The organism is Vibrio sp. TRT 1302 (assembly GCF_050113875.1).
In the GTDB taxonomy this organism is placed as follows: Bacteria; Pseudomonadota; Gammaproteobacteria; order Enterobacterales; family Vibrionaceae; genus Vibrio.
In genome coordinates, this window is sequence record NZ_JBNJOF010000018.1 from 1 (window position 1) to 86,723 (window position 86,723).

78 protein-coding genes and 1 tRNA gene are annotated in these 86,723 nt (G+C 45.1%); 49 read left to right on the forward strand and 30 right to left on the reverse strand.

Features of this window, described 5'->3' with window-relative positions:
* The 4 genes from ACQEXP_RS16805 to nspC all read left to right on the forward strand — a co-directional run.
* Positions 1 to 1,838, forward strand: a 1,838-nt coding sequence (locus ACQEXP_RS16805) for a cadherin repeat domain-containing protein (protein ID WP_426971005.1), incomplete at its 5' end; no start/stop codon positions are given.
* 503 nt (positions 1,839 to 2,341) lie between these two features.
* Positions 2,342 to 5,242, forward strand: a complete 2,901-nt coding sequence (locus ACQEXP_RS16810; RefSeq protein WP_426971006.1) for a pyridoxal phosphate-dependent class III aminotransferase — start codon at positions 2,342 to 2,344, stop codon at positions 5,240 to 5,242.
* A gap of 14 nt (positions 5,243 to 5,256) precedes the next feature.
* Entirely contained in the window at positions 5,257 to 6,501 is a 1,245-nt protein-coding gene (locus ACQEXP_RS16815) for a carboxynorspermidine synthase (RefSeq protein ID WP_269376348.1), read from the forward strand.
* 89 nt (positions 6,502 to 6,590) lie between these two features.
* Complete coding sequence (gene nspC / locus ACQEXP_RS16820) at positions 6,591 to 7,724, forward strand: carboxynorspermidine decarboxylase (RefSeq protein ID WP_269376349.1); 1,134 nt, start codon at positions 6,591 to 6,593, stop codon at positions 7,722 to 7,724.
* A 69-nt stretch (positions 7,725 to 7,793) separates the two neighbouring features.
* On the opposite strand, the gene ACQEXP_RS16825 is transcribed toward nspC, so the two are convergent.
* Together ACQEXP_RS16825 and ACQEXP_RS16830 are read right to left on the reverse strand one after the other, a co-directional pair.
* Positions 7,794 to 8,306 carry a glycine cleavage system protein R gene (locus tag ACQEXP_RS16825; RefSeq protein WP_269376350.1) on the reverse strand — a complete coding sequence of 171 codons (513 nt, stop codon included), beginning with the start codon at positions 8,304 to 8,306 and terminating at the stop codon, positions 7,794 to 7,796.
* Positions 8,307 to 8,517: 211 nt separating this feature from the next.
* A complete protein-coding gene (locus tag ACQEXP_RS16830) occupies positions 8,518 to 9,414 on the reverse strand; it encodes a DUF3943 domain-containing protein (RefSeq protein ID WP_269376351.1) in 897 nt (298 codons plus the stop codon).
* A 174-nt stretch (positions 9,415 to 9,588) separates the two neighbouring features.
* Here ACQEXP_RS16830 and ACQEXP_RS16835 point away from each other — a divergent pair, with 174 nt between their 5' ends.
* The 3 genes from ACQEXP_RS16835 (at position 9,589) to ACQEXP_RS16845 (ending at position 12,288) form a co-directional block, all read left to right on the forward strand.
* A complete protein-coding gene (locus ACQEXP_RS16835) occupies positions 9,589 to 10,830 on the forward strand; it encodes a CinA family nicotinamide mononucleotide deamidase-related protein (protein WP_426971053.1) in 1,242 nt (413 codons plus the stop codon).
* A gap of 244 nt (positions 10,831 to 11,074) precedes the next feature.
* A complete protein-coding gene (locus ACQEXP_RS16840; RefSeq protein WP_269376352.1) occupies positions 11,075 to 11,314 on the forward strand; it encodes a hypothetical protein in 240 nt (79 codons plus the stop codon).
* Between the two features lie 314 nt (positions 11,315 to 11,628).
* The gene (locus tag ACQEXP_RS16845; protein WP_426971007.1) at positions 11,629 to 12,288 is read left to right on the forward strand and encodes a response regulator; all 660 of its coding nucleotides are present in this window, start codon (positions 11,629 to 11,631) and stop codon (positions 12,286 to 12,288) included.
* Positions 12,289 to 12,291: 3 nt separating this feature from the next.
* Here the strand turns inward: ACQEXP_RS16845 and ACQEXP_RS16850 are convergent, their stop codons facing one another.
* The 13 genes from ACQEXP_RS16850 to pedF form a co-directional block, all read right to left on the reverse strand.
* Positions 12,292 to 14,853: a NahK/ErcS family hybrid sensor histidine kinase/response regulator gene (locus ACQEXP_RS16850; RefSeq protein ID WP_426971008.1), complete on the reverse strand. Its 2,562-nt coding sequence runs from the start codon at positions 14,851 to 14,853 to the stop codon at positions 12,292 to 12,294.
* Positions 14,846 to 15,994 (reverse strand): nitric oxide-sensing protein NosP, encoded by a 1,149-nt coding sequence (nosP, locus tag ACQEXP_RS16855; protein ID WP_426971009.1) that lies wholly within the window; start codon positions 15,992 to 15,994, stop codon positions 14,846 to 14,848. The genes ACQEXP_RS16850 and nosP overlap by 8 nt, the downstream gene beginning before the upstream one ends.
* A 20-nt stretch (positions 15,995 to 16,014) precedes the next feature.
* Positions 16,015 to 17,982, reverse strand: a complete 1,968-nt coding sequence (locus ACQEXP_RS16860) for an insulinase family protein (protein ID WP_426971010.1) — start codon at positions 17,980 to 17,982, stop codon at positions 16,015 to 16,017.
* Between the two features lie 11 nt (positions 17,983 to 17,993).
* The gene (gene pqqE / locus ACQEXP_RS16865; protein WP_426971011.1) at positions 17,994 to 19,109 is read right to left on the reverse strand and encodes a pyrroloquinoline quinone biosynthesis protein PqqE; all 1,116 of its coding nucleotides are present in this window, start codon (positions 19,107 to 19,109) and stop codon (positions 17,994 to 17,996) included.
* On the reverse strand, positions 19,102 to 19,374 hold the full coding sequence (gene pqqD, locus ACQEXP_RS16870; RefSeq protein WP_426971012.1) for a pyrroloquinoline quinone biosynthesis peptide chaperone PqqD: 273 nt from the start codon (positions 19,372 to 19,374) through the stop codon (positions 19,102 to 19,104). The genes pqqE and pqqD overlap by 8 nt, the downstream gene beginning before the upstream one ends.
* Positions 19,374 to 20,126 carry a pyrroloquinoline-quinone synthase PqqC gene (gene pqqC / locus ACQEXP_RS16875; RefSeq protein ID WP_426971013.1) on the reverse strand — a complete coding sequence of 251 codons (753 nt, stop codon included), beginning with the start codon at positions 20,124 to 20,126 and terminating at the stop codon, positions 19,374 to 19,376. The genes pqqD and pqqC overlap by 1 nt, the downstream gene beginning before the upstream one ends.
* A 9-nt stretch (positions 20,127 to 20,135) precedes the next feature.
* Positions 20,136 to 21,053 carry a pyrroloquinoline quinone biosynthesis protein PqqB gene (gene pqqB, locus ACQEXP_RS16880; RefSeq protein ID WP_426971014.1) on the reverse strand — a complete coding sequence of 306 codons (918 nt, stop codon included), beginning with the start codon at positions 21,051 to 21,053 and terminating at the stop codon, positions 20,136 to 20,138.
* An 81-nt stretch (positions 21,054 to 21,134) separates the two neighbouring features.
* Positions 21,135 to 21,206, reverse strand: coding sequence for a pyrroloquinoline quinone precursor peptide PqqA (gene pqqA / locus ACQEXP_RS16885; RefSeq protein ID WP_138922177.1), 72 nt, complete (start codon positions 21,204 to 21,206; stop codon positions 21,135 to 21,137).
* 70 nt (positions 21,207 to 21,276) lie between these two features.
* Positions 21,277 to 23,448 (reverse strand): 4Fe-4S binding protein, encoded by a 2,172-nt coding sequence (locus tag ACQEXP_RS16890; RefSeq protein ID WP_426971015.1) that lies wholly within the window; start codon positions 23,446 to 23,448, stop codon positions 21,277 to 21,279.
* 49 nt (positions 23,449 to 23,497) lie between these two features.
* Complete coding sequence (gene exaC, locus ACQEXP_RS16895; RefSeq protein WP_269376362.1) at positions 23,498 to 25,018, reverse strand: acetaldehyde dehydrogenase ExaC; 1,521 nt, start codon at positions 25,016 to 25,018, stop codon at positions 23,498 to 23,500.
* Positions 25,019 to 25,260: 242 nt separating this feature from the next.
* Positions 25,261 to 27,027, reverse strand: a complete 1,767-nt coding sequence (locus ACQEXP_RS16900) for a PQQ-dependent methanol/ethanol family dehydrogenase (protein WP_426971054.1) — start codon at positions 27,025 to 27,027, stop codon at positions 25,261 to 25,263.
* A 230-nt stretch (positions 27,028 to 27,257) separates the two neighbouring features.
* A complete protein-coding gene (locus tag ACQEXP_RS16905; RefSeq protein ID WP_426971016.1) occupies positions 27,258 to 28,127 on the reverse strand; it encodes a substrate-binding periplasmic protein in 870 nt (289 codons plus the stop codon).
* Positions 28,114 to 28,542 (reverse strand): cytochrome c-550 PedF, encoded by a 429-nt coding sequence (pedF, locus tag ACQEXP_RS16910; protein WP_269376488.1) that lies wholly within the window; start codon positions 28,540 to 28,542, stop codon positions 28,114 to 28,116. The genes ACQEXP_RS16905 and pedF overlap by 14 nt, the downstream gene beginning before the upstream one ends.
* 279 nt (positions 28,543 to 28,821) lie before the next feature.
* Here pedF and ACQEXP_RS16915 point away from each other — a divergent pair, with 279 nt between their 5' ends.
* The 5 genes from ACQEXP_RS16915 to pip are packed head-to-tail and all read left to right on the forward strand — an operon-like array spanning position 28,822 to position 33,517.
* Positions 28,822 to 30,024, forward strand: coding sequence for an ABC transporter substrate-binding protein (locus ACQEXP_RS16915; RefSeq protein ID WP_426971017.1), 1,203 nt, complete (start codon positions 28,822 to 28,824; stop codon positions 30,022 to 30,024).
* Positions 30,021 to 31,004, forward strand: coding sequence for a PQQ-dependent catabolism-associated beta-propeller protein (locus ACQEXP_RS16920; protein ID WP_426971018.1), 984 nt, complete (start codon positions 30,021 to 30,023; stop codon positions 31,002 to 31,004). The genes ACQEXP_RS16915 and ACQEXP_RS16920 overlap by 4 nt, the downstream gene beginning before the upstream one ends.
* Positions 31,001 to 31,729 (forward strand): ABC transporter ATP-binding protein, encoded by a 729-nt coding sequence (locus ACQEXP_RS16925; protein ID WP_426971019.1) that lies wholly within the window; start codon positions 31,001 to 31,003, stop codon positions 31,727 to 31,729. The genes ACQEXP_RS16920 and ACQEXP_RS16925 overlap by 4 nt, the downstream gene beginning before the upstream one ends.
* On the forward strand, positions 31,726 to 32,517 hold the full coding sequence (locus ACQEXP_RS16930; RefSeq protein ID WP_269376368.1) for an ABC transporter permease: 792 nt from the start codon (positions 31,726 to 31,728) through the stop codon (positions 32,515 to 32,517). The genes ACQEXP_RS16925 and ACQEXP_RS16930 overlap by 4 nt, the downstream gene beginning before the upstream one ends.
* A gap of 1 nt (position 32,518) precedes the next feature.
* On the forward strand, positions 32,519 to 33,517 hold the full coding sequence (gene pip, locus ACQEXP_RS16935; protein ID WP_426971020.1) for a prolyl aminopeptidase: 999 nt from the start codon (positions 32,519 to 32,521) through the stop codon (positions 33,515 to 33,517).
* A 54-nt stretch (positions 33,518 to 33,571) separates the two neighbouring features.
* Here pip and yfaE read toward each other — a convergent pair whose 3' ends face one another.
* The 4 genes from yfaE to ubiG all read right to left on the reverse strand — a co-directional run bounded on the left by yfaE (position 33,572) and on the right by ubiG (position 38,525).
* Positions 33,572 to 33,850, reverse strand: a complete 279-nt coding sequence (gene yfaE, locus ACQEXP_RS16940; RefSeq protein WP_138971983.1) for a class I ribonucleotide reductase maintenance protein YfaE — start codon at positions 33,848 to 33,850, stop codon at positions 33,572 to 33,574.
* Positions 33,850 to 34,983, reverse strand: coding sequence for a class Ia ribonucleoside-diphosphate reductase subunit beta (gene nrdB / locus ACQEXP_RS16945; protein ID WP_426971021.1), 1,134 nt, complete (start codon positions 34,981 to 34,983; stop codon positions 33,850 to 33,852). Before nrdB ends, yfaE begins: the two co-directional genes overlap by 1 nt.
* Positions 34,984 to 35,066: 83 nt before the next feature.
* On the reverse strand, positions 35,067 to 37,349 hold the full coding sequence (nrdA, locus tag ACQEXP_RS16950; protein WP_269376371.1) for a class 1a ribonucleoside-diphosphate reductase subunit alpha: 2,283 nt from the start codon (positions 37,347 to 37,349) through the stop codon (positions 35,067 to 35,069).
* A gap of 468 nt (positions 37,350 to 37,817) precedes the next feature.
* Positions 37,818 to 38,525: a bifunctional 2-polyprenyl-6-hydroxyphenol methylase/3-demethylubiquinol 3-O-methyltransferase UbiG gene (gene ubiG, locus ACQEXP_RS16955; protein WP_426971022.1), complete on the reverse strand. Its 708-nt coding sequence runs from the start codon at positions 38,523 to 38,525 to the stop codon at positions 37,818 to 37,820.
* Positions 38,526 to 38,810: 285 nt separating this feature from the next.
* Between ubiG and gyrA the strand changes: the two genes are divergently transcribed.
* The 7 genes from gyrA (at position 38,811) to ACQEXP_RS16990 (ending at position 47,653) form a co-directional block, all read left to right on the forward strand.
* Entirely contained in the window at positions 38,811 to 41,447 is a 2,637-nt protein-coding gene (gyrA, locus tag ACQEXP_RS16960) for a DNA topoisomerase (ATP-hydrolyzing) subunit A (protein ID WP_269376373.1), read from the forward strand.
* Between the two features lie 224 nt (positions 41,448 to 41,671).
* The gene (locus ACQEXP_RS16965) at positions 41,672 to 43,423 is read left to right on the forward strand and encodes a putative bifunctional diguanylate cyclase/phosphodiesterase (protein ID WP_426971023.1); all 1,752 of its coding nucleotides are present in this window, start codon (positions 41,672 to 41,674) and stop codon (positions 43,421 to 43,423) included.
* 198 nt (positions 43,424 to 43,621) lie between these two features.
* Positions 43,622 to 45,505, forward strand: coding sequence for a methyl-accepting chemotaxis protein (locus ACQEXP_RS16970; protein ID WP_426971024.1), 1,884 nt, complete (start codon positions 43,622 to 43,624; stop codon positions 45,503 to 45,505).
* A gap of 212 nt (positions 45,506 to 45,717) precedes the next feature.
* Entirely contained in the window at positions 45,718 to 45,933 is a 216-nt protein-coding gene (locus ACQEXP_RS16975) for a DUF4177 domain-containing protein (protein ID WP_269376376.1), read from the forward strand.
* Between the two features lie 20 nt (positions 45,934 to 45,953).
* A complete protein-coding gene (gene yidD / locus ACQEXP_RS16980) occupies positions 45,954 to 46,160 on the forward strand; it encodes a membrane protein insertion efficiency factor YidD (RefSeq protein ID WP_426971055.1) in 207 nt (68 codons plus the stop codon).
* On the forward strand, positions 46,160 to 46,549 hold the full coding sequence (locus ACQEXP_RS16985; RefSeq protein ID WP_426971025.1) for a hypothetical protein: 390 nt from the start codon (positions 46,160 to 46,162) through the stop codon (positions 46,547 to 46,549). Before yidD ends, ACQEXP_RS16985 begins: the two co-directional genes overlap by 1 nt.
* Before the next feature lie 141 nt (positions 46,550 to 46,690).
* Positions 46,691 to 47,653: a transposase gene (locus ACQEXP_RS16990; RefSeq protein WP_426971026.1), complete on the forward strand. Its 963-nt coding sequence runs from the start codon at positions 46,691 to 46,693 to the stop codon at positions 47,651 to 47,653.
* Positions 47,654 to 47,897: 244 nt separating this feature from the next.
* On the opposite strand, the gene ACQEXP_RS16995 is transcribed toward ACQEXP_RS16990, so the two are convergent.
* Positions 47,898 to 49,193, reverse strand: a complete 1,296-nt coding sequence (locus tag ACQEXP_RS16995; protein WP_426971027.1) for a hemolysin family protein — start codon at positions 49,191 to 49,193, stop codon at positions 47,898 to 47,900.
* A gap of 397 nt (positions 49,194 to 49,590) precedes the next feature.
* On the opposite strand from ACQEXP_RS16995, the gene ACQEXP_RS17000 reads away from it, so the two are divergent.
* Both ACQEXP_RS17000 and ACQEXP_RS17005 read left to right on the forward strand, forming a co-directional pair.
* The gene (locus tag ACQEXP_RS17000; protein ID WP_426971028.1) at positions 49,591 to 51,129 is read left to right on the forward strand and encodes a YjjI family glycine radical enzyme; all 1,539 of its coding nucleotides are present in this window, start codon (positions 49,591 to 49,593) and stop codon (positions 51,127 to 51,129) included.
* Between the two features lie 16 nt (positions 51,130 to 51,145).
* A complete protein-coding gene (locus tag ACQEXP_RS17005; protein ID WP_426971029.1) occupies positions 51,146 to 52,015 on the forward strand; it encodes a YjjW family glycine radical enzyme activase in 870 nt (289 codons plus the stop codon).
* Here the strand turns inward: ACQEXP_RS17005 and ACQEXP_RS17010 are convergent.
* Positions 52,012 to 52,926, reverse strand: coding sequence for a LysR family transcriptional regulator (locus ACQEXP_RS17010; RefSeq protein WP_426971030.1), 915 nt, complete (start codon positions 52,924 to 52,926; stop codon positions 52,012 to 52,014). The genes ACQEXP_RS17005 and ACQEXP_RS17010 overlap by 4 nt on opposite strands.
* A gap of 133 nt (positions 52,927 to 53,059) precedes the next feature.
* On the opposite strand from ACQEXP_RS17010, the gene ACQEXP_RS17015 reads away from it, so the two are divergent.
* Positions 53,060 to 53,563, forward strand: a complete 504-nt coding sequence (locus tag ACQEXP_RS17015; RefSeq protein WP_426971031.1) for a hypothetical protein — start codon at positions 53,060 to 53,062, stop codon at positions 53,561 to 53,563.
* A gap of 65 nt (positions 53,564 to 53,628) precedes the next feature.
* Here the strand turns inward: ACQEXP_RS17015 and ACQEXP_RS17020 are convergent, their stop codons facing one another.
* The 3 genes from ACQEXP_RS17020 to ACQEXP_RS17030 all read right to left on the reverse strand — a co-directional run bounded on the left by ACQEXP_RS17020 (position 53,629) and on the right by ACQEXP_RS17030 (position 56,290).
* Positions 53,629 to 54,732 (reverse strand): phosphoribosylaminoimidazolesuccinocarboxamide synthase, encoded by a 1,104-nt coding sequence (locus ACQEXP_RS17020; RefSeq protein WP_269376384.1) that lies wholly within the window; start codon positions 54,730 to 54,732, stop codon positions 53,629 to 53,631.
* Between the two features lie 190 nt (positions 54,733 to 54,922).
* The gene (locus tag ACQEXP_RS17025) at positions 54,923 to 55,318 is read right to left on the reverse strand and encodes a hypothetical protein (RefSeq protein WP_426971032.1); all 396 of its coding nucleotides are present in this window, start codon (positions 55,316 to 55,318) and stop codon (positions 54,923 to 54,925) included.
* Between the two features lie 255 nt (positions 55,319 to 55,573).
* Positions 55,574 to 56,290 (reverse strand): glycerophosphodiester phosphodiesterase family protein, encoded by a 717-nt coding sequence (locus tag ACQEXP_RS17030; protein ID WP_426971033.1) that lies wholly within the window; start codon positions 56,288 to 56,290, stop codon positions 55,574 to 55,576.
* A gap of 131 nt (positions 56,291 to 56,421) precedes the next feature.
* On the opposite strand from ACQEXP_RS17030, the gene ACQEXP_RS17035 reads away from it, so the two are divergent.
* The 12 genes from ACQEXP_RS17035 (at position 56,422) to ACQEXP_RS17090 (ending at position 68,789) form a co-directional block, all read left to right on the forward strand.
* Positions 56,422 to 57,294: a DMT family transporter gene (locus ACQEXP_RS17035; RefSeq protein WP_269376386.1), complete on the forward strand. Its 873-nt coding sequence runs from the start codon at positions 56,422 to 56,424 to the stop codon at positions 57,292 to 57,294.
* A gap of 123 nt (positions 57,295 to 57,417) precedes the next feature.
* Positions 57,418 to 58,380, forward strand: coding sequence for a lactate/malate family dehydrogenase (locus ACQEXP_RS17040; RefSeq protein WP_269376387.1), 963 nt, complete (start codon positions 57,418 to 57,420; stop codon positions 58,378 to 58,380).
* Positions 58,381 to 58,555: 175 nt separating this feature from the next.
* Positions 58,556 to 59,323, forward strand: a complete 768-nt coding sequence (locus ACQEXP_RS17045; RefSeq protein WP_426971034.1) for an MBL fold metallo-hydrolase — start codon at positions 58,556 to 58,558, stop codon at positions 59,321 to 59,323.
* 98 nt (positions 59,324 to 59,421) lie between these two features.
* Positions 59,422 to 60,081, forward strand: coding sequence for a response regulator transcription factor (locus tag ACQEXP_RS17050; protein WP_269376389.1), 660 nt, complete (start codon positions 59,422 to 59,424; stop codon positions 60,079 to 60,081).
* Between the two features lie 5 nt (positions 60,082 to 60,086).
* Positions 60,087 to 61,466 (forward strand): histidine kinase sensor domain-containing protein, encoded by a 1,380-nt coding sequence (locus ACQEXP_RS17055; protein ID WP_426971056.1) that lies wholly within the window; start codon positions 60,087 to 60,089, stop codon positions 61,464 to 61,466.
* A 199-nt stretch (positions 61,467 to 61,665) separates the two neighbouring features.
* Positions 61,666 to 63,759 carry a TonB-dependent siderophore receptor gene (locus ACQEXP_RS17060; protein WP_426971035.1) on the forward strand — a complete coding sequence of 698 codons (2,094 nt, stop codon included), beginning with the start codon at positions 61,666 to 61,668 and terminating at the stop codon, positions 63,757 to 63,759.
* 169 nt (positions 63,760 to 63,928) lie between these two features.
* The gene (locus ACQEXP_RS17065) at positions 63,929 to 64,696 is read left to right on the forward strand and encodes a DUF3450 domain-containing protein (RefSeq protein ID WP_426971036.1); all 768 of its coding nucleotides are present in this window, start codon (positions 63,929 to 63,931) and stop codon (positions 64,694 to 64,696) included.
* Positions 64,693 to 66,048: a MotA/TolQ/ExbB proton channel family protein gene (locus ACQEXP_RS17070; RefSeq protein WP_426971037.1), complete on the forward strand. Its 1,356-nt coding sequence runs from the start codon at positions 64,693 to 64,695 to the stop codon at positions 66,046 to 66,048. Before ACQEXP_RS17065 ends, ACQEXP_RS17070 begins: the two co-directional genes overlap by 4 nt.
* Positions 66,048 to 66,605, forward strand: coding sequence for a MotA/TolQ/ExbB proton channel family protein (locus ACQEXP_RS17075; RefSeq protein WP_426971038.1), 558 nt, complete (start codon positions 66,048 to 66,050; stop codon positions 66,603 to 66,605). Before ACQEXP_RS17070 ends, ACQEXP_RS17075 begins: the two co-directional genes overlap by 1 nt.
* Positions 66,602 to 67,006, forward strand: coding sequence for an ExbD/TolR family protein (locus tag ACQEXP_RS17080; RefSeq protein WP_269376395.1), 405 nt, complete (start codon positions 66,602 to 66,604; stop codon positions 67,004 to 67,006). The genes ACQEXP_RS17075 and ACQEXP_RS17080 overlap by 4 nt, the downstream gene beginning before the upstream one ends.
* Positions 67,006 to 67,623, forward strand: a complete 618-nt coding sequence (locus tag ACQEXP_RS17085; protein ID WP_426971039.1) for an energy transducer TonB — start codon at positions 67,006 to 67,008, stop codon at positions 67,621 to 67,623. The genes ACQEXP_RS17080 and ACQEXP_RS17085 overlap by 1 nt, the downstream gene beginning before the upstream one ends.
* The gene (locus ACQEXP_RS17090; RefSeq protein WP_426971040.1) at positions 67,620 to 68,789 is read left to right on the forward strand and encodes a hypothetical protein; all 1,170 of its coding nucleotides are present in this window, start codon (positions 67,620 to 67,622) and stop codon (positions 68,787 to 68,789) included. Before ACQEXP_RS17085 ends, ACQEXP_RS17090 begins: the two co-directional genes overlap by 4 nt.
* Positions 68,790 to 68,843: 54 nt before the next feature.
* Here the strand turns inward: ACQEXP_RS17090 and ACQEXP_RS17095 are convergent, their stop codons facing one another.
* Positions 68,844 to 69,068, reverse strand: a complete 225-nt coding sequence (locus ACQEXP_RS17095) for a hypothetical protein (RefSeq protein WP_269376398.1) — start codon at positions 69,066 to 69,068, stop codon at positions 68,844 to 68,846.
* A gap of 347 nt (positions 69,069 to 69,415) precedes the next feature.
* On the opposite strand from ACQEXP_RS17095, the gene ACQEXP_RS17100 reads away from it, so the two are divergent.
* The 5 genes from ACQEXP_RS17100 (at position 69,416) to ACQEXP_RS17120 (ending at position 74,116) form a co-directional block, all read left to right on the forward strand.
* Complete coding sequence (locus ACQEXP_RS17100; protein ID WP_269376399.1) at positions 69,416 to 71,035, forward strand: ATP-binding protein; 1,620 nt, start codon at positions 69,416 to 69,418, stop codon at positions 71,033 to 71,035.
* Positions 71,032 to 71,715, forward strand: a complete 684-nt coding sequence (locus ACQEXP_RS17105; RefSeq protein WP_269376400.1) for a response regulator — start codon at positions 71,032 to 71,034, stop codon at positions 71,713 to 71,715. The genes ACQEXP_RS17100 and ACQEXP_RS17105 overlap by 4 nt, the downstream gene beginning before the upstream one ends.
* Before the next feature lie 90 nt (positions 71,716 to 71,805).
* On the forward strand, positions 71,806 to 72,567 hold the full coding sequence (locus ACQEXP_RS17110; protein WP_269376401.1) for a substrate-binding periplasmic protein: 762 nt from the start codon (positions 71,806 to 71,808) through the stop codon (positions 72,565 to 72,567).
* A gap of 8 nt (positions 72,568 to 72,575) precedes the next feature.
* Entirely contained in the window at positions 72,576 to 73,382 is an 807-nt protein-coding gene (locus tag ACQEXP_RS17115) for a hypothetical protein (protein WP_426971041.1), read from the forward strand.
* Between the two features lie 71 nt (positions 73,383 to 73,453).
* Complete coding sequence (locus tag ACQEXP_RS17120) at positions 73,454 to 74,116, forward strand: DUF2726 domain-containing protein (protein WP_426971042.1); 663 nt, start codon at positions 73,454 to 73,456, stop codon at positions 74,114 to 74,116.
* Here ACQEXP_RS17120 and ACQEXP_RS17125 read toward each other — a convergent pair.
* Both ACQEXP_RS17125 and ACQEXP_RS17130 read right to left on the reverse strand, forming a co-directional pair.
* On the reverse strand, positions 74,113 to 75,159 hold the full coding sequence (locus ACQEXP_RS17125; protein WP_426971043.1) for a GGDEF domain-containing protein: 1,047 nt from the start codon (positions 75,157 to 75,159) through the stop codon (positions 74,113 to 74,115). The genes ACQEXP_RS17120 and ACQEXP_RS17125 overlap by 4 nt on opposite strands.
* A 284-nt stretch (positions 75,160 to 75,443) precedes the next feature.
* A complete protein-coding gene (locus ACQEXP_RS17130; protein WP_426971044.1) occupies positions 75,444 to 76,988 on the reverse strand; it encodes a methyl-accepting chemotaxis protein in 1,545 nt (514 codons plus the stop codon).
* A 509-nt stretch (positions 76,989 to 77,497) separates the two neighbouring features.
* On the opposite strand from ACQEXP_RS17130, the gene nirB reads away from it, so the two are divergent.
* The 6 genes from nirB to ACQEXP_RS17160 all read left to right on the forward strand — a co-directional run bounded on the left by nirB (position 77,498) and on the right by ACQEXP_RS17160 (position 83,860).
* A complete protein-coding gene (gene nirB / locus ACQEXP_RS17135; protein ID WP_426971045.1) occupies positions 77,498 to 80,053 on the forward strand; it encodes a nitrite reductase large subunit NirB in 2,556 nt (851 codons plus the stop codon).
* A 15-nt stretch (positions 80,054 to 80,068) separates the two neighbouring features.
* The gene (nirD, locus tag ACQEXP_RS17140; protein WP_269376408.1) at positions 80,069 to 80,392 is read left to right on the forward strand and encodes a nitrite reductase small subunit NirD; all 324 of its coding nucleotides are present in this window, start codon (positions 80,069 to 80,071) and stop codon (positions 80,390 to 80,392) included.
* Positions 80,393 to 80,518: 126 nt separating this feature from the next.
* Positions 80,519 to 81,367, forward strand: coding sequence for a formate/nitrite transporter family protein (locus ACQEXP_RS17145; protein WP_269376409.1), 849 nt, complete (start codon positions 80,519 to 80,521; stop codon positions 81,365 to 81,367).
* Positions 81,368 to 81,499: 132 nt separating this feature from the next.
* Positions 81,500 to 82,258, forward strand: a complete 759-nt coding sequence (gene cobA, locus ACQEXP_RS17150; protein ID WP_426971046.1) for a uroporphyrinogen-III C-methyltransferase — start codon at positions 81,500 to 81,502, stop codon at positions 82,256 to 82,258.
* 71 nt (positions 82,259 to 82,329) lie between these two features.
* Positions 82,330 to 82,812, forward strand: a complete 483-nt coding sequence (locus tag ACQEXP_RS17155; protein WP_269376411.1) for an NYN domain-containing protein — start codon at positions 82,330 to 82,332, stop codon at positions 82,810 to 82,812.
* A gap of 151 nt (positions 82,813 to 82,963) precedes the next feature.
* Positions 82,964 to 83,860, forward strand: a complete 897-nt coding sequence (locus ACQEXP_RS17160; RefSeq protein ID WP_426971047.1) for a hypothetical protein — start codon at positions 82,964 to 82,966, stop codon at positions 83,858 to 83,860.
* Positions 83,861 to 83,948: 88 nt separating this feature from the next.
* Here the strand turns inward: ACQEXP_RS17160 and ACQEXP_RS17165 are convergent, their stop codons facing one another.
* Positions 83,949 to 84,785 (reverse strand): alpha/beta fold hydrolase, encoded by an 837-nt coding sequence (locus ACQEXP_RS17165; RefSeq protein ID WP_426971048.1) that lies wholly within the window; start codon positions 84,783 to 84,785, stop codon positions 83,949 to 83,951.
* 70 nt (positions 84,786 to 84,855) lie between these two features.
* On the opposite strand from ACQEXP_RS17165, the gene ACQEXP_RS17170 reads away from it, so the two are divergent.
* The gene (locus tag ACQEXP_RS17170) at positions 84,856 to 85,050 is read left to right on the forward strand and encodes a hypothetical protein (RefSeq protein WP_426971049.1); all 195 of its coding nucleotides are present in this window, start codon (positions 84,856 to 84,858) and stop codon (positions 85,048 to 85,050) included.
* A gap of 60 nt (positions 85,051 to 85,110) precedes the next feature.
* On the opposite strand, the gene ACQEXP_RS17175 is transcribed toward ACQEXP_RS17170, so the two are convergent.
* Complete coding sequence (locus tag ACQEXP_RS17175) at positions 85,111 to 85,311, reverse strand: DUF2986 domain-containing protein (RefSeq protein ID WP_426971050.1); 201 nt, start codon at positions 85,309 to 85,311, stop codon at positions 85,111 to 85,113.
* A 115-nt stretch (positions 85,312 to 85,426) separates the two neighbouring features.
* On the opposite strand from ACQEXP_RS17175, the gene ACQEXP_RS17180 reads away from it, so the two are divergent.
* From ACQEXP_RS17180 to ACQEXP_RS17190, 3 genes are all read left to right on the forward strand, one after another.
* The gene (locus tag ACQEXP_RS17180) at positions 85,427 to 85,576 is read left to right on the forward strand and encodes a tyrosine-type recombinase/integrase (RefSeq protein ID WP_426971057.1); all 150 of its coding nucleotides are present in this window, start codon (positions 85,427 to 85,429) and stop codon (positions 85,574 to 85,576) included.
* Between the two features lie 84 nt (positions 85,577 to 85,660).
* Entirely contained in the window at positions 85,661 to 85,969 is a 309-nt protein-coding gene (locus tag ACQEXP_RS17185; RefSeq protein WP_426971051.1) for a hypothetical protein, read from the forward strand.
* Entirely contained in the window at positions 85,956 to 86,393 is a 438-nt protein-coding gene (locus tag ACQEXP_RS17190; RefSeq protein WP_426971052.1) for a hypothetical protein, read from the forward strand. The genes ACQEXP_RS17185 and ACQEXP_RS17190 overlap by 14 nt, the downstream gene beginning before the upstream one ends.
* A gap of 253 nt (positions 86,394 to 86,646) precedes the next feature.
* Here the strand turns inward: ACQEXP_RS17190 and ACQEXP_RS17195 are convergent.
* Positions 86,647 to 86,723, reverse strand: a tRNA-Val gene (locus ACQEXP_RS17195).

Genomic DNA, 86,723 nt, shown 5'->3' on the forward strand with positions numbered 1-86,723 from the left:
GTGAGGACTTGTTCGAAATCGACAGTGCAACTGGCGAAATCTCTCTCACCGCCGCAGGGGTGGCCGCGTTTACCAATGATTATGAATTGCCAGACAATCAGCACACCATCACGGTCGTAGCATCGGATGGTGAGCTCGAAACATCAGTGGACGTTGATTTGTCCGAGTTGGATCTCAACGAAGCCCCTGAGTTTGAACAACCAGATGGTTATTCGTTCACCTACAACGAAAATTCCTCTGACGCCTATGTGATCGGTACCGTGACCGCCACCGATGAAGATGCGGGCGATGTAGTGAGCTACAGCATCAGTTCGAATGTTCAGGTTGATGGTGAGGACTTGTTCGAAATCGACAGTGCAACTGGCGAAATCTCTCTCACCGCCGCAGGGGTGGCCGCGTTTACCAATAACTTTGAATTACTTTCCAACGAGCACTCTATCACGGTGATGGCGTCAGACGGTGAACTCAATACGGAAGTCGTGGTTGACCTAACGGAGCTTAACGTTAACGAACTACCTGTTACCGAAGACTTTAACGTTGATGCAGGTGAAGCGATCATTGTGCCGATTATATTCGACTCTGATGACGAACTACTCGACCACATTTCAGATGAAGATGATGACTTTAATGGTGTTGAGCTCAACGTGATGATCACCTCTTTGCCACAATACGGCACCTTGCTCTATACCGATGACTTTGGCGAAACCAGAGTGATTACTGAAGCGGATCTTCATGTATTAGGTAATGAGATTGACCCTGCCAAGTTATTTGATCCTAGCAACTTTACTTTTGTCCCAGGACCGGGCGATCCATTTGAAATGGGGTATAGCGGCGACCCAGAGAATATTGTTCTTGATGAAGATGGCTTCTATAACTGGGGTGAGTGGGTCAGTGATACCGAACGTCTAATCACTTTAGAGAATGGCAACACCATCGGCATATCGATTGTCGACAACAACGATAAACCGCTCAAACAATACACAGGCGGCCCTGCCCATGTTGGTTGGGGTATCGGTGATACCGACGGTAGCGGTATGAATAAAGAGGAAAAATTAATCATTGATCTTAGCAACAACCCTCTCGGTGTGGTGACCTTTGGCTTAGATGGTATGGGGGGCTCATTTGTCGCCAACAGTAATGTCTATGTCGAGGTTACATATACGTTTGCTGATGGTACGACTCATGTAGAGCAATACCAGAAAGATGAGGGTGACGTGGGTAACGAGCAAATTCTTTACGAATTTAGTTACTCCTCTCCAGATAACCCAATTGTTCAGATGGAACTAAGTTCGACAGGGGGCAACTGGGAGTTACGTTACTTGTCAGGTACACAAGAGATCACTGAGGACATCACTTTTGATTATGTGGCTGTCGACTCAGACTTAGCGGTAAGTAACGAATCAACCGTGACCATTGATGTATCGGAATCTCCAGAGTATGAAGTGCTTTCCGCAGCTCAAGGAGATGAAATGAATGCTGATTTGGGTAATCAAATGATGCTCGGTGATAGCGAGGACAACGTGTTCACTTGGCTTGATAGTACCTTAGACAACGGAACCGATGTTGTTGACAACTTTGAGCTCGGTAGTGATTTGATCGATTTACGCGGTATTTTGGAACAAGATGACAACGTACTGCTGGGTGATCTTATCGATTCGATCAGCACTGAAATAGACGGTGATGACATTGTTATGACCGTGTCAGATGAGGGACGAGAGCAAACCATAGTGTTAGAGGGAGTGACCACAGCCTTTGAAGAGGCAGGCTTCATCGAGAACAATGCGATCACCAATGAGTTGGAATTATTGGCTCAAGTATTGAAAACAGATGCAGCATAATTAACCAATAAAATGGCCAGCCAAACGGTTGGCCTTTTTGATATTTGGGTCATTATTTTAAAAGTACAGGTCAAAAAATATTGCCAGATGAATTCGAATTATGTTAATTTTCGCCGCAATCTCGGAGATGAGTCGTAATTCGATATTCTGGGGGATACGCGTGATGGCATTCGGGCTGAGTGAACATCACGTAGGGTAGGTATCGACAAACCCTTTTGTCGATAGACGGGATACTTATGTCGCTGAAGACATGTGAATGGGAAACCCAACATTGAATCCACTAAACAAAACTACACTAATCAGCTTAGTTCTACCGCAATGCCCTGTTTTACAAGACAGTTGCATTACTGAACCTTGATCTAAATTTTCTTCTATGTAGTCCATCGTAATGATGGAGCGAATTGTCGTACGCGTTATTTATTTCGATCGCGGAACGGCTTGCTGTACCCTCAATTCAGACGTTTTTTCTGCTGAGGGATAATTACATTTCAAGGGATTAGATCATGAGCACAGCCTTTGAAGTCGATAACGCAGTGATGAACACCGATATCGCAACCCCTTTTTCTACACAAATTCCAGTATTGGATGGCATCTACGATTTGACGCCAGACCAAGTACTGATTGATCAAGAGCAGCACGAATCTGCCGTACGCTCTTACCCTCGTCGTCTACCTATCGCAATCAAGCAAGCCTACGGTGTGCTTGTTGAAGATACCCGCGGACAGCTATTTCTAGACTGTTTGGCTGGTGCGGGTACGTTGGCATTGGGCTATAACCATCCAGAGATCAACCAAGCACTTAAGGATGAACTCGACAGTGGTTTGCCATATCAAACCCTTGATATTGCAACGGAAGCCAAAACAAAATTCATTAAGAGTGTTAAGCACTTTCTTCCTCAGCAATTAGGCGACAACTGTGTTATTCAGTTTTGTGGTCCTTCAGGCGCTGATGCCGTTGAAGCTGCGATCAAATTAGCGAAGCAGACTACTGGTCGTAATACCATGTTCGCTTTCCGAGGCGCATACCATGGTATGACAAACGGAACCATGGGCATGATGGGTAACTTGGGAACCAAGGCTCGTCGTACCGGTTTGATGTCTGATGTTCACTTTATGCCTTTCCCTTATAGCCTACGCTGTCCGTTTGGATTGGGTGGTGATGAAGGTGCTAAAGCAAGTATCCGTTATATCGAACGTCTGCTAAACGATGATGAAGCGGGCATTATGAAGCCAGCCGCCATCATTGTAGAACCAGTACAGGGCGAGGGTGGGGTCATTCCTGCACCTGCTTTCTGGTTACGTGAGTTACGTCGTATCTGTGATGAACACGGTATCCTACTAATTTTTGACGAAATTCAGTGTGGCGTTGGTAAAACTGGCTACAACTTCGCGTTTGAAGAAGCGGGTATCATTCCTGATGTACTGTGTTTATCAAAGGCGATTGGTGGTGGTATGCCTATGTCGTTGCTGGTAATCAACAAGCAGCACGACACATGGAAACCAGGCGAACACACAGGGACTTTCCGCGGAAACCAACTTGCGATGGTATCGGGTGCTAAAGCGCTAGAAATTATCCAACGTGATAACTTGGTTGAGCATGCCAACATTGCAGGTCAATATCTGCGTCTTGGTCTTGAAGGCATTCAAAAACGTGTAGATTGTATCGCAGAAGTGCGTGGCAAAGGCTTGATGCTAGGTGTTGAGATCCGTAAGCCAGGCAGTGAACTGAATAAATTCGGCGAGCCGGTATCTGATGGTCAACTGACACTGAAAATTCAGCGTGCAGCGCTAGAGCGTGGTCTGATGGTAGAAAAAGGCGGGCGTGACGGTTCGGTTATCCGTTTCCTTCCTCCTCTGATTATCTCTTTCGAGCAAATCGACTTTGCATTACGTGTGATTGAAGAAGCGATTCTTGTTGCTGGTGGTAACCCAGTGGACCCTGAGCAGGCGAATGAGAGCTGGAAACAGCACTTTATCCAAACTGGTGAAACAGGCGGTCGTGAGTTTGCCAAAATGATGAACCACGCGACTTCAGCGATGAAAGCCGTGTTTGAACAAGTTGACGCACCATACTCTGGTCTAGAACCAAAGCTATTGGAGCAAGCGATTAACTCTGTTGACCTAGATAACAGAAACGCGCCACTTGCAGACATTATTGGTGAAACCGCTGAATTAGTTGCGAAAAACTCAATCATTGTTCAGCATCCAGACTGTATCGCTCATCTACATACACCACCATTGATGCCATCGGTAATCGCGGAAGCGATGATCGCGGCGCTAAACCAATCAATGGACTCTTGGGATCAATCGTCAGCAGCCACTTATGTTGAGCAAAAAGTCGTAGACTGGATGTGCAGCAAGTATGAACTTGGTTCAAAAGCGGACGGTGTATTCACTAGTGGTGGTACGCAAAGTAACCTAATGGGTCTGTTGCTAGCGCGTGACTGGGTAGCAGATAGACTGAACTCTCACTCAGTGCAAAAGCAAGGCTTACCTGATTACGCCTCAAAGCTTCGCATTCTGTGTTCGAAAAAGTCTCACTTCACAGTACAGAAGTCCGCATCTCTGCTTGGGCTTGGTGAAGGCGCGGTATGCTGCGTTGATGCCAATCCAAATGGCACGATGAAAGTCGCAGCGTTACAGGCAGAAGTTGAGGCTCTGCTAGGTCAAGGTCTGATTCCTTTCGCAGTCGTGGGTACCGCGGGGACAACCGATCATGGTGCCATTGATGACCTAGCGGCAATTGCGGATCTCGCACAGCAAAACCAGATGTGGTTCCACGTTGACAGTGCTTATGGTGGTGCGTTGATCTTAAGCAGCCACAAAGACCGTCTAGCGGGTATTGAACGTGCAGATTCTGTTAGCGTTGATTTCCACAAGTTGTTCTATCAAACAATCAGTTGTGGTGCGATTCTCCTTAAAGACAAAGCTAACTTCCGATTCCTACTTCATCATGCTGATTACCTGAATCGCGAACATGATGAGCTACCGAATCTGGTCGATAAGTCAATCGCGACGACCAAGCGTTTTGATGCTTTAAAAGTGTTCATGACAATGCAGAGTGTCGGTCCAGATACCCTGGGAGAAATGTACGATCACGTTATTGAACAAACTCAGCGTGTTGCTGAACTTGTTGACGTACATGAAGGGTTTGAGTTGTTGGCTCAGCCTTCTCTTTCTACGGTGCTGTTCCGTGCGGTGAATCCAAACGCCACTGATCTCGATGAGCTGAATAAAGTCGTAAGACTAGAGGCTTTAGTCCGCGGAATCGCGGTACTAGGTGAGACTGTGGTTGATGGCAAATCGGCACTGAAGTTTACAATTTTAAATCCATGTTTAAAGATTTCTGACTTCGAATCTTTACTGAACAAAATCAATACACTGGCGATTGAGCTAGCAAAATAAAGGTAACAAATACTATGGCTATTCTACAAATTGGTGCAGGTGGTGTCGGATGGGTTGTTGCTCACAAAGCGGCACAAAATAACGATGTTCTAGGTGATATTACTATCGCTTCGCGCACAGTCGGTAAATGTGAAAAAATCATTGAGTCTATTCAAAAGAAGAACAACCTCAAAGATCCTTCTAAAAAGCTAGAATCTCGCGCAGTGAACGCAGATGACGTGGATGCGTTGGTTGCACTGATCAACGAAGTGAAACCTGATCTTGTTATCAACGCTGGTCCTCCGTGGGTCAACATCAAGATTATGGAAGCATGTTACCAAACTAAAGTTAGCTACCTAGATACTTCAGTGGCTGTAGACTTGTGCTCAGAAGGTCAGCAAGTTCCTCAAGCGTACGACTGGCAATGGGGTTACCGCGAGAAGTTCGAACAAGCGGGTATCACAGGTATCCTTGGCGCAGGTTTCGATCCTGGCGTGGTATCAGTATTTGCAGCGTATGCCGTTAAGCATCTGTTTGATGAAATCGACACGATTGACGTGATGGACGTAAACGCAGGTGACCATGGTAAGAAGTTTGCGACAAACTTTGACCCAGAAACAAACATGCTTGAGATCCAAGGCGACTCATTCTACTGGGAAAACGAAGAGTGGAAGCAAGTACCGTGTCACTCACGTATGCTTGAATTCGACTTCCCACTAGTCGGTAAGCATAAAGTTTACTCAATGGCGCACGACGAAGTTCGTTCAATGCAAGAGTTCATCCCAGCAAAACGTATTGAGTTCTGGATGGGCTTTGGTGACAGATACCTAAACTACTTCAACTGTATGCGTGATATTGGTCTACTGAGCCCAGAGCCACTAACACTGCATGACGGTACTGTTGTACAGCCTCTTCATGTTCTAAAAGCACTACTGCCAGATCCGACTTCTCTTGCACCGGGTTACACAGGTAAAACGTGTATCGGTACATGGGTTCAAGGTAAGAAAGACGGCAAAGAGCGCAGTGTCTTCATCTACAACAATGCCGACCATGAAGTTGCATACGAAGATGTAGAACACCAAGCGATTTCTTACACCACGGGTGTTCCTGCAATCACTGCTGCGCTTCAGTTCTTCCGTGGCAAGTGGGCGGACAAAGGCGTGTTCAACATGGAACAGCTTGACCCAGATCCGTTCCTAGAAACAATGCCAGAAATCGGTCTAGATTGGCATGTGCAGGAACTGGAAGTTGGTCAGCCTGTTATCCATAAGCTGAAGTAATTGGCCGGAACGACTGACAGATAAAATTTAAGCCGATGCTTTGCATCGGCTTTATTCGATTTTAGAGTGAACCTACTCAAGGTATTAGAATGCAACATAACGAACTTAAAACCCCTTACTTTATGATCAATGAAGATAAGTTGGTTGAAAACCTCGAGAAAGCGAAACAGCTTAAAGAGATTTCAGGTGTTAAGCTGGTGCTGGCGCTGAAATGTTTCTCAACTTGGGGTGTGTTTGACATCATTAAGCCGTATCTTGATGGTACAACAAGCTCTGGCCCGTTTGAGGTTAAGCTTGGCTACGAAACATTTGGTGGCGAAACACACGCTTATAGCGTCGGATACAGTGAAGAAGACGTACGTGAAGTTGCGGATATCTGTGACAAGATGATCTTCAACTCTCAAAGCCAGTTGGCAGCCTACCGTCACATTGTTGAGGGTAAAGCATCACTAGGATTACGTTTGAATCCAGGTGTGAGCTATGCAGGACAAGACCTTGCTAACCCTGCACGTCAGTTTTCGCGCTTAGGTGTTCAAGCCGATCACATTGAGCCGCAAATCTTTGACGAAATTGATGGCGTGATGTTCCACATGAACTGTGAGAACAAAGATGTGGATGCATTTATCGGTTTGCTTGATGCTATCTCAGAGCAGTTTGGTGAATACCTCGACAAACTTGATTGGGTGAGTATGGGCGGTGGTGTGTTCTTCACTTGGCCGGGCTACGATATCGAAAAACTAGGTTTAGCGCTAAAGGCGTTTTCGCAAAAGCACGGCGTTCAAATGTATCTAGAACCGGGTGAAGCAATCATCACTAAAACCACTGATCTTGTGGTGACAGTGGTTGATATTGTTGAGAACGTAAAGAAAACGGCAATTGTCGACTCGGCAACAGAAGCACACCGTCTGGATACGCTTATTTACAATGAGCCAGCTTCGATTCTTGAAGCATCAGAGAACGGTGAGCACGAGTACGTGATTGGTTCTTGTTCTTGTCTGGCTGGCGACCAATTCTGTGTTGCTAACTTCGAACAACCGCTAAAGATTGGTCAGCGTCTGCACATCTTGGACAGTGCAGGTTATACCATGGTTAAACTTAACTGGTTTAACGGGCTTCGCATGCCTTCGGTTTATTGTGAACGCTCTAATGGTTCGATCGAAAAACTGAACGAGTTCGACTACTCAGACTTTAAACGTTCATTGTCTCAATGGTCAGTGAAATAGGATTGACTGACGTCGACGAGTAACGAAAAAGAGAGCGCCATTGGCGCTCTCTTTTATTAACAAACTGCCTTAGCTTTCAACTAAGACGCGAGTATCTTCACTGAGAGACTCCAGTTCATTAGCGACATCTTTGATGTCGAGCTCTTTTGGTAATCTTATTGCCATATTTGCGGTAAATAGACTTGAGCTGACACCGCCACCACCAGCGATAAATACGCGCTGACAATCCATATCTAGAATATTAATACCCTGACCATCAAGTACATGAGTGATCTCATTGACAATGCCCGCTCGATCGTTGGAATCGAGTCTTAATTGGTAGATGGTATCAACGTGATGATTCGCCTGATCGGATTCCGTGATTTGTACCAGTAAGTCTGGGTGACCATTGAAAGCATCTTTGACCACCTCGGCATTCTCAGTAGGCAGCTCAACTTTTATTACCGCAGCAACTTGATCCTCAATAAAATTAACTTTGCTGATTAACCACTTACCACCATTCTCATGGGTGATTGCGGCTAACTGCTTAATTGTCGCTGGTGTTGCTTTACCGACGAAGTTAACGATAAATGTGCTTTGCATAGTGGGCCTCCTAGCGTTGATACAGGCAAGATTCATCAGTCCAGACCTATAGGAGGATGACTGCCTAAATTCAGTTTAGGATTGTGGCAAATGTTAGGTTTGACTTGGGTCAACTTTTAAACCTAATCTATTGTTGGCATTACTAATATCACGTAGCGAGCACAAAAAAAGCGACGTGGAGACGTCGCTTTTTCATAGGATTGAGAGGTATTTAGAAGGTGATTTTCATTTCTACGCCGTAGAAAACGTCATCGTAGCTCGCACCCGCATCCATGGCGAATTTAGCGGCATCTTGGTTACCAAACCAAGGTTTGCTGCTGTATTGGAACTCAGCGCTGCCGCCCCATGCGTCACTCACCCAGCCATGAATATGGCCAACAGGGTTGAGGAAGAATAGGGTAATGCCACCCATGGTTTCAGAACCCATGACTTCGCCACCAGACGCTACGATATCTTGTTCTGCTTCGAACATCATTTCACCAACAACCGCACCAAAGAACGGAGTAATGAAGATATCTTGCCATGATGGGATCTCTGCGAAGGCTTCGACGCCGTATTCCCAGAAGAATGTCGACATCGTGGCAGAGTATAGAAACGACTCAAATTCATTGAATCCAGCATGGCGAGCTGCGGTGTAGTAAACACCACCAAAATATGGGTGCATGATGTAGTTTAGGAAATGTTCGTCACGGTCCCAAACAGGGCCATCAGTGACGTTATCTTTCCATTTTTTACCAAGGCCGCTTAAGTCACGATCTTCTTCATCCCACTTTGTGATAGATTCTGGAAGTAGTGTCATCAAGCCGACGGTTGCAACACTCAAGCCTAAGATGGTGTAAGTCTGCCCCATAAGGTAGTCCCAATCTTTTTCGCTTGAAGGCGTGAGATACTTTGGCAGCCCCTGATCTTCAAGTTTGAGATCATTTTCGGTCAAACTTAACGAATAAGGATCTTTAGATTGATATTGATAGGAGTGATTGTAGAACGTGTCGGTCTCAGCTTGATCTACTGTATACGAAAACTCAATATGTTGATTTGATTCATAAACATTAGCGTTGGCGCAAGCAGACGCTGACAACATTAAAGCAGTAATGCTTTTTTTGAACACGGAAAACTCCATCGTTATTATTTTAATGATCAGGTTCACAATTATCTTATAAACTTAGCGGAATAGAAACCCGTAATTGTCCTAAATAAGTAATTGGTTCGATTTTAGGACTATGAGAATAGTAATTATAAGTTAAACTCACGAACGTGAGAGGTTTCCCACAAAGGATAAATGATGTTAAAAATCGCAATGCTAAGCACTGGGGAAGAAGTTCTTCACGGAGATATTGTTGATTCCAATGCTGCGTGGTTGTCACGTCGATTTTTCGAGAATGGTTACAGTCTGACCAAACGTTCAACGGTTGGCGATGAAATGTCTGCGCTAGTGGAAGAGCTTATGATGCTCAGCTTCAATAGCGACATTGTCATTGTAAACGGTGGTTTGGGGCCAACTAGCGATGATTTAAGTGCTCAGGCAGCCGCAGAAGCAGCCGAAACAGAGTTGGTGCTGTTTCCTGAATGGTTGGAAAAACTAGAGCGTTTTTTTGCTGCTCGTGGTGTCACTATGCCAGAAAGCAATCGCAAACAAGCCATGTTGCCAAAAGATTCCGTTCTACTCGATAACCCGATTGGGACGGCTTGCGGGTTTAAAGTTACTTTCAATAACTGTGATTTTTATTTCACTCCTGGGGTGCCGAGTGAATTCAGGTTAATGGTTGATCAGCAGATCCTACCGGATATGAAGCAAGTTCATCCCGATGTCGTTGGTCTGGAGTGCAGTAAACTCTACACATTTGGCACCTCAGAGTCTGCGCTGTCCGATAAACTTGATAAAGTTCAGTTGCCTCAAGGGTACACGCTTGGCTATCGTTCATACCTTCCATACATCGAAGTGAAACTGTTTGGTCCAAAGAACGATTTGGATAATCGCGTCAAGCTGCTACAAATCATTTTCAACTTGATCGAAAGTAATGTTGTGAGTGTCGATGAGTCGATGCAAGAACATATTGCTTTCCTCATTCAAGAGAAAAAGTATTCGATTTCGACCGCTGAGCAATCAACCTTTGGTGCGTTATCTCAATGTTTGCACTCAGACTCACAAGCAGCACAATATTGTGGGCATGGTTGGGTGTTAGGTGAGCGTGTTGCTGTTGGAGATGCGAATGATGATCCATTGGCGGCGGCCTTTGCCCTTGCGGGTGCGACCAAAGATAAATGCGCAACGGATCTGGCGATTGTGACAGGTAAGGTATCCGACAAGACCTTCTCCGTGGCGATCGCGGCACCGGAGGGGGAGTGGGGGCAAACCTTGACCTTAAATCGTAATTACAGTCGCGATGAGCAAGTTCTCGTTATCACCACGGTGGCGGCAGATATGTTACGTCGTTACCTAAGCGCTAAGCCGATGTTCGTTTCCTACAGTTCTCTAACGAGAGAAAAGGAAATGTTCGTTCCAAGAAGCGTCCTCAAAGCATAGTTATTCAGCTAGAAGAGCGAGCCAGTTTTGTCAAACTGGCTCAGACTGCTGTTCTGTAATAAGTGAATGAATATGTTTCTTATTACTCATGCCGTCTCATATTATTTTCTTATGCAAAAATCATATAATGCTTAACGCGATGATTTTCAATAGAACAGAAACTTGTCTTACTTTTGCAACGTGCATTCTTCACAATAACCTTTAAACTGACTATTCGATTTGCAAACTGTTCAAGGAGGTTCGCATGTTTGGTCAATCAAAAATCATTGTGTGGTATCAGGTTGCAAGCCAAAAAGTCCTTTTGGGTGAGGCGGTTAGGGATGGCCATCAAGATATGATCTCATTATGGTTGCAAGCTCCAAAAGAGAAGCGAGGCGAGGATAGCCTTGGCTATCACCTATCGTTGTTCGATGACGATGGTAGGGAGATTGCGGACAAGTCTGTCTCCATGGTGACAGCCGATCAGTTTTTGTCGCGGGCTTAAACCTTGGGTACAACCACAAAATTAGTTTAGTTTTCACTTTTATGTTTTGGTGAATAGTTATTCACATTGGCGTTATCATTCAAAAGGTCTAGAGAATAGAATTTTTGCTTCTGATCTGCGAGTGGTAGGGTTTTGTGACTGACACAGCGAGTTAGAGATGTAATGGAATATGTTTTTCTAAACGCTGTGATCAGACCTTATTCCTACGACTAAATCCAGCAAATTTACTACTAATGGATGAGACGAGTCTTCTTGTAACAAAAGGTTAATCCGTTAAGCTGAAGATTAAGTCAATTAACAGGAGAGGCTTGGTTATGTACAAAGTCTTGATTGCCGACGATCATCCGCTTTTCAGAGACGCGATCGTTCACATTTTAGGTAGCCAGTTTCCCAATAGCACCACTTACGAAACGGAAGACATCGCCACTACCATTGAGTTTGCAAAGGCCAACGATGAGATTGATCTGATCATGCTCGATTTGAATATGCCGGGTATGACAGGGCTGAATGGCTTGCTTGATCTGATCAACGAATGCCCAACAACGCCAGTTGTGGTGGTTTCTGCTGAGAACAAGAAGCAAGTTATTTTGCAAACCATCGCCTATGGCGCGGTAGGATTTATTGCCAAATCCTCCTCTAAGGAAACAATAGCTGAAGCGATTGAAAGTGTTTTGCAAGGCAATATCTATCTTCCCGCTGATATTATTCGTACTCAAGCCTCCGCCACTTCAGTGAAACAAGACTCTCCGCTGACTCCAGAAATGTTGTCATCGTTAACACGTCGACAATTGATGGTTCTAAAATGCATGACTAAGGGTGAGGCTAACAAACAGATCGCCTACAACCTTAATGTTTCGGAGACCACGGTTAAATCTCATGTCTCTTCGATTCTGAAAAAGCTTGGTGTGACCAACCGTGTTCAAGCTGTATTAGGATGCAGTGACATCGACTTCAATCAATACCTCAAGCGCTAAATACTATTTGAGTAAGTAGTGTATAGAGGTTTTAAGCTTCATGGGTTTGACCGGTTTATGGAGCAGCAGGATGCCATTGTCTTTCACCTGATTTTTCAGCTCATCACTATAGTTTGCAGTGATCATCAAGGTAGGTAGCGGGTTTGCTCTCTCTGTGCTGATGGTCTTTGCGACATCTAAGCCGTTCACACCGTCATCAAGGTGATAGTCAACAATCAGTAAATCGACCTTGTCTGCTACGGTATCGACTTTTGAACGAAGTTGCTCAATGCTGGTGGCTGTAGTGAGGTTGTATCCCCAGTTAGATAACAGTTGGTTCATCGCGTCACAGATACTAATGTCATTATCTATTAGCCACACATCACGCCCTACGACATGGGTGTGTGCCAACACTCGCTCAAGGGGGTCGACTTGCTTGGGTAAGTGGCACAAATGTCCGAGCGGCACATCGACGGAAAACACCGAACCTTTGCCTTTAATTGAACGTACGTGAATCGGATGTTCCAACACGTTTGACAGTTTATCTACGATAGACAAACCAAGTCCGAGTCCATTGCCATACGCTTTGGATGATGACTTGAGTCGTTTGAACTCTTCAAATATCACCGAGAGCTGATCTTCTGCGATGCCAGCGCCGTTGTCCCACACCTGAATTGAGATCTTGTCGCCTTGCCTTCTGCAACCGAGCAACACTTTGCCATGGTCGGTATATCTAAATGCGTTAGAGATAAAGTTACGCAAAATCCGCGCGAGTAGGACGCTATCCGAATAGATCACGCCTTGAAAAGGAACGTACCTAAGTTCAACGTTATATTGTGCTGCGCTATAGCGATACTCGTTAACGAGGTTGGTCAGTAACTCACCTAGATTAAAGGCACTTTTATCCGCTTTAACTACGCCAGCATCCAGCTTGGAGATGTCAACCAGCGTGCTGATCAGATTCTCTAAGTCGTCCAATGAGTTGGAAATGGAGTTGAGCAGCGACTGATCTTTTTGCTGTTTTAACTGAACGGCGAGGGAGCTAGTAAACAGTTGCGCCGCGTTGAGAGGCTGAAGTAAATCGTGGCTAACGGCGGCCAAGAATTTAGTTTTAGATAGGTTAGCTTGTTCGGCTTCACTTTTTGCCGCAGTGAGATCGAGCTGTGCGCGTCGACGCTCTTCAACTTCGCCATGCAAGATGTCGTTGAGTCGTTGCAACTGAGAGGTACGTTCTTCGACACGCAATTCCAGTTGGTCATGCGCTTTTTGCAGCGCTAAGGCGTTCTTACGTCGAGTGGTGACGTCACGGACAAGAACAAAGAAACCCAGTACATTGCCGCTGTCATCTTTGTTAGGAACGTAAGACTTGTGCAAATATGCCGTCTCACCAAGATGATTCACCTCTTCAACTTCAAAGTTAACGCTTTCTCCTTGAAGAGCTCGAGAAACGTGCGGCTGAAGCAGACTAAAATCGCCGTTGATGCGACTTGCGCGTAGGTCGATACCATACAGCTCACCCTGTTCACGACCGTACCAATCGACATAGACTTTGTTGGTAAATTGGAACTTCAGATCTGCGCCAACATACGCAATCATCGCTGGGACGTTATCCGTTATTAACCTTAAGCGGCTTTCGCTTTGTTTAAGTGACTCTGCGTAACGATGAGAGCTGGTGATGTCAGAAAAGGTTTTGATTAGCTTGCCGTTGCTCAGGCGGTGGTCCTTTATCTCAACCACATCACCATTCGACAGCGTTTGAACATAACTTCCGCGGTTTTCGGTTAGAGGTTTAAGATCAAGCTCCGTTGCATTGCTTAGGTTGGAGATGAAGGGTTTGACGCGTAACGTCTGTGAAGAGAGTTTGCTGATTTCAAGAAAACGTTGGTTCCAAACTTCGACTCGGTTGTGCTGGCTGATAAGCATCACTCCTTGCGAAAGGTTATCAACCAGACTTTGGAGCTGCTTGGACTTTTGCGCCATTGCGTGCTCATAGCGTTCACTCTCGGCGTGCTTGAGCGCGGTAATGTCTTTGTAGAGCATTACCCAACCACCTTCCTGAGTACGATGCTCATTGAGCTGAAACCAGCGATTGTCGGCGAGTCGGTAGACCGAACGACTATCACCATCTCCCGGATAGGCTTGAGAGATGATCCCCCGTGTTTTTGCTAATGCTTTAAAGTCATTGAGGTTGGTGCCTTCTTCACTGCGCAGGCCAACTTGTTCCCAATAACGAGAGAAATGACTGTTTTGCAGAATAATTCGTCCGTCACAGTCGAGCAAAACGAATGCATCGGAAATACTTTCAATGGCATCAATAAAACGTTGCTTAAACAGGTTCGCTTGCTCATTTTCAGCTTTGAGGGCGCGTTTGCTTCGTTCGAGCTCCGCCAAGGTTTCATTGAGGGTTTGAGTCGTTTCTTTTACTTGTCGAGCGAGTTGCACTGAGTGTTCAAAGGTCGCGTAGGGTTGATTGCCAACGCTGCCGCCATCTTCAATACGTTCAATCAACACCTGATTGATCTTGCGCAGCTTGCGATTCTCTTCTCTCAGCCTTTGATTTTCTTCCTCTAGTCGTGGATCACTCATGCACATCTCCTGACAGATAGACACCGGTAAAGGTCTGATTCAGATGAGTACCATTGATGTGTTCTCCATAGGTATTAAAACCAAAGATACGATACTCCTGTTGTAGTCGACTCATGGGCTCGAGTTGTTGACGCTGCTCGATCTCAAGACGGCGTAGGAAACAGTCACAAGCCAATACACATTCAGGTTTGTCGAGACGCTGTTCTATTGCAGATAGCTTGTCCGATAAGGTGCCGACTATACTGCCCATTTCAACTGCGCTGAGAACAATACCCGTGTCGACGGCGCAGTAGAAGGTGAGGCTTTGGTCTTCTAAATTGACTTTTTGGATTGAACGGGCGTAGTACTTGCCGCCAACCTTTACCGCTAGAGGGTGTAAGGAGAACACCTCAGGATTCAACTGCGAGACCTCTAAACCTAAGATACGGGCATACTCAAGCGCAGCAGGTTCCGAATTGAGCTCAAACACTGTTCTGGAGTGAGAATCCGCGGAGGTGACGACCAGCTTCTCTTTTGAGGTTTCAATGTGATTGGAATTGAACACCTCAAACTTGCAGCGAGAATGAACCATAACCACAACGGCAGCATTTTGCAGAAACTTCCCTTGATGATAAACGTGGGTGTTCGCGAGATTAATATCGTCTCCCGCGGAGCCTCCAAAGTGTGGCAGCCCACTCGCGGCCATGTTTAACACACTGAGCAGTTGTTCCTCTTTGGCAGACAAGCCATCTATCAGGGTCAATAAGAATGAGTGGTATGGCTTATCATCGGAGATCTTGAGTTGGCAAGCTTCTGTCAGCTGATTGATGGTGCTCTGTGCTTCGATTAAGTCAAAGGCATCGAACTGGTCGATGACTGCTGAACTAATGGAAAAATAGTGAGGAGAAAACCAGATCGCTACGATGGAGTGTTGATCGTAACCCTGACTTGTTACTTCGCCGGCAGTTGTACAACCAGCGAGCTCTACTCCTTGAAATTTTTGCTCAAGTGCAGGAGCCAACTGGTGAAGTGGATAGACAGCAGAGCAGTAAAAAAGCACAAATCCATTGCGTGGTTCGCCTAGCTGTTGGTAAATCTCGGCGCACGCTTGTTTCGGTTCCAGTGAATTGCTGACCGCATGTTTAGTTATTGTGTGAGTCATACTTATCCCTGTATCTGACTTTAGTTGTTGATGATCTCGTCAGCGAGCTGGAAAAGAAAGTGCCTAATGCACGTTTCAGAAACTTGCTGTAAGAAATTATCTAGGAATATGAGATCAAAAGGGGCATCTGCATTTTTTGTTATCTCGTCAATCTGTTTTGGACTAAAGGCTCCGTGTTGAGTTGGGTAGTGGCTAAGGAGTTTATTCTTGGCGAGCGGCAAGCTGTGGCTGATGAATCGGCCGTTTTCCGCCAGTGCGGTTAGTGCGTGATAGACATGTTGTTTGCGTTGAGCTGGATACTTATCAAAAACGCTATAGAAATAGAGCTGATTGGTGTGATGGCAATAGTGGCATGCGATGACGTAGCATTCACCATCCATTCTTGGACGCATAAAGAGTCCAGAAGCTTGAATGATATAGTGGGACAGTTCAGCAATAAGCCTATTTTGCGGTTGCAAAGGAAGGCGATACAACCAGTTATCTTGGTACCAACATTGCGGAGAATCGAGAGTTATCTTTTGCTCCAGTGGGCGCAGTATTGATGGCAAATCAACAAAATAACACTGGGGGTTTTGATTAATTAAAGCGTCGATATCGACTTGAAGGACATCACGGTCGCGCGTGGTTTCCATCAATAGTGTCGAACCGTAGGCCAACGCTCGCCACTCCCATTTCTTTTCAATCAATCTTACTACCACTCTTGGGTTAACCTCTTTCCTTAAACTGACGATTGCAACGGATCGCCAAGGAACGGAGCGAGTAGATAACTGGCGCTCTGCCAATAGCTGTGGAATGACTTCATCGAGGGGCTTTGTTAATGGCTTACGTGCTCTTTGCGTTGTCGTTTCGACGTCTGAGCATCGGATATTGGCGAGTGTGCTTGTACACGCTCGATGTCGGATTTGCTGAGTCAGCCTTGTCAGGCTCATCTCTTCGCCATTGCTATGACCTTGATAGTAAAAGCGTATCAAGCGTTGGATGGCTTTGGGATATTTACCATCCTCAAAGTGCCAAGGTTGTGCGTAGGCGTGTGGTGTATCAATGAGCTCTATCAACTGCTGATGAATTTGTTTGAGCTGGTTTGGTTGACCAAGCACCCGCAGAGCAAATTGATTGGTGCTATTACACTCATAACTCAATGGCAGTAAATGGGCATCTAATGACGCTATCATCTGATTCAGTATCGGCTCTAACTTTTTGATATAGCAGTAGAATGATTGATCTAGCCACCAACTGAACACAGTCTTAGGCTGTTTTGATAAGTTTGGCGTGCAGGAAGACAGTTGTATGCGATGAGTGGCGAACCGTTGTGGCTGATCATTATGTGATTTAAGCAACGTCTCGAGATGAACAACAAAGGCTTGGATGTCGGGGCAACAAGTGACGAGTTCTATGTTAGCGCTGCGATAGTAGCGACGATGATAATCCCTGAGGTCATCGACCGTTATGTCCGCTAGTGTATCGGTAACTCCACCATAGCATGCAATCCGATGTTGAGACTGATCGCCCCTCAACACTTCAATCTGTCGAAGATAATGGGGGTTACTTTGATATCCATTTAGCTCACGATAGATGACACCCAAATCTTCGCCATTCGATACTTCTTTGAGGTGTTGCTCACGGCCTATTATTGGAGAGAGCATGCCCATTAACAGATACTCTGCGGCTAGATGAAAGTGCGCTTGGTTGGAGGCTGAGAAGTGAAAGCAGGTCACGCCATTCAAAGTGGATGCGTTCAAGCTAATGCTGGTTAATGCGACTAGCTGGTGGAAGCTACTAGGGTCGTTAAATGAACGACTTTGTCTAAAGACTAAATGCTCTACAGCGTGTGCGATCCCAGAGTCATCTACACTCGGGGTGCGGACAAAAAAGGCGCCGCAGTATCTATTTGTGTGGGTGTCTGTCGGGATATTAGAATGAGCGAGACCGCACGGATATGTAAATTGAGTTACCTTGTTCTCCGCGAGAGTCACTTTGGTTGGGTACACACCGCATTGGCTCATAGTTTTTGTAGAGCGATATCTGCTTTGCGTCTGCGGTGCTGAATCGGCTTAGTTGGCCTCGAGGCCTGTTCAATTGCTTTGGCAACCAAGTGATGATCTTTGGATTTACTGCACACAGGATCGGTACGGTACATATCCCCAGTCATCATATAAGCCTGACAACGACAACCACCGTGATCTTGATGCTTTTCGTCACATCCTTTACAAGGTTGTGGCATCCATTCATCACCACGGAAGTGATTGAAAGAGAAGTCTTCATGCCAGATTTGTCTCAATGAAGTATTCCTGACATTGGGAAAGGTTAGGGGCAGCATTTTTGCGCTGTGGCAAGGTAGGGCACTTCCGTCAGGAGTCACAGTTAAAAAGGTGCTTCCCCATCCGTTCATACATGCCTTAGGCCGTTCTTCATAGTAGTCTGGAGTAACAAAGATAAAGTGAGGATCCTGTTTGCTCGCTTGTTGTCTGAACTGATTTACAACACTCTCTGCCGATTCTAACTGCTCTTTGCTTGGCAGAAGATGGTCGCGGTTATCAAACGCCCAGCCATAGTATTGGGCCGTTGCAAGCTCTACATAGTCGGCTTTCAGTTCGCAGCTAAGGCGTAAAATGTCAGGGATTTGATCGATATTCTGTTTAGAAATGACAAAGTTGAGTACCATTGGATAGCCTTGCGCCTTGACCAGTTCTGCCATTTTCTTCTTTTGTTCAAACGCGTTCCCACGACCCGCTATCGCATTGTTTAACTCAGGGTCAGCCGCTTGAAAGCTGATCTGAATATGATCTAATCCCGCTTCTTTTAGGCGTTTAATTCGCTTCTCTGTCAGGCCAATTCCCGAGGTAATCAAGTTTGTGTAGAAGCCAAGTGAGCGACCTTTTTCTACCAGCTGCTCAAGATCTTTGCGCAGTAACGGCTCACCGCCAGAAAACCCCAATTGCACTGAACCTAACTGACGAGCTTGCTCCAAGACATTGAGCCACTGTTTGGTATCTAGCTCATCGGCTTTGTTGCCCAAGTCGGTAGGATTAGAACAGTACGCGCAGTGCAGAGGGCACTCGTAGGTGAGTTCAGCTAACAACCATAGAGGTGGCCCTAAAGGGTTAGAATCAGACATAACGAATCCATTTCTTTTCATATGCCACCGTTAGAAACTCCTTGATATCGTCAAGAATATCTCCGGCTTCTGGAAACTGGGCCGCAAGGTTTTGATGAATCAGATTGATAGAGTCAACGCCGTTAACTTGTTTCAATATTTCTGCTGCACTTTGGTTAAGTTTGACCATTCCTTCGGGGTAAAGTAGCACATAGCAATTTTGTGCCTGCTCGTACTGTAAACGAAACAGCGGATTTAACTCGGGTGTGGAAGTTGTACAAATCATTAAAAAATACCTTTGTGGCAGCTTGGGCGATTGTCTAAGTGAGCATAGGGCGGTTGTTCGTAGTGATAAGCCATCATCATCGCATCAAGCATTGACCATAAGATATCGAGTTTGAACTGAAGAATGTTCAGCGCGTGTTCTTGCTGCTCACGAGTTTGGAAGTGATCCAATGTTATCGCCAACCCATGTGTCACATCGCGACGAGCTTGTGACAAGCGCATCTGGAAGTATTTGAGACCCTGTTGCTCGATCCAAGGGTAGTTGCTTGGCCAAGTATCGAGTCGACTTTGGTGGATTTCAGGGGCAAACATTTCAGTTAGTGAAGAACAAGCGGCTTCCTGCCATGAAGCGCGTCTTGCAAAGTTAACATAGGCATCAACCGCAAAACGAACGCCCGGCAAAATGTATTTTTCATCGAGCAGGTCTTTTCTACTGAGACCTACGGCCTCGCCAAGGTTAAGCCATGCCTCGATTCCGCCCAAGGTTTCATCATTGATGGAGCCGTCATGGTCGAGGATACGTTGGATCCAAGAGCGACGAGTTTTGATATCCCGACAGTTAGCAAGAATTGCTGCATCTTTAACTGGAATGTTGATTTGATAATAGAAGCGGTTGGCGACCCATCCTCGGATCTGTTCAACACTGCATTCCCCTTTATGCATCATGACATGGAAGGGGTGGTGGATATGATAAAGCTCGCTCTTCTCTCTCAGTTTTTGTTCAAACTCTTGTTTAGTCCATGGTTGTTGCATTTCGGCCTCTCATATCGTTATTTCCATACCATCAGTGGCGATTTCGACGCCGTTATTGATGACGTAATGGTACGCTTCCGACTCTTCGTTGAGGATTGGGTTAGTGTTGTTGATGTGAATCAGTACCTTGCGTTTTATATCGAATTTACTCAGTAGTGCGACGCTGCCGTGTTCACCATTAACAGGCATATGTCCCATCTCGGAACCAAGCTTGTTGCTAAACCCCTTGGCGATCATTTCGTCATCTAGCCATAAGGTTCCATCGACTAATGCACAATCGGCAAACGCAAGCATGGACTCGACGAGTGGAGTGGATTCGACAATTCCTGGCGCATAAAACAGGTAGTTGCCGCTGGTGGTGTCGACAATTTTGAGACCGATATTGTTGCCTGGTACGACATCGTCACGGTAGGGTGAATAAGGCGGAGCGTTAGACTCAAGATGCACTGGAAAAAACTCCAGTGTGGGTATGCCTTCAACGCGAAACCCTTGCAGGTGATCGGTTCCAATAGGGCGAAAATCTAACCCTCCGTGCCAATGACGAAGAACGTTAAATAGCGGCAATGCGGTTGTTAAGTCTTCATGTACGACCTTGGTACAGTAGACAGGTAGCGGTAAGCCTTCGCGAAGAGTTAGCAATCCAGTTACGTGGTCGATTTGACTGTCACTTAATATCGCTGCGCGTATATTGGTTCCGCGAGCCTGATTCTCCGGCCACAGTTGTGGTGACTGATTGATTTGTTGACGGATGTCTGGCGAGGCGTTGATCAATACCCAACTATCGCCGTCCGCACTGACGGCTATCGATGACTGAGTTCTAGCTTGAGCTTTAATGGTGCCGTTACGAAGGCCTGAACAGTTTTCACAATGGCAATTCCATTGGGGGAATCCCCCTCCTGCAGCTGAACCTAATATAAGAATTTTCATTCGCTCGAATCCATTCGTTGAATGCTTGGGTAATAAGTGTCGATCAATTCCCTCCATCATTCAGATAGAGGGAATTAACGGTTATCGGTTACTGATATATAAAGTAACTTCAAATCCTAAACGCATATCTTGAAAGTCAGGTTTAGTCCACATATCGAATACCTCCGTTGTTATTTGCATGTATTACCGTATTCAATATAACTGCTGTTAACTTGCGTAAATATTATACTTTGGATGGAGAAAAGGATGATTCTGTGCCTACATCCTTGTATGGAATTGTCGCCAAGTCTTTCTCTTTACGGGCTCTTTTTTGATATTTAGTGACGACACAAATATTGGGGCTCTGTATTGTGACCACGCATTCTAGGCACTGAATACACTCTTGGTAATTTATGCTTCCGTCATTATTAATGGCGTCGATATGGCACTTCTTAGTGCGGCACATTTGACAGGGATTACCGCACTCTTTCTTACGTTCAATCCATTTAAATAGTGGAAACCTTCCTAGCACAGCTAGACCAGCCCCAAGAGGACATAGATATCGGCAGTAGAACTTGTGAATCTTCAAGCTAATCAGCAACAAAACAGCAGCGTAAATGGTGAACGGAACCTCTCGGATAAAATGGAGAGTTATCGTGGTTTTAAATGGCTCTACTTCAGCCAGCGATTCAGCCATTGGCAATGAGTAGAGTGCGACCAATATCAGGGAAGATAGAATCAAGTATTTGATTTTTCTAAGATTGAAATGGTAAGGCGCTATCGTGCGAATCTGCTTTATTCTAAGTTTGTTTGCGATGATTCCAATCAACTCTTGAAGTGCCCCAAATGGGCACAGCCACCCACAGTAAACGCCTCTTCCCCATAAAAAGAGAGTCACAAAAACAAATGACCACAGAATAAAAATCACCGGATCTAAGAGGAAAAACTCAATTTTAAATTGGTTGATCAGCGATAGCAGCAAAGTATATATGTTGGTTACGGATAGTTGGCCTTGAAGATAGATACCAATCCATAACAGGGTGAACATTAAACTACCAAAACGCAGTAAACGAAATGAATGATATTTCGTTGTGAAGACTTTTTGTTTAATGAAAATGGTGGTGATAAGAGTAAGGTAGATAAGCAGTAAAGATATATCGAGAGATCTGCTCAGCCATATTTTTAGCCACAGAGGTTTATCCTGTCCATTGTCATTGATTTCTGCTTGTTTAAATATCTGCTGAGGTAATGAAAACGGGTGACTAAAGGTTACATTTTTTCTTGTTAAATGGTTAACCGCATAGGGCATTTCGAGCCCAAACGTAAACGCACGATGTAACTCAAAACCAGATTGTGACTTGATGGTAAAAATCTGAATATCATCATAATTTGGTATCTCCTGAGCAAAGTAAGGAGTATGGAAGCTATAGAAATCGATGTCTTTTAGCTCTATGGGCAATTGATCCTGTTCTAACGTAATCCGTGCCGGGACAGTCTGCGGGACAAACTCTTCGTCAATGAATGAATAGCTCCCTTGATTCAACATCAAGATGGCCTGTTCTTCAGACTTTAGGTTGTCTTTGAGACGCGCAAACTCTTGTTCACCTAGAAGGTTTAAGCCAACGATAGGTATGCTTATTGGAACAATATAGAAATCGACGAACTTTTTGCTCTCTTGCATATACTGAGTGGCTTCGTTAATGGCTTCATCGGGCAGGTTTTTTAGCGAACGTTCATCCACTATCCAGCGAGAAATAAAACCCTGATCCAGCAACTGCTCAAAGCTCATTGTGATGAAGTAGTCTGGTTTGATGACATAGGGAGTAGTTGGTGTAAATCCTTCTAAATGCTGACGTGCCACTTTGAGGGCAGAGGCGATAATCGTGTCGTGGATTACCATGACAGATACTGTCGCTCTAGTAATGCCATCAAATTGGGTAATATCTGGTGAAGTAGGATGTTTGCCACCAATGATGAAACGTTCTGTGACAGAGTGACCCACATACTGATCAATAAAGTCCAGCATGGGTTGTTCTCCCATGCCATGCATGAAGATAGGTTCATGATGAGTGAGTACTTTAACGCCACTAATCTTCCCTTGTGGTGTGAGACCTATCAGAAGGTTTATGGTATCGCCTGAAAACCCTGGGAAGTGGGTAATGGCATCACTTTCGAATACAAAACCGAGCAGTTGGTTAAGCTGATAAACGGCAGTCACCTTGGGTGAATCGGGTTGGGATACGATACGTGTAGCGCTTGGAAATAGTTCAGCAACATCTAAAGGCATATCACTGACCTCGGCCGCGCAGCTAAAAGAGGCGGTGAGCAACAGGGAAAGAAGCAGTGACTTTAACCCTATCAACAAGTGACAATAAGAAACCTTGTGAAGGTAGCAGAATGGTGTGGCAGAGTTCATATTAGAAAACGGCTCCCAACTCTAAAGGGTCGGGAGCCGAGCGTGAGCCTTAGAAGAAACCAAGTGGTGATGTGCTGTAGCTCACCAGTAGATTCTTAGTCTGCTGATAGTGATCGAGCATCATCTTATGAGTTTCACGACCAATACCAGATTTTTTGTATCCGCCAAATGCTGCGTGCGCTGGGTAGAGGTGGTAACAGTTAGTCCAGATTCGACCAGCTTGGATGCCGCGTCCCATACGGTAAGCTAGGTTGCTGTCGCGTGTCCATACACCAGCGCCAAGGCCGTAAGCGGTATCATTTGCAATTTCTAATGCTTCCGCTTCATCTTTAAAGGTCGTCACTGCGATAACTGGTCCAAAAATCTCTTCTTGGAAGATACGCATCGAGTTATCACCTTGAAGGATTGTTGGCTGGATGTAGTAGCCATTGTTTAACGCGTCACCCAGTGTTTCCTGATCGCCACCACTAAGAACTTTCGCACCTTCTTGCTTACCGATGTTTAAGTAACCCATGATTTTGTCAAACTGCTCTTGAGAAGCTTGAGCACCAACCATGGTTTCGGTATCCAATGGGTTGCCGCGAACGATTTTCTTCGTTTTCTCAAGAACTTTCTCCATGAATTGATCAAAGATGTCTTCCTGAATAAGCGCTCGAGAAGGGCAGGTACAAACTTCGCCTTGGTTAAAGAAACCCAGAACAAAGCCTTCTGCACATTTCTCTAGGTAGTCGTCTTCATGCTGAACGATGTCGCTGAAGTAGATGTTTGGCGACTTACCGCCTAGTTCTACAGTGGATGGGATTAGGTTTTCTGCTGCACATTTCAGAATGTGGTGCCCCACGGCTGTTGAACCCGTGAAAGCCAGCTTAGCAATACGAGTGCTAGTCGCTAGCGCCTCACCGGCTTCTTTACCGTAACCGTTAACGATGTTTAGTACACCTGCTGGAAGTAGGTCTTCAATCAGTTCAACAAGCACAAGGATACTCGCTGGAGTCTGCTCCGCTGGTTTAAGAACGATACAGTTACCCGCTGCAAGAGCAGGCGCGATCTTCCAAGCAGCCATTAGCAGTGGGAAGTTCCAAGGAATGATCTGACCAACCACACCTAGAGGCTCGTGGAAGTGGTAGGCAACCGTACCATTGTCGATTTCAGATAAGCTGCCTTCTTGCGAACGTAGACAGCCAGCAAAGTAACGGAAGTGATCAGAACTTAGCGGAATATCTGCCGCCAGTGTTTCGCGAACGGCTTTACCATTTTCCCAAGTTTCTGCGACCGCAAGCGCTTCGAGATTTTCGTCGATACGATCCGCAATCTTTAGCAGGAGGTTCGAACGCTCTTGTACAGAGGTCTTACCCCAAGCGTCTTTCGCTGCATGTGCTGCATCCAGTGCTAGCTCGATATCCTGTGCACAAGAACGTGGAATTTTACAAAACTCCTCACCGTTGACAGGTGAAGTATTGCTAAAGTAGTTACCGTTGACTGGTGGTACCCATTTACCGCCAATAAAGTTCTCGTATTGAGCTTTAAATGAAACAACAGAGTTTTCAGTCCCTGGATATGCGTAGATCATATGTCACCTCGATGTTTGGCCTACAGAGTGAGATACTTTCCTTGGCCTGTTTTGAATTTGCTTTGTGTTAAAGCACCTTGATGACTTCATCTTAGACCTGCGTTCAAAAACGCAACATGCTCCCTTGGCACCAAAAAAACTCATACTTTAGGAGGGAAAATGCGTTTAATTGTGTTTTTCTGACTAAAAAGTAGTCAAAAAAAGGGCTGCGAATGCAGCCCTAGTCATGAGATAAACGGAGTTTAGCTTTTTGGTAGTTTAAATGTCCAAACGGTACCACCTTGGTTGAAGTGTTTGACGCGTTTTGCTACGTCACCCCCCCATAAAGGCACGGCGCCACCCCAACCAGAAAGAACAGAGACATACTGCTCGCCGTCCATTTCCCAAGTGATTGGAGAACCTACGATGCCAGAACCAGTATTAAACTTGTATTTTACGTCACCAGTTTTTGCGTCGAGCGCCATTAGGTAGCCTTCTGGGTTGCCCATGAATACAAGGTTGCCTGCCGTTGTGAGTACGCCACCCCATAGCGGCGCATAGTTTTTATGACGCCATACTTCTTTACCGGTTTTAGGATCGATCGCTCGTAACACACCGATGTAATCGTCATGGATGGCTTTAATGGTAAAGCCAGCACCTATGTACGCCGCACCTTTTTTATAGCTTACCGGTTCGTTCCATACATCCATTTCCCATTCGTTAGAAGGAACGTAAAACAATTCAGTGTCTTTACTGTAAGCCATTGGCATCCAGTTTTTACCTCCTAAGAAAGACGGTGCTGCAACAACCGTTTGACCTTTCTTTCCATCTTGAGAATCAATAGGGTTGCCCGGGCGGTTTTCTTTGACAAAGATTGGACGACCATTCTCGTCGAGGCCTGATGCCCATGTGATTTTATCGGCAAACGGGAAGCCGCGGATGAAGTCACCGTTTTCTCGGTTAAGTACGTAAAAGAAACCATTTCGGTCAGCCGTTGCTGCCGCCTTTACTGTCTTACCATTTTCTTGATAGTTAAATGAAATAAGTTCATTTACGCCATCGTAGTCCCATCCGTCGTTAGGTGTCGTTTGGAAGTGCCAAGCAATCTTGCCTGTGTCTGGATCAATGGCTAAACGAGAAGAAGAGAAGTAGTTGTCGCCAGGTCGTAAATGAGAGTTCCAAGGTGCAGGGTTACCCGTACCAAAGAAAAGTAGGTCAACTTCTGGATCGTAGGTACCACCTAGCCAAGGGGCAGCTCCGCCAGATTTCCATAAGTCACCTGGCCAAGTTTGACCTGGTTTGCCGCCGGATATACCGTTTTCGATTTTTTGACCATCTTTCCAGATGTAACCCATATGACCTTCAACGGTCGGACGTTCCCATACGATTGCACCATTGGTCGCGTCAAACGCGGTGACTCTGCCAACGACACCAAATTCACCGCCTGAGATACCCGTGATGACTTTACCTTTGACTACAATTGGCGCAGCGGTGATTGAGTAGCCTTCTTTGTAGTCCGCTACAGTTTTTTTCCATACGGTTTTACCCGTGTCCTTGTTCAGAGCGACTAACTTTGCATCTAGGGTGCCAAAGATGACCAGATCGCCATACAGAGCGGCGCCGCGGTTGATGACGTCACAACACGGCATAATGCCATCTGGTAGACGCGCATCATACTGCCATAGCTCTTCGCCGGTACGTGCATCGATCGCATACATACGGGAGTATGAACCCGTAATGTACATTACGCCGTCTTTGATTAGGGGTTGAGACTCTTGACCACGTTGTTTCTCTCCACCCAGAGAAAATGCCCAAGCTGGACGCATTTCATCGACTGTGTCGCCATTGATCTTGGCAAGAGGACTGTATCGTTGGCCTTTCAGTCCGAGCCCGTAGGAAACGACATCTTCCGTCGTCATTTGGTCGTTGGTAATGTCTTTATCTGTCACATTAGCATTGACCGCTTGGCTAAGTGCTAATGCTAAGCAACTAATGCTAAACAGCTTCATGCTCTTGTTCGCTTTCATCATCATTGTCCCTCGATGGATTGTGAGTTAACAGGTTTAGGTATTCGACCGCTATGTCTGGATTCGGCGAGTCCTAGGTTGAATGTTGTATTTGCCGCTGTGCTTTCGGTGTTCTTGGTTACTCTCTTCGAAAGAGAGCCGGTGTATTGCCAGAGTATGTGTTCGTAACTCCTGTGCCTATTCGCCTGCGGTAGGGTTCCAATTCATCACTTAGTCGTAGGCGTTTAGGGGGATCAGTAGGAGGTCGGCGGTTGGTAAAGCGCATGGTATTGTTCAAATATCGCCTGCATTTGACCTTGCTCTACCATGGCTTGAACAATGTCGCCCACTGCGTATCCAAGTTGTCGATATTGGCTTTTTACAGCCATACCGATCTCCCATTGTTGTTGTCCGAGCATTGGGAACGCGTTAGTGGCGAGTTGGTATTTGGGGTCATTAAGCTCACCTTGTAGGTATGAAATTTGGCTACGCAATCCCATTGCAGCGTCAACCTGACCCATTTTCATTGCGCCGACTGCCTCAGGCGTTGAAGGGAAATGATGGGCACTGTCACGCATCCTGCCACCGAGAGCGGAGGAGAGATAGAACTGTGGTATTGAGTCCACTTCGACACCAATTGTGTGGTATTGAAAGACTGCCATTGTCGCAACAGATTCAATTTTTTCGCTGTCGTAAATGATTTGCCATGACTCGATATGATAGGGGGCAAACATATGGACTTGTTCGTGGACCAACTCTCCAATGTCATCACGACTTAGTGCGTAAGATTTGTCGTAGGGAACACGCAACATAAGGTCTGCAACGGTGCGTTCTAGGTAGTGACCTTTCCAAAGATTGTTCCTTAAATCGTCTTCGACATTCTCATCGGCCGTCATCCACTTTAATCTCAGCTCAACATTCAACTGTTTCGCGATTTGTTGGGCAATTTCTACATCAATGCCTCGTGGAGTATCACCGTCTAGGTATGAGAACGGCGCGTAGTCTCGATAAACAGCAATCGAGATAAAATGACTTGCAATGATGTCATCGTAAGAACGAGCGAAGCAGGCGGCGGTGCTTGCGAGTAAACACGCCGCCAAGCATAGTTGTTTAAATATCTTCACTGATAGACTCTAACCAAGTTTTAATAGACCAAAGTGCCTCTTGAGAAAGGTGTTCCGTCATTTTTGGCATGTAGACTGCGCCGTTACGAACCGCACCGTTTTGGACTCGATATCCGAACCATTCATCACCGTCAAAATCTGGTGTCAGAAACCTAAGGTCGGGAGCGATACCCCCTGAAATCCCTTCTAGTCCATGACACCGGGCACAGTTCTGGTTGTAAGCAGATGCGCCGAGGTTAATGATGCTTTTTAGTGTTTCACCCGTTTGATTTCGATAAGGGTTTTCAGCGATCCACTCTTCCCCCAACTGTGGCAGTTCCGAGGTATCGATTGATTGAGGTGTTACTGCGCCATGTGCGTGTAAATTAAATGAACTCGCCAATAATATTGGGCCGATGATTAGACTTGGTTTCAATAGCTTCACGGTGATCTCCTTGCACTCATTTCTATTTGATTTTCTGGCTTCAATATTAGTGAGCAACAAGGTTGATTCTAATTACACTTTGGTTCGGTTCTTTCTCATCCTTTAGTAGGTTGTTCGGTGGGCATTTGTGAGGGAATTGTTTCTATGTGTTTGATTAATTTGTAATTAATCTTTATTTCTCGTCGTTTTAGGGAGATTTTAAACATCAATAAGTTTGATATAAGCTAATCAGCATTGGTTAGGTCGGATAAATAAAAATAGGAAGTTAGGATGGGAAATGTAAATAAAATATCTTTGATTGTCTGTGCACTTTTATTGTTTTTTATTTCTACTATTTCTTCCGCAAAAACTATTGAGCCAATTAGTATTAATATCGTTTATTTAAAACAAAATATTAAACGTCCACCTGCATTATCTAATGTGATAGAGCAAGCTCCCGATAGTGGTTATCAGGGGGCTCAGGTCGGAGTTGCTGACGCAAATAGTACGGGAAAATTTCTCAAACAAAGCTTTCAGGTGACGTATTCCGAGGCTGAGACGCTTGATGAAATGCTTGCCAAGTTACAATCCTTGTATCAACAAGGGGAGCGCTTGTTTGTTGTGGATGTTTCAAGTCAGGCACTGATTAAAGCTGACCTTTGGGCGTCTGATAAATCGGTGCTGCTGTTTAACGTTAACGATTCGTCTGATCTGTTTCGTAGCCAGCAGTGTCTCTCTTCAGTTCTTCACACCACTCCAAGTAACGCGATGCGATCAGATGCGATAGCCCAGTGGCTATTAAGTAAACGGCTAAATCAGGTGTTACTGGTGAGTGGCGCTCAAGAGGAAGATATTGAGCTCAGTGAGTCATTTAAACGTTCGGCAAAACGCTTTGGGCTTGAACTGCTGGAAGAAAAACAATGGACATTTGATTCAGACTTGCGTCGTAGCGCTCAGCAGGAAGTGCCACTGTTTACACAGACGTTAAAAGAATATGACGTGGTTTATGTCGCTGATAAGCGCAAAGATTTTGCAGAGTATCTCCCATTTAACACGTATCTGCCAAGGCCTGTTGTTGGCTCAGCGGGGCTAGAGGCGCTTTCATGGCATTTCGTCATCGAGCAATGGGGCGCGGCACAATTGCAGAAACGTTTTTATCAGCAGGCACATCGACCGATGAACGAACTGGATTTTAGTGCTTACCTAGCGGTGCGAAGCATTGGTCAGGCGGTACACAAACAACAAACGGCTGATACTCGTCAAATTGCCGGCTTCATCAAATCGGAACAATTTGAGTTAGCTGCCTACAAGGGAAGAAAGCTCAGCTATCGGTCATGGAATGGTCAACTAAGAATGCCTATAGCACTGGTTCAACCCCATGGTCTAGTCTCACTTTCTCCACAAACTGGGGTGCTACACCCAAGAACTGAACTCGATACTCTCGGATTTGATGTCGAGGAAACACACTGCGTTTCGAAAAAGGAGCTTTTATGAAACCTCGTTTGATTGTTACCTGTCTGTTTGGCGCGTTGATAGGGCTGATTCCTATGTTATCTCATGCTTCGGAGCAGGCTTATGTAACGAACGAAAAAGATGATGATATTTCCGTAATTGATATGACCTCCCTAAAGGTCATCAAGCAAATTCCGGTCGGGCAACGACCACGAGGTATCATTTTCAATCATGATCAAACGCTCGCTTACATCTGTGCCAGTGATTCAGATACGATTCAAATCCTCGATCTGAAAACCGAACAGATTATCGGTGAGCTTCCATCGGGTGAAGACCCAGAAACCATCGCACTGCATCCTGATGGTAAAACCATCTATACCGCCAACGAAGATGATGCGTTGTTGACTGTGATTGATATTGAAACTCGCTCAGTCAAGACGCAAATTGATGTGGGAGTCGAACCGGAAGGTCTCGCAGTGAGCCCTGATGGAAAAATAGTCATTGTGACGTCTGAAACGACCAATATGGTTCACTGGATAGATGCAGAAACCAACCAAAACTTTGACAACACCTTAGTCGCAGAAAGACCGAGATCGGCCATGTTCTCAAAAGACAGCAAACGCTTATGGGTCAGTTCTGAAATCGGTGGTGAGTTAGTGGTGATTGATGTTGCGACTCGTAAAATCATCAAGACCTTCACCTTTGAGATCGATGGTATTCATAAAGACAGGGTGCAACCTGTCGGAGTTGAGCTCAGCGATGACGGTAAGTATGCCTATGTCGCTTTAGGACCAGCCAATCATGTAGCGGTCATTAATCGTGATGATCTGAGTATTGAAGAATACCTACTCGTTGGTCGTCGTGTGTGGCAACTGGGCTTCAACAAAGACCAGAGTTTACTTCTGACCACAAATGGAGTCAGCGGTGATGTATCGGTTATCGATACCAATAAGCACAAGGTTGTGAAGTCGGTGAAAGTTGGCCGCTATCCTTGGGGTGTTGCGATCAAGGATGTGCTATGACGTTGACCGTCTCCGATTTGAACTACGACTACGGTCGTCAGCCAGTACTAAAACACGTGAACTTATCACTTCTCTCGGGCTTTAACCTGCTGTTAGGCCCGAATGGAGCCGGTAAGAGTACCTTGTTCTCGTTACTGACGGGTCTCTATATTAGTCAGAAAGGTCAGATTGCTTATGGCGGACTTGACCTGATTGAACATCCCCGCGCTGTTCGCGCTCTGCTGGGGGTCGTCTTTCAACAAAGTACCTTAGACCTGGATTTGACGGTTAAACAAAATCTGATTTATCACGCCTCATTGCATGGGCTATCGGCCAGTCAAGCATTAGAAAATATTGGCGACATTCTCGCTGACCTAAAGCTATCACAACGTTTAAATGACCGTGTTCGAACATTGAATGGAGGACATAGAAGGCGTCTAGAAATCGCTAGAGCTTTAATGCATCAACCTAAATATCTTCTCCTCGATGAGCCAACAGTGGGATTGGATAATGAAAGCCGACAATTGATTATTTCTCATATTCGAAAACTGGCTCATGCCAGAGGAATCTGTGTTGTCTGGACGACACATTTGATGGATGAAGTCAGTGATATGGATAACTTGATTGTGCTGAATCGAGGCGAAGTAAAAGCTCAGGGTATCTGCGAGCAACTATGTCGCCACCACGGTGTGGAGCATGTTTACCAGCTTTATCACATACTGACAGACAGTGCGGAGATCATGTGAGTTATCGACAATACCATTACGGCTTCACTGGCGTGATTAAACGAGAGTTTCTGCGCTTTTTGCAGCAAAGAAGCCGTTTGCTCAGCGCGTTAATTAGACCTCTGCTTTGGCTGCTAGTGTTTGCGGCTGGTTTTCGTGCCGCTCTGGGGGTATCTATTATGGAGCCTTATGGTACCTACATTACCTACCAGCAATATATTGCACCTGGCTTATGTTGCATGATCGTGTTGTTCAACGGCATGCAAAGTTCGCTTTCGATGGTGTACGACCGTGAAATGGGCAGTATGAAACTGCTTTTGATGAGTTCCTTGCCTAGACCTTTATTGCTGTTGTCTAAATTAGTTGCAACAGCCGTACTTTCATTACTCCAGGTATGTATTTTTCTGCTGATTGTACAGATGGTTGGGGTTGATACCCCCTTAGTTGGTTACTTAACAGCGATTCCGGCGATATTTTTAATTTCATTTTTTCTTGGCGCGCTTGGTCTTTTGTTATCGAACATGATCAAGCAGTTGGAAAACTTCGCAGGGGTGATGAACTTTGTCATCTTTCCGATGTTCTTTCTATCCAGTGCTCTCTATCCGCTGTGGAAAATGAAAGAGGCAAGTTTGTGGTTGTTTTGGCTTTGTAGCTTTAATCCATTTAGTTATTGCGTTGAATTACTTCGCTTTGCGCTCTATCAGCAACTGAATACCGAAGCCTTTGCTGTAGTGATGACAGCGACCCTTGTTGTGTCTGTTGTCGCAATTTATAGCTTTGAACCTAAACAGGTCAGTCGTCGAGGTTAGTATGCTTGTAGAAGGTAAAAGGGCGCTATACCCGCCGATTGAACCCTATCATCGTCAGCTTGTGGAGATGGATGCCGCAACTGGAGAGCAACGTCATCAAATCTATATTGAACAGTGTGGTAACCCAAATGGAATACCCGTTGTGTTTCTTCATGGTGGTCCAGGATCTGGTTGTCGGCCATCGCATCGACGACTGTTTGATCCGCGTAAGTACCGCATCATTCTGTTTGACCAACGTGGTTGTGGTCGTTCAACACCTTATGGTTGCATCAAAGACAATACTAGCGCACATCTAGTCGCCGATATGGAACAGATCAGGCTGCAACTCAAGGTCAATAAATGGATTTTGTTTGGTGGATCTTGGGGAGCGACGCTCGCTCTGCTCTATGCTCGGCAGCATGCCAATAGAGTCGCGGGTTTAGTGTTGCGGGGTGTTTTTCTTGGGCGTAAACAGGATATTGATTGGTTTTATGGTCATTCGGGAGCTGCGAGGTTTTTTCCTTTACAGTGGCGTCAGTTAATGCAGTTACTGAGCAAGGAAGAGCAAAGCGCGCCTTTAGAGAGCATCTATCGTTATCTCACTAGTGGCAATCCAGTAATAAAACTCAAATTAAAGATGGCGCTCGAAAACTGGGAGCGCCAATTAGTGTCCTTGTCACCATTATCGAGTCAAAGCACGTTAGACCCTGAACGGATAGCTCTGGACGATTCAAAGTTGATCCAACTGCATTACTGTGTCCATGACTGTTTTATCGACCAACCAATTCTTTCACAACCTCTCTCTTTAGCCGATGTGCCATGCCATATCCTCCACGGACGGTACGATATGGTTTGTCCGTTAGAGCAAGGGTGGGCCTTATTTCAGCACAATCGTACATTTGAGTTGGATATTATTCCTTTATCGGGCCATGTCGCTAGTGAACCTCTGATGCAGGACGCATTGATCACTTTGATGGACCAGTTGACCTGTCAGTGGAGTGGGGGAGAACGGATAAAATAAAACGGCCGACATCATAATGATATCGGCCGTTTGTGGTTAGAACAGTGCAAGTTGTTATGCGCGCTTCTCTTTTAGTACGTAGTTGACACCCTCAATCTCGATGTCAGACTTCGCTTTACAAATGCACGGCAAAATCTCTTTCTCTTGCGTGTAAGCCATTGCAAAACCAACGTACTCCACTTCACCAGAAACGAGGGTGCAGCGGCAAGCGCCACAATGACCGTCTCGACAGTTATATTCTGGCTCTAACCCAGCGTTTTCCATCGTTTCCAAAATGGTATTTGATGGGTGAGACTGGATAGCGGTGAGGCCGTTAATTTTGATATTGGGCATTACAGTTCAAAGTCCTTAAAGTCGTCCGCACGAACATCACTGTCGATCTGACCGACAAGGTAAGATGAGATTTCTGCTTCTTGCGGTGCAACCTGCACGTTGTCTGAAGATAACCATGCATTGATCCAAGGAATCGGGTTAGATGTCGCTTCAGGGTAAGCTGCATCAAGACCGACAGCCTGCATACGGATGTTGGTGATGTATTCAACGTATTGGCAAAGAATGTCTTTGTTCAGACCGATCATCGAGCCATCTTTGAATAGGTATTCCGCCCACTCTTTCTCTTGCTCTGCTGCTGCTTTGAACAGGTCGAAACACTCTTGCTTACACTCTTCAGCGATTTGCATGAATGAGAAGTCATCCTGACCGTTGCGCAGTAGATTGATCATATGCTGAGTGCCGGTTAGGTGAAGCGCTTCATCACGAGCAATTAGCTTGATGATTTTAGCGTTACCTTCCATAAGCTCACGTTCAGCAAATGCGAATGAACAAGCAAAACTTACGTAGAAACGAATGGCTTCTAATGCGTTAACCGACATTAGACACACATATAGTTTCTTCTTCAGGTCATGCAGTTTAATTGTGATCTCTTCACCGTTAATTTGATGAGTACCTTCGCCATAGCGGTGGTAGTCATTGGTCATTTTAATCAGATCATCGTAGTAGTGAGAAATGTCTTCAGCACGTTTTAGGATATGCTCGTTCTCAACGATATCGTCAAATACCAAACCAGGATCGTTCACGATATTACGGATGATATGCGTGTATGAACGAGAGTGAATCGTTTCAGAGAAAGACCAAGTCTCAATCCAAGTTTCTACTTCTGGTAGTGACACCAGTGGAAGTAGTGCAACGTTCGGGCTACGACCTTGGATAGAATCAAGCAAGGTTTGGTATTTTAGGTTAGAGATGAAAATGTGTTTTTCATGCTCTGGTAGCTTGTTGTAATCGATACGGTCGCTAGATACGTCAACTTCTTCTGGACGCCAGAAAAATGAAAGCTGCTTTTCGATCAGCTTTTCGAAAATCTCAAATTTCTGTTGGTCGTAGCGCGCTACGTTTACTGACTGACCTAAGAACATTGGTTCTCTTAGCTGGTCATTTTTATTTCGGTTAAAAGTACTGTAAGCCATGATGCCTCAATTCCTTTTATGCCCCTCGTTACAAGAGGGGCGAATAATTTGTTATGCCTTAGCCACTGAAAGTGGGCCAGGGATTAAATCTTACAACCGCCGCCTGCGCAATCGTCATCTTGTGGTTGTACAGCGTCTTTCTGGTCGTCGCTCGCACCATCACGTGTGTTATGGTAGTAAAGCGTCTTAACACCGAACTTGTACGCAGTAAGAAGATCTTGCAGCAGTTTCTTCATCGGTACTTTACCGCTTTCGAAACGCGTTGGGTCGTAGTTGGTGTTTGCAGAGATAGCTTGGTCGACAAACTTCTGCATGATACCAACTAGGTGCAAGTAACCTTCGTTCGAACCAATGTTCCACAGTAGCTCGTAGTTGTTTTTGTATTCAGTGAACTCAGGAACAACTTGCTTCAAGATACCATCTTTAGATGCTTTCACTGATACGTAGCCACGTGGCGGCTCAATACCGTTAGTCGCGTTAGAAATCTGAGAAGAGGTCTCAGAAGGCATCAACGCAGTTAAGGTAGAGTTACGCAGACCATGTGTCATGATCTCTTGGCGTAGGCCATCCCAGTCATAGTGCAGAGGCTCATCACAGATCTTATCAACGTCTTTCTTGTAAGTGTCGATAGGTAGTAGACCTTTCGCGTAGTTTGTCTCTTCAAATAGAGGACACTTACCTTGCTCTTTTGCTAGTGCTACTGATGCTTTCAACAAGTAGTATTGAATTGCTTCAAATGTACGGTGAGTTAGGCCGTTTGCGCTGCCATCAGAGTATTTCACGCCGTTCTTAGCAAGGTAGTATGCGTAGTTGATAACGCCCACACCTAGAGTACGACGGTTCATAGTAGATTTGTACGCCGCTGGAAGAGGGTAGTCTTGGTAATCAAGCAGTGCGTCAAGAGCGCGAACAACAAGATCTGACAGCTCTTCAAAATCATCTAGCGACTTAATAGAACCCAAGTTAAATGCAGACAGAGTACACAGTGCGATTTCGCCTGAATCATCTTCAACGTTCGTTAACGGTTTGGTTGGCAGTGCAATCTCAAGACACAAGTTAGACTGACGAACTGGTGCAACTTCAGCATCAAATGGGCTGTGAGTATTACAGTGGTCAACGTTCTGAATGTAGATACGACCTGTAGAGGCACGTTCTTGCATCAAGATAGAGAACATCTCAATTGCTTTAACGGTCTCTTTCTTGATTGATGGATCATTTTCATATTGAACGTATAGGCGCTCAAACTCATCTTGGTTCTGGAAGAATGCGTCGTAAAGTCCAGGAACGTCAGAAGGCGAGAATAGCGTGATGTTGCCACCCTCAACCAAACGTTGATACATCAAACGGTTCAACTGAACGCCGTAGTCCATATGACGAACACGGTTTTCTTCTACACCACGGTTGTTTTTCAGCACCATAAGTGCTTGAGATTCACCGTGCCATAGTGGGTAAAATACGGTTGCTGCACCGCCACGAACGCCGCCCTGAGAACAACATTTCACCGCAGTTTGGAAATACTTGTAGAACGGGATACAACCAGTGTGGAATGCTTCGCCGCCACGGATCTCTGAACCTAGAGCGCGGATGCGACCTGCGTTGATACCGATACCAGCACGTTGTGATACGTAACGAACGATAGAGCTCGCCGTTGCATTGATAGAATCTAAGCTATCACCACACTCGATCAGTACACATGAACTGAACTGACGAGTAGGAGTACGTACACCAGACATAATTGGTGTAGGTAGAGAAATTTTGAATGTTGAAGTCGCATCGTAGAAACGCTTGATGTAATCAAGACGAGTCTCTTTTGGATACTTAGCAAACAAACAAGCCGCAACAAGAATGTATAGGAACTGAGCACTTTCGTAGATCTGACCTGATACGCGGTTCTGTACAAAGTACTTACCTTCTAGCTGTTTAACAGCAGCGTATGAAAAGTCTAGGTCACGTTTGTGGTCTAGGTAATCATCTAGCTCATCCAGCTCTGCTTTGGTGTAGTCTACCAGAATGTGCTTGTCGTATTTGCCCATTTCAACAAGATGAGATACATGATCATATAACGTTGGTGGCTCATACTGACCGTACGCTTTTTTACGCAGGTGGAATACAGCGAGTCGAGCAGCAAGGTATTGGTAGTCAGGCGTCTCTTCTGAGATTAAGTCAGCCGCTGATTTGATGATAGTTTCATGAATATCAGAGGTTGTAATACCGTCATAGAACTGAATGTGAGCGCGCAGTTCTACTTGAGATACAGAGACGTTATCTAGACCTTCTGCAGCCCAGGTAATAACGCGATGGATCTTTTCAAGATCAATACTTTCTTTGCGTCCGTTACGCTTTGTAACGGTAAGTTGTTGGTTCATTCTGCTTCATTTCCCTAACAAAACTGATTAAAGCCGGATTTTTGTGTAATTCTTGTAAAATTCGTTCCGGCTTTGTGATCAAAGTCTATCTATATATTGTAGTACAAACACAACATATAGGGGTGCACCGAGGTGCGGATTACAAGATAGTGCTATCCCCACTGTATTTCAAGTTGCAGATCTTGGATGACTTGTGGATAACTAACAAAAATGAAAAAAACAGTAAGTGTCTACTAACCGATGAAGTTAGAGCAGCAAAGATTGTGTAAAACTGCACTTTGAGGATCGGTTTAGAAGTAACCATAAACAAAAAAAAATCCCTTGATCTTTACTCAATTTTGAGTGCGATTATTGAGTTGATTAAATTGGAATCAGATCGACAAAAATAGGTTAAAAAAGAACTAAAAAAGGCGGTGAGCTTGTGCTACCGCCTTAAAAATAACCTTGTCTTTAATCAGGTGAAATTTGTTAAAACTTTTGAGTGTGGACGATGTAGTTCACGTCAACATTTCGACCTAATTTGTAGGTGTCGGTAAGAGGGTTGTAGTGCAGACCTGTTATCGCCATTTCGGTCAAATCGGTGTGATCGACCATCTTAATCAGCTCTGCGGGACGGATAAACTTCTCGTGGTCATGAGTTCCTTCAGGAACGATTTTAAGCAGCTTCTCTGCACCCACAATCGCAAACAGATACGACTTAACGTTACGGTTGAGCGTAGAGAAGAATACGTGACCACCCGGCTTTACAAGTGCTGCACATGAGCGAATGACTGACTGAGGGTCAGGAACATGTTCTAGCATCTCCATACAGGTCACAACATCGTACTTACCGGCATTGTCGACAGCGTGATCTTCGATAGTGCTCTGGATGTAAGTGAGTTTAGTTCCTGTTTCAAGAGCATGAAGACGAGCAACTTCAAGGGGCTCTTTACCCATATCTAGACCCGTCACCACGGCACCTTGCTTTGCCATGCTTTCAGCAAGAATACCGCCGCCACAACCCACATCGAGTACGGTTTTTCCAAATAAGCCATCAGCCTTGTCAAGAACATAGTCTAAACGTAATGGGTTGATTTGGTGTAGAGGCTTAAATTCGCCCTCTAAATCCCACCAGCGTGAGGCCATATCCTCAAACTTCTTAATTTCATTTGGATCGACGTTTTGTGATTGGGTCATAACAACTCTATTAATTAACCAGCTTCCTTGAATGGGGGCATTATACCCTTTAAATGATAACTCTCCACAAGGAGGGGGCACTTTTATCGATTATTGAACAAAATGTAGCCACTAATCAGCAAGATATAAGATCAGTGTGCAATTTCTCGGCGTTTGATTCACAACCAACCTCACAACCTGATAAAAGGAGAGGGAAAGTAATGCCGAACCACTGAATTGTATGTTATATTTTTGCACCTTAAGCGTATTGTACATACGATCTATAAATAGAGGGATAATGGCTCTATGAGCGATCTAGCGAAAGAGATCACGCCCGTAAACATTGAAGATGAGCTTCGAGGTTCATACCTAGACTATGCGATGTCAGTTATCGTTGGTCGTGCTCTTCCAGATGTGCGTGATGGCCTAAAGCCTGTACACCGCCGCGTTTTGTTCGCGATGAATGTACTTGGTAACGATTGGAATAAACCATACAAAAAATCTGCCCGTGTTGTTGGCGACGTAATCGGTAAATATCACCCACATGGTGATAGCGCTGTGTACGATACTATCGTACGTATGGCACAGCCGTTTTCGCTCCGTTACATGCTAGTCGACGGTCAAGGTAACTTCGGTTCGATCGATGGTGACTCAGCGGCGGCAATGCGTTACACCGAAGTTCGCATGGCGAAAATCGCCCACGAACTTCTCGCAGACCTAGATAAAGAGACAGTGGACTATGTACCGAACTATGACGGTACTGAACAAATTCCAGCTGTTCTACCTACAAAAATTCCTAACCTGCTGGTAAACGGTGCTTCTGGTATCGCGGTAGGTATGGCAACCAACATCCCACCACATAACCTTGGTGAAGTGATTGATGGCTGTCTTGCGTACATCAATAATGAACAAATCACTATTGATGAGCTGATGGATTACATTCCAGGTCCAGACTTCCCAACAGCAGCGCTCATCAGCGGTCGCAAAGGTATCGTTGATGCCTACAAGACTGGCCGTGGCAAAATCTACATGCGTTCTAAAGCGGAAATCGAGACAGAAAAGAATGGTAAAGAGACCATCATTGTTACCGAGATCCCTTATCAGGTAAACAAAGCTCGCTTGATTGAAAAGATTGCTGAGCTTGTAAAAGATAAGAAAGTAGAAGGCATTAGTGCACTGCGCGACGAGTCTGATAAAGACGGTATGCGCATTGTTATCGAATGTAAGCGCGATGCAGTAGGCGAAGTGGTTCTAAACAACCTTTACGCTCAAACTCAGTTGCAGACAACGTTCGGCATCAACATGGTTGCACTGAACAATGGTCAACCTCAGCTATTCAACTTGAAAGACATGTTGAAGTGCTTCGTTGATCACCGCCGTGAAGTTGTGACTCGTCGTACTATCTACGAATTACGTAAAGCGCGCGATCGTGCACATATCCTAGAAGGTTTGGCACTAGCGTTAGCGAACATCGATGAAATCATCGACCTTATCCGTAACGCACCAACACCAGCTGAAGCTAAAGCAGGCTTGGTTGCTCGCGGTTGGGATTTGGGTAATGTGGCGGCGATGCTAGAGCGCGCTGGTACTGACGCAGCTCGTCCAGATTGGCTCGAAGCTCAATACGGTATCCGTGATGGTCTGTACTTCCTGACAGAAACTCAAGCACAAGCAATTCTAGATCTACGTCTACACAAGCTAACAGGTCTTGAGCACGAGAAAATTCTTGATGAATACAAGCAACTTCTAGAAGAGATTGCTGAACTGATGCACATCCTTGCAAGTACAGAACGCTTGATGGAAGTGATCCGTGAAGAACTTGAATCTGTTCGTGATGCGTTTGGTGATGTTCGTCGTACAGAAATCACTGCTGCAAGCCATGACATTGACATGGAAGAGCTGATTGCTCGTGAAGACGTAGTAGTAACACTTTCTCACGAAGGTTACGTTAAATACCAAATCCTAAGCGATTACGAAGCTCAGCGTCGTGGTGGTAAAGGTAAGAGCGCGACTAAGATGAAAGAAGAAGACTACATTGAACGTCTTCTAGTGGCGAATACCCACGACAACATCCTATGTTTCTCTACTCGCGGTAAGACATACCGTCTGAAAGTGTACCAACTACCGCTAGCAAGTCGTACTGCACGTGGTAAACCAATCGTCAACATTCTTCCACTGGAAGAAGGCGAGCGTATTACAGCGATTCTGCCAGTTTCTGAGTTCAGTGCCGATAAGTTTATCTTTATGGCGACTGGAGACGGTACGGTTAAGAAAACTTCACTGGATCAGTTTGCAAACGTTCGTTCAAACGGTCTGATTGCGGTTAACCTACGTGAAGATGACTCTTTGATCGGTGTTGACATTACAGACGGTCAAAGTGACATCATGCTGTTCTCTAAAGCGGGTAAAGTTGTTCGCTTTAGTGAAGATAAAGTACGTGCAATGGGACGTACGGCGGCAGGTGTTCGTGGTATGAAACTGGCCGATGACGATCAAGTCGTATCGCTAATTGTTCCTTCTAACGAGGGTGACATCCTGACTGTGACTCAAAACGGTTTTGGTAAGCGTACTGAACTTGCAGAGTACCCAATCAAAGGACGCGCAACACAAGGTGTAGTTTCAATCAAGGTTTCTGAACGTAACGGCCCTGTGGTTGGTGCGGTTCAGGTAGAAGAAGGCGACGAGATGATGATGATCACCGACGCTGGAACCTTGGTTCGTACACGCGTAGCGGAAGTAAGCCAAGTGGGTCGTAACACTCAAGGTGTCACGCTCATCCGTACTTCAGCAGATGAAAGCGTTGTTGGTCTACAGCGAATCGACGAAGTTGAAGAAGCTGAACTTCCTGAAGGTGAAGAGGGTGTTGAAGGTGAACAAGCGGTATCACCAGAAGCTCCAGAGGCACCAGAAGCTGACCAAAAAAGTGATGATACTGAAGCCTAAGCTAAAGTAATAATCTAATAAATGAGAAATGCCAGACGAAAGTCTGGCATTTTTTTTGTCTTTTTATTTAAGGTGATAGAGGTCATAGGATCACTTTCGACTATGCTTTAGATTAGTAGTATAACCATTTAATGGTATTGTGTTCTGTTTAATGGTTGTGCATACTGTATGCTTCTTGGTCATTTATAGACTTATTTGCAGGCGTTTTTAGTGAGGAGGGCTGAGTGCAGTTGAAGCATTTCAATCGAATAGTGGAATATGGTGTAACAGCCTTTTTCTTTATTTCTGTTGCCCTAATAACCTATACGCTTATCTCTGAACATAAGTCTATCAGTCTGCTTTACACTGCGTTTCCTATTGCTATGTTGGTCGCTTACTTTTCATCTCGTAGGCGAATTAAAATTATCGCGAGTTTGGTCTCTTTATTCTTGATCTTCGGAGGTTCGATTATCGAACCTTTAGAGATGGATGCCATTGAAGAAAGCTTACTTGTGTTACCTCTTTGCTACATCATCTTGTTTCCAGGTTCACTGTGGCCAATCGCGGTGGGACTCGGACTGATAGTCAGTTACCTTATAGATCTTCCTGCTGAAGAGTTTGATGAGTTCGTCGAAGATGCGATTGAAGTACTCTTTATTACGATATTTGCCACAGTGATGACCTTCTATCAGCAAAAAGCGAAAAAGCAATCACGCTTGTATAAGCGGGCAAGTTTGACTGACTATCTGACCAATCTGCCTAATCGTAAGTCCTTTTTCCAAGCGGTGAGTGACCTTAATGCCAGTGATAAGATGGACTATGCAGCGATTCAGGTCGGCTTGAACAACTTAAAGAAAGTGAATGATGATTTGGGCTACGGTTATGGTGATGAACTGCTGTATCAATTCGCTTGTCACATTAAAAGACTTGTAGGTCGAAACGGAAAACTATTTCGTTTAGGCGGTGATGAACTGATTATCTTGGTTGCCTGCGAAAACGGCGACCTTGATGAAGTGAATAAACTTATCGATCGACTTGAGGCGCATCATGACACAGTGTGTAAAATCCACAACACTTCGCACAGACTGAGATACAGAGGAGGATGTGCTCTACTAAGTGATGCGCAAAATAACATTAAAGTATGGGGGAAAAACGTCGATGCGGCTGTTGCTCGAGGCAAGCAGAACGAATCGATTCGTGTCCAATGGTACGATGATGAATTGATGAATGAGACGATTCGTGCACATCAGATTGAAATAGAACTCAAAGGTGCGATTGATAACCAGCAATTGTTCCTTGTCTATCAGCCAAAAGTCGATTTAGAAAGCAAGAAGATCGTTGGTGCGGAAGCTTTGATCCGCTGGCAGCATCCAGATTTAGGTCTTGTGGCCCCTAATGATTTTATTGGTGTTGCGGAGCGAACCGCGCAAATCATCCCAATCGGCCGATGGGTTTTCGAACAAGCTATTATTCAGGCAAAGGCTTGGCTAAATAAAGGCTCTCTGATCCCTATTTCTATCAATGTTTCCAGCGTTCAGTTTGCTCATGACGATATCTTTCCTTACATCACCGAGCAGCTAGCGAAACACAAGTTGCCGGCCAATTGTTTGCAGATTGAAATCACCGAAACCGCAATGATGGATAGGCATTCTCAAGTTGCTCAGACTTGTAAACAACTGCAAGACTTAGGGGTCACGATAGCCATTGATGATTTTGGCGTGGCGTATTCTTCATTGAACTATCTAAAACATCTCCCTATCGATGTGGTCAAGATCGATAAGTCGTTTATTGATGACTGCGTAGAGGACGTCACCGACCATATGATTGTTCGAACCATAATCCAAATGGGGCATAACCTAAACAAAACGGTGATTGCCGAAGGGGTAGAAGTCGACGAGCAACTCGAATTACTGCGTCGGGAAAAGTGTCATCAGTATCAGGGTTACCTTTTTTCCAAGCCCATTTCTGCGGCAGAGTTTAATCAATTACTCACATAATCGTTGACGAATTGATGTCAAAAGTGAGGTATAGAGCGCTGTGGTGACGACATGCGCAAATATACCGTCATACGTTTATTAAAATTTCGAGATAACAATACGTTATCTTCGATCAAGATACTGACATTAATTAGTGCAAGCGTAAGAAATTGCCGATAAAATTCTCTTCCTGTCTGTTCCACTAATTGTATAGAAACCATGAAACTATCATTAAAACAAAAACTCATCGGCGCGAGTTTAGTCGCCGTTGTGCTGATGGCAAGCGCTTTGACGTGGCTATCCGCCGATCAACTATCAAAACAAACACGTAATGGTGTTAATGCACGCGCAGAAAGCTTAGCAAATGCGGCATCTGAAGGCATTTCAGACTGGATCTCGATCCGTAAAGATATTGCCAGTGCATTCAATGACTACAGCCGTGAAGCCGATGTGGTTCCGTTCCTGCAGCAAGCACGTAAAGCGGGTGGTTTTGATGACATTTTCCTTGGTACGCCAGAAGGCGGGATGTACCGCTCACACCCTGAACGTAATCGTGCTGATTACGATCCACGTGTTCGTCCTTGGTATATCGATGCGAGTAACGCGGGCAAACAGATCATTACCACAGCCTACACCGACGCAATCACCAATGCGTTACTAGTAACCATCGCTGAACCAATTCGTGCCAATGGGCAGTTTGTTGGTGTGGTTGGTGCTGATGTACTTATCGACCAGTTAATAAATGACGTCATCAACTTGGATGCTGGTAAGAACGCATACGCAATGTTGATTGATGCTCAAGATGGCACATTCTTAGCTCACCCTGACAAATCATTCTCTTTAAAGCCAACGACCACTCTTTCTAAACAACTAACTTTGCGTGAGATCGAAGAGCATGCTAATACAGGTTCAGTAGCAACGCTTGAGCGTAATGGTCAAGAGAAGCTCTACTTTTTTACTAAGGTGCCAGACACTCAGTGGATCTTTGCGATTGAGATGGACCGTGCAACGGAAGAAGCGGCACTGACGGAGTTGCTACAAAGTTTGATCATCACGGCTGTGGTTATCACCTTAATTGTGATTGCACTTGTTTCATGGCTAGTTAGTTACTTGTTCAATGATTTGGTGCGTGTTTCAAAAGCTCTGGAAGAGATCGCGTCGGGTGAAGGCGACTTGACTCAACGTCTTGAACCACGCAGCGATGATGAAGTGGGGCAGTTAGCGAATAACTTCAACATCTTTGTTGGAAACATGCATGCGATGGTATCTAAGCTAAGTGTGGTTTCCGCTTCACTTTCAGAACAGTCTAAGCAGACAGCGATGCAAGCTGAAGAACGTAGTGCTCGTATCCGACTACAACAAGATGAAATCAATATGGTCGCGACCGCGATCAATGAGATGGCAGCCGCAACCCAAGAGATCGCAGGCAATGCCGATCACACAGCGCAAAACTCTAGCGAGGCTGTAACCGCTTGTATCCACGGTGGAGAGCAAGTCGTTCAAACTCAAGGCTCTATTCAAAATCTAGCCACAGAAGTGAGTGTCGCGACAGAAGTTATTCAAGAATTGGAGCAACACGGACACAGCATCAGCACCATCTTGTCGACGATTCAAGACATTGCAGAACAAACCAACTTATTAGCATTGAACGCAGCAATCGAAGCGGCGCGTGCTGGTGAACAAGGTCGTGGTTTTGCGGTGGTAGCCGATGAAGTTCGAGTACTGAGCCAGCGTACACATGCGTCGACCAAAGAGATTCAGCAAATGATTGAAACTCTGCAAAACACGACAGGTAAAGCCGTCGGTATTATGGGCGACAGTCGCCAACTAGCCGATACCAGTGTGAGCGATGCAGACTCTGCTGCGGTGAGTTTGACACAAATTCAAACGGCGGTTGAACGTATCAGTGATATGGCGACTCAAATCGCTTCTGCTGCGGAAGAGCAAGCGTCTGTGACGTCTGAGATTACTCGTAATACCGTCGGTATCCGTGATGTTTCTAACGAACTCGCTGACGAAGCGCATGATGCAGCATCTCAAGCAGCTCAACTATCTGAGTTGTCTAACGAACTTGAGCAAGAAATCCAGCGCTTTAAACTCTAAGTGACCCAAGCACTATAAACTTGTTATGACCCCCAATTGTTGACTAAAAACATTGGGGGTCTTTTTATAGATGGTGTGTGTCCCTTCAACGCTCCCTTCAACGCTCTTTAACGGCTTTAACGAAATTCATAGCGCATATTTTCAATATTCACCTTGATGCATTTAGTGCGTTATTGTAACATGCTGTTTTTATTCAATTAGTTGGCTATAAAATGACAAAATTTACAGAATATAAAGTGGTTCACATTGTTGAAGGTGGTTGCGGTACAGTCTTACTTGGGGCTAGCGGTCTACCTGTACAGAAGATGGAAGCGGAGCTTAACAAATATGCACAAGAGGGCTGGCAAGTAGTGTTCCAAATCGTTGAACAGAAACGTTTTATGCTGTTTTGGAAACGAGAAGCTGTGATCATTACTCTGGGTCGCTAAGCTTGCTTAAGTACATCTCTTTGAAATTGATTCATCGCTACCAAGTTAGCGGTGGATCAAAGCAGCTTTTGAACATTGAATGTAATTTTGAGCCTACTTGCTCAGAATACACAAAACAATGTATTGCGAAGTATGGGGCAATAAAAGGTTGGAAGCTTGGTTTGGCGAGGATTAAGCGTTGTAACCAACCTGACCTTATTGAAAAAATATATGATGAGGTGCCGTAATGCGCTTATTTGAACCCATTGAGAAGCTAGAAGTAAACGAAGAACTATTAAGAAAACAGGTGAACTCATTACCTGACGCTCAGAAAAAAGAATTCTATCATCGCCAGTCCAAACAACTCAAAGACCCCGACACCTATGCCACATTGAACTGGTTTTTCCTCGGTGGTTTTCATCACTGCTATTTAGGCAAGTATTCATTATTTGCATTGGAGCTAACGCTGTTATTCGTAAGCATTGCTGGTCTTGTTCTAGGTCACACTAGTGCACTTCTAATTCTCGGATTGTTAGTCATCTATGAATTACCACAATTATTCTTTTCTCAAAAAATAGCAAGACAACACAACTATAAATTGTCTTGTGAAATTTTTAACGATGTCAGACGAAACTAGAAAAAAGAAAAGGACACACGCCATAAAGGATGAAGTAAGAGTGAGTTGTTGATACTTACGCCAAAGGTTCAGCTCATGCGGGTTGCCGATTTTTGTTGGCATTCTTAACCTCATTGAATTACTCACTAAAGGGGCGTAAAGATGACAACTGCGAGAAGCCAACAGATCTGTGTTGATGCCACACCTTATTATCACTGCGTCTCTCGCTGTGTCAGGCGTAGTTTTCTGTGTGGAACAGATCCCATTACCCAGCAAAATTATGAGCACCGTAGAGCATGGGTGAAGCGAAAAATGATGGCGCTCTCGCAACTTTACTGCATTGACATCTGCGCCTACGCCATCATGAGTAACCACTACCATTTGGTCTTACATATCAATCGAAATAAAGCCCTAAATCTATCGGCTTATGAGGTGGTGGAGCGTTGGCAGCAAGCGCACAAACTGCCCAATATCGTATCGCGATGGTTGGAAGGGCAGCTCACTAGCAAGGCCGAGCTTGAAGTGTGCTCAGCGATTATCGAATCTTGGCGTGAGCGACTATGGAGCCTAAGTTGGTTTATGAAAGAGCTTAATTTTGAGATTGCTTGCCAAGCCAACAAAGAAGACCAATGCAAAGGACATTTCTGGGAAAGCCGCTTCAAAAGCCAGGCTCTACTTGATGAACAGGCGCTCGCTGCGGCTATGACGTATGTCGATTTAAATCCACTAAGAGCGGGAATCGCCCAAACACCAGAAACCTCCGATTACACCTCAATTAAAGCGAGGGTTGAGGCACTAAACAATCAGCAAGAGACGGCACCTTGTCTTCACCCGTTTGTTGGGAATGACAATAACCATCAACTTGATGGAATTCCTTTTAGGCTAATGGATTACTTCGAGCTAGTCGATTGGACAGCACGTCAATACCGAGAAGGTAAAGCGAATTTACATGAAGATACGCTACCAATATTGCAAAGGCTTAAGATCAATCAAGTAAACTGGCTTGAGAGTTGTACTCAATTAGAGCGTCTGCGATGCACAACAGTAGGTTGTACACAAAGTGCGGCGATTGCCAAACAGCTGATGAAACGAAAGCGAATCAACTTACTTCGGCTGGATAGTTAAACTATTAGCCAACCATTAAATCTCAAGCTAGAAACCCACACCAAACCACAAAAGTGAGTTTGGTGAGTCCCTCGTTTTTCAAAGAAGCCTCTATAGGCTCATTCACGTCCACAGTGGCTCACAGAACGTCATTCTTTTCTCTGCTGGGTAAACTGATACCGTTGCTACCGCTAAATTGTGGCAAGGGTATTAGTGTTATTTAAAGGTGCCTGTCCCCTTAACTTCCTACTTGGTGTGTGTCCCCTTAACTATTCTGTTCCACACGAGTGACCAGCAGTTGGTCTACTTTATAGTCATCAATGTCTACGACCTCAAATTTGTAGCCAGAGAAGGTGACCGAATCGGTACGACGAGGAATTTTTTTCAGCATAAACATCATAAAACCAGCGATGGTTTCGTAGTTTTGAGAGTGTGGTAATTCGTCAATTTGTAGCGTGCGCATCACATCGGTGATAGGCGTTACGCCATCGACCAGCCAAGAGTGCTCATCGCGAGCGACAATTTGCTCTTCACCTTCGGCCAACACCCAACTGCCCATTACTGCGCTTTGTAAATCATTAAACGTCACGACGCCAAGCACTAACGCGTATTCGTTCATCACCACCGAGAAGTCGACGCGATTGGTTTTAAAGTAATCCAATGCTTCGGATAAGCTCAACGTATCTGGGATGATAGGACAGGTTTGCACCACGCTGCTGCTTTTTAAGTCCAAAGTTTGCTCGTTAATGAGGCGAATCAACAGCTCAGTTGAATTGACGAAGCCCTTAATCGCATCAAGTTGTCCATCGCAAACAAGGAACTTGTGATGGGGGTTTTCGGCTATTTTACGTTTGAGCATGGTTTCATCGTCATCAAGAGAGAGAAATGCGATGCTTTCGCGTGGCGTCATAGCTGAAGTAACAGGAATGGATTGCATCTGGAACACGCTTTCCATCATCTGTTGCTCATTGGTATCGAGTACGCCCGCTTCTGCACCTGCATCCATAACCGCATAGATATCATCACTGGTGATGTCGTCATTGCGCTCCGCGGGAACGCGTAACAAGCGAAAAATCAGTGTCGCCAATCCGTTAAAGACCAATACGATAGGCTTGAGGATTAGAATGCACACCAATAGCGGCTTTACTAGGGTTAAAGCAACGGTTTCTGGCATCGCCATAGCGATACGTTTAGGCATCAGATCGGCAAATAAAATAAACAGACTGGTGACTAAAGTAAAAGAGAGCACAAAGCTGGTCTGTGCGATCCACGCAGCAGGGACCCAACTGCTCAGCATGGCAGCGATATAGGGGGTGAACGCTGATTCACCGACGATGCCGCCCATGATGGCAACGGCGTTCAAGCCAATTTGCACCACGGTAAAGAAGTTACCTGGGTGCGTTTGTAGGCCAAGGATCAAAGTGGCTCGATGATCGCCATCGTCCGCAAGTTGGCGCAAGCGAATTTTTCGCGCTGCGGCCAAAGAGATTTCTGACATCGAAAAAAAACAGCTGATTAAGATCAGCGCCATAATAATGGAAAGGTTTTCAAGTAGACTCATGGAGGCTATCCGAATAGAAAGGTTGCGCCATTCTAGCCACAACTGACTACGAGATTGAGAAAACTTCCACGAATTCATTTTGTCGTGACGATAGGCAACTCAGTGCGTTATCCACATAGACTTATCCAACAGCAGTTAATGCTGGTGGAGCCCGAGAACTCCGCATAAAACCTCCTATTTGGATACAATGACGCATCCGTCTATGATCAAAACTGTCGCAAAATTGAGTAATGATAATCTGGTTCTATATTCTGAGGGGATGACGAGTACGGAAGTTCAATTGAGGCGTGTTACTTACCTTAATTTCCAAAATGGAAATATGTGTTAAACGTAGTTTCAATAGTGGACATTCAACCGATTGAGATAAAATCCTTAAAAACAATAAGGATTTGCTAACATGTCAGATAGCTATAATGAGTTCCAAACACGTATCTACAATATAGTCACAGATGCGACGCTTTCCCCTAAACAGAAAAACCAGTTTCTTGCGCTTGAGGCCGAAGCGAGCTTGCCTTATATGGAAATCTCGCAGCAAGTAAGAGAAGCAATGAAAGAGGGGGCATTGTGTGACATGTTTGAAGGGCATGCTCCGTTCAAACCTCGCTATGTACTACCCGATTACGCCAAGTTCCTCCAACAGGGTTCACAATATCTAGAGCTAGAACCTGCACGCGACTTTGATGATGCGCTAAACCTACTCACTATTGTTTATCATCATGTGCCTTCAGTGACCAATATTCCTGTTTATCTTGGTCAGTTGGACGATGTGTTGTTGCCGTACGTTGGTGATCTAGACCCACAGCAAGTGTACTCAAAGCTAAAACGTTTCTGGATAATGTTAGATAGAACGTTGCCAGATGCCTTTATGCACGTAAATATTGGCCCAACTGACAATATCATCTGTCGTACTATTTTGCAGATTGACGCCGAGCTTAAACAGATCGCGCCGAACCTGACGTTTATGTATGACCCTAAAGTGACGCCAGACGACCTACTAAGACAGGCGACAACTAATATCTGTGAGTGCAGTAAGCCACATATTGCAAACTATCCGATTCATGCTGCTGCGTACGGCGATAAGCAATTTGGTATCGTTAGCTGCTATAACTCACTACCACTCGCAGGTGGCTCTAATACCTTGGTGCGAATGAACTTGAAACAAGTTGCTACTCAGGCAGCTAACCGTGAAGATTTTCTGACTCAAGTACTGCCTCGCTATAGCCAACTTATGGTTGAGTTAATGGATGCTCGTAGCAGTCATCTACATGAAAAATCGAATTTTTTCAGTGGATTTCTCACTACTGAAGGTTTGATTCATGAAGATCGTTTTGCACCTATGTTCGGAATCTATGGTATGGCAGAAGCGGTCACCATCCTGTTAGAAAAAGAGGGGATGGTTGCAAAGTATGGTCATGACCAAAGTGCAAATGATCTTGCTGTAGAGATTTCCGCCAAACTCGCACACTTGGTAGATAGCTTACCAGTCAAATATGGTCTTGAAGGGAAAGCATTGTTGCACGCGCAAGGTGGTATTAGTCTTGATCATCAGGTTACGCCCGGCGTTCGAATCCCTTACGGAACAGAGCCTGACCCTGTTAGCTATGTTCAAGCGACGGCACGGCAACATCAATACTACACATCAGGTATCAGTGATATTTTGACCATTGATGAAACGGTAAAATCCAACCCAGAGGCGATGTTTAACCTATGTAAAGGGGCATTAAATCTAGGTTATAGAGAATTTACCGCGAACGTGGCATCAAACGATCTGGTTCGTGTGACGGGATATATGGTCAAACTGTCGGACATCAATAAATTCGCAGAGAAGGGCTCGCGAACAAACACCACCTTTTTAGGCGCTGAAGCGGCAAAGAACACTGGCATTCTAGATAGAGCTCCTCGTGTTGTCAGCATGGAAACAACACCGACCTATTAATGAGATGTTCTAACGTATGGATGAGAAATACGCTCTTATCAGTCGTATCTTGAATTTTTCTTGTGTAGATGGACCGGGCAACCGCCTGGTCATCTTTCTTCAAGGATGCAACTTCAACTGCAAAAACTGTCACAATCCGCATACCATCAATCACTGCAACCATTGTGGTGATTGTGTGTCGGGCTGCCCAACTCAAGCTCTCGCTAATGATCAGGGTAACAAGGTGGTGTGGGATGAATCATTATGCACTCACTGCGATCACTGTATTGATGTGTGTCCCCATAAATCGAGTCCCAAAATTTACAGTTACAGCGTCACTGAAGTGGTTGAGATAATCAAGCAGCAGCGTTACTTCATTAGCGGCATTACGATATCGGGAGGAGAGGCGACTCTGCAACTGCCTTTTATTGCACAACTGTTTGAGCGGGTGAAATCGGATCCTGAGCTGACGCACCTGACGTGCTTTATTGATAGTAATGGTTACCTCAATGAATCTGGGTGGCAGCGTGTGGAGCCTTGGCTGGATGGGGTGATGATCGACCTAAAGGCCTGGCAGCATGAGACCCACCAGTGGCTAGTCGGTCGGTCAAATCACAGGGTGATTGCATCGATAAAGTATCTCGCCAGTATCGGAAAATTATACGAACTACGTTTACTTCACATACCCGGCAAGAGTGATCTCGATAGCGAGCTGAACGATGTCACTAGGCTGATTAACTTGCTGCCCGATGACGTCGTTATCCGTCTCAACGCTTTTCAGCATCACGGTGTAGTGGGCGAAGCGCTCAGTTGGGAGAAATGTTCTCAATCAGAGATGACTCGCTTTCATCAACGGCTAGCAGGCAAGATTACTCAGTCAATTACACTACCGACGGTTTATACCTAATCCCCACTGATTAGCTGGCTATGAAGCCAATTTAACGCTGGATCATTTAAGCTTGCTTGATTCCAAACTAGGCTATAAGCAACTTTGCCGTACTCGAAGGGTAGAGGTTTAGTTACTAAGCTCTGCGCTTGTAAGGCTTTTTCTGCCCACATTTTTGAGCATGTAAGTAGGTAGTCTGTATGGTGGCATAACACGGCGGCGGCACCAAAATCAGCGACTGAAACGGCGATTTTCCGTGAGCCGTGTTGCTGAGTAAGATTCTGTTCAAAATAGGGCTCAGATAAGTCTTTATCCAATATCCCGATATGCTGATAAGTGAGGTAATCATCGATCGAGAGCGATTTGTCAGTGAGAGGGTGATCGGCGCTCATCAAACAGACCATCTCATCCGAGGCGATTTGCTGCCACATCAATTCTCTACTGCGAGTCGGTGGCTGACTGGTGTCGTGCGGTAGAATCATGAAATCCACTTGGCCACGGTTAAGTGCTTCGAAGCTAAGCTGCTCTTTGGCGAAGACTTGAATACCGCGTGTCCGTGTTAACTGGCAGGAAATTTTGGCAATTTTAGCTGCGAACAATTCAAAGGTACTTTCGCGCATTGAGAGCGACAGTGTCCCTTCAAACTCTTGTGGCTGAAACTCTCCCTGATGAAGAATTCCGTTCATGCTGGAGAGAATTTTATGGATCTCAACGGCAATGCTTAATGCGAATGGGGTAGGAACTAAATGACCACCGTCACGGTAGAAAAGGTCATCGTTCAGCTGCGTTCTTAATTGGCTTAATGTTTTGCTTACGCTTGACGGGGTGACGCAAAGAACATTTGCAGCGCTAGTGACGCTGTGTGTGCTGAGAAGAACATGCAAAACCGTAAGGTGTTTTAAGCTGATGCGGGAGAGCGCGATGTAGTCCATTTTATTACCGTTACTGACGCGAGTGGCTAGTTATAACGCTTAATGATGCCAATTGATAGGGAAGTAAGAAAATCATGCACAATAGTATCAGTAAACTAAAATGTTAACAGGGAAGTGCAGAGGAGAGAGAGGCATGTTTAAAGGACTAAAGTGGTTAGTGATATTAGTGACACTGGTAAGTTTTAATCTTCTTGCCGAAGAAGAGGTTGAAAACGGCGATGATAACAATCGCACCAAAACACCTCCAGAGCTGAGTGTGATGGACACAGACGGTGATGGCAAAGTGTCGGCAGAAGAATTTAACCAGTACCGTGGAACTCGAGATGATGATGAGGTTGAAGAAGAGGAATCTGAAGATGACGGTACTGATGGTAGAAACAAACTCAGTGCCTTTGCATCGTTTGATAAAGACAAGGATGGGTTTGTCACCCAAGAAGAGCTAAATGCTCACGCTAAGTACTCTAACCCTGGAAATGGGACGGGAACGCTGAAAGGCAGCGACGATGAGTCAGAAGAAGCGAGCCCAACATCTGGTAAAGGAAAAAGTGGCGATAAGGGCAACCACAATAGTGGTAAAGATAAGGGTGGCAAAGATAAAGGCGGTAAAGATAAAGGTGACAAAGGCAAAGACAAATAGTGTTTGAGCTGAGATCAAAAAGCCCCGCTCATTGTTGAGCGGGGCTTTTGCGTATGATGGCTTACCTAGTCGATCAGTCCGTAATCGCGAGAAAGGATATCGATGATTTCCTGCTTTGGATTGTCACTTAGTTTGATTTCTTGGCCAGTAATTTTAGCGGCAATGCTTAGATAAGTCGTTGAAATATCAAGCAGTGATTCTAATGGTAACGCATTGTCACGAGCCAAAGCCTCACGTTCATCCATTCGCTCTTTGTTGAGCAAAATGTCTGGGTCTGGGAAGTAATTAAGTAGGAATTGGCGGAAACCTTCTTTCGAGTTCTCGACGATTCGCCCCTGATTGTACTCTTCCTCATCCCAAATTCGTGATGAATCGGGTGTACCAACTTCATCCATGTATATCAGCTTTTCGTTACCTGCTGCGTCAGTCACGTAGCCAAATTCAAATTTAGTGTCGACAAAAATCTGATCGACTTCGGCAAGTGCATTACTGATAACCACGAAACCTTCACGAAGTAATTTTTCGTAAAGTGCGATGTCTTCGGCTTTAGAGAAGTTAAAGGCAGCGAAGTTATCTTCGATATTTTTACGAGTAATATTAACATCGTCAGCTTCAGGTACACCTGCGATGCCTTTAAGAATGCCTTTTGTTGACGGTGTCATCAGCAACTCAGGAAGCGGCTTATCTTTCTCAAGCCCTTCTGGTAGTTGAATTCCACAGAATTCGCGCTCGCCTTTTTCGTATGCACGCCACATTGAGCCAGTGATATATTGGCGACAGATCGCCTCAATCATGATGGGTTTGGCTTTTTGGACAATCCAAACAAATGGGTGCGGAATATCTAGAATATGGCTATCAGCAAGACCGTTGTCTTTAAACAACTTAAACCAGTGGTTGGAGATAGCGTTGAGAGCCGCTCCTTTACCAGGAACACCTTTTAATCCACCTTCAGCATGCCAGATACAATCAAAAGCAGAAATACGGTCACTGATCACCATGATAGCCAGTGGTGCATCTGGGGCAACATCGTAGCCTTTCTCTTTAATAAGGCGTTTACTGTCTTCTTCCGTCAGCCAATAGACTGAACGGACTTTGCCACTGTGAACGGGTTTATCAGTACGAATTGGGAGATCATCGTTTACGGCAAGAACTTGATCAGCGAGACTCATTTCGACATTCCTATCTTTAGCAAGGTGGGCGACTGCCATTCGCGACAGCCGATTTCCAACGCATCATACCAGAACTATTCTGTGCTGCCAGAGAAAAAGCAAACGTTTGCTTATTTTTTTATGTTGAAAGCAAAATGAGTTGAGATTAACAAAAAACAACCCCTCAGAGAGGGGCGATTGGCAGTGTTGATTAGTGAAATTGGTTCACTCTTCCTTCGACGAAGAAGACTTCACATTGATACTGACGAGCATGTTCACAAAGTAGGCTTTGCTCAACAGTAGAAAGATTGTTAGAGGCAACGACAGCACTGGCATTACCGGATTGGATCGCCTTAATGACGATTTCGAATTCAGACTGAGTCTGTGAAGGTTTCATCTGAATAATCTTTTTGCAGCTTACATGGCAAGAAGCGAACTGATCATAATTCGGGCGAGGGCACTCAGCAGTAAACAGAATCCATTGCTTTTGATTGGAAAGACCCGCTAGGCGATTTAACGTCGTGTCATCGATGTTCATCGGCTGAGTCGGTTGAGCAAGAACATTATATTTTGAAAACGCTGGAGTCTGAGTTTGTGCCTGAATCATAATTACTGTTCCTTTATACATGCTGTATGGTTATACAGTAGTTTTAATCCAAAGAAGAAGCAAGCATTTTTGTGGGATTTTTATACGATAAAACCAAGGTAATAGATGGTGGTTTGTTCTTATATATTTGATATTTAATGGTTTTGTATGATTTTTGAAATGCTGTTTGGCGTGAGGGCTAAAATGAAAATTGTGAGCTGACGCACTCACATAGAGAGTGTTATCCAGTGGTGGTGGATAACACTGTACAGGTCACTACTGAGGGTTATGCGCGAGAAAGCGTTGAGGAAAGTCGCTAAAAATGGCGTCGAGGTTCGACAGATGACGCAAAGATTTTGGATTGTTGACGGTATAGCTCCACACCTGATATCCCTCTGCTTGGAGCCGATAGATTTTGCTGTTGCTAAGGAACTTATAGTTAACGTTGCAGCTAAAAGCAGAGACTTGCTTAAGTAAACGTTCCACTTTCGTCGTCACTCGATCACACAATACAGCGAGTCTGTAATCGGGAATAAGTTGGTGCAGACAACGAATAATGTCGTGGTTAAAGCTCGATAGGACAATGTCTTCAGTTATGGCTTGGCTGTTGCCTAGTTCTTTAGCGAGGAGCTGACACACTAGCATTGGATCGTGGCGATCGATTTTGACCTCCAAATTAAGCTTAAGCTTGTTCTCTACAGCTAAATTGAGCAGCTCATTGAGTGTCATAATTGACTGGTTGGCAAACTTGCGGTCAAACCAACGTCCAAAATCAAATTGTTTGAGTTCATCCAACGTATAGCGATCAACGCGGCCACGACCGTTACTGCAACGGTTGATGGTGTGGTCATGACAGACAACAAGCTGGTTATCTTTGGTGGGTTGAATATCGACTTCTACCCATTTCAAACCAAGCGCTATGGCAGCTTCAACACTGCAACGTGTATTTTCCGGGAAATGTCCGGCGACACCTCGGTGTCCAACAATGATCATATCGAATAATCCTCAAATAGTTCAGAGTGATAGCTTAGTATGAAGTGGTGAAGATGAGTAGATAATTAATAGCTTCTGTTCAATAAATCTGACACTATCAAAACGATAATAACGAGAAAGAGAACTTTAATTTGAACGCTGAAAACAAAGCTGGCTGGATACTATTTGCAACAACAGCACTCGCAGGGCTGGGGTGGATTTTTTCAAAAGAAACGATTCAAGGTTTGCCGCCTTTTGGATTCGTTGGCTTGCGTTTTCTCGTCGCTTCGGTTTGCTTACTTCCTCTATGCATTAAGCGTTTTCGCCAATTGACGCTTGCTCTTATTGGGCAGGCGGTTGGAGGAGGGGTGATTCTGTCTTTCGCGTTGCTGAGTTGGGTCTATGCAATTTCAATTAGTGAGACGTTGGGCGAAGGGGCGTTTATCGTCAGTCTATCGATGATTATTGTTCCTATTATCGCTTGGATTCTTTACCAAGATAGACCGAAACGAGCATTTTGGATTTCTATGCCGATAGCAGTCGCTGGCTTGGCAATGTTGTCGTTAACCAATGGCTGGAATAGCTCTGCGGGCCAGCTTTGGTTTTTGGCCAATGCGTGTTTACTTGCGCTGCATTTCAACGTTAACAGTAAGCTTGCCCGAAAAGTGCCGGTGTTGTTGCTGACCTGTATCCAGCTATTTGTTACTGGTGTGATTGCACTGCTTATGTCGATGATGTTCGAAACTTTCCCTGAAAGCGTGGACACTTCCATTTGGGGATGGTTTGCATTGAGTGCCTTGTTAGCAACCAGTTTGAGATACGTGATGCAAACGTTAGGTCAGAAAGGTTGTAATCCAGCCAACGCGGCGTTGATCATGCTCTTTGAGCCAATCTGGACAGTGGTGCTCAGTATTGTTTGGTATGGTGAGCAGTTGTCAGGGAATAAGTTGATCGGCTGTGCGCTGATCTTAACGTCGCTGATATTCTATCGCACAGATGGGCGTCTGTTTAAGAGACGTGTCTAGTCTTTGTGCGATATTTAGATTAAACATCTGATATTTATTTCATAGATAAAATTAAATTAGCATCATTGATGAAATTGTTAGTACAATCCAAAGTTATAGGACAGATCTAACAAGGAAAGATAAATGAAAATCGGTGTGATTGGTGCTGGTTCTGTAGGGGTAGGTGTATGTAACTACCTTCTGACACTAGGAAGTATCAGTGAGCTTGTACTACTGGATAAAGACTTACAACGCGCAGAAGGCGAGGTCTTTGACTTTAGGCACACAGCCGCTTTGACGTTTTCAAAAAACACCCATTTAGTCCCAACGGATAACTATCTGAACCTGATTGGCGCTGATATCGTCGTGATTACCGCAGGTGCACAGATCAAGCAAGGACAAACACGTATCGATCTGGCTGAAATCAATACTCGCATTGGTGTTGAAATTGCCAAAGAAGTAGAACGTGTAGCGCCTAATGCAACTTTAATTGTGGTCAGTAATCCATGTGATGTTGTGGCTCACTTTATCGCCACTAATACCCATTTCCCGCGCTCTAAAGTGATCAGTAGTGGCTGCGTTATCGATACCGCCCGTTTGATGAGTATTGTCGGTAATCGTGTCAATCTCGATCCCAAGAACGTATTTGGCTATGTGCTGGGTGAGCATGGTAGCCACTGCTTTACACCCAAAAGTCTCATTTCTATCGCTGGTCAGCCCGCGGATTACTATTGTGATACCCACCATATTGAGCGGATCTGTGCTGATGAACTGCTCGAGTCGGTCAAGCAGGCAGGGTATGAGATTTTCAAACGTAAGCAAAATACCACTCACGGTATCTCCGCCAGCGTATTTCGAATCATACAAGCATTGATGATTGACGAACGCTCTGTCTTGCCTGTTGCTACCTTACTCAAGGGAGAATATGGCTTGAAAGACGTCGTGCTGAGTTTGCCAACGGTAGTGGGTAAAAATGGTGCAGAAGCGATCTTGCAGCATCCGTTTAGTGACGAGGAGATGGAGACACTCAAGCAGATTGCCCAGCAAGTGAATACCGTCGTTGAGCAGGTGGCTAAGATTACTGGCTTATCAATCAGCAAAGCATAGTGAGTCAAGAGAATTGATATGAGAGCGCGGCGTGAATGCCGCGCTTTTGTGTTTGTATCGCTCTAATTTGTTGGTCAAAGGCATCTGTGATGTCACATATTAGAGCTAATGCTCTTTGCAATAGTGATAAGCCTGATAAGTTGAATGTAAATGCAATGTTAAATGTTCGACGACTATGAAGATCCATGCTTTAGATGGCTATATCCAAAAAATTTATCTGGTGGAGTATGAAAAAAAGCTGATGTTGCTAGATGGTGCATCGAGAGCTGATATTTCGTATCTCAAACATTTTATTACTCATGAGTTGCAGCGCCCGTTTAGTGATTTAGCCGCAGTGGTAGTGACGCACATGCACCCAGACCATGCGGGCGCAGCGCATAAGCTTCGATCGATTACAGGGTGTAAGATAGTTTCGGCGAAACGAGATCATCATTGGTATGGCGGGGTGAGCGGATTTGCAATGCACTTGACCGATATCATGCTGGCGCGTTGGGTTGCGCAACGTAAAAACAAACCGCGGAGAAATTTGTGGTATTCACGAAAGCTGTTCGCCGATATTGAGCTTTCAGATGGTGAAATGATTCCTGGTTTTGAAGATTGGACCGTGCTCGAAACACCCGGGCACACCGATAGAGACCTTTCGCTGCATCACCAAGAGAAAGGAATTTTGTATGTCGCCGATCTGATGGTTGAAGTCAAAAAACACCTTATCTCACCGTTTCCTGTCTTCCATCCAAATAAATATCGGGCTTCGATTAAGCGTATCTACAACCTCCAGCCGAAAGTATTGCTGGTTGCGCATGGAGGGCAGGTCGAATTTACTGAGTCTGTCTATCAGCACTTACTGAGCACGGCACCGAGAACGCCAACGACGCATTGGCGCACGACCAAAATTAAGCTGAGGAGTCTCTTCTCGTCAGCCTTGAACTTGAGTAAGCGTTAGATCCGACGATTCGCACAGCACTTCGCAACTAAGTGGCATTGTCTTCAATATGGCCTTAGTTTAGAATGCGAACCCTTTTCAATTGTACTGCTATTCTCATGTCGCGAATTTTAGTTGTCGATGATGATATCGAACTGTGCCACTTGCTGTCTGATGTTCTGGAAGCTGAAGGTTACCTCGTTGAATGCGTCCACTGCGGTGAGAGCGCACTTAAATACCTAGAAAAGAAGGCCGTAGATCTGGTTTTACTTGATGTTATGCTGCCTAAACTCAATGGAATGCAAGTCGCGCGAAAAATCTGCCAGCGCTTTGCGACTCCTATTCTAATGCTGACGGCTCTCAATGATGAAGAATCGATACTTGATGGCTACCAGTCTGGCGCGGATCAATATATCGCTAAGCCGTTCAAGGTTCCCGAATTACTGACTCGGATCAAAGCGATATTCCGACGTGTGGGTCTAGAGAAACAAAGACAAGCCAATAGTTGTGAGTCTCAAGGTTCGTTTGATTCTTCACAGTTGCCTTTGACTGGTACCGAGGCTGATTTACTCGGCTATCTGATAAAGAATGAAGGTGTGGTTGTGTCTAAAGCAGAACTGCAGATCCAAGTGCTGAAAAAAGAACTCAGCCCATACGATCGAAACTTAGACATGCACATCAGTAACTTGAGACGTAAGTTTGTTGAAGCCGGACTCTCAAAACAACATATAAAGACGGTGAGAGGCAAAGGATATAGCTTCAACGCCAATGTAGGCTAATGGCCATGTATCGATTTAGTTTACGCAACAGTTTGGCCCAGCGTAAAGACAGCTTGGTTTTCCAGTTGTTTAGTCATATGGCGGCAGTCATGGTGTCGATACTCCTGCTGCAAGTTATTGCTGAGCAGGCATTAGTGAAAGCGGTGCTCAAGGTGCCGGTGCCAGTCAAACAGCATATTTTACAATTAGCTCATCAGGCCAACGTTCTGATCGAAGAAGGGGATATGGATGAACTGGCCGACTGGGCCAATGCACAACCTTATTACCTCTTTGTTCTCGACCGGGATAATCAGCCGCTGTCTCATCGCCAGATGCATCCTCATTTCGAATTTAAACTGCGCTTCTTGCGAGAGTTAGATGGTCCCTTAAACGATACGGTAAGTAAGCCATTGATTGGCTTGGGTCTTGATGGCGGCAACACCTTAGTCGTGCAATTGCCAAGTGAAATGCACCCCGCCCATCGTTTTCTGGTTTATCTGGCGGTAAGTAAAGTGGTGATAGTCATTGCCATGCTTTCGTTGTTTTCACTAATTCTGGCTAAAAAGCTGAAAAGACCGTTGGACCGATTACGTGAGTCGAGTCGTCGACTCGCATCCGGTGATTTTAATATCAGTGTTGTGAGCGAATTGCGCTCTAACACGCGCGAGTTTAATGACTTAGCTCGTGATTTCGACGATATGACCAAAGAGATCCATGCTTTAGCCCAGCGCCAGCGCAACTTGATAAGAGACGTCTCGCATGAACTGCGTACACCATTAGCCAGACAGAATCTGGCACTCCATCTACTTCGAGCAAAGTCAGCAGATTCACATCGCCCTTTGATTGAGCGATTGGAACGAGAAGTGGATCAAATGGACGCCTTAGTTGCCGAGATTTTAGAGTACAGTCGATTGGAAAACTCTCGCTATGAAGCGAGTTATAAGCCTGTCTGCCTCGAAAGCTTGATTTCAAGTCAGGTTGAGCAAAGCCGCCTCCAACTTAGGCAGCATCAAACGATGACGGCCGATTATGGTTCGAATATTCCTATGATCGTGACGGATCAGCGCTTGGTACTCCGATGTCTCAATAACTTGCTGACCAATAGCATCAAGTATGCCGGTGATAGTGCTGAAATAACGGTAAGCGTCGACAATAAATCCACGAACTTAGGCTATGTCGTGCTAGAGGTTTGTGACAATGGACCTGGCATTCCTCAAAGTCATATTAAGGAGATATTCAGACCGTTTACACGCTTGGAATCCTCGCGCAATAAGCAGCAGGGCGGGTATGGTTTGGGTCTGGCGATTGTCAAAGAGGCGGTGAGTCTACTCAATGGTAAGGTGATTGCATCCAACCGAGCAACTGGTGGATTGAGTGTTCAGCTCATTTTGCCCATTAGCCGTTAATACTATGGTGAATCACGGGAAGCGAATGTCATGCGGCATTCGCTTTTTTGCTTTATGGGCAGGGGATTGACGATGAAATGTACGCGTATTGCAAAGATTGTAAATTTAATGCAAATGATATTGGTTATCACTTATATTTCGCTCCGTTGAAAATGATGAGGCAGAGCTGCTGTGTTCTGCACAAGCTACGGAGAAGAAAATGTTCACAAAAAGTCGCTTAGCACTGGTTATTGGTACGGTATTGGCGGTACCTGGAGTTTACGCGCAAAGTGTTGAGACCGATGAACACATGGTGGTTCAAGGGCGTGATTACGGTTATCAGGCAGATACGAATTCTACCTCTATGCGCATGGAAGTGAGTCAGCTAGAAACTCCGGGGCAGGTTGCCGTGATAGGCGAACAGCTTATTGAAGAACAGCGAGCAAGCACTTTGGGAGAGATTCTAAAGAATGATGCCAGTGTTAGTGCTGGTGGAACAGGCCGTAACCGTGAACGTTTCTCGCTACGTGGTTTTGAAGTGGAAAGTTCGTCAGGCTTCCTACGCGATGGTCATCAACATTGGTCTCATTATCGCCAACCTGTCGAGTTACTAGAGCGAGTCGAAGTGGTGAAAGGGCCATCGGGCTTGTTGTACGGTGTCTCTGCACCCGGCGGTTTGATCAATATGGTAACGAAAAAGCCGACTTATGAGACGCAAGTGAACGTTAGCCAAGATATCGGCTCGAACAATCATTCTCGTACGATGGTTGATGTGAGCGGTGCGCTTAACGAAGCAGAGACATTGCGCGCTCGCACCGTGGTTGCGAAAGAGAGTGAGAGTTCGTGGAGAACTTACTCAGACGGTTCCAAACCACAAACTGACCGATTGGTCGCGGGTCTGTTTGTTGATTATGACATCAATGATGACGTCACGTTGTCACTTCATTACGACAAAACTAATGATAAAGGCAGTGTTGATTCAGGCGCTCTCTACACTCTAGACGGTCAGCCTGTCAGAGGAAAAGAAACGATCTGGGACGCACAATGGTCTCAAATCGAAAATGATGTAGAGAATATTGGTTTCAACGTTGATGCACATCTTTCTGATGTCTGGTCTGTTAACACAGGCTTTAACTATCAGGATATGGAGCGAACGGATATTGAAAGCTATCCAGATTTCTCTGATTTAGACAGTAACGGTACAGTAGGGCATGGTGGTAACAATCGCCATGACAAGTGGCGTTACAGAACGGGTCATTTCGATCTGATTGGTCACCTTGAACTGGCGGGCATGAGCCATCAACTACTGGTTGGCTCGAATTGGTTGGGATACAGCTACGACCGTAATCAGAAAGGTTTTACGACTCAAGATGTAGCTCCTGGCGAAAGCGTGGGAGTACCGACACAAAGCGGTCGAAATGTAGTGAGCCATTCCAGCTACGACACTTGGGGTTTCTATGCACAAGACCTGATGACGTTAAACGAGCAGTGGCAGTTACTCGCAGGCGTTCGTTTTGATCGTAAGGTTGCGGATGGTGTCGCTGAAGAGAATATCTCACCGAAGTTTGCTGTTATCTATCATCCCGCAGACAACGGCAGTGTTTACGCTTCATATGCAGAAAGCTTTGAACCACAAGGCGCAGTGGCGAGTGGTCGACGCACTTACACCAACGATGGCGCACTTTTAGATGCGGCAACGGGTGTCTCTTATGAAGTGGGTACTAAGTGGGAATTACTCGATAAGCGTCTATATCTATCTGGCGCGCTATTTGATATCACGCAACAGAATGTCGCTATGGATATCGAAGATACGATCAATGCAGGCAATTACATCAAAACTCAGGATGGTGAGCAGCAACACCGAGGCGCTGAATTGACGGCGCAGGGTATGGTAACAGAGCGAGTGTCACTCTCTGGTTCTGCGATGTATTTGGATGCTGAAATCAGTCAACACGAGACCTATGCAGGTAACAAACCGAAAGATGTTCCTGAGTTTGCCGCTAGTTTATGGTCTAGCTATGCAGCTACTAACCAGTTAGATGTGAATTTGGGTATCATCTATCAAGGCGCTCGATATGGTGATGATGCCAATACTTTTAAGAAAGAGGGGTATACTCGAGTCGATATGGGACTTGCCTACACCTATAAGTATGATGCAAACCTTGATATGGTGGCTCGTCTTAGCGTAGAAAACCTGTTTGACACCGATTATTTGGCCGGAGGTGGTGCAACCTCATCGAGCCATAACTACGCCGAAGATGTAGTGATTGGAGAAGGTCGAAACTATATGGCAACACTGCAAATTAAATACTAATCACAGTTGAGTATAATTCTGTGAACGAATCAGGGAGAGGGTAGTACCTTTCCCTATTCCTGTTTAAATGTAGCGGTCATTGCAATTTTGCTTAATCACGCTACTATGAGCATCACCCTAAATGAGATTGCTTCTCAATTATATAATGACATCAGTAAAAACAGACGTTATGAATTCAGTTACGACAAGTTTGGCGCTTAGTCTTGCGCTCGCAGCAACAAGTACATGGGCTAGCGGTTTAGATACGGCTCAAGGTATTCAAAGCAAGACCAATTCGGCTTCTGCCAGCAGCCAAAAACGCATTGATAGCAGTGCTGAAAAAACACTGTTGCTTAAAGCAGAGATTGAGCAGTTGCAAGAAGAGGTGAAGAACCTCGAAGTTTATCGTCAGCATTTGACATCTTTGGTGAATAGCCAGCAACAAGAGGCAAGTAGCTTAGAACGCCAGATTGAAGAAATTAAGGCGACACGTCAGGGGATTGTGCCTTTGATGTATCAGATGATTGATGGACTGAAACAGATTGTTGCTCAAGATGTCCCAATTAAGCTAGATCAACGCGATGAGCGTCTCGCTAAGCTTGAAGTGATGATGACCAGAGCGGATGTCAGTGACGCTGAGAAGTATCGTCGTATTCTGGAGGCCTATCAAATCGAGATGGACTACGGAACAAAGCTGGGGCTTTATCAGGGACAAGTGGTTATCGATGGCGAAAAACGTCAGGCAGATGTGCTCTATGTCGGTCGTATGTCTCTTGTTGCTCGAAGCCTGAATGGCAAAAAATACTGGTCTTGGAATCAAAATGACTCAAGGTGGTATGAAGTAGACGCTTCCCTAAAATCTGAACTAGATAGCGCGTTTAGTATGGCGGCCAAACAGGTTGCGCCAAGTTTGATTACTTTGCCGGTATCACTGAAAGTCGCGGAGGCGAAGCAATGAGATTCCCAGCCCTAATAACTTTGCTGACCTTAACGGCCTTGCCAATCTATTCTTCGGCGAGTGATTTAGTTTCTGCCGCGAAGAACGAAGCAAAAGTTCAGCAACAGCACAATCAAATACGTGAATCTGGCTTTAAACAAACCGAGCAAGAACTGGCGAAGTTAAAGCAACAACTTTCAAAACAAAAACAGGCACTGCAAGCGCAAAACGACCAGTTAGCCGCTGATTTCAGTCGAAATGAACAGCAGTTAGCAGAATTGGAAGAGAAACTGCGTCTAGAAACAGGAAGCTTGGGCGAGGTGTTTGGTGTCGTGCGACAAAATGCCAAACAACTGCAATCGGAGTTATCTCAATCGGTCACTGGTGCTGGATCGCAGACGCATAGCGCGGCAGTAAACGAGATCGTCGCTGCAATGCAACTCCCTTCCTTACCGCAGTTGACCGAATTGTGGCTCGCGTTTAGTGAGCAGATTGACGCTAGCCGAGAGATCGAATCTACGGTGGTCGCCTTTATCGACGGTGAAGGGATATCTCAGCAAACACAGGCGGTGCGTTTAGGATCTTTTGGACTTATTGGTCAGCAAGGCTACCTCAACTGGAGCGGCAGTAAGCAGGTTGCGACAGCGTATATTCAACAACCAGAAAATGGTCCAACGCTAGATACGTTAGCAAACTTGAATAAAGGTCAACCGACAGCGCTAGTCATTGATCCTTCCCGTGGCGTGATGCTTGAGCAACTCGCATTGACCCCAAGTCTTATGGACAGACTTCAAGCGGGCGGTGCCGTGGGTAAAGTGATTCTCGGTTTGCTTACGATTGGCTTGTTGATTGCTTTGGTTCGTGGTGTAAGTTTGTCTGTTGCTCGCCAAAAAATTCGTATTCAGCTTAAAAATCCTAAGATGCCCACAGATAACCCACTTGGTCGCGTGTTGGCGGTTTATGGAAATGGCAAACACAAGACTCTTGAAGCTTTAGAGTTACGCTTGCTTGAAGCGGTGGTTGATGAACAGGCCAGTTTAGAGAAAGGTCTCTCAATGCTTAAATTGCTCGCGGCGCTGGCACCGATGCTGGGTCTTTTAGGCACGGTGACAGGTATGATTGAAACCTTCCAAGTGATCACACAATTCGGCAATGGTGATCCAAAAGTGATGGCTGGGGGAATTTCAATGGCATTGGTAACGACAGTGCTAGGCCTCATCGCTGCGATGCCTCTGTTGTTGGCACACAATATTTTGAGTGCTCAAGCGGAAGCAATCCGTAACATTCTTGAGAAGCAAGGGATCGCTCTAGTGGCGGAGCAGGCGGAACAGGACAATGTCGCCCGTGACGACAAGTTGGAGAATGCAGCGTAATGGACGCGCTATTTGCTCTATTGTCGGAGTTGATCACGACGCAATCTTGGCTAAGTGCTCTGCAACAGTTTATGCAGCAGGGTGGTCAAGTGCTTTGGTGGTTAGCCGCAGTGGTATTATTGAGCTGGATTTTACTGATAGAGCGCGTGGTGTTTTTGTGGTTTCAGTTCCCCAAGTTGAAAAAACAGTGGGTAGCGCAATGGCAATTGAGAACCGACCACGACTCTTGGTATGCGCGGTCTATCCGTGATGGTTGGCTATCTGAAGCGCATCGTCAGCTCCACCAACACCTAAATATCATCAAGGTGCTGGTGGCGATTTGCCCAATGTTGGGGTTGTTAGGCACAGTAACTGGAATGATTTCAGTATTTGATGTTATGGCCAATCAGGGCAGCAGTAATCCCAAATTAATGGCGTCTGGTATTTCACTGGCGACCTTGCCAACGATGGCGGGTATGGTTGCGGCTTTAACGGGCATGTTTGGCTACGCCCGTTTACAAAAAGCGTGTCAGATGAAAGAAATTAAATTAGAAAAATCATTAAGGAGTCAACGATGAGACTCGGTCGACGTCAACAGAGACAAGAAGAAGCGCAGGTCGATCTGACATCAATGCTTGATATTGTATTTATCATGTTGATCTTCTTTATCGTTACCAGTTCATTTGTACGAGAATCAGGTGTAGAGGTTAATCGACCAACTGCATCAAACGTGGTGAGTCAGAAAGAAGCGGGGATCTTTGTCGCAATTACCTCGGCAAACGATATCTATATCGACAAGCGTGTTGTTGATGTAGAGCGAGTGCAGGCGACGCTTGAACACTTGATGTTGGACAAGCCGGATGCGTCATTGGTAATTCAGGCTGACGAACACGCGTACAGTGGCACCGTGGTTAAGGTCATGGATGCAGCCAAGAGCGCCGGTGTACGCAATATCGCATTAGCAGCGGAGAAGCTCTAGTGATGCGATTGCTATTAGCGATACCGCTTGCGTTCGCGTGTGTGTTAGCGATATTCAGCGTGATGGCACTGATGGTAGACAGTGGTCAACGATCTGTCCCTGACGCAAGTCAATCGCTCAGTTTTAACATGATCATGTTGGAGAATGAGCAAGACGTGCAGAAACGTCAACGCAGTGTCCCTGAACCGCCTAAAGCACCGCAGGTGCCGCAGAATATGCCGACCTCTCAAGCGAATGTCGAACAGACTCAATTATCTCCGGTTTCTCAACCTTCGCTAGGTCTTAGTACGGCGATCGAAGGATTGGCAATTAGCGCCCCGAGTTTTGGCGATTTTGGGGTTAATCAACAGGCGATGCCACTCTATCGAGTTGAGCCTAGATATCCAAGCCAAGCCGCAAAGCGCCGCATTGAAGGTTATGTTGTGATTAAATTTACCATTGATCCAACAGGTAGACCGACGGATTTAGAGGTGCTAGACGCTAAGCCCAAACGCACCTTTGAGCGAGAAGCTATCGCAGCACTCAAAAAATGGAAGTATCAGCCGAAGATTGTCGATGGCAAAGCCTTATCGCAATTCGGTCAGACGGCTACAGTGGAGTTTAAAATAGCGCCATGATTAGACATCTATTCGTCATTTTTCTTGTGTTATTTTCAGTGATGGGAACCGCCCAAGAGTTGAGTCAATATAGTGCGATTCGTGTACAAAAGGCGCACCAGTTGGCGCAAAATGATCAGGTCAAAGAGGCGATTACCGAGCTTGAGCAGATCGACACATCAAGAGCCTACGACCAAGCATTTATCGCTCGTATGCTGGGTGTTTTTTTGTGGCAGGATGGTCAAGTGGATGCCGCGATTGGGCAGTTAACCAAGGCGGTAGCGAGTGGACTGCTGCAAGATGAACAGGCTTGGACGACCCAGAGAATGCTCGCAGATCTGCATCTTAGCCAGCAAAACTATCAACTGGCACTCAAGCATTACTATCCGTTGGTTAAATCCGCTGCCGAGAAAACACCAATAGAAGATTTGTGGTTACGTATTGCTCAGTCTCATTATCAACTTGAACAGTGGAATAAGGTGATCCCAGCAGCGAATCATTATCTGAAGGCATCAGCCAGTGATCGAATTCAGCCATTGTCACTCATTCTGGGTGCACAGTTACAGCTAAAGCAGTGGCCACAGGCGATTCCAACGCTAAAACAGTTGATTGCTTTGCAACCTGAGAAGCTTAATTGGTGGCGACAGTTAGCGGGTTTGCAGATGCGAGTAGGGCAAGACAAAGAGGCTCTGGATACGCTCTCTCTGGCCAAGTTGAACCAGTTAGCATTAACGGAAAATGATCGCCGTATTCTCGCCCAGCTCTACGCTAAACGAGGTGTGCCCGAGCGTGCAGCGTTGGAAATTAGTGAGCTAGAAAACGCATATAGTGACGTAAAACTGTTGGCTGAACAGGCCGTCTATTGGCAATCGGCAAAGGAATGGAACAAAGCGATAGAGGTGTGGATGCTGGCCGCGCAGTTAGATAAAGACTATCACTGGAATGCTGCCCAACTAATGGTACAGCAGGGACAGTATCAACAAGCTCTGCCAGTACTAAACAAAGTTGAGGGGCATAAAGAACAAGTGGCGTTGGCTAAAACACGTGTACTGTTCAAGTTAAATAGAGTTGAAGATGCCCTTATTGAGGCAAAACGTGCTGAACAGATAGAGCCTTCACCGCAGGCGAAAAGTTGGATTCGATACCTCACTCAGGTGAGAAAAATGGCGGATTCGTCTTCGAGTTAAAGCAAACAAAAAAGGGAAGCGCAATGCTTCCCTTTTTCTTATCAACGAATGAGGCTATTTGTTGTTGGAGCAGACAAACTCAGCACGCCACAATAAGCGCTCGGACTGTTTAATATTGGTCAGTAGCTCCTGCCCAGACATTTGTGGATAAGCATGCATCACCGTTACATCCTCTCCTTGAGCCGACTTTTGGTAAGCTCTAACATGAGTGAACGTACTCGCTAGGTTGTTGGAAAGCATACTTCTTGATAAACAAATGCCGAAAATATCCCTTTTCATCGCCTTTTCCTCTGTCATACCTTCAGCCAAAATATTTTTAGTATTTATGTGAAATTTGGCTGCCCAAACTAACGTTTAGCACAATGGCTGTGCTTAATAATTATACGAAAAATCTGACTGTATTGCGCAAAAAATGACCATGAATATTCATGATCTAGATCAACTATCATACCGATTTCATATTTAAAAAATGTGTAAGAACCACAAGGCAAACGTTTTCTTTATGCGGCTTGGTGGCTTTATAACCACTGTAAATATTTTATCTTTGTGGGCTTCACATATTACTCATCCTCCCATCGTTGGCTTGTTATCCGAATGTTATCCTTTAGGTGTCAAAAGGAGTATTTATGAAATGGAGTAGCATCAGCTTTCGCAAACGAATGCTGATTATTATGACGCTATCTGGCTTAATCGAGTTGCTGTTGCTCGTTGCAGCTGGCTTTGTCTATATTAAGCACGCCCAAGAAGATGAGATGGGGCAGAAAGCGTTGGGAATTGCTTCATTTCTTGCTGAATCTCCTTACGTAATTGAAATGATCGAAAATGGCCCAGACGAAGAAAGTCAGGAACGCTATCGAACGCTGACGACCTTGATTGGTGCTGCATTTATTGTTGTCGGCAACAACGAGGGTGTCCGCTTAGTGCATCCGTTGGATGAGCGAATTGGTAAACCAATGAAAGGCGGGGATAATGATCGAGCTCTGATCGACGGACAATCTTACGTTTCGATCGCTAAAGGCTCGCTTGGTTATTCAGTTCGAGGAAAGTCGGCAGTATTCAATGCGCAAGGGGAGATCATCGGTGTCGTCTCCGTCGGTTATCTAATCGATAGACTACAAGACCGAATAGAACCGTTTTTGATTTACCTGATCCTGATGGCATTTGCTGTTGTTGGCGCCAATGCGATTGTTTCGAGCTATGCGTCACGTCGCTTTCAGCGCGCGATTTTAGGCTTTGAGCCTGAAGAAATTGGGCGGTTGTATGTTGAACTTGATGTCACTCTCGAAACCCTTAAAGAGGGGATTCTAACCATTGATGATAAGGGTAAGTTGCGGTCTATCAATAAGAGTGCGTGCCAAATATTAGGTCTCAACAAAGAGCAGTCGATTAATCAACCATTAAGTGAAGTACTTCCGGACAGTGATTTACAGACCGTGTTGCAAACAGCTCGCACAGACCATGATATTAACCTCTACCTCAACAAGCAGCGTTTGATTGCCAACCGAAGTCCCATCATTGTTGATGGCAAAGTGGTGGGGGCGGTGTCGAGTTTCCGTTTGAGAGACGACCTGACAGAATTAACTGAGCAGTTGGCTAAAACCAAAGAGTATGCAGAAATGTTGCGCTCTCAGACTCATGAGCATCGAAATAAGCTCAATACGATTAGCGGCATGGTTCAGATGGGAGAGCTGGAAGCGGTGCAATATTTGATCGGACAGGAAACAGAACACTATCAGGCGTTGATCGAGTTTTTGCGAGAAACAGTCAAAGAGCCGCTGATTGCGGGTATGTTATTAGGCAAAACGGAACGTGCAAGAGAGCTTGGTCTGCGTTTGGTGGTTGAAGAAGGCTCTCGTCTCGAACCTTTGCCAAAACGAATTAACCCAGAAGATCTGGTCACGATTCTTGGTAATTTAATCGACAACGCATTCGATGCGACGCGTGAAGCGATAACGAAAGAGACCTTATTTGCCCCCCACCGACGTACGATTGAAGTTTCAATTAGTGACTTTGGCAATGAAGTGATTTTAGAGGTAATCGACCAAGGATGTGGGTTGCCTGAAAACATGAGTGTAGAATCATTGGTAAGACGGGGCGTCTCGAGTAAAGATAAGGCAACGCGAGGAGTGGGCTTATATCTCATCAATGAACTCGCAATTCGTTATCACGGCGAGTTGGAAATGGTCAACAATAAGCAACATGGAGCAAGGATGACGGTGTACCTACCTAAGGAAGAACAGATATGACCTCAGTAACGCGAGTAATGATCATTGAAGACGATCTCGCGATAGCGCAACTCCATCAACGCTACTTAGAGCAGATGGATGGCTATGAAGTAATTGGCATTGCGACGACAAAGCGAGAAGCGGGTCTTCAATTAGAGGTATTAGCGCCTGACTTATTGTTGTTAGATGTTTACCTTCCCGACGGTACTGGGTTAGAGATTTTGCATGAGCTACGCAGCAACCATTTAAGCTGCGATGTCATTCTGATTACTGCTGCACGCGACGTTGAAACGTTACAACAGGCGATGCGTGGGGGCGTGGTCGACTACTTGCTCAAACCGGTCGTATTTCCACGACTTGAAGCGGCACTCAAGAAATACATTTCGCAGAAGCATCAATTGAATCACGCCAGTGATTTGGACCAAAACATCGTGGACAAGATGCTCCAATCGACACCTTCCAACGAGTCTCCTAAGAATCGTTTACCCAAGGGGATTGATGGGGTAACGCTCGAAAAAATCAAAGCGCTATTTGTTGAACATGTTCATCTCACCGCGGATGAAGCTGGGGAACAGATTGGTGCGAGTCGAACGACTGCGAGACGCTATTTGGAATACCTGATTAGTACCGGTGAACTAGAGGCGGATCTCAACTATGGTTCAGTTGGTCGACCAGAGCGCACCTACAAAAAAGCCAATTAGAAGGTCTACTGAATTGGGTGTTTCCTAGACGGAATCGTTATTGACCTCTACATTAATAAGTAGATTGTTATTAATTTGTAGGGGTCGTATATGCGACTTTTGACATACTTTTTGATGGGTTTGTCCTTTCTCTCTATTAGCGTAAACGGGAGAGAACTCAATCAATTAAACTATCTCACCGAACAGTATCCTCCTTATAATTATCAGAACGATGGCGTAGTACAAGGTATTGCCGTTGATGTGTTGGCTGCCGCGAGTGCCCATATTAAAAGTCCTGTTGGTCTTGAGGCGATTCAGGTTCAACCTTGGCCAAGGGCTTATCGCACTGCATTGATTAAACCCGATACTGTCCTTTTCTCAACCACGCGAACCAAGTTGCGAGAGCATATCTTCCAATGGGCAGGCCCAATAAGCACGACGAGAATTGTGGTATTAGCAAAACGCTCGCGCAATATAGTCATCAACCAAACCATAGCGTTAGCTCAATATCGCATAGGGGTCATCCGAGATGATGTGGGTGAACAGCTGCTATTGGAGTTGGGTGTACCACGTGATTCAATGATTGAAAGCTCAGTACCGGATATGCTGGCGAGCCAACTCGCCAAAGATCGCATCGATTTATGGGCCTATGAAGAGAACGTTGCCAAATGGTGGTTAAAAAGTGCGGGTTACAGCACCGAAGAATATGAAGTAGTGCATGTACTTCGTGAAGGTGAACTCTATTTTGCATTTAATCTCGAAGTGGACAGAAAACTTGTATCTCAATTGCAAAAGGGAGTCGATGCGTTGAAGAAAACAGTGGGTGAAAGTGGTGTCAGCCGCTATCAAGAAATCTTAGACAAATACCGTTAGGCGATGATATGAAGTTATTCGTTGTACTGCTATGCACTCTTGCGCCGTTGACTTGGGCAAAAGAATCTATCACGCTCACTCTAGCCTCGCAAATTGATGGCGGGCATAAGTATTACCATGAACTCCTTTATGAAGCGCTGAGCAATGCAGGTTTTGAGGTTTTTATTGAAGAACCCAGTGAACACATCCCGCAAAAACGGGTGCTTAAAATGGTGGAAGCCAACCAGTTAAGTATGACTTGGCTAATCAGTACAGCGGAAAGAGATCGTCGTTATATCGCGGTTGATGTGCCCTTAACGAATGGGTTGATTGGCAAGCGAGTGCTGCTCATTCCGCCTAAATTGCAGCCAGTATTTGATAAGGTGACTTCGCTCGAAGATCTACAACGCATTGATAAGGTCGCCGGTATGGGGATCAGTTGGTATGATGCCAAGGTATGGCAGAACAATGGTCTCAACGTTTACCTTCAGGATGGTGAATGGCGAGTTTTGTACAACCTCCTTACTACCGACGGTAAGGTGAACTACTTTCCTCGTGGTTTGAATGAGATCGTCGCAGAGTCGCAACAAAACCCCCACCTTGCCATAGAGCAACGTCTGCTACTCGTTTACGAACGCGACTTTAAGTTCTATCTCTCGCCTAATATGGCGCCATATCGTCATAAGATTGAACAGGCATTACTCGATGCCAAACGCAGTGGTTTGATGGACCGCCTAGTTAAAAAATATTGGGGTGACGATATTCAACAAATCAAACCAGAGCAAAGAGTAGTCATAAAGTTAGCCCTACCTGCCTCTGCCTCTCAAAAACGTTAACCACTTATTGCTGTCTGGGTATAATATCGAATAATTAAATATGGACTTTATATAGGGTTAGCTGAAACCAGATGGAAAGCGTTTTCATAGTTGTTGCCATATTGGTCATTTTCTTCGTCGTCATACAAAAGCGTTATCTTAAACAAGATGAGCTAAAAGACTGCTCGTATAAAAAGAAAGGCCCACTTCTTACAGGACAAGAGTCGGCGTTTTACAACGCGTTGATTACGGCAGTAGGGCAGCATGGAGTGGTGATGAGTAAAGTGAACTTGTCCAATGTGATCGCCCCATTGGCGACGGACAAGAAACAGTGGTTTATTGCCAACAATCGCATCGCTAAAAGCTATTTTGACTACGTTGTGTGCGATCCTCGCACTCTTGAAGTTCGTGTCGCCATTGAATTAGACAACGGTAAAGAGTTGGATAAAGGTAAGGTCGAACGACAAAAGCTCCTGATTCATGTGTGTAAGTCAGCAGGGATCCCTCTGATTGGTGCCAACATCAAACATAGCTATCAGGTGAGTAGATTGCGCCGATTACTTGCGGCACATATTGATCTGATTGAACCTGAAAAAGAGGTCCGTTTTTGTAAACGTTGTGGAAGTCCAATGGTGATTAAGACCGCCAGCCAAGGTGAGCACAAAGGTCGACGTTTCTTTACCTGTAGCCGTCAACCACATTGTACGTACACTGAAAATTATAATGTTGTATTCGAAGAGGGACAGCAGAATTAGGGCTGTAAAAAACTGAGTTTAGAAGGAGAAAGGTTGCAAACTTTTACCTGATTGCGGCCATTCTTTTTAGCGTGATAGAGTTCTTTATCTGCCTCTCTGAGAACAGATTCTAAGTTGGCATAGTGGTTACATAGGTAAACACCAATGCTGGCGGTCAGCGCAATGGGTTCTGCTGGTGTATTAAAGCAATAACATTCGATGGCATTACGAATCTGTTCTGCTTTCATTTTCGCCGAATCCAGTCCCGTGTCGTGCAAGGCGACGCAAAACTCTTCTCCCCCAATGCGATAGACCAGATGTTCGTCACTCAGTGAATCGAGTAAGGCGGCGGTTTGCATCAACACTTTGTCACCCACATCATGGCCATAGCGATCATTCACTGATTTAAAAAAGTCCAAATCTAAGACAAGCAGAGACATAGGTAACTTTCTGCTTTCATTGCGATACCGTTCAAAGTTGTGCGAGAGTGCGTGACGGTTGTAGACGCCAGTCAGGGCATCACGTGAGGCGAGCTGCCCTAAAGATGCCTCAGAGACTCGTCGCTTAACCTCAAGCACGTGTGCGGTTACCCATATCGCGAGAAACACGAGAGAGAAGTTAAGTACCAAATGAATCGAGTTGATCAAATCCTCGACCATAATACGATGCAGTACAATGGCTAACTGACTAATAAAGCCAACACCCGTGGCGAGAAAGCCATAGCGACGACCAAGGATTAGGTAAAAGACGACAGGGAACAAACAAGCCCAAAGAAAAACACCGTACTTGATGGGATAGTAATAAGTTGCAATTGAGGTTGAGGCAATCAAGCAATATACATAAGCGGTGACAAGTGGCTTGGAGGTATATTTGCGATAGGTGAAGTAACCGACAACAAGAGACAGAACACCAAAAGCCGCTTCATTGTAATGATGAAAATTGTAGGTGCCAGATGCGATATTAACGACAGTTAAAAAGGCAGACATGACTGCCAAAAGCATACTGAGCCAAAATAACACAGCTCGACGCAATTGCCGCGAAGGGTTGAATATGTCGAGCTCCATTCGAACCGCCTTCTCCAGTGAGTAAAGATATGCTCAGTTATGAATATCCACTCATAATATTCTTTTCATGTTCAGAATCAAGGTAAGAAATAAACCCACTTCACACTAATATAACAGACTTGATTATTGAGGCTAAAAAAGCGATCAAACGCACCTCGAAAGAACATAAATCTCGTTGCTTTCCACATGTCGACAAGAGATTGTGTGTCTGGAAATCGCTCGATAGGAAAGCATTGAACCCCTCACCAGATCATGGATTGGCGAGGGGCAGAATGAACGATTTATTAAGCTTGAAATTGTTTCATTAAGCGCTGTAAGCCTTCTATCTTATCGACCAGAACACTGGTACGTTCAATCGACGATTGTGACGTACATAAGGTTTCGTCAGACAGATTCTTAATGTTGACGATATTGGTGTTGATCTCGTTAGTTACACTCGCTTGTTGCTCTACGGCGGCCGCGATTTGTACGCTGCTGTCGGTCACTGCATTGAGTTTTTCTGAAATCGTATCGAGTACACCACCGGTTTGGTCGGCGCGTTCCTTACAGTTACTAGAAAGAGCGATCCCTTGCTGCATGGCAACCACCGCGCTCTCTGCGGTCTCTTGCAACTGGCGGATCATTGCGTGAATTTCGTTTGCAGAAGTGCCGGTTTTGGAGGCGAGATTACGAACTTCGTCAGCAACGACGGCAAACCCACGTCCCGCTTCACCCGCTCTGGCGGCCTCGATAGCGGCGTTAAGCGCGAGCAGATTGGTTTGTTCTGAAATCGTCGTGATAACTTCAAGAATACTATCGATTTTTTGGCTGTCTTGAGCCAGTACATTGATAATTCCTTGCGCGCGATTAAGTTCGTTTGCCAGAGTCGTGACCTCGGTGATGGTGTGCTGAATACTCTCTAAGCCACGTTTTGATTCTTGATCGGCTTCTTCTGCTAGCATAGACGCCGCCGATGCTGCATTCGCAACTTCGCTAATTGAGTGGGTTAGCTGTTCTACCGCCGCTGCCACTTGCTCCGTCTCGTTACATTGCTGATCCAAACTTTGCCCGATGGATTGTATGGTTCCGAACTCATCTTCCGCAGAGACTAGAATCTGCCCTGATGTTTCAGTCGCTCGAGCTGTTACTGCGCGTAACTCAGCACTTTTCATCATTAGTGCCAATTCCACTTGAGAATAGTCATCAAAGTGGTTGGTATAAGGTCTCTCCATTAGCGGGTTCGAATAGGCGCGATTGGCTAGCGCTGTCAGTTCACCAACACGCTTACGTTGGTAGAAGAGAGCACCGCTTGTCAATGTGGCGAAGACCAGCAGCATCATACTTGTCCAATTCGGTACCGATATGACCCCAATAACTGCGACGAGCGTGGTGAACGCTGCGAGCGCGAGAGCAACCGTTGCAAGGGGGAGGCGGGTTTGCTTCGGCGCGTTTCCACTGCGGAGTTTTTTATACAATGCTTCCGCTCTTAGAACTTGTGCTTCGGTCGGCTTGGAACGAACCGATTGAAACTCGATGATATCGCCGCTTTCTGATTTGATGGGGGTGACAAAGGCGGAAACCCAGTAATGTTTCTCATCTTTACACTGGTTTTTCACCAGTCCCATCCAGCTTTTACCTTGGTTTAGATAATCCCACATCTGTTTAAATGCTTGCTTGGGCATATCTGTGTGGCGAACCATATTATGTGGATTGCCGATCAGTTCAGATTCAGAGTAACCAGCTACACCACAAAAATCCTCATTAGCATGGGTAATATGGCTCGATGAGTTTGTGGTAGATATTAGGTTTGCAGAAGCGCAGTAATCTTTGTTGAGCGTTGTTTCATCCATATTTTTAGACTCTTTCTCATGTTTTGGCATTGCTACGTTTAAGAAGAATTATGTTTAGTTATTGTTTTATTTGACTTAAAGCGGCGCATGATAACTATGCACATACCCATTAGTATTTGATGTGAATCAATTTGAGTAATTAATTTCATATAGGGTTGTTGAAACATGATTACGAGCAAAACTCTGTTGCAAAAATGAGCGCATTACATTTTATTTCGTGCGGTATGGGATATTGATTCAAAATATTGTGAGGACTTGGTGGCATTTTCATCACTGTGGATGAGAGATGTGAACAGAGATTTCAATCTATATAAATATCGCATGAAGAGTGATTGGCGATATTTTACTCAAATATCCATTAATGTAATTTATTTACTGATTTTAGTTGGCTAAATTGTGTTCCTACCCCTTTAGGGTAGTTTAATTCTGTAATTGATTTACATCATGTATTAATTTTCTTTCATAATTAACAATCGGCTCAGATAAGAACCTAACCCTTAGGAAGTATTATGAGCAAGTTGAAGCTGGTCGTTATCGGTAACGGTATGGTAGGACACCGTTATATCGAAGACCTTGTTGATAAAACGGATGTTTCTCAATATGAAATCACGGTTTTCTGTGAAGAACCACGCGTAGCATACGATCGTGTCCACCTTTCTTCATACTTTTCTCACCACACTGCAGATGAGCTTTCTCTTGTAAAAGAAGGCTTTTACGAAAAACATGGCATTAACATGTTAATTGGTGAGCGAGCGATCAACGTAAACCGCGAGAAGCGTATTGTTCATTCAAGCTCAGGTCGTGAGATTCAATACGATACGCTGATTATGGCGACTGGCTCATTCCCATTTGTTCCGCCGATTAAAGGTCGCGAGAGCAAAGACTGTTTTGTTTACCGTACTATCGAAGATCTTAAAGCAATCGAAGCATGCGCTAAGAAAAGCAAAGTGGGAGTGGTCATCGGTGGTGGCTTACTCGGGCTTGAAGCTGCCGGCGCATTGAAAGCGCTAGGTGTACAGACTCATGTTGTTGAGTTTGCACCTAAACTGATGGCGGAGCAGTTAGACCAAGCGGGTGGTAATCAACTGCGTCAGAAAATCGAAAGCATGGGTGTGACGGTACACACTAGCAAGAACACGCTTGAAATTGCACCTGAGGGCAAAGGCGCGAGAAACGTTATGCGTTTTGCAGATGGTACCGAGCTTGAGACTGATTTTATCGTGTTCTCAGCGGGTATTCGTCCACAAGATAAACTGGCTCGCCAAATGGGGTTAGGCATTGCACCGCGAGGTGGTATTGAGATTGATGACCACTGTCAAACTACGGATAAGAACATTTACGCGATTGGCGAATGTGCATCGTGGAACAATACTTTCTACGGTCTAGTGGCACCGGGTTACAAGATGGCGACGGTTGCCGTTGACCACCTTGTCGGCAACGAGAGCAAGTTTGAAGGTGCAGACATGTCTGCAAAACTAAAACTGCTGGGTGTAAAAGTAGGTTCCATTGGTGATGCTAACGGTCGTACTCCAGGCTGTAAGAGTTATGTCTACCAAAACGAAGAGCAAGAAGTCTATAAACGCCTGATTGTTTCTGAAGACAATAAGACGTTGCTTGGTGCAGTAATGGTCGGCGATACGTCAGATTACGGCGATTTGCTGCAACTAATGCTTAATGAAATTGAGCTACCGAAACACCCAGATACGCTTATTCTTCCTGCTCATGCGGGGGCAGAGAAACCAACATTGGGTGCTGATGCACTGCCAGAGTCAGCGGTTATCTGTTCTTGTTTCGATGTTACTAAAGGCAAGATTGCTCAGGCTGTTGCTGATGGGCACCACACGATTGGTGACATCAAAGCGGTAACAGGTGCGGGTACTGGCTGTGGTGGTTGTATCCCATTAGTGACTTCTGTTCTGAATGCAGAGCTTGCCAAAGCAGGCGTTGAAGTAAAGAACGATGTTTGTGAGCATTTCGCGTATTCTCGTCAAGAGCTGTTCCATCTGATTCGAATCGAAGAGATCAAGTCATTCGAAGAGCTATTAGAGAAATACGGTCAGGGTTATGGCTGTGAGGTGTGTAAGCCACTTGTGGGTTCAATTCTAGCGTCATGCTGGGGTGAGCACATCCTTAAACCTGAATTGGTTAAGCTTCATGACACCAACGATAACTTCCTAGGTAACATGCAAAAAGATGGTACTTACTCAGTAATTCCGCGTATGGCGGGCGGCGAAGTAACCCCTCAAGCATTGAAAGTACTGGCTGAAGTTGCTGCTGAATACCATCTTTATACTAAGGTGACAGGTGCTCAACGTATCGGTCTATTCGGTGCGCAGAAGGATGATCTTCCTGCGATCTGGAGCAAGCTGATTGCCGCGGGCTACGAGACTGGTCAGGCATACGCTAAAGCGCTGCGTATGGCGAAGACATGTGTAGGTTCAACGTGGTGTCGTTACGGCGTGCAGGACTCTGTGGGTCTGGGAGTGATGATTGAGAACCGTTACAAAGGTATCCGTACTCCTCACAAGATGAAGTTCGGTGTCTCTGGCTGTACTCGAGAGTGTGCTGAAGCACAAGGTAAAGATTTGGGTATCATCGCAACAGACGCAGGTTGGAATATGTACGTCTGTGGTAATGGCGGTATGAAACCACGCCATGCAGATCTTCTAGCAAGCGATCTTGACCAAGAAACTCTGATCAAATACATCGACCGTTTCATGATGTTCTATATCCGAACAGCGGCACCGCTTCAACGCACTTCAGTATGGATGGAAAACCTAGAAGGCGGCATCAACTATCTACGTGAAGTGATTGTCGACAACAAACTGGGTATCAATGATCAGCTTGAAGCCGATGTGGCTAAGCTGGTTGAAGAGTTCCGCTGTGAATGGACTGATACCGTGAATGACCCTGCTCAGCTAAAACGCTTTGCTCACTTCATTAACTCAGATCAGCGTGATGACAATGTCGTGTTCGTTCAAGAGCGTGCTCAGCATCGTCCGGCAACATTTACGGAAAAACACCCTGAAGTGAAGGGCGATATCCTTCACGTTGAATTGGTTTAAGTGGGAGACGACATCATGGCATTTACCAAAGTCTGTAACATTGAAGACATCATCCCGGGAACTGGTGTGTGTGCGTTAGTTGAAGGCGAACAAGTCGCAATCTTTCGTCCAAACAAGAGTGAAGAAGTGTTTGCGATTAGCAACATGGATCCTTTCTATCAGTCGAACGTGTTGTCACGTGGTTTGATTGTTGAACATAGCGATGAATTATGGGTGGCGAGTCCACTGAAAAAACAACGCTTCAACCTGATGACTGGCGTATGCATGGAAAACCAGCAGTTCAACGTCAAAGCCTATAAAGCTCGCGTAGTAAAAGGGCAGGTAGAGATCGCAGCTTAACCTAACGTTAAAGCGAGATTTAATAGCTTAAAGGTTTGCTGTTTCACAGTGAAGAACAGAGAAACAGCGAGCCTTTCACTATTCGATTTCAACTTTTAACTTTCACTTTTGAATAAGGACACATTCATGTCTACTGATTTTAAACCTGCTGAATTTGTACAAACCATGATTAACGTGGGTGAAGCAAAAACCAAAACAAGTACTCGTGACTTGCTTTTGCGTGGCACGATGGCAGGTATCATTTTGTCATTGGCGGTTGTTGTTGCGATTACGACCATCGTTCAAACGGGTATGGGCGTGGTTGGCGCGTTAGTCTTCCCAGTGGGTTTTGTGATTCTTAGTGTGATGGGCTATGACCTAGTAACAGGTGTATTCGGTCTTGCACCTCTGGCTAAGCTTGAAAACCGCCCTGGTATTACTTGGAACCGCGTATTCCGTTGTTGGGGTCTGGTTGGACTTGGTAACCTGATTGGCTCTCTGATTGTCGCGTTTCTTGTTGCAGTCTCATTGACGGGTAACTTCTCACTTGAACCAAATGCCGTTGCACAAAAATTTATTGCGGTATCGACGGCACGTAGCCTTGGTTTCGAGAACATGGGTATGGACGGTTGGATTACCTGTTTCGTACGCGGTATCTTCTGTAACCTAATGGTATGTCTAGGCGTGATTGGTAACATGACAGGTCGCACATTGGCTGGTCGCATTGCGATGATGTGGTTCCCGATCTTCATCTTCTTTGCTCTTGTTTTTGAACACACAGTCGTCAATATGTTCCTATTCCCACTAGGTATGATTCTGGGTGCAGATTTTGGTATCGCGACTTGGTTGAACTTCAACCTAATCCCAACCATCTTGGGTAACATTGTTGGTGGTTTGCTAATGACTTGTCTTCCTCTATACCTAACGCATGCGAAAGCAGCGCCTGCACTGTCTGATGAAGAAGAAGTAAACGCGAAACCAGTACTAGCGAAATAATCTTAATACCGCCCCATGTGAAACCATGGGGCATCTTTTAGCTTTAACGTTAATTGAATATAAAAAGTAGCCACTTTATTCCTCGCTGTGAGTGATACTTTTTATATTCAAATTTTCTCAAAGGGCGTGACTATGACTGCTTCTGATATTTCACCACTTAACAGCGGCTTCGTTTCTTTAGTGGGTGCTGGCCCTGGTGACCCAGAGCTACTGACGGTTAAAGGATATCGCGTAATTCAGCAGGCAGAAGTGGTTGTTTACGATCGCTTAGTCTCCCCGGAAATTCTCGCTTTAGCAAATACCCAAGCAGAGATGATCTACGTTGGTAAAAAGCTCGATTACCACTGTGTACCACAGGAACAGATCAATCAGTTGTTAGTCGACAAAGCAAGCCAAGGAAAACGAGTCGTCAGACTTAAAGGTGGTGACTCGTTTATTTTCGGTCGAGGTGGTGAGGAGCTAGAAGAACTGGCTGAACATGGGATTGGATTTGAAGTGGTTCCTGGGATTACGGCAGCAGCAGGTGCAACCGCTTATGCAGGCATTCCGTTGACTCATAGAGATCATGCGCAAAGCGTGCAGTTTATTACTGGTCACGTTCAGAAAGATGGCCGCGAAATAGAGTGGCGTTCTCTGGCTCAATCAAACAACACTTTAGTATTCTACATGGGACTAAAACAGAGTGGCTATATTGCTGAGAAGCTGCTCGAAACGGGTTTAGATGAGCAGATGTCTTGCGCAATAATAGAAAACGGCACGCGCCGCGAACAGCGAGTCTTTACTGGGCCACTCAAAGATTTAGCATCGCTGGCAGAGCAAGCTGTGAGCCCCGCACTGATTGTCGTGGGCAGTGTTACGTCTTTGCACGACAAACTGAAATGGTACAACTAGCCGTTATGACTGCTGCACTGATGCCCTGATTCTGTTAGAGTCAGGGCATCATTCTAAGCTCAAAAGTATCTATGGAAAAAGTGGCTATATTCGTAGACGTTCAAAACATCTACTACACCACGCGAGATAAATATCGCGCCAATTTTGATTACAACCAGTTTTGGTATATCGCCACAGAAGGTAGAGAGGTTATTGCAGCCAATGCCTATGCAATTGCTTCACATGATCCTAAACAGCGTCAGTTTCATCATATTCTCCGCGGTATTGGCTTTAACGTTAAACTCAAGCCCTTTATCCAAAGAAATGATGGCAGTGCGAAAGGGGACTGGGACGTTGGATTGGCACTGGATGTTTATGAGACGGCATCACAAGTAGATCGCGTTATTCTGCTGACTGGTGATGGTGACTTCGACGTGCTGGTGGACAGAATTCAGACTCGATTTGCGACGAAAGTAGACGTTTTTGGTGTACCAGGACTGACTGCGCAATCACTTATTGACGCCGCTGACCATTATATCGCTATCGATAGAAATCTAATTATCACACGTAACTGACAACCAAACTGGCATGCTGAGCCAAAATGATGGGTGGTTCAATATCCTACCCACTGGTTGCGACTGACTGTTCGAAATTTGCACAGATTGTGGTAGAGTTACCGACTCAACTGTAGGTAGCTTATTCATTGTTTTAGTTAGGTTTTGTTGTATGTTAAATCGAGCGGATCAGGTCACAATAAGCGTTTCAGAACAAAAGATCGAAACGTTAGATATACTACTGAAAACCATTGATACGGATATGGCTGTGTCTATGTCCTTTATTCGACGTGCTCAAGGGATGTCATTTCGCGACTTAGAGCAGCGGACAACGGGTATCAACGGTTCGACTCTAAAGCGTTACATGCAGCAAAGCTATCACTCTATCAGACCAATCCATGTCGTGGCTGCAATGTCGTGGGTCATGATGGTTCCGATGACCAGCTTTTATCTTGCCCTCAAAATGAAAGAGCACTACCGAGGAATGGATGACAAAGCCATCGAAGCTTTGTACTGCATTGGTCGACTTCCAACCGAACAATTCCACCTTTACCTCGATCTCGTGACGAACATGATGAGTGAGGAGAATAAGCAACAGTTTCGCTCTTTCCGTTCTGACGTTGAATCTCAGATCGATCCTGATATCAATTACAACGAGCTGTTGCCTCCGCCAGTGTTAGATATCAATGCTTTTGCTATCGACTACTACCGCTCAGTTGCCATTACAGTTAAACGCTTTCGCTTAGAACACCAAATTCCTATTGATGTCATCTCGCGAGTTTTAGGCCTTTCAGAGTATCAATACCAGCAACTTGAAGATGTGAATAAAGTAAGAGATTTTTCAGTGGCGATAGGATTTAGGGTCAAACTGGGTTTTGAACTTAACTCGCACGTAAATTTCACCAGTGAAATGCGTTTATTCCCACAATTTCATCAATTACGTCAAATCCAGCATTTGCGTGACGCACTGATCGTAGAAGCATTACGTTATTTAAATGGTGAATGTAAGAAGCGTGCAGTAGAAATACTGACCACACTATCAAAGATCTACATAAAAAATGTGATCTGATTTCATCAAGTGGAAATAATCAACTCAAATTGCGCAGAGCCTTGAGTTGATTATATCTCACTAAAAAACAACAATGTTCACCAGTTATTTAGGTTAATGCGAACAGAGCTTCATCGAGCGCTATCGCTGAATTTGCTTGGGCTAACATTAGAGCGGCAACCTTGTCGGGATATTGCAAATGGACTAAATGGTCGGCATTTTTTATCACCACAAGGCGACCATTTTTGAGTTGGTTTGCAAAGGATTGAGCGGTTTCCTTCGTGACATATGGATCAAACTCACCAACACATATTGTGCATGGTACAGAGATATTGGCCACGTTGGACGGTGTATGAACCAGCAATCTAACGGAGTTCTCGAAGAACACGTCAATACGTTGTTGTGACATATTAGTGATGCTCCTGACTGTCGCCTTAATGATGGCTTTATTACGCGGTATATCGCTGTTGTTTACTGTCAAAGATTCAGTAAATGACTTTGCAAAGCTCATTGGGTTGTCCATCGCAGCCGCGATCATTTTCTTGGTCGCAAGACGTCCCGAAGAAGGGATGCCAGGGACGCCACCACAAATCGACATCGACAGCACATGTGGCCATATGTCGCACAGTTCTACCGCAACAGCTGTAGCATAAGAAAAGCCAATAATATGGGCATTTCTAACCCCTAAATACTCGATAAAATCGCGCAACATAATCGCTTGTGAACGTATACTGACAGTCGATTCAAGATTCTCTGTATGACCGGTTCCAGGAACCTCAATGGTTATACAGTTCAATTTTGTCGCAAAGAAGGTCGAGAAACTGTGGACACTTTCTATGTCCTGTAACGCGCCTAATAAAAAAATAGCGTACTGATCTGAACCTTCGCAGTGGTGAAACGAATAGCGGTAGTGATTGCCATTTAAGATCGTTTTTATAGTTTCCATTTTAATGTCCTCGGTTGAATAAGGACTTAACTATAAACGATTGATTGATAACGTTATGGCTAGGAATCTAATGAATAATCATACTCTAGAACAGCATTTGGCTGACGCGGAACAACCAGTTAAAGACTTTATGGCTGAGCTGTTGGAAGCGCTAGGAAAGAAAGTCACTGACAACCAAGACCCCAAGCTAGCACTTCGCTACTTCGGAGCTCAATTGGAAATCAAGTTGGTTTCGTTTGAGGGTGGCTATGACGCGGGTCAGTGACCACAGGGGAAAAACAAAAAAGCCAGTTGGGTAAACCACACTGGCTTTTCTATTTGGAAATTAGTGTTGAGCGTCTTGTTCGCTTGCCGTTGATTCCTGCTCGACCAACGCCTCTTCATTGTTGCGGTTTGCCTCTTCTGCTTCTAGCTTAGCGCGCTCGGCTTTTGAGATGTAGCGAGGTTTATTACTCTTATGCAGCTTAGCGTTTATCTTTTTTTGCTTAGCTTTTAAGATGCTATTGATCTTCTTTTTACGGTTCATGGTATCGCTCGGTCCTGAATAAGGCGCCGATCCTATCAAAAATCTAAACACAAATCACCAATATCAGTGATGGGTATCGTCACCATAAAGAGCATTTTAGCGTACTTGTGAAAGACTGAATATTGAGGATGTTTGCTTCCATACATTGAGACATTCCTCCATTACTCGCATTGCAAATAAAGGTGTAAACACTCATCAGTTAAAAGCCTTCTCAGACCATAAAGATACGCGGATGTTAGAGAGGTACACACATACAAGCTACTGATATCTTTCACCTTGTTGATTGAACTGAAACAATAATGTGATGGTGTGGCGCAGAGTAAAGAAGTTCAGCTTTTTCTGTATAGACATGTGGAAAACAGTTGATAGAGTCTCCTTATATGCACTAAAAGAGATTCAGTATGTAGCAGAGCAAAGTAATTATCTTGTTATTGCTTTAGGTTCAGTTCCTATTCTAGATATCTTTCTAGGTAGAAGTCACGCTGCAGATAAATTAATCAACATTGCAGGTTATGACTGGGTAGAGTTTTCAAGGGTTGTTCAGGGAGCAGGAAAGACAACCAAAGAACGTATTAGGAAAATCGCCACAATAGAAGCTTTATATAGCCATGGTGAAGAAGGAGAGTTTTGGAGGTGTGTTGCTGATGCATCGTTATAGTATTTTCTTATTACTTGTATCTTTTGCCTCGCAAAGTGCGACGACTTTTAATCAGGCACTCATCGAAGCAGGTGATGCGATTGAACGTTGTAACAATGAAATGACGGTAAATGTAGAACCGTTTCCCGTAAATGATTGGTTTAAGGGATTGTCTAAACTTGATAAGCGTTTAGTGATTGGTTACATCTCTTTGAGTAACTCGGAACAATGTACATCTCAAGAAATGGAAACACTAAGGGGGTTAAGTAGTCAACTTACATCCCAACAGCGTGAGGCACTTGAAAGCTCAGCAATATCAGAACCTTTCGAGTTTAGCGGAGACATCTCCCATTTAGATATGAATGAAATTAAAAGAATACAAAAAGCGTTTCCTAAACCATTTGATACATTTCGTGTATTGGATGAGTTAGGGTTATGGGACTGACTTAGTAGAGTTATGAATTTGTCGGCTGCTTATTGAACAGGATTTTAAAATTTTATCGATAAAAATGGTCACCCAGCGGTCACAAAACAGAATTCGGACAACTCGCATAGTTTTTGGATTGATTAGTGAACGAATAACTATTCGGTAAAAAGTGAATAGGATAGGGTAGGCAGAATATTACGATGAGAGTATCGCTGAATACAACAAAGCCCGCATGAAGCGGGCTTTGTGTTTCGTTCCTAAGAACTAAATTTGGTGGGTCCGGGCGAACTCGAATCGCCGACCCCTACCATGTCAAGGTAGTACTCTAACCAACTGAGCTACGGACCC

Coding starts and splice junctions, on each gene's coding strand:
- ACQEXP_RS17000 (WP_426971028.1), top strand. CDS start 49,591: ATGTCAGATAGCTATAATGAGTTCCAAACACGTATCTACAATATAGTC.
- ACQEXP_RS17015 (WP_426971031.1), top strand. CDS start 53,060: ATGTTTAAAGGACTAAAGTGGTTAGTGATATTAGTGACACTGGTAAGT.
- ACQEXP_RS16815 (WP_269376348.1), top strand. CDS start 5,257: ATGGCTATTCTACAAATTGGTGCAGGTGGTGTCGGATGGGTTGTTGCT.
- ACQEXP_RS17095 (WP_269376398.1), bottom strand. CDS start 69,068: ATGAAAAGGGATATTTTCGGCATTTGTTTATCAAGAAGTATGCTTTCC.
- ACQEXP_RS17030 (WP_426971033.1), bottom strand. CDS start 56,290: ATGATCATTGTTGGACACCGAGGTGTCGCCGGACATTTCCCGGAAAAT.
- ACQEXP_RS17075 (WP_426971038.1), top strand. CDS start 66,048: ATGGACGCGCTATTTGCTCTATTGTCGGAGTTGATCACGACGCAATCT.
- exaC (WP_269376362.1), bottom strand. CDS start 25,018: ATGATCTACGCATATCCAGGGACTGAAAACTCTGTTGTTTCATTTAAA.
- ACQEXP_RS17160 (WP_426971047.1), top strand. CDS start 82,964: ATGTTAAATCGAGCGGATCAGGTCACAATAAGCGTTTCAGAACAAAAG.
- ACQEXP_RS16915 (WP_426971017.1), top strand. CDS start 28,822: ATGGGAAATGTAAATAAAATATCTTTGATTGTCTGTGCACTTTTATTG.
- ACQEXP_RS17070 (WP_426971037.1), top strand. CDS start 64,693: ATGAGATTCCCAGCCCTAATAACTTTGCTGACCTTAACGGCCTTGCCA.
- ACQEXP_RS16845 (WP_426971007.1), top strand. CDS start 11,629: ATGTACAAAGTCTTGATTGCCGACGATCATCCGCTTTTCAGAGACGCG.
- ACQEXP_RS17155 (WP_269376411.1), top strand. CDS start 82,330: ATGGAAAAAGTGGCTATATTCGTAGACGTTCAAAACATCTACTACACC.
- ACQEXP_RS17040 (WP_269376387.1), top strand. CDS start 57,418: ATGAAAATCGGTGTGATTGGTGCTGGTTCTGTAGGGGTAGGTGTATGT.
- ACQEXP_RS16810 (WP_426971006.1), top strand. CDS start 2,342: ATGAGCACAGCCTTTGAAGTCGATAACGCAGTGATGAACACCGATATC.
- nrdA (WP_269376371.1), bottom strand. CDS start 37,349: ATGAACCAACAACTTACCGTTACAAAGCGTAACGGACGCAAAGAAAGT.
- ACQEXP_RS17130 (WP_426971044.1), bottom strand. CDS start 76,988: ATGGATGAAACAACGCTCAACAAAGATTACTGCGCTTCTGCAAACCTA.
- ACQEXP_RS16835 (WP_426971053.1), top strand. CDS start 9,589: ATGTTAAAAATCGCAATGCTAAGCACTGGGGAAGAAGTTCTTCACGGA.
- ACQEXP_RS17170 (WP_426971049.1), top strand. CDS start 84,856: ATGAATAATCATACTCTAGAACAGCATTTGGCTGACGCGGAACAACCA.
- pqqB (WP_426971014.1), bottom strand. CDS start 21,053: ATGAAAATTCTTATATTAGGTTCAGCTGCAGGAGGGGGATTCCCCCAA.
- ACQEXP_RS16825 (WP_269376350.1), bottom strand. CDS start 8,306: ATGCAAAGCACATTTATCGTTAACTTCGTCGGTAAAGCAACACCAGCG.
- nirB (WP_426971045.1), top strand. CDS start 77,498: ATGAGCAAGTTGAAGCTGGTCGTTATCGGTAACGGTATGGTAGGACAC.
- ubiG (WP_426971022.1), bottom strand. CDS start 38,525: ATGACCCAATCACAAAACGTCGATCCAAATGAAATTAAGAAGTTTGAG.
- ACQEXP_RS17090 (WP_426971040.1), top strand. CDS start 67,620: ATGATTAGACATCTATTCGTCATTTTTCTTGTGTTATTTTCAGTGATG.
- cobA (WP_426971046.1), top strand. CDS start 81,500: ATGACTGCTTCTGATATTTCACCACTTAACAGCGGCTTCGTTTCTTTA.
- ACQEXP_RS16920 (WP_426971018.1), top strand. CDS start 30,021: ATGAAACCTCGTTTGATTGTTACCTGTCTGTTTGGCGCGTTGATAGGG.
- nosP (WP_426971009.1), bottom strand. CDS start 15,994: ATGACTCACACAATAACTAAACATGCGGTCAGCAATTCACTGGAACCG.
- ACQEXP_RS17120 (WP_426971042.1), top strand. CDS start 73,454: ATGGAAAGCGTTTTCATAGTTGTTGCCATATTGGTCATTTTCTTCGTC.
- pip (WP_426971020.1), top strand. CDS start 32,519: ATGCTTGTAGAAGGTAAAAGGGCGCTATACCCGCCGATTGAACCCTAT.
- ACQEXP_RS17105 (WP_269376400.1), top strand. CDS start 71,032: ATGACCTCAGTAACGCGAGTAATGATCATTGAAGACGATCTCGCGATA.
- ACQEXP_RS17005 (WP_426971029.1), top strand. CDS start 51,146: ATGGATGAGAAATACGCTCTTATCAGTCGTATCTTGAATTTTTCTTGT.
- ACQEXP_RS16850 (WP_426971008.1), bottom strand. CDS start 14,853: ATGAGTGATCCACGACTAGAGGAAGAAAATCAAAGGCTGAGAGAAGAG.
- ACQEXP_RS17080 (WP_269376395.1), top strand. CDS start 66,602: ATGAGACTCGGTCGACGTCAACAGAGACAAGAAGAAGCGCAGGTCGAT.
- gyrA (WP_269376373.1), top strand. CDS start 38,811: ATGAGCGATCTAGCGAAAGAGATCACGCCCGTAAACATTGAAGATGAG.
- ACQEXP_RS17125 (WP_426971043.1), bottom strand. CDS start 75,159: ATGGAGCTCGACATATTCAACCCTTCGCGGCAATTGCGTCGAGCTGTG.
- ACQEXP_RS17065 (WP_426971036.1), top strand. CDS start 63,929: ATGAATTCAGTTACGACAAGTTTGGCGCTTAGTCTTGCGCTCGCAGCA.
- ACQEXP_RS16900 (WP_426971054.1), bottom strand. CDS start 27,027: ATGATGAAAGCGAACAAGAGCATGAAGCTGTTTAGCATTAGTTGCTTA.
- ACQEXP_RS17115 (WP_426971041.1), top strand. CDS start 72,576: ATGAAGTTATTCGTTGTACTGCTATGCACTCTTGCGCCGTTGACTTGG.
- ACQEXP_RS17110 (WP_269376401.1), top strand. CDS start 71,806: ATGCGACTTTTGACATACTTTTTGATGGGTTTGTCCTTTCTCTCTATT.
- ACQEXP_RS17010 (WP_426971030.1), bottom strand. CDS start 52,926: ATGGACTACATCGCGCTCTCCCGCATCAGCTTAAAACACCTTACGGTT.
- ACQEXP_RS17190 (WP_426971052.1), top strand. CDS start 85,956: ATGCATCGTTATAGTATTTTCTTATTACTTGTATCTTTTGCCTCGCAA.
- nrdB (WP_426971021.1), bottom strand. CDS start 34,983: ATGGCTTACAGTACTTTTAACCGAAATAAAAATGACCAGCTAAGAGAA.
- ACQEXP_RS16995 (WP_426971027.1), bottom strand. CDS start 49,193: ATGAGTCTACTTGAAAACCTTTCCATTATTATGGCGCTGATCTTAATC.
- ACQEXP_RS16890 (WP_426971015.1), bottom strand. CDS start 23,448: ATGAACTCTGCCACACCATTCTGCTACCTTCACAAGGTTTCTTATTGT.
- ACQEXP_RS16975 (WP_269376376.1), top strand. CDS start 45,718: ATGACAAAATTTACAGAATATAAAGTGGTTCACATTGTTGAAGGTGGT.
- ACQEXP_RS17045 (WP_426971034.1), top strand. CDS start 58,556: ATGAAGATCCATGCTTTAGATGGCTATATCCAAAAAATTTATCTGGTG.
- nspC (WP_269376349.1), top strand. CDS start 6,591: ATGCAACATAACGAACTTAAAACCCCTTACTTTATGATCAATGAAGAT.
- ACQEXP_RS16990 (WP_426971026.1), top strand. CDS start 46,691: ATGACAACTGCGAGAAGCCAACAGATCTGTGTTGATGCCACACCTTAT.
- nirD (WP_269376408.1), top strand. CDS start 80,069: ATGGCATTTACCAAAGTCTGTAACATTGAAGACATCATCCCGGGAACT.
- ACQEXP_RS17185 (WP_426971051.1), top strand. CDS start 85,661: ATGTGGAAAACAGTTGATAGAGTCTCCTTATATGCACTAAAAGAGATT.
- pqqC (WP_426971013.1), bottom strand. CDS start 20,126: ATGCAACAACCATGGACTAAACAAGAGTTTGAACAAAAACTGAGAGAG.
- pqqD (WP_426971012.1), bottom strand. CDS start 19,374: ATGATTTGTACAACTTCCACACCCGAGTTAAATCCGCTGTTTCGTTTA.
- ACQEXP_RS17175 (WP_426971050.1), bottom strand. CDS start 85,311: ATGAACCGTAAAAAGAAGATCAATAGCATCTTAAAAGCTAAGCAAAAA.
- ACQEXP_RS17025 (WP_426971032.1), bottom strand. CDS start 55,318: ATGATTCAGGCACAAACTCAGACTCCAGCGTTTTCAAAATATAATGTT.
- ACQEXP_RS17050 (WP_269376389.1), top strand. CDS start 59,422: ATGTCGCGAATTTTAGTTGTCGATGATGATATCGAACTGTGCCACTTG.
- ACQEXP_RS17055 (WP_426971056.1), top strand. CDS start 60,087: ATGTATCGATTTAGTTTACGCAACAGTTTGGCCCAGCGTAAAGACAGC.
- ACQEXP_RS17020 (WP_269376384.1), bottom strand. CDS start 54,732: ATGAGTCTCGCTGATCAAGTTCTTGCCGTAAACGATGATCTCCCAATT.
- ACQEXP_RS16985 (WP_426971025.1), top strand. CDS start 46,160: ATGCGCTTATTTGAACCCATTGAGAAGCTAGAAGTAAACGAAGAACTA.
- ACQEXP_RS17165 (WP_426971048.1), bottom strand. CDS start 84,785: ATGGAAACTATAAAAACGATCTTAAATGGCAATCACTACCGCTATTCG.
- ACQEXP_RS17100 (WP_269376399.1), top strand. CDS start 69,416: ATGAAATGGAGTAGCATCAGCTTTCGCAAACGAATGCTGATTATTATG.
- ACQEXP_RS17145 (WP_269376409.1), top strand. CDS start 80,519: ATGTCTACTGATTTTAAACCTGCTGAATTTGTACAAACCATGATTAAC.
- ACQEXP_RS16840 (WP_269376352.1), top strand. CDS start 11,075: ATGTTTGGTCAATCAAAAATCATTGTGTGGTATCAGGTTGCAAGCCAA.
- pqqE (WP_426971011.1), bottom strand. CDS start 19,109: ATGTCTGATTCTAACCCTTTAGGGCCACCTCTATGGTTGTTAGCTGAA.
- ACQEXP_RS16970 (WP_426971024.1), top strand. CDS start 43,622: ATGAAACTATCATTAAAACAAAAACTCATCGGCGCGAGTTTAGTCGCC.
- ACQEXP_RS16925 (WP_426971019.1), top strand. CDS start 31,001: ATGACGTTGACCGTCTCCGATTTGAACTACGACTACGGTCGTCAGCCA.
- ACQEXP_RS17060 (WP_426971035.1), top strand. CDS start 61,666: ATGTTCACAAAAAGTCGCTTAGCACTGGTTATTGGTACGGTATTGGCG.
- yfaE (WP_138971983.1), bottom strand. CDS start 33,850: ATGCCCAATATCAAAATTAACGGCCTCACCGCTATCCAGTCTCACCCA.